Here is a 115,343-nt window from a genome sequence, read left to right on the forward strand (position 1 = left end):
CGGCATCGCGGGCATCACCGCGCTCGCCGGCGCGCGGCCCGTCGACGTGATCCTCGTGCATGGCATGTGCACCCACGATACCGGCTGGGCGGAACGCCAGATCGACCGCATCGCCGGCATCATCGAAGCGCACGGGCCGTCGCCGATACCGGCGACGGGCGTGCCGGCTGCCGGCCCGGTCGCCCCCACGCGCATCGGGATCGTCGAGCGCACGCGCCGGCTGGCCGGCGGCACGGTCCGCTTCCACGCCCTCGTATGGTCGCCGCTGACGGCCCCGCTGAAGCACCAGCTCGACTTCGACATGACGGGCGATCCGACCGATTGCTCCGGCGCCGGCGAATGCAAGCCCAAACGCACCTCGCTGAACGGCTACGTCAAGGACAATCTGCTGAACGATTGCCTGTCCGATGCCGTCATCTACCAAGGCGAGAGCCACGTGGCGATCCGCGACGCGATGGTCCAGACGATCGCGCACGTGATCGACAACAATCCGGACAGCGAAACGCCCCTCGTCGTCGTCGCGGAAAGCCTGGGCAGCAAGATGCTGTTCGACGCCTTGAGCGCCATGCTGGAATCGTGGCAGCCGCGGACCCGGGCGCTGGGCCAGGAGGCGGCGCGCCGGCTCGGGCTGCTGTTCATGGCCGGCAACCAGTTGCCCATCCTCGGCCTGGCCGAGCAATCGGCCGGCCCGCGCGCGCTGGCGGTGCAGGACTCGCTGCAGCGCTTCCTCGACTTGCGCCGCCGCCAGCCCAACCGCCGCACGGAAGCCCTGCGGCGCCTGGCCGTCGTCGCCTTTACGGATCCGAACGACCTGCTGTCCTACCGTCTGCTGCCGGCCCGCTACACGGCGCCGGACGTGGCCGTGGCGGACGTGCTCGTATCGAACGACAGCAGCTGGCTGGGATTGATCGAGAATCCGATGACGGCGCACCTGGACTATCTGGCGAATCCCGACGTGGGAACGATGATCGCCTGCGGCTTTCCACCCGAGCGGTTCTGCCGCTGATTCATTCCGGCACGCTGCCGTGCGCTGGCTGGCCACGGATGCGCGTACAGTGAAATGACCGGCGCCGCCGCCCGATGCTCGTCTCAGGCCAGTACCGGCAACGGGATATGAATCGAGAGCATCATGAAAGAATCCAGACCTTCCAATACCTTCCGTGGATTGCCGCTCACGCCTGAACAGGACAGTGAGATTCGGCACTATATCCACGTCAAGGAACGCAACGGCATCCCATGGGACACGCCCGAACTCGCCGCCATGCTGGCGGACATGCTGGATCCGCCCGAGCTGGCGGCTGAAGAGCGCCAATCGATCGACGACAGCATGCAGACCGAACACGCTACCGCCCAGGAAGGCGTCGACGCCGATTTGCTGCCGCCCGGGGCCGGACGGGGCGTCACCTGAACCGGGCGCCGTCTACCTACCGGATTCGTCCGGCGCCGACGGCGTGATGGCTTCGGAAATGGATTGCTCCGGGCTGAGCCGGCGCCGCAAGTCGGGATGCGTCAAGACCCGGCGAATGACCTCGGATGGAACGAACTTGTGTTCCATATAGCGCTGGGCCAGCTCCGCGTTGCGGACGGCAAGGATATTCAGGCCGCGCGCGACGGCATTTGCGGTGACTTCGTCTGAACGGCGCTGGCGCTCTTGCATGACACGTTTCTCCCTGACTTCCGTGCGGCGATCATACCCGCGCCGGATGCGATCTGCAGACTTTTCCGGCGCATTGCCGCGCGCCACGATCCACAAATGAAAACACCCCTGCGCGAGGGGTGTCGTGATGGGCCGGCCATGCCGGCTCCGTCGTCATGCTTACGCGTAGCTGCGCAGGCGCATCGAGAACTCTTGCAGCGACTTGATGCCGGACGCTTCGGCGCGGGCGCACCAGTCCTGCAGCTGGTGCAGCAGTTGGTCGCGGGTCGAATGCGAGCGTTCCCAGATCGCGCCCAGTTCCACGCGCATCTGGTGCATCGTCTCCAGGGCCTTGCTGTGCTGGAACAGCTCGACCAGCTGGGCCTGTTGCGGCGCCTGCAGCTTGGCCGGTTCGCTCTGCATCAGCTTGCGCGAGCTCTTGAGGAAGCGCGATTCCAGCTCGGCCTTCTGCTTCAGGTGCTCGACTTCCTCGCGGAACGCGAGCTTGACCGACTTGGCATACTTCGCCATCACGTCGTAACGGTTGGCGATGACGGCCTGCAGGGTGTCGAAGTCGGCTTCCAGCTTGTTCTTTTGCAAGCGCGGCTTCGGAATGGTCTTCTTGACCTTGGCCAGGCCCACCATTTCCATCGCGCGGATATACCCCCAGCCGATGTCGAACTCGTACCACTTGCTCGACAGCTTGGCCGACGTGGCGAAGGTGTGGTGGTTGTTGTGCAGCTCTTCACCACCGATGATGATGCCCCACGGCATGATGTTCCGAGCCGCATCGTTGCAGTCGTAATTGCGATAGCCCCAGAAGTGGCCGATGCCGTTGATGATGCCGGCCGCCGTGATCGGGATCCACAGCATCTGCACGGCCCAGATCGTGATGCCGAGGACGCCGAACATCGCGACGTTCAGCGGCAGCAGCATCGACACGCCGAGCCAGCTGTAACGCGTGTACAGGTTGTTCTCGATCCAGTCGTTCGGGCAACCGTGGCCGTATTTGTCCAGGGTTTCCTTGTTCTTCGTTTCGGCGCGGTACAGCTCGGCGCCGCGCAACAACACTTCCTTGATACCGCGCGTTACCGGGCTGTGCGGATCGTCCACCGTCTCGCACTTGGCGTGGTGTTTGCGGTGCACGGCGGCCCATTCCTTGGTCACCTGGCCGGTGGTCATCCACAGCCAGAAGCGGAAGAAATGGCTCGCGATCGGATGCAGGTCCAGTGCGCGGTGCGCCTGGTGGCGGTGCAGGTAAATCGTCACGCCGGCGATCGTGATGTGCGTGACAATCAGCGTGTACACGACCATCTGCCAGACCGACAGGTCGAACAGACCGCCGTCCAGGAAGGACAGCACGGCGTGCAGGGTGTTGCTGAGAAAATTCATCGATACTCCACTAAGGATGACTAGGGTCGTGCCGTTCTTTCTATGGAACAGTCGCTATGACAAGAGTGTCACGCTTTAATGCATGACGCAAACACGCATTTTAACGTGGAACCTATGCCGCACGGCACGTACTGACGCAATCAATGCGCTCCCGACGATGAATTTTGCGCCGGCTGCGTGATTCGCGCCACAACCGAAGCTATATGGGAGTCAAGGAGGCGCGTATCAACAGAGGGATAGCCCAGTTTGATGGCGCCCGATTGCACGAGGGCATAGATCTTTTTATTGATTTCCGAAACGACACCGCCCTGCCCGTTCTCCGGGTCGGCGATCCAGAATCCCAGGTCGAGCTCGTAGCCGTCCGGACCGAAACGCGACAGCGCAATGCCGGGCGCCGGCTCTTCCAGCACGCGCGGCGTCCCGACCGCCTGCTCGACCAGCAGCGGCATTACCTGGTCCAGGTTGGAACCGTAGGCGACCGTGACCTTCGTCGAGGCACGCACCTTGCGCGTCGTCAGCGACTGGTTTTGCACGGGGCCGGAAATCAGTAATTCGTTCGGCAACACGGTCTCGACGCCGTCCAGCCCTTGCAACACCGTGTAGCGCGTGTTGATCTGGGTGACTTTGCCGGTGAACGTGCTGACCGAGATCATGTCGCCGATCGACAGGCTGCGCTCGAGCAGGATGATGAAGCCCGACACGTAGTTGCTGGCGATTCTTTGCATGCCGAGACCGAGACCGACGCCTAAAGCGCCGCCGAACACGGACAGCACGGTCAGATCGATGCCGACCAGGTTCAAGCTCAGCAGCACGGCCGAGACGATCAGCAGCGCACGTCCCAGGCGCGCCAGCGCCACCCGCAGCGAACTGTGCAGCGCGTGCACGCCCATCAGCCGTTCTTCCAGCGCGGCGCCGGCCCACAGAGCCAACATCAGCGCGACGACGACGGATGCGATGGCTTGCGCGATATCGGCCAGCGTCACGCTGCTCGACTTCTTGGGACCGAACTGGATCTTGTAACTGTCGAGGAAATCGAAGATGTCCGGCCACAGGCCCGTGATGTACAACACCACGGCCAGCCACGCGACGAGTGCAAAAATCTTTTCGAACGTGACGAACGCCTGCCCCAGCGGCCCGCGCCGCGCGAACACGCGGCGCAGCAGGTAAAACACGAGGCGGATCGCGGCCAGCGACCAGAACACGGGGATCGCCACTTTGACGATGTTCGTGTGGAAGTGGCTTTTCGTCAGAAGGAATTGCGCCAGATACAGCAAGCCGACGACGAGCAGCGGCGCCACGACGCGCGTGAAACTCTCCACGCCCGTGTGCAGCAGGCTGCCCTCTTCGCCGCGGCGGCGGCGCCACCAGACGCGGACCAGTTGCGCGCTGAGCCAGCCGAACAGGATGCAGGCGACGACGGACCCGACCTGCCACGGCATGCCGGGGCGGCTCAGGTCGTCGAGCAGATCCCCCATCAGGCTGGTCAGCGGCATCGGCTCCAATTACTCCGCTGGCGTCTCGTCGGCGGCGGCCTTGGCGGGCGCGGCCTTGCGCTCCAGCACGGCGGCAAAGAAGCCGTCCGTACCATGCTTGTGCGGCAGCATTTTAAGATAGTCGCCCATCTCCAGCGGAATGCGCTGTTCGGCCAGGACTTGATGCATCGGCACCAGTTCGAAATCCGGATGCGAGGCGAGGAAGCCCTGCACGATGCCGTCGTTTTCTTCATCCAGCAAGCTGCAGGTCGCGTACACGAGGCGGCCGCCGAATTTCACGAGGCGGGCGGCGCCGTCCAGGATCGAGGCCTGCTTTTCCGTCAACTCGGCGATACCTTCGGGCTGCTGGCGCCATTTCACGTCCGGATTGCGGCGCAGCGTGCCCATGCCCGAGCACGGCGCGTCGACGAGCACGCGGTCGATCTTGCCGGCCAAACGCTTCACTTTCGCGTCGCGTTCGTGCGCGATGACGACAGGATGAACGTTCGACAGCCCGCTGCGCGCCAGGCGCGGCTTCAGCTTCGTCAACCGTTTTTCCGACACATCGAAGGCGTACAGGCGGCCCGTATTGCGCATGATCGCGCCGATGGCCAGCGTCTTGCCGCCAGCGCCGGCGCAAAAGTCGACGACCATCTCGCCGCGGCGCGCGCCCAGCAGCTGGGCCAGCACCTGGCTGCCCTCGTCCTGCACTTCGACCACGCCTTCCTTGAACAGCGGCAGGTTCTGCAGCGCCGGCTTTTTCCAGATGCGCAGGCCCAGCGCCGAATAGGGCGTCGGCTCGGCGGCGATCGGTGCCGTCGCCAGCTCGGCGATGACCTTGTCGCGGTCGGATTTCAGCGAATTCACGCGCAGGTCCAACGGGGCCGGCGTGTTCAGCACGGCGGCCAGGGCCAGCGTCTCTTCCTCGCCGTACTGGGCGACGAATTTGTCGTACAGCCAGTCCGGCAGGTTCGCCAGCTTCTTCGGCGGCAGCAGCGAACGGTCGATCTCCTTGATGCGCGTCAGCAGGGCCGTTTCGTCTTCCGACAGGCCGCCCAGCGAGTCCGCGCCGATGGCTTCCGCCATGCCCAGCAAGGTGAGGCGACGCATCGTCGCGCCGGCGCCGGCGAAATCGGTGAAGAAGGATTTGTTGCGCAGCACGGCATAGACGCATTCGGCGATGGCGCCGCGTTCGCGGCCGCCGAGGCGGGGATGGTCCTTGAAGTAGCGCGACAGGGTGACGTCGGCGGGGGACGTAAAGCGCAGGATCTCGCGCAATACCTCTTCAGCATTGCCGAGTATCGCGGGTGGCAATCTCATGGTGTTCCTTGAATAATGTCAGGGGGTCGCGGCGATCCGGACCTCGCCGCCTTCGATGCTGAGCCTGCCTTCGATGAACAGGCGCACCGCTTGCGGATAAATGACGTGTTCCTCTGCCAGCAGGCGTTCCGCCAGGCTCTCCTCCGTATCGCCCGGCAGCACGGGGATGCGCGCCTGGATCACGGCCGGACCGTGGTCCAGCTCGGCGGTGACGAAGTGCACGGTCGCGCCGTGCTCTTCGACGCCCGCGTCCAGCGCCTGCCGGTGCGTGTGCAGTCCGGGGAACAGCGGCAGCAGCGACGGGTGGATGTTCAGCATGCGGCCCGCGTAGTGCTCGACGAACGCTGGCGTCAAGATGCGCATGAAGCCGGCCAGCACGACGAGGTCCGGTTCGAACCGGTCGATCGTTTCCTGCAGGGCGGCGTCGAACGCTTCGCGGGTCGGGAATTCCTTGTTGGGGACGACGGCGGTCGGAATGCCGTGGCTTTGCGCAAATGCGAGGCCTTTGGCGTCCGGCTTATTGCTGATCACGGCGGCGATGCGGGCCGGCCAGGCCTCGGCCTGCTGCGCGCGCACGATGGCTTCCATGTTGCTGCCGCGGCCAGAAATAAGGATCACGATATTTTTCATAAGCGCGCATTGTAACCCGAGCCGGTGGGTGAGCCCAAGGAAGGTCGCCCGGGAAACCGAGAAAGCCGAGGTGCCCGTCGGCTTCGACGCCTTCCCCGCGCAAGCGGGATAGCGCCACCGGCGCTCCCCATGCGGAGCGATCGAAGTCGAATGACGGGCAGTGAAAAATATGATCGGAGCACGCTTTGGAAGCCGCGTGGCTCATCGTCGTTCCGATTTCGGATGTTTAACATGGAAGGAATCGTGCCGGGGCACTATTCCCGCCTTCGCGGGAACGACGCATCCCGGCCTTATTCGAACGGGCGTGCGCCCACCCAACCCACGGATTGGAGCGATTGCGGCTCTTCGAACGAATAAAATACGCGGAACGGGACTTTTTTCTCGGCCCAGAATTCGGCCGCGTCGCGGAATACGTCGAGCAGGGTTTCGCGCGCTTCCTTGTCGAATTTCTGCGTATTCGGCAATTGGTCGAGCACGGCGATGAAGCCGGGCTGCGGTCCGGCGTCGGCAATGACGTGCGTGAGGCAGTTGCGCAGCGCGTCGAAATTCTTGCTGCACGGCTTGGGGAAAAAGAATTGCTCGCCGATGCGGGCGCAGACCTGCTGCTTCGTCTGCGCGTTCGAGCACAGGGCATAGAGAAAGTGATGACCCAGGCGCATCGCCTCCTTCTGCAGCTCCGGTGCACGGTAAGCGCGGATGGACTGCACAAGATTCGGCGGTACTCTCATCAACAAACTCATTTTTTCCTCAAGTCACCCAGTCTGGTTCTGCTGCTCCAGGCGCGGTGTTGTGGAAGCGGCGGGCTTGTTCGCTTTCTCCTGGTCTCGTTTCTTCGCGCCAATAAAACCCCAAGTCTCCTAAGGGTAACGTTTTGTGGTAAGCGAATCAACCCGAATATGGACGAGCCGGCCATATTTGTAAAAAAAGACGAGTTTTCTCATCCATTGTTGGCGGTTTTTCCACGCTTTTCTCCTCTGAAGTCGGAGTTTTGACGTGTATACCTCCTGTTACATTTTGTTGCCACGCGGATCGTAAAAGACGGCCAACTGGCGCTAAGATTCAAACGTGGCGAATCGCCTTTACTAATACAACGCATCCGCAGCACCACCAGAACGAGGTATGACCATGAACCTGAAAGCCAAACTGATTCTTTCCGCCGTCAGCGTGTGCGCCCTGCCGCTGGCCCAAGCCCAGGCTGGCGATTTCGAAGACTTCGGCCGCGTGGTGCGCGTGCAGCCGCGCATCGAGCAGGTGCGTACGCCGCGCCAGGAATGCCGCACCGATTACGTCCAGACCCCGGTCCAGCAACAACGCAGCCAGGCCGGCACGGTCATCGGCGGCATCGCCGGCGCCCTGCTGGGCAGCCAGGTGGGCCACGGCAACGGCAAGGTGGCCGCGGCCGCGGCCGGGGCGATCGCGGGCGGCATGGTCGGCGACAACGTCGACAACAATGGCCGCGACTACGGTCCGCAAGTGCAGGAACAGGCCGTGCAGCGCTGCCGCACCGTCGACTCCATCCAGGAGCGCACCAACGGCTACGACGTGACCTACGACTACCGCGGCCACACCTACACGACCGTCATGAACCGCGACCCGGGCAACCGCGTGCGCCTGCGCGTGTCGGTCGAAGCGGACCAATACCAGTAACAAATCTTCCGGCGCGGGGGACCGCCCCCTTCCCCGAGCCGTCGGCTTCCTCCGCAGCGTCTGCTGCCATCCACAGCGCTTCTTGCGCTGTGGATTCCCGCCCCCGATAATAGGATGTTCCCTTCGCTCATCCTATGCTCATCAAACGTAAATCCATCGAACAGGCCGAATCGTCGCGCCGTCCCGCACGCAAGCCCAAGTTTGCGCCCGTCACCCTGTCCGAGCAGGACGGTGTGCGCTACCTCCATTTCGGTACCGAATGGGTGCAAGGCGCCATGCGCATCCGCAAGCCGGACTGGCCGGAACTCGAATACGCCCAGCAGATGATGGCCTGGATGCTCTTCATCGACGACCCGCAGGCCATCGTCCAACTCGGCCTCGGCGCGGCGACTTTGACCAAGTTCTGCTATCGCCAGTTCCCGCAAGCGCAGGTGATGGCCGTCGAACTGAACCCGTCCGTGATCGCGATCTGTCATTCGATGTTCAAGCTGCCGCCGGACGACGAGCGCCTGCACGTGCTCGAGATGGATGCGATGGATTTCGTGCTGGACGACGCCAACCACGACGCGCTCGACGTGCTGCAATGCGACCTGTACGACGCCACCGCGCGCGGCCCCGTGCTCGACACGCCCGAGTTCTACCAGGCCTGCAACGCCTGCCTGACGGACCGCGGCGTCATGACCGTCAACCTGTTCGGCGACCACCCGAGCTTCCCGAAGAATATCAAGGCCATGCGCTTCGCCTTCGCCCACGTGATCTGCCTGCCCGAAGTCCACGAGGGCAACGTCGTCGCGCTGTGCTTCAAGACGAAGCCGGACCTCGATCCCGCCCGCCTCGCCGCGCGCGCCGCGCAGATCGTGGCGGCGACGAAACTGCCGGCCAAGTCCTGGGTCAACGGCATCGCCGCGAACTGACATGCACAAGCCGAAAGCCCTCGACCTGCAGACGATTTTTTCGTGGCTGCTGGCCGACGGCATCGTCGAGAAATCGACCGTCAAGCCGCATTTCGCCCAGGCGCAAAGCATCCTCAAGAATGCGGTCGGCTCGATGCATCCGCTCACGGCGGTCGCGCAGTGCAAGATCGTCTCGGCAAAGGCGCCGCATAAACTGCTGACCTTGGATGTGCTCAGCGAATGGTGCGCCGGCAAGGTCGGCCTGCCCTTCTTCCGCATCGACCCGCTCAAGATCGATTTCACCAAGGTCGCCGACGTGATGTCGGCCAGCTACGCGGCGCGTTTCAATATCCTGCCGGTGGAACTGGGGCCGGGCCTGCTCGTCGTCGCCACGGCCGATCCGTTCCGCACCGAATGGCAGGACGAGATCGCGCGCATCTCGCGCCGCCGCATCGAACTCGTGATCGCGAATCCGCTCGACATCGCGCAATACATCTCGCAATTCTTCAGCCTCGCGAAATCGATCCGCGACGCGAACAAGTCCAGCGGCCAGGACCTCGCCCTGCGCAACAACTTCGAGCAGCTGGTCGAGCTGGGCAAGACCAATAAACAGGTCGACGCCAACGACCAGCACATCGTCAACATCGTCGACTGGCTGTGGGGCTACGCCTTCGACCAGCGCGCCTCCGACATCCACCTGGAACCCAAGCGCGACGCGGGCATCGTCCGCTTCCGCATCGACGGCGTGCTGCACCAGGTCTACCAGGTGCCGGCCGTCGTGATGATCGCCATGACGGCGCGCATCAAGCTGCTGGGCCGCATGGACGTGATCGAAAAACGCCGCCCGCAGGACGGCCGCATCAAGACCCGCACGAACGACGGCCAGGAAGTCGAGCTGCGCCTGTCGACGATGCCGACGGCGTTCGGCGAAAAGCTCGTGATGCGCATCTTCGATCCGGAAGTCGTCGTGAAGACCCTGCCGGAACTGGGCTTCCCGGCGGACGACGCGGCGCGCTGGGACGCGCTGACGCGGCGCCCGCACGGCATCATCCTCGTCACCGGCCCGACCGGCTCCGGCAAGACGACGACGCTCTACACGACACTGAAGGCGCTGGCCACGAGCGACGTCAATGTGTGCACGGTGGAAGACCCGATCGAGATGGTCGAGCCCTCGTTCAACCAGATGCAGGTGCAGCCCGGCATCGACCTGTCGTTTGCCGACGGCGTGCGCGCGCTGATGCGGCAGGATCCGGACATCATCATGGTCGGCGAGATCCGCGACCTGGAGACGGCGGAAATGGCGATCCAGGCCGCGCTGACCGGCCACCTCGTGCTGTCCACGCTGCACACGAACGACGCCCCGTCGGCCGTCATGCGGCTGCTGGAACTGGGCGTGCCCTGGTATCTGCTGGAAGCGACCTTGATCGGCATCATGGCCCAGCGCCTCGTGCGCACGCTGTGCCCGCACTGCAAATCGCCGGATGGCGACCTTTCCGACGACGTCTGGAGTGTACTGAGCGGCGCCTGGAATCTGACGAAGCCGGCCACGGTCTACCGCCCCATCGGCTGCCCGGAATGCCGCCAGACGGGTTTCCGCGGCCGCACGGGCCTGTACGAACTCGTCACCGTCACGGAGGCGTTCTCCCACCTCGTGCAGGAACAGACGGACCTGGCCGCGCTGCGCCAGCAAAGCGTGGCCGACGGCATGAAGCCGCTGCGCATCGCCGGTGCCTACAAGGTCGCCGAAGGCGTGACGACGGCCGAGGAAGTGCTGAAGGCCACGGCAGCGCACTAGGCGCTGACGTGGAGCAGCGCACTAGGCGCTGACGTGGAGCAGCGCACTGATTTGCGTTACCTCTGGCGCAAATCAAAACGGCCCGCTATAATGCGTGCCTTCTTCGGGTCGTTAGCTCAGTTGGTAGAGCAGCGGACTTTTAATCCGTTGGTCGCTGGTTCGAGCCCAGCACGGCCTACCAGATTTAAGCGAAAACGCCAGCCTTCGGGCTGGCGTTTTTGTTTTCGGCTTGGGCCGATCACGCCGACCGCAGCATCCCGAGCCGGCGCGGCATATCGGCCAGGCGGAACCGGGACACCACCGCCGCCAGTTGCGCCGCCTGTTCCTGCAAAGCGGCGGCCGCGGCAGCAGCTTCCTCGACCAGGGCGGCGTTCCGCTGGGTGGTCTCGTCGACTTGACCGATGGCCTTGTTGATTTCTTCGATACCGGAACGCTGTTCGACGCTGGACGCCGAGATCTCCCCCACCACGCCGCTCACACGCTGCACGCTGGCCACGATCTGGTCCATGGTATTGCCGGCCTGCTGCACCAGCACCGTGCCGGAATCCATCTGCCGGACCGAATCTTCGATCAACTGTTTGATCTCCTTGGCCGCAACGGCGCTGCGCTGCGCCAGGCTCCGCACTTCCGATGCGACGACCGCGAATCCACGTCCTTGTTCGCCGGCGCGCGCGGCTTCCACCGCCGCGTTCAGGGCAAGGATGTTGGTCTGGAATGCGATGCCGTCGATGACACCGATGATATCGACGATCTTGCGCGACGCAGCACTGATCCCCTCCATGGTCGTGATCACGTCGCCCACGACCTTGCCGCCATCGGCCGCCACGCTGGACGCCGACTGCGCCAGTTGATCGGCGAGACGCGCATTGTCGGCGTTCTGCCGCACGGTGGCGGTCAGCGCTTCCATGGCCGATGCGGTTTCCTCCAGCGAACTGGCTTGCCCCTCGGTGCGGGCGGACAGATCCATGTTACCGCTGGCGATTTGCGCGGATGCCGTGGCGATCGCATCTGTCGAACTGCGCACCTGGCCTACCACGTGCGCCAGGCTTTGGTTCATGTCGCGCAGCGAGCTCATGACCATGCCGGTTTCATCGCGGCTGTCGACCTCGATGTCGGCCGTCAGGTCGCCGCTCGCAACCCGCTGCGCCACGCTGATCGCTTCGTTCAACGGCTTCGCCACGATGCGCGCCACCCACATCGCCAGCAGCAGGCCGACGCCGACCGACAACACCAGTGCGCCGATAATCAGCTTGCGCGACATATTGAACGTCTGCTCGGCTGCCTGTTCGGAGGCATCGCTGCCGTCGTCATTGTGCTTGGACAGGGCTTCGAATTCCTCGTTGATCTTGCGATAGATCTTGTTGGAGGCGCCCTTGAACAGTGCCCGTGCCTCGTCCTTGTTGCCCGCATGCGAAAGCGCGGTCAGCTTGGCGCTTTCCGCCATGTAGGCATCCAGGTCCTGCTGGAAATCTGCGTAAATGCGTTTTTCCTCGGAGTCCGACACCAGGGCAGTCAGTGCTTCCTGCTGCTTGCGCATGATGTCGCGGCGGGTCGCGAGTGCCTTGTCGGCGGCGTTCATCTCGGGTTCGCCATCCTGCAGGATATGGGTGGCTTCGGAAATCCTGAAGCGCGCCAGCGAGGTCTGCAACTCGCCGATGTGACGGATGGCGGGCATCCAGTTTTTGGCAATCTCGGTGGACGAATTGCCGACCTTGATCAATTGGACAATTGCAAATATTCCCATTACACAAGTCATTGCAATCACGGGGACAAATGCAACCAGTAACTTGTTGGTAATCTTGAGGTGGTGGAACCAGCGCATCGGTGTCTCCGGCTTGTTGAAGCTATTATTATGGACTTGCTTGAGGCCAATTATTACGAGCCCAGGCTTTCAATTCGGCTTCAGTTGCACCAAAACAACGCAAAATTCCTACTAACACTTTATTTTTCGCCGTGAACTTTTTGTTGTTATACGGCAACCGAATGCGCTCCGTTGCTACCTATACTCGGTAGCGTCAACGCGGCAACCGGATTTCTGATCCTCCGCCGCCGGGAGCCATCATGCGTACTCTTTCGACCCTCTTTGCCGCCACGTTCGCCGCCGCCTTCGTCCTGAGCAGTCTGGCGATCTCCGCCGCGACGCCTCCGACACGACCGGCAAAACGCGAGCGGTAAAGTGTTGTATTCGCAAGAAAACGCTTAGCGAACGGCGGCCGAGCCGCTATAATGCGTGCCTTCTTCGGGTCGTTAGCTCAGTTGGTAGAGCAGCGGACTTTTAATCCGTTGGTCGCTGGTTCGAGCCCAGCACGGCCTACCAAAGATTCAAGCGGAAACGCCAGCCTTCACGGGTTGGCGTTTTTGTTTTATGGATTCCCGCTCGGCGTAGCCGCCGCCAGATGCCCGCCCTCGCCCTCCCAGTTGGCGACCTCGGGCGCGATGTCGTAGCCGGGCGGACGATAGCTGCCGGTCTTGGTTACCGCCATGTCGATGTCCTGCGCCGTAAGCAAGACCGTCGTTTTGCAGGTGGTAACGCCGGCGGCATTCACCCTCAGCGCCAACGCCGCTGCGGTGGCATTGTCGGGCAGCTCGCCGATAATGACGACATCCCTGTCGCCGAACACGTAATAGAAGGCTTCGACGGCACCGCCGAGTGAACGGAATAATTCATCGACCGCCTGGCGCCGTCGCGTACCGCCTTCCTTCAGCAGGCCGTTGACGCCTTCGCTGAGATAGCTCGCTTCGAACAGATATTTGGCCATTGCACACCTCCCGGAAGACTGTCGTTTGACAGTGCTCCTACGCGGCAGTTCAGGGTGGCCAAGGCGCCGACCACCGCCGACCGCGAATACAAAAAAGCCCACGAACCTCCTGTTCATGGGCTTTTTGCTTTCCGCTCCCCTTCCCGGTCAAGGCACCACGGTCACCGCCAGCACTTCGACGTTGGCATTGGTCGGCAGCACGACGCTCTGCACGGTCTTCGCGTTGTTCAGCGCAAACGTATAGTTGTACAAGTGGAAGGTGCGGCTGTCCCGGCCGCCGCTGTTCGTGTCGCGATAGCTCATCGGCACCGCATCGATCTCGCCGGCATAGCTTTGCGGCGTGAACCAGTCGCTCATGCTCTGGGTGAAGGTCGTCGACGTGCCGTCCGTGTAGTTGACCTTGAATGCCTGCGATGTCCGGTTGCCGCCGACCGCGGTGGCCATCATGCGCAGCGAGGAGAATTGACCGGCCGGGAGCTGGATCGTCTGCCCCGCGGCGCTGATGGCGTTGTTCGTATTCGCTGCCCCGTAGTTGTAGGTGACGCCATTGAACGTGGTCGATGTCCCGAGCAGCGTGGCCGAGTAGGCATAGCCGTTGCCGTCCAGGCCGCCGCCGGTGCAGCCGAGGGCGTTGCAGGTGCCGAACTTCGTGCCGTCGGTGTAGACACCACCGCGGTTGAACGCCGACGACAGGCTGACGGACGTGCCCGGCGGCGGCGGTGCGGAGTCGCCCAGCACGCCGGCCAGCACCACCACGTTGCGGTTGCTCGGCAGCGTCAGGCTCGACACCGTCTTCGCACCGTTGATCGCGAACGAATAACCGTATAAATAAAATGTACGGTTGTCCTTGGTGCCGTCGGGATTGTTACGGTAAGCCATCGTGACCGCTTTCGATTCGCCCGCAAAGTTCTGGGGGCTGAACCAGTCGCTGAGGCTCTGGCTGATCGTCGTGCTCGTGCCATCGGTGTAATTCACGATGAACGTTTGCGCGGCCTGACTGCCTTGGACGCCGGTGGCGAGAAGATTCAGCGTGTTGTGCTGGCCGGCGGGCAGCGCGATGGTCGTGTTGTACCAGGCGTCGACGGTATCCGCGGCGCCCAGATTGAACGTGGTGCCGTTCCACGTGACCGACGAGCCGAGCAGCGTAGCCGAATAGGCGTAGCCGCCGCCATCGATGCCGCCGTTGGTGATCGCCGTGCCGTCGCTGGACCTGGTCTCGACGTTGTACGCGCCTGCCGGGTAGGGGTTGATGCCGAGCGCGTTGTTGATGGCGCCGGCATAGGCCTGCGCCGAGTTCTGGCCGTTGTAGGTCTTGCCGGCGATGTCGTCGTACAGCCAGAGGAAGCCGCCAACGATGCCGCACTGGTTCTTCCAGTTCTGCATCTGCGTCTGCATGGCCGGCGGCGTGTAATTGGCGTCCCACAAACCGGGGAAGACCGGCACGCTGCCGAAATTCCAGCCCGAACACGGGCTGTTGCCGGCGCCGCCCGAATAGGCCTGCAAATGCACGCCGTCGACCGTTCCGGGCAATTGAGAATTGATGTTCGAGACCACCGACGTCCAGAAGGCCGCATTGGTGTACGGGGAGACGGTGACGTGATAACCGAGATTGCCGAGCATGACGGCGAATTGCGTCATCGTCGCGGAATCGTACGTGCTCTCATCGTCGAAATCGATCGCATCCACCGACGGCAAGGCCTGCTTCAAGGCCTGAAACGACTTGTACAGAGAGCTGGTGGGGCCGGTGCCTTCGGTCTGCACGAGCGATTTGACGTGGTCGAAATCGCTGGGGTTCGCATTCGACGAGCCGACGCTGAACGTGATGCGCTTCGGGCTGCCCTGTTTCATCGACGTCAGGTCGGCAGCGAAGTTCGGCCAGGTATTGTTGCCGACGTAGACGCCGCCCGAAGTCAGCGGGAATTCGCCGTTGAGATTCAAATCGCCGGATGCGCCGACCTGCACGCTCCAGACGATGACCTCGTTGAAGCCGGAGTTCTGGATTTCCGTAATATTGCTCGCCACATGCTTGTACAGCGGGCCGCCGCCATACACGCCAGTGTAGCCCGTCGCAGCCGATGCCGCGGACGAAAACGCAATGCCGCACAGCGCCGCCAACGATGCCGTCCTCTGCAGGAACGTGACGCATCCGTTGGCTCGAGATGAATGGTTCATCATGCTAGTCTCCACGATGTAAGTAATTTTTATGTGCAACCCAGCGTTTTATACGCAGGGTGCCATGGAGATTCAATCGAACTTCACGTTCCGGGCTGTGTTTAGTGCGTTTTACTAATCCGCCTCCACCACCACGAAATTGCGCGCCACCGGCTGCGACTGCGCCGGCGGCATCGCCTTCGAAATCAGGTAGCCCTGGATCTCGTCGCAGTCGAGCGCGCGCAGCATGTCGACCTGCTCCATCGTTTCGACGCCTTCCGCGACGACCCGCATCGCGAGCGCGCGCGCCATCGTCACGATCGCCCTGACGATCACGACGCCGCCCTCCGTCTTGCCGAGCTGGACGATGAAGGCGCGGTCGATCTTGAGGCCGTCGAAATTCAGCTTGTACAGCTGCGACAACGATGAATAGCCGGTGCCGAAATCGTCCAGCAAGACCTTGATGCCGGTCTGGCGGATCGCCTGGATCGCGCCCACGACGGAGGCCGTCTCGTTCATCACGGACGACTCCGTCAGCTCGACTTCGAGCAGGCGCGGGTCGACCGCATGGTGTTCCAGCGCCCGCCGCAGCGTCTGCGCGACGTCGGTGTCGTTGAACTGGCGCGGCGAGATATTGATCGACACGGGCACCAGCTTGTCGCCGCTCTTCGCCCACAGCGCCAGCTGGGCACAGACCTTGTCGATCACGAGGTCGCCGAGCCTGAGCACCAGCCCGGTTTCCTCGACGAGGGGAACGAACTCCGCGGGCGAAACGATGCCCCGCGTCGGATGGATCCAGCGCACGAGTGCTTCCAGGCTCGTGATCGAACCGTCCGCCAGGTCCACGCGCGGCTCGTAGTACATGACGAACTGGTCGTCCGCCAACGCATGGCGCAGCTCGCGGATGCGCTCGAGGCGCGCCTTCAACTGGTCGTGGAACTTGCCGTCGAAGAAGCGATACGAGCCCCGCTCGTGCGTCTTCACCGAATACATCGCGACGTCCGCGTTCTGCAGCAGCGCGCGCGATTCCTTGCCGTCGGTCGGGTACAGGCTGATGCCGATCGAGGCACCGACCACGTACTCGCCGTAGGACATGCGGATGGGCCGGCGGAAGGCGCGCTGGATGCGCTCGCTCGCCTGGGCCGCGTCGAAGGCGCCGGCGATATTCTCGAGCACGATCACGAATTCGTCGCCGCCGAACCGCGTCACGCAATCGTGCGGCCGGACCGCTTCCTTGAGCCGGTGCGCCGCCGTGCACAGGAGCTCGTCGCCGGCGGCATGGCCCCAGGTGTCGTTGATCGCCTTGAAGCCGTCCAGGTCGATGAACAGCAAGGCGAACATCGTGTTGTCCCGCTCGGCCCGCGCGATGGCGTCGCGCAGGTGGCTTTCGACCCAGTAGCGGTTGGGCAGGCGCGTGAGCGGGTCTTCGTTGCTGCGTCGTAGCAGCTCTTCTTCGTGGGCGCGTTCTTCGGTGACGTCGCGGGCCGAGACGGCCAGGTTGTCGCCGTAGCGGAACATTTTCAGGTGCACCCACTTGGCCGGGAAGTGTTCATGCGCGCGCCCCAGCGTCACCTCGTTGTAGCCGCTTTCCATGGCACGCCGCAGGATGTCCATGCGCTCGGCCAGGGTCTCGCCCTGGTACAGGTCGGTCAGCGTCTTGCCGATCAGGTCCCGGCGCTCGCGCGCCACCAGTTCGGCGGCGCGCCGGTTGCAATCGATGACCTCGAAGTTCTTGACCTCGCCCCGCTCGCCCCATTCCGGACGCAGCATGTAGAAGCCCTCGTTGCTGGCCTCGGTGGCCATCCGGTACGTGTCGCGGATCACGCGCAGGTCGCGGTCGCGGCGCGCCAGGCGCAGCGAATTGCTCATCGCGAGCAGCGCGAACAGGGCCATGGTCACCGTCCCCAGCATCGCGCTGCTGGTCCACGCGCTGCGCATCGCATACCAGGGCGCGAGGGCGGCCTCGTAGTCGAGTCCCACCACCGCGTTCACGCCGCGGCGGTCGATATGCTTCCAGCCGACGAAACGCGCGCGGCCGTCGCCGAACCATGCATGGCCATCGACGAGCGCGCTGCCGGCCGATAGCCTCAGCGGTGGCGCATGGACGAACGCCGGCTGGCGGATGGTGCCCGCCGGCCCCTCCGACCGCAGCGCGCGCGTGCGTCCGTCGTCGCCGACGATGGCCAGCAGGCCATCCTGGCTGAAGACGGCTTCCGCATCGCCCATGGTGAAATACGCGGGATCGACCGCGATGACGACGGCGGCCGCGAACCGGCCATCGCGGTCCGACAACTCCCAGGCGAACAGCAGCCGGTGCCTGGGACTGTTACGTCCCTCGATCGGCACCTCGTCCACGAAGAAATTGACCGGAATGCCGCTGCGCACCCGGGGCAGGATGTAGGCGACCGCGGCCGGCGACATCGTCGTCGGCGCGCTGGACGTCAGCACGCGGCCCTGCCCATCGACCAGCGCCACGAGCATGCGCGACGCGTCGAGGAATAATCCGTGCTCGTCCGCATAGCCCAGGTGCACGTCGCCCTGCCGCGTCTCCCAATCGTATTTCACGAACCGGGCGGTCTGTTCGATCTGGTCGACCGCGCGCACGATCTGATCGGCGTAGTCGTTGGCGAGGGTATGCGCATCCTGCTGCGTCTTGAGCTCGAGCTGCCTGCGCTCCGCGTCCAGTTGCTGGAACAGGAGGAACCAGCCGAGCCCCAGCACGACCAGCGCCCCCAGCGGCCACGCGAGCAGGTGCCCGATGTGCTGCTTCCAAAATGCAGAGGCCCCGGCGCGCGCGTGGTGTGCTGTCGCGACGCGTGTTCGCAAGTACTTCAAGAATCTGCGGAACATTACTCGCCCCTGTCAGACGATTCCTCCTATCGGAAAGTACTGCTTGTTCCGAAAAAATTCAACAAATACCGCACCCGAGTATCGACCAGACGACTGCTTACGTTATGGTAAGTTCATGGTCATACGCATCGACCTCGAGGGAGACGAAGAATGACATCAAGGGGCATGGTCGCGGCGCTGCTGTCGGGCGCGTTGCTGGCGGTGGTGCGCGGCGTCGAGAACGGCATCGGCGATGCGGCCGCGCAGGTCATGGTGGCGGCGTGGCTCGGTTTGCTGGCGCTGCTGGTCTGGCGGCGCCAGCGCGTGACGACGCCCTCCTGATCCAACGACAACGCCGGCATCGGCGCCGGCGTTGTCGTTTTCCGGCGTGTGCCGCGCGTCAGCGCTGGGCCATCTTCGCCGTCACCACGATGATCTGGGCCATGCGCGGGTCGGTGACGTCGCTCGGAACATAACTCATCATCATGTCGTCGCGCGAATCGCCTCGGTTGAATTCCATGATCACGTTGCCGTCGCGCGAGACGTACCTGTCCGGCGACTGTGCGACGAGGCGCATCGGATGCTGCTTGTCGATCTGTGCGACGATGCCGTCGCGTGCCGGCTGCACTTTCAACCGCCAGCCGTTCGACAATTCGTACGCGCCGCTGACCGCGTCAAGCTGGTAGTCCCAGATGCGGAATGCCGTACGCGGCTGGGCCGTCACTTCCACGCGGGAGATCGGCGCGTCGTCGTTGATGGGATAGTGAGCCGACTGCGCGCCGGCACCGGGCGCGGACAACAGCAGGGATGCGGAAAGTGCCAAGGGAAGAGGACGCATGATCGCTCCTTCAGAAAACGTGATGGACAGGATGCCGCGGTGCGGGCTTGGCCTGCAGCGGCATCCTCAGTCTAGGGCGGCGTCCGCCAGCCACAAGGCCTGCGGGCGCCGCATCACGAAAGAGTCTCGATCCGGCGGAAATCAGATCGATGCGAAATGACTCACATCCGGCCTTGACGGGCCGCTTCCCGTATCGCTATGCGCGGCGCGGAAACGCATATGCACGTCCCCGCCGCGTGCTGAATGATGTTCACGCAGAGGTATCGCCGTCTACCACGACGCGATTGCGGCCGCCACGCTTAGCCGCATACAAGGCCTTGTCGGCGGCCTCGATCAGTGCGGGAACCTCATGCAGGCGCTCGCGATCAAAGCTTGCGACACCGATGCTCAGCGTGACCATCGGCCAGTGGGCCGCCGGCGCATGCTGCAGCGCCAGGCCGGCCACGTGTTCGCGGATCGCGTTCGCGTGCAGCCGGGCCTGCTCCAGCGACGTGTCCGGCAAGATCGCCGCGAATTCCTCGCCACCATAGCGCGCCGCCACGTCGGCCGGGCGCTTGAGTTTGGCAGCGAGGGCCTGGGCCACGGTCGACAGGCAGGTGTCGCCCTGCTGGTGGCCGAAGTGGTCGTTGTAGGCCTTGAAGGAATCGATGTCGATCAACAGCAGCGACAGCTCGCCCTTCATGCGTTGCGCGCGGCGCAGTTCGCGGTCCAGTGCGACGTCGAAGTAGCGGCGGTTGGCGATGCCCGTGAGGCCGTCGACGTACGATCGCGCGCGCAGCGATTCCGCGTGGTCGAGCAGGCGTTTTTCGCGTTCGACGGTGCCGCTGACGTCGCGGATCTCGATCATGCAGTAGCGCTGCTCGCCATCGCGGAATGGCGTGACCGTGACGGCCTGTTCGATGCGCGGACCGTCGAAGCTGCCCGCCTCGCGCAGCGGAAACGGGGACCGGCTTTCCGTCTGAGGGATGGCCGTGCTCGCGCCATCGGTCAGTGCAGCCAGCACGGCCGCTTCGACGCGCGATCCACGCAGTTCGGGGAACACCTCGAACAGCGGGCGTTCGCGCACGCGCGCGGCGGCGCGGCCGGAACGGGGCACCATCCAGCCGTTCCAGAGCACGATGTTGTGGTGAGCGTCGAGCACGATGATCCCGCTGTTGACGAGATTCAGGGCGCGCAGGGACAGATCGGTGGCGGTATCGGAGTCGGTCGGGATCACGGCATTTTTAGTATCTGAAAATCAACTAATCATACCGGAATTCAACCGTCTTGGCGGGAATTCGGAGGCCCGCGTCTCCCGACGATTGTTGCCAATTTTCACGAAAGCACTTGGCCAGGGGCCGATGAGCCGCTATAATGCTGCCCGTCGGGTCGTTAGCTCAGTTGGTAGAGCAGCGGACTTTTAATCCGTTGGTCGCTGGTTCGAGCCCAGCACGGCCTACCACGAACACCAGAAAGCCCACGAACGCAGGTTCGTGGGCTTTTTGCTTTTCCGCGGCCTCAAGCCCTGCTTTACAAATCTTTACGCGCCACACACATCTCCGCAAAACGGCGGCCTCAAAGTGGGAACCTCCACTTGCAGAAAGGCTCCCGATGAACACGCACAACGACAACAAACCCGGCACCGCGGCGCGCGCCAAGCGGCGCTGGCTGGTTGCCGCCGCATTGACCGTGGCGGCCGGCGCCGCCGGCGTCAGCCTGGCCAACGGCCTCCCCGCCCTGCCCGGCCACCACGGCCACCACGGCCATGCCGAACTCATGGCGCTGGACCCGGCGGCCATGGACGCGCATATCGACAAGATGGTCGAGCAGTTCGCGGCCGACGCGAGCCCCGACCAGAAGGCGCGGGTGGCGGCGATCGCCAAGGCCGCCATGGCCGACCTGCGGCCGACGCACGAACAGTTCCGCCAGGCGCACGCCCAGGCGCATGCGCTGCTGACGGCGCCGGTGATCGACCGCGCCGCGCTCGAACAGCTGCGCGCCGAACAGATGCAGCGGATGGACCTCATGAGCCGGCGCGCGCTGGCCGCCATGGAGGACGCCGCCGACGTGCTCACGCCCGAGCAGCGGGTGAGGTTCGCCGAGCACCTGAAGGCACACATGCAGTAAGGTATGATGCGCGCATGGTCCAGCAAGTCCTGATGATCGAAGACGACGACCGCCTGGCCGGCATGGTCGCGACCTATCTCGCGCCGCACGGTTTCGAGGTCCGGCATGCCGCCAGCGCACAGGCAGGCATCGCCACGCTGGAGCAGGACGGCGAGGCCATCGCGCTGGTCCTGCTCGACCTGATGCTGCCGGACGCCGACGGCCTCGACGTGTGCCGCCGGATCCGTACGCTCGCCGCGCCGCTGCGCGCCGTCCCGATCGTGATGCTGACGGCGAAAGGCGATCCGTTCGACCGCGTCGTCGGCCTCGAAATCGGGGCCGACGATTACCTTCCCAAACCGTTCGAGCCGCGCGAGCTGCTGGCGCGGCTGCGCGCGGTGCTGCGCCGCCCGCCGCTGGCGGCCGAGCCGGAGTCGCGGGTGCTGCGCTTCGGCCGTCTCGACATCGACCTGGGCGCGCGCGTCGCGCGGCTCGACGGCGCCCCGCGCGCGCTGACCGCCTACCAGTTCGACCTGCTGGTCGCGCTGGCGGAACGGGCCGGCCGCGTGCTGTCGCGCGAGCAGCTCCTCGACGCGGTGAAGGGACAGGCATTCGATCCGTTCGACCGTTCGATCGACGTCCACATCGGCCGCCTGCGCGCCGCCATCGAGGACGACGTGAAGCAGCCGCGCCGCATCATCACCGTCCGCGGCGTCGGCTACGTGTTCGCCAAGGCGCACGATGCGTGACGCCGCGCCGGGGCCGGCCATGCGCGTGGCGCCCGGACAGCGCCTGTTCGTGCGCTTCTATCTCGCCCTGCTGGCCAGCCTGCTGACGGCCGCCGTGCTGTTCGGCCTCGCCCACCTGCGCTTCGATCCGGCCCGCGCGGGCCTGGCGATCGTCGGTCCGCGCATGCACGCGATGGGCTTCGTCGTGCTGCTCGTCGCGATCGCACTGGTCGTCGCGGCGGGCGCCTACCCGGTCGTGCGCCGGCTGACGCGCCGCCTCGAACGCCTGCAACACAGCGTGGAAGCGTGGGGCGACGGGCAGCTTGCGACGCGCGTGGCAGTGGAAGGCGAGGACGAGGTGGCGCGGCTCGCGGCCAGCTTCAACGGCGCGGCGGCGCGCATCGAGGCACTGGTCGGCGCGCAGAAGTCGCTGCTGGCCAACGCGTCGCACGAACTGCGCTCGCCGCTCGCGCGCATCCGCATGGCTGCGGAATTGATGGCGGAGCAGGCGGCCCCCGGCATCGGCGCCGAGCTGCGGCGCAACGTCGCCGAACTCGACCAGCTGATCGACGAAGTGCTGCTCGCCAGCCGCCTGGACGCCGCCAGCGCAGCCATGCCGCCGCCGGAGGAAGTCGACCTGACCGGCATCCTGGCCGAGGAATGCGCGCGCGTCGGCGCCACGCTGCAGGCTGGCGCCCACAGCATGATGGGCGAGCCGAAGCTGCTGCGCCGCATGGTGCGCAACCTCGTCGAGAACGCGGTGCGTTACGGCGCCGGATCAAAGGTCGAGGTGCGGCTCGTTGCTGCCGGCGATGCGGCGCTCCGGCTCGACGTATGCGACGGCGGTCCCGGCATCCCCGAACCCGAACGGGAGCGCGTATTCGAACCGTTCTACCGGATTGCCGGCGCGAGCGAATCGACCGGCGGCGTCGGCCTCGGGCTGTCCCTCGTGCGCCAGATCGCGCGTCACCACGGGGGCGATGCGCAATGCCTGCCGAACGGCGCGCGCGGCTGCTGCTTCCGGGTGACGCTGCCGCGCATGCGCTGAGCTTTACACATCTTTACCGTGCGTACATGCGGGCGACAAGTCCGCGCCGGATAGTGGATGCCGCACGCGAACCGCCGTGCAACCACACACTGAAAGGATGCACACATGATGACGCGTCAAGAACGAGATACCGATTCCACCGCGCGCGGCGCCGGCTTCGCCATCGCCCTGAGCGCCGTTGCCTCGATCGCGGCCGTGGCCCTCGACTCGCCGGCCCAGGGCAGCGATCCGCTCGCGATCCTGCAAAGCATGGTGGCGCTACGCGAACCGCACCAGCTCGTGCATATCGTGGCGATGGCCTGCATCGGCGGCCTGATGGTCGGCTTTACCGTGCTGTCGCAGCGCCTCGGGCTGCGGCGCGTGCCGGTCCTGGCCGGGCTGATCGCGTATGGCGCCGGCAGCATGCTGATGCTGATCGCCACCACCATCGATGGCTTCATCAGCACCGATACGGCAGCGCTGTTCGCGACCAAATCGCCGGAGGCCGTGCGGGTCGGCTACTGGATGATCCAGGCGATGGCGGGCGTCGCGCTGAGCGACATCGCGCGCGTGGCCTGGGTCTGTCAATCGGTGGCCGCGGTCGCGTGGTCGCTGGCCATGCTGCGCGACGCCGGACTGGCGCGCAAGGCCGGGCTCATCGGGCTGGTGAGCGGCGCGCTGCCCGGGGTGGCCGTCGTCGCCGCCGGTGCGCACATGACGGCGACGGTGGTCGTCGGCATCCTGCTGGTCCAGGCGATCTGGAACCTCACCGCCGCGACCTATCTGCTGTGCGGCGCCACGCTGCCGCAGGCGCGGGAAGCCTGGGCATCCGCATGAGCGTGGCGACGATCCCGGCTGGCCTACATGCCCATTTCGACGAACTGGGGCGGCTTCCACTTCAGCAGCTTGTTTTCCACGGCCGTCAGCAGGTATTCCGCCGCCAGCGCCACGACCGCCAGGACGATCATCGCCGCGAACACGCCGGCGGCGTTGAACGTGCCTTGCGCCGTCGAGATCAGCAGGCCGATGCCATGGCGTGCGCCGAGGAATTCGCCGACGACGGCGCCGACCAGCGCGAAGCCGAAGCTGACGTGAAGGCTGGCCAGGATCCAGCTCAGCGCCGAGGGCAGCACCACGGAATAGGTCACCTGACGCGCGTTGGCGCCCAGGATGTAGGCGTTCGCGATCATGTTGCGGTCCGCTTCGCGCACGCCCTGGAAGGCGTTCCCGAACACCACGAAGAACACCATCACGACGGCCAGCGCCACCTTCGAGCCCATGCCGAGGCCGAACATGATGATGAAGATCGAGCCCAGCACGACGCGCGGTATCGCATTGGCGACCTTGATGTAGACGCTGAAGACGTCGGCTGCCAGCTTGTTGCGCCCGAGGACAATGCCGCAGACGATGCCCATGACGCTGCCGATCAGGAACCCGAGCGCGGTTTCCTCCATCGTCACGAGCAGTTCGCTCCACAGCGGACCCTGCCCCGTCCCTTCGGTGAACCAGGTGATCAGTTGCTGATAGATCGCGCTCGGCTGCGAGAAGAAGAACGGGTCGAGCCAGCCGAGCCGGACGCTGCATTCCCAGGCCGCGATCACGGTGACCGCGAGACCGATCCGCAGCGCGATCACCAGCCGCTTGTAATTCCGGGCCCGTCGCATGGCCTGGCGCTCTTCGGCGCTGGGCATGGCGGGCGTCATGATAGATGTTGTCGTGTTCATGATGTGCTTGTATTAGATGCTCACTTCCACCTTCAGATCGGCCCAGATCTGCCGGGACAGCTCGACGAATTCCGCGGAATAACGTGCCTCCGACACATGGCGCGGACGGGGCAGCGGTATGTCGTAGACACGCTTGACCGCGCCGGGCCCCCTGGTCAGCACCACGACCCGGTCGGCCAGCGCGATGGCCTCGTCGATGTCGTGCGTGACGAAGACGACCGAGGCCTTGCGCTCCGACCACAGGCCGAGCAGCTCTTCCTGCATCATGGCACGCGTCTGCACGTCCAGAGCCGAGAACGGCTCGTCCATCAGCAGGATGGCCGGTTCGTTGATGAAGGTCTGCGCCAGCGCCACGCGCTTGCGCATGCCGCCCGACAACTGGTGCGGGTAATGGTGTTCGAAGCCGGTCAGGCCGACCCGGCGTACCCAGTCGGCCGCCTTGTCGCGCGCGGCGGCGCGGTCCATGCCGCGAAAGACCGGGCCGCTTGCCACGTTGTCGAGCACGCTCTTCCAGGGGAACACCGCATCGGCCTGGAAAACGAAGCCGATATCGGGGTCGATGCCGGTGACCGGCTTGCCGAACACCTTCACCGTACCGGACGATGGTGGATTCAGCCCGGTGATCATGCCCAGGGTGGTCGACTTGCCGCAGCCGGTCGGACCGACGATGGCGCAGAACTCGCCCACCCGCACCTGCAGGCTGAAGTCGCGCAGGGCCAGCGTGACCTTGCCCTCCGGGCTGACGAATTTGCGGCTGACGTTATTGAGTTCGATTGCAGGGGCATTCATTACTTGGCTGCTTTCACGAATTCCGTCGTATAGGTGCCGGCCAGATTGATCGTTTTACCTTCCACCGCCTTGTCGAAGCTGGACAAGACCTTCAGGACGGTGGCCGGGCCTTCCGGCGGCATCATGCCGTCGGGCGTGAACATTTGCTTGCCCGATTCGAGCGCGTCGATGTAGAGCTGCTTGTTGCCCGCAAAGTATTCGGGCGGCAGCTTCTCGGCGATCTCCTGGGCGCTGTGGGTGTTGATGTAGCGGAGCGTCTTGACGAAGGCCGTCACGATCTTTTGCACCTGCGCCTTGTGGCTGTTGACCCACGACGTCTGCATGTACAGCGACGCGGCGGGATACGGCCCGCCCAGCGCGGCCACGGTGCTCTTCAGGCTGCGCAGGTCGACCAGGATCCTGGCGGCATTGGTCGAGGTGAGGCGCGCGATGGTCGGTTCGGTGGTCATGCCCGCATCGATCTTCCCTTGCGACATGGCGGCGATGAAGGTCGAGCCGGCGCCCACCGGCAGCGTGGTGAATTCGCTGTACTTGACGCCGGCACGCGAAGCCAGGTACTGCGTCAGGAAATTGGTCGACGAACCGAGGCCCGTCACGCCGAGGGTCTTGCCCTTGAAATCGGCCGGCGACTTGATGCTCCCGGACGCCGCCTTCGACACCAGGATCACTTCACCGGGGGCCTGGCTGAACTGCACCACCGATTCCACCATTTTCCCGCGTGCCTGGAGGTCGATCGTGTGGTCGTAGAAGCCGACCACGCCCTGGGCCGCGCCGGACAGCATTTCGGTCTCGGCATTGACGCCGGCCGGCTCGCTCAGCAGTTCGATGTCCAGCCCGGTCTCCTTCAGGTAGCCGAGCTGTTCGGCCAGCTTGGCCGGCAGGTAGATCTGCTTTTCCATGCCGCCCACCATGATGGTGATCTTCTCGCCGGCCGACGCCTGCCCGGCCAGCAATGCGAAGCTGACGGCGGCGAGGGTTTTGTATGGAATGTTCATGTTGTCTCCTTATCGATTATTGTCGCGGCCGGGACGGCGCAAGCCCATTCTGCCGCTGCCCGCCCGGCCCGTCCATATGATCCGTCGCCCGCTCAGAAACGGAAGCGCAAGCCGGTTGCGAGCTCGAACTGGGAGTCGGCGCCATGCGCCTGCGAGGCCTTGTAGCCGCCGTCGGTGCTGAGGTAGTCCGATGCCAGATACAGTTCCGTACGCTTGTCGAAGTGGTAGAACACGGAGCCGTACACGGTCTTGCGCTTGCCGGTGGCGGTCGCCTTGGCGGCGGACGTGTTGGCAAAGGCATTCAGGACGTAGCCGCCGCCATTGACGGCCGCGTTGGTGGCATTCATCGTCTGCCAGCCCAGCTCATAATCGAAGTGGCCGCCCGGCGCGAACTTGGCCGACACCGTGTACGCGTTGTCGTGGCGATCGCCCAGGGCCGCCGGTTGTTCGGCCTTGTAGTGGACGTAGCCGGCGTTCAGGCGCAGCATGCCGATCTTGTAGTTGCCGCCGACCGAGTAGGACGTGTGGGTGAAGTCGTTGACCACGGCAGTGTTGTAGAAGCCCGACACATTCACATTGCCGCCGTTATAGGCCAGGGCGACCGACTTGCTCGTGCCTTCGCGGTTGTTGCCCGGTTCGCCGCCCACCTGGTAGGCCAGGCCCGCCATCCACTTGCCGTAGCTTTTCTTCCACACGATGCCCTTGTCGTAGCGGGTGCCGGTGGCGCTGCCCGAATAAAAGATGAACTGCTTGAAGTCGTTGTTGTTGGTGTAGCCGCCCTCGTCGTAGGTCACGCCGGCGCTGCCGTAGGCATCGCCGTAGATCTTGGAGAATTCGCGGGCGAGCGTGTTCTGGCGGCCGAACGTCAGTTTGCCCAGGGTCGGGCTTTCCAGGCCCAGCCACGCGTCCCGGTTGAACAGGACGCCCGGCGTATCCATGTTGCCGGTCGGGAGTTCGTATTCGCTCTCGAGCTTGAAGATCGCCTTCATGCCACCGGTGTCGGGCAGCAGGTGCTCGCCCTCGAGACCCCAGCGGTTGCCGCTGAACCAGGCCACCGACATATCGTTCTGCGTGTGCCTTTCGCTGTCGGCATTGGTCTTGCGGCTCATGCTCAGGTCAATCAAGCCGTACAGGCGCACGGTGTCGCCGCCACGGTGGTACACCAGTCCGCTGGGCCCTGCTGAACTGGCGCCCAGCGGGTCGATCTGGCGGCCGGTTTCGTCGCTCGCCGTCGCGGTGGCCGCAGCATGGGTATCGCGCGAGGCCATGGCTTGCTGCACCTGGGCCAGTGCCTGTTGCGCCTGCTGTGCCGCGAGTTGCGCATCGGCGGCCGCCTTTTGCGCCTTCGCCAGCGCGTCCTGCAACTCTTGAACGGATTGGGTCTGCGCCTGTGCGGCGGCGCCCAGCGTAGCGAGAACGGCGATTGCCATCAGCTTTTTCATACGGTCTCCATCGTTTTTATAGGTGTGGGTGGCTGTAGCCATGGGTGTTTCAGGCATACGGAACCCACTATAGGAATGGCAACCCTACTAAATGCCTACAATCAACATTCTCTCCAAAAATTAATTTTTTGGACTTGCTGTACGCAACAGTAAGGGACATGATTATCGGGATGAAACTCTTGCTTACCGAAGACAATCGCGACCTGTCCGCCTGGCTGACCCGGCTGCTGAACCAGTCCGGCTATGCCGTCGAACAAGCGTTCAGCGGCGAAGAGGCCGACCTGTTGCTGCGCACGCAGACCTATGACGCGATCCTGCTCGACCTGACCTTGCCCCAGCTGAGCGGGCAGACGTTGCTGCGCCGGCTGCGCAGCCAGGACAATGGCGTACCGGTGCTGATCATCAGCGCCCAGGATTCGCTGCAGGACATCGTCGAGCACCTGAACCTGGGTGCGGACGACTACCTCGCCAAGCCGTTCGACATCCAGGAACTGGAGGCACGGCTGCGGTCGCTGTTGCGGCGCGCCAGCGGCAAGGCCAGCCCCGTGTTCAGCTGCGGTAACCTGCACTACGACACCAATTCGAAAATCTTCCGCATCCGCGACCAGATCTTGCAGGTGACCCCGCGCGAGCATGCGGTGCTCGAAGCCCTGCTGCTCAAGGTCGGCAAGACGGTGTCCAAGCAGGACCTGGCCGACAGCCTGGTCATCCTGAACGACATGGTCACCCCGAAGGCGCTCGAGGTCTACATCGTGCGCCTGCGCAAGAAGCTGGAAGACAGCGGCGTCGCCATCATCACCTTGCGGGGGCTCGGCTACATGCTGAGCGCGGTCGAGGCCTGACGGATGCCGAGCCTGAAATCGCGCCTGGCGGCATGGGTGTTCCTGCCCATGCTGATCTTCTCGGCGATCGACCTGGTGGTGACCTACCGCAGCACCGACCGCGTTTCCACCGAGGTCCAGCGGCAGCTGCTGAAAGGGTCGGCCCGCATCATCGCCGAGCAGATCGCCGCCGACGACGCCATCAGCGCTGCCGGGGCGCCGCCGGCCGCGTTCGAGCTGTTCGCGGACGAAAACCAGGACCGCGTGTTCTACGCCGTGCGCAGTGCCACCGGCCGCCTGATCGACGGCGACGCCGCGCTGGCGCCGCCGCAGGAGGCGGCCCAGGGCGAGCAGGAGGTCTACTTCAAGAGCCGGGTCCGTGGCGAACCCGTGCGCGTCGTCGCGTATGCCCAGGAGCTGCGCGACGGCGGGCACATCACGGTCGAAGTGGCGCAGACCATGCGCGGCCATGCCGCGCTCCGCAAGCGCCTGTTCATGATCACCGCGCGCGAGCACCTGATATTGCTGGCCCTCGTGCTTGCCGCATTGGTCGTCGCGTTCCGCTGGATGCTGCGTCCCTTGATGCAGTTCAGCGAACGCGTCGCCAGACGCCAGCCCGGATCGCTCGAGCAACTGGACGCCGATACGGTGCCGCGCGAACTGCTGCCGGTGATCGGCGCGTTGAACGGCTACGTGGTCAGACTCGACCAGACGCTGTCCGCCTACGAACGTTTCGTCGCCAGCACCGCGCATCACCTGCGCACCTCCTTCGCCATCCTGACCTCGCAGCTGAACTACGGCATGCGCGACGAGCGGATCTCGCCCGAACAGAAGACGCTCCTGGCCGCGATGCAGAACACGACGGTGCAAGGCACGAAGGTGATCAACCAGCTGCTGATCCTGGCCAGCATCGAGCAGGGCCGCCAGCACGGCCGCGATCTGCCGCCGTCGACCAGTGCGCTGAACGAGATCGTCACCTCGGTGATCGAGGAACTCGCGCCGCTGGCGCAACGCTATGCCGTCGAACTGGGTCTCGACGCCGCGGACGACGGCCTGATCCTGGCGGCCCCGCCCCACCTGCTGCGCGAAATCACGTTCAACCTGATCGACAATGCGATCAAGCACATGAACGGGCCCGGCTCGGTCAGCGTGCGGATGCAGCGCGTCGACGATCGCGCCCTGCTGCGCATCGTCGATACCGGCCCGGGCATCGCACCCGAGCATATCGGCCGAGTGTTCGAACGCTTCTACCGCGCCGACCCTGGCACGCCGAACAGCTTCGGGCTCGGGCTGTCCATCGTCAAGGAAATCTGCGATTCGCTGCAGGCCGACATCCGCCTGGGTTCACCTGCGCAGGGTGGCGGGTTGCAGGTCGACGTCCGGCTGCCGCTGGCGGCGGATGCGGTGACGTCGTCCCACACGACGTTACCAAATTAGCTTCGCCCGACAATTAATCGGTTCTTGTCAACAAATGCTCCTGAGCACGTCCTTACACTAGGCGGCTCGGCGCTCTGTTACCGCAAGACAGCGTGCCCGTCACACTCAGCCGCTTCTCGTCAAGGACCTGTCATGTTGTCGACCAAGGTAACGCCCCAGTCTCGTCACCTGTCGCGCGCGCTCGGCCTGCTGGCCGCCGGACTCCGGGCCGGCGGACTGACGCAGCAAGGTCGCGACCTCAACGCCATGCCGCTCGAACAATGGCTCAATCCGGCGGCGTCATCGCCGAAGCCTATTTCGGCAGCCGCACGAAAGGGATCCCGACGGCGTCCTACGGCCAGCAGTTCAACGATCCGCGCCCCTGGACCTTGGACGAATACGCGGGCGCCGTCCTGTCCTGGCGCAGCAAAGTCACCGATACGCGCGACCTGTTCGCCGGCATGAGCGTCGCGCGCTACCGCCATTCGAGCGTCAACGTGACCGAGCCGGCCATCCAGGGTCCGACGCGTAGGTCGGGCAGATGCCGGCGCAGGCACGCACGCGCGTCTGCGTCGTCGACTGACGCGCTACCACTCGAGAACGACGGACGTCATCGCCGGCAGCGCCAGCGGCGCGCGCAGGTCGACGTTTTCTCCGGTCAGGACGTTCCTGCCCTGGCGCGCGTCCTTGACCATGCCGGCGAAACGCCCGAGGTCCAGCTGCGTGGCCTGCGGATTCTTGTTCAGCACGACCATCACCGTCTGCCTGCCGTCGTGGCGGAAATACACGTAGTGGCCGTCGCGGGGAATGTAGTGGGTCAGCTTGCCGGCCTTGACGGCCGAACTGGTCTTGCGCCAGTTGAACAACGTGCGCACGAGGTGCTGCATGTCGCGCTGGCCGTCCGAGAGGCCCGTGCCCGTGAACGCATTCACGCTGTCGCCCGCCCAGCCGCCCGGCATGTCCGCGCGCAGCACGCCGTCGGTGCGCTCCTTCGGTCCCTGGATCAGCATTTCCGTCCCGTAGAACATCTGCGGGATACCGCGTGTCGTCGCCATCAGGATCAGGTCCGTCTTGAGCAGATCGACGTTGCCGTCGACCTGCGCCAGCGCGCGCGGGCGGTCGTGGTTGTCCGGGAAGACCATCAGCTTGAGCGGATCGGCATACAGATAGTCGGCCGCGATGGTCTCGTAGATCTGGATGAGGCCCCGGCCGCTGTCTTCCGGCGCCGTCAGCGCTTTCGGGGCCGCGTCGACGAGCGGGAAATCCATCACGGACGGCAGGCCGGAACGATAGCCGTCGCGGTTCACGACGCCCTTCTGCCAGTACGCGACCATGTACGGGCGGTCGTCCATTTCCTCGCCGACGACGTTCAGGTGCGGGTATTCCGCGAACACGGCGCGGTTCCAGTCGTTGAGAAAATCCGGGTCGGCATACGAGTACGTGTCTTCGCGGATGCCGGACAGGTTCGCGTACTCGATCCACCACAAGGTGTTCTGGATCAGGTAGCGCGCCACCAGCTTGTTTTTCTGGTTCACGTCCGGCATCGCCACGTCGAACCAGCCGTCGACGAAGCGCGCCTTGTCTTCCGGCGCCGCGTGGATGTCCTGCGCCACCGTGTGCTGGTTGTTCGTCTGGACGAAGGTCTTGCCGTGGTTGATCCAGTCGGATGCCGGCATGTCCTGCATCCACCAGTGGCCCGTGCCGATGTGGTTCAGGACGACGTCGTGGATCACGCCCAGGCCGCGCGCATTCGCCGCCGCCACGTAGTTGCGGTAATCCTCGTTGCTGCCGAAGCGCGGGTCGACCTTGTAGTAATCGGTCAACGCATAGCCGTGGTAGGAATACGACGGCTGGTTGTTTTCCAGCAGCGGCGTGGGCCACACCATCGTGAACCCGAGGTCGTGGATGTAATCGAGGTGCGCCCGCATGCCGGCGAGGTCGCCGCCGTGGCGTTTATTGGGATCGCGCCGGTCGCTCCGTTCGCGCATGCCCGCGTCGTCGTTGGAAGGATCGCCGTTCGAGAACCGGTCCGGCACGATCAGGTAGACGGCGTCGCCCGCATCGAAGCCACGCCGCTGCGCCGACCCTTGCCGGCGCTCCTCCAGGCGATAAGGGTAAGTGGTCACTACCTGCCTGCCGCACTTGAACTGCAGTTTGAATTCGCCGGGTTTTGTCGTCGCGCCGATCTTCAGGTTCACGAACAGAAAATTCGGATTGTCGGTGCGCTCGACGCTGGCGATGCGCACGCCCGGGTAGGTGAGCGCCGGCTCCAGCTCGGCGATCTTCTCGCCGTGCACCATCACCTGCAGGTCGGACCACTTCATGCCGACCCACCAGTTCATCGGTTCCACATGCTGGATAGCGTACGGCGCGGCGCCGGCCCACATGGCGGGCAGCCAGGCCGAGATCGCCAAAATCAATTTCTTCATGATGTCTCCACAGTAATTTGTAGTAAAGTAACACCATAAATCGTCAGATTCAAGAATAAAACCCAACAAATGTAGTTTTACTTCTATAAGCGATCTGCGCGGAAATACAGTAAGCTGTACGCCCCATGCCGCAGACCATCCTCGCCCCCGTCCATCACGAACTGATCATCAAGAAGAGCCGCTTCATCGCCTGCGTCCAGCCGATGCCCGACCGGGCCGGCGCGCAGAAGATCGTGGCCGGGCTCAGGGCCGCGCATCCGGGTGCCGCGCACGTGTGCTGGGCGCTGCTGGCGGGCGGGCAATCGGCCGCCGTGGATGACGGCGAGCCCAGCGGCACGGCCGGACGCCCCATGCTGGACGTGCTGCGCCACCAGGATCTGGAAGGCGTGCTGGCGACCGTCGTGCGCTATTTCGGCGGCGTCAAGCTGGGAGCGGGCGGCCTCGTGCGCGCCTACACGGACAGCGTGGCCCAGGCGCTGCTGACCGCGCAAAAGATGCCCATCATCCGCCAACGACATCTGCGCTGCGCGGCGCCCTACCCGCTCGAAGGCCTCATCCGGCGCGAACTGGACGCATCCGGCGCGACCTTGGACGCCGTCCAGCACGCGGACGCCGTCTCGTTCGCCTTCCACCTGCCGGACGACAAGGCTCAGGCACTCATTGCCCGCCTGAGCGAAGCGGGCAACGGCCGCATCCTGTGGATCGCGGAAAACGAGGACCCGCAAGCGGACTCGGCGTGATACCGCTATCATGTGAGGCTATACCGGACATCACGACTCGAAAGCGGACTCGCCAATCGTGAGCCGCCATAATGTCCGACTCATCCTCTCCCCGCAGCAAAGCGAAAACACAATGATCAAGAAGAGCCTGGCCCCCCTGGCCCTGGGCGGTTTCGGTATCGGCATGACGGAATTCGTCATGATGGGCATCCTGCCCGACATCGCGACCGGCCTCGACATTTCCATTCCCCAAGCCGGCTACCTGATTTCGGCGTATGCGGTCGGCGTGGTCGTTGGCGCGCCGACGCTCGTCAGCATGCTGTCGCACCGTCCGCCGCGCAGCGTGCTGATCTGGTTCATGCTGATGTTCACCGCGTTCAACGCGCTCTCGGCCTTCGCACCGAACTTCCACACGATGCTGCTGTTCCGCTTCCTGGCCGGCCTGCCGCACGGCGCGTTCTTCGGCGTCGGCGCCGTCGTCGCGACGCGCCTGGCCGACAAGGGCAAGGAAGCGGCGGCCCTCGCCAGCATGTTTTCCGGCCTGACCATCGCGAACGTGCTGGGCGTGCCGGCCGGCACCTGGCTCGGCCACAATATGAGCTGGCGTTTCGTGTTCCTGATCGTGGCGGCCATCGGCCTCGCGACGATGATCATGCTGCATAAACTGATCCCGTACTTCGAGGCGACGCCGGGCGCCGGCCTGCGCCAGGACCTCAAGATTTTCCGCAAGCCGAACCTGTGGCTGGCGCTGGGCATCACGTCGATCGGCACGGGCGGCTTCTTCGCCTGGCTCAGCTATATCGCGCCGCTGCTGACGGATGTGACGCACTTCCACGCCAATACCATCCCGCTGATCATGACGGCGGTGGGCGTCGGCATGACGGTCGGCGTGAACATGGGCGGCAAGCTGGCCGACCGCATGCCGCCGCTGACGGCCATCATCATCCTGCTCATCACGATGGTCGCCCTGCTGTGCATGAACGCGCTGCTGGCGTGGTCGCAACCCGCGATGATGGTGCTGGCGTTCGCCATCGGCGCGAACGCGCTGGCGCTGGGCCCGCCGATCCAGATGCTGTTGATCGAGCACTCGCGCGAAGCGGAGATGCTCGGCTCGTCGCTGGGCCAGTCCGGCTTCAATATCGGCAATGCGACGGGCGCCTTCCTCGGCGGGATTCCGCTGACGCTGGGCTATTCGTATGCCTCGCCGCAGTGGGTGGCGGCGGGCCTGGCGCTGTCCGGCGTGTTCCTCGCGCTCGCGATGCGGGCGCACGGACGCCGCGCGGCGATCGCCGTGCCGGCCTGACTAGGTACCCAGCACGGCGGCCGTCGCGGTCACGGTGACGAATTCGCCGTTCAGACTGGCCACGGCCGTCGCATGCATCTGCTCGGCGCTGAACCAGGTGCCGTCCGGCCCCGTGCGCTCGTGCGTGGCGCAGGCATCCTCGACGAGGATCGTGTAAAAGCCCAGATTGGCGGCCATACGCGCCGTCGTCGACACGCAGTGGTCCGTCGTCAGGCCGCATAACACGACCGTGGCGATGCCGGCCGCCCGCAGCCGCGCTTCCAGGTCGGTGCCGATGAAGGCGCTGTTCACATCCTTCGGCACGATGGTCTCGCCCGGCAACGGCATGGCTTCCGGCTTGAACGCGTGGCCGGCAGTGCCCGGGAAGAACGCGCCCTTCTCGCTGCGCGAGCCGTGCCGGACGTGGAACAGCGGCCGTTCCGCCTCGCGCCACGCAGCCAGCAGCGCGGCGATATTCTGTTCGGCCTGCGGATTGTTGCGCCGGCCCCAGCGCGGGTCGAGGAAGCCTTGCTGGACGTCGATCACGATCAGGGCGGCGTTGGCGAGGTTAGGCATGTGCATCCTTTCTTCAAAAATTCCATGGTCGCTGCCGCGCCGCGACGGCGCCACCGAAATGGCCGATAATTGCCGGCTCAATCATGAAGGATTTCGATGGCCATGAAGCTCAGCCAACTGCAGATGCTGGTCGCGGTGGCGGACCACGGCAGTTTCAGCGCCGCCGCGGCGGAACTGGACTGCACCCAGTCGCGCATCAGCCATGCGATCGCGGAACTGGAGCGCGAACTGGGCACGCGCCTGCTCGCGCGCTCGCACGGCGGCTCGCTGCCGACCGAAGCCGGCCTGCGCGTGCTGGACAAGGCGCGCCAGATGCTGCGCCTGGAAGACAGCCTGCGCGCCTGCGCGCGCACGGACGACGCGATCGAAGGCCGGGTGCGCGTCGCGTGCTTCCGCAGCATCGGGACCCATCTGCTGCCGTATGCGGCCGAGGCGCTGGCGGCCCGCCATCCCGGCCTCGTGCTCGACATCGACGACGCCTGCAACGACCGCCTGGAAGTCATCGATGCGCTGCGCGCCGGCCGTGCGGACGTCGGCATCGCCCAGCTGCCGGTGGAAGACGGCTTCATCGTCCATCCGTATGTGGCCGACGACTACATGCTGGTCGTGCCGGCCGCGCGGCGCTTCGATGCGCCCGTGACGTGGGACCAGCTCGACGGCCTTCCGTTCATCCGCCTGGGCTGCTCGGGCGCGGACGCGATCCTCGCGCGCTGCCGCGCGGCCGGCCTGGTTGCGTCCGCCGAGCGCACGCTGAGCAACGACACGAGCATCGCGGCGATGGTGGCGCGCGGCATGGGGTGGTCCATCCTGCCGCGCCTCGCGACGTTCCCGGAAGGCGACGAGGTGCAGGTACTGCCCCTGCCGATTCCCGCGCGGCGCCAGTTCGCGCTGGCGGGACCGCGCACCGCGATGGCCAGCCGCGCGGTGAAGGCGGTGCTGGGCGTGCTGCGCGACCGCCGGCTGCTGGCGGCCACGCGCGCGGGCCAGGCGGGCATCCTGTACTGGCCTTGAACCACAGGCGCGACATAAGATCCATGACCTCCGGGATCAATTTTGCATGACCTCGCGGGTGATTGAGCCCGTCCTGCCAAATCGCGACACTGTGCACTCCATCCACGCAGGAGTCCACCATGTCCGACCAGATCCTCAAAGCCCACGCCTTCCGCGCGCTGCACGCAGCGGGAGCGCCGCTGGTCCTCTTCAATTGCTGGGATGCCGGCAGCGCGAAGGCCATCGCGGCCGGCGGCGCGCGGGCGATCGCCACCGCCAGCTGGGCCGTCGCCGCGGCCAACGGGTATGCGGACGGCGAACAGCTGCCGCGCGACCTGGCCATCGCCAACATCGGCCGCATCGCGCGCGCCGTGGCGCTGCCCGTGACGGCCGACCTGGAACGCGGCTACGGCGCCACGCCCGATGAGGTGGCCGACACCGTCGCGCAAGCCATCCGCGCCGGCGCCGTCGGCTGCAACCTGGAAGACGGCATCGAGGCGGGCGGCCTGCGCCCCGCCGCCGACCAGGCCCTGCGCCTGCAGGCCGCGCGCGAGGCCGCCAACCGGCTCGACATCCCGCTCTTCATCAACGCCCGCACCGACGGCTTCCTGCTCGCCGCGCCGGACACGCACGGCGACGCCCTGCTCGACGCGGCGCTGGATCGTGCCCGCCTGTATGCCGCCCACGGCGCGGACGGCCTGTTCGTCCCGGGTCTCGTCGACGCCGCGCTGATCGAACGGCTCGTGCGCGCGTCGCCCCTGCCGGTCAACCTGATGGCCGCCGCCGGCACGCCGCCGCCGGCGACCTTGCGCGCCCTCGGCGTCGCCCGCCTGAGCCACGGCCCCGGCCCGTATCTGCAGGCGATGCGCGCGCTCGAAGAGGCCGCGCGGGGAGCCGCGGCATGAAGCGCGTGCGGCTCGCGCTCGCGGCGGCGTTTATGACCACGGCCGCGATGGCATCCGACCATCTCGATTCGCCGAAGGTCATCGCCGATCCGCGCGTGGACATCGGCGACATCTACGCGTGGACTTCAAGCGACGGCCGCCGGCTCAACCTCGTGATGACCATCGTCGGCCACGCCTTCAACAAGGACGCCGAATATGCCTTCCACGTCGACAGCGGCCCGCGCTTTCCCGACACCACCGCACGCACCGACATCGTCTGCCGCTTCGCCTCGATGACGCAGGCGGATTGCCTGATCGGCCGCGACGAAACGATCCAGGGCGATCCCGGCAAGCCGGCCGGTCTAAAGAGCGCGAGCGGCCGCAGCCTGCTGTTCGCCGGCCTGCGCGACGACCCGTTCTTCAACAACGTGAAGGGGTCGCGCGACGCGTTCGATCTGGCCGCGGCCACGCTCAAGCAGGGCGTGCCGCGCGATGCGGCGGGCTGCCCCGCGTACACGCCGCAGCAAACGGCCGCCATCCTCGACCGCTGGCGCCACACGGATGGCGGCCCGGCCCGCAACTTCCTCGCGGGATGGACGCCCGCTTCCATCGTGCTGTCCGTCGACCTTGCGCTCGTCAACCGCGGCGGTCCCGTGCTGGCCGTGTGGGCGGATACGACCGTCGACGACGTCCGCATCGACCGCATGGGCCGCCCGCTGACGGGCAACGGCCTGCTCGCCCACCTGGGCAGCGACGAGGAGGCCGACGCGTACAAACTCGCCTACAACGAAGCGACGCCGGAGACGGCGGACGTCTTCGTGCCCGTCATCGCGAAGTCGCTCGCGCTGTACGACGGTTACGACGGCCGGTGCGGCAACCAGTTGATGATCGATGCATCGGCACCGCCGGCGCAGCGCTACACACCGCTGGCCAAGCTGCTGGCCGACGACAGGTTGTGGGTCAACAGCGCATCGACCATGTGCACGCAGCTGTTCGGCGTGGAACTGGCTGCGCTGCCGGGCGGCGCGCGCTGGCGCAACGAGTGCGGCGGCCGCACCTTGCACTACGACGCCGTGAACGTCTACCGCTCGCTGCTCGCCGGCGGGAACAACGATGCCGTCACGGACGGCGTACGCGCGGACGACCAGCCCCATTCGGATACGGTATTCCCGTTCCTCGCCGCGCCCGTGCACACGAAGGCGACCTACCGATGATCGCGCGCCGCCTTCTGGTAGGGGCCGTCCTGTGCCTGCCCCTGTGGGCGGGCGCCCACGATTTCTGGGTCAATCCGGACCGCTTCGTCGTCGCCGTCGGCGCCAGCACGGCCTTGAACATGCAGGCCGGTCACGGCGACGCGCGCCGGCACTCTCCGATCCCGTCGCGCCGCATCGTGCGTTTCTCGGCGTGGACGCCGGGCGGCGACGTCATCGACCTGCGCGGCGACGGCAAGCTGGCGCCCGCCGAGGCGGGGCTGCATCTGCTGGCGCTGGAAACGGACGCGGACGCGCAAAGCCACCTGCCCGCCGACCGCTTCAACGCCTACGTGCAGGAAGAAGGATTGTGGCCCGCGGCGGCCGAACGGGAGCGACGGGGGACGAACGGACAGGATGCCATCGAGCGCTACCGGCGCTTGGCGAAAGCCCTCGTGCAGGCGGGCGCGCCCGGCGAAGGCAGCCAGGATCTGGCGACGAAGCGCCTCGGCCTGCCGCTGGAAATCGTGCTGGTGCGGCCGCTGTCGGATCCGGACGGCGGCGGCTCCTTGGCCGCACAGGTTGTCTTCCACGGCCATCCGCTGGCGCGCGCGCTGGTGAAACTCACGGACCTCGACCACGATGCGCAACCCGCCGCCGCGCAGACCACGGACGGCGACGGGCGGGTTCTCTTCCGCCGTCCGCCGCCGGGCAACTGGCTGCTGAACGTCGTCTGGACCACGCCTCTCTCCGGCGACGAAGGCATCGACTTCGACACCATCTTCTCGAGCCTGAGCCTGGGCATTCAGGCGGACACGCCCCAGAGTGCCAGCGCTTCTTCGACGACGACGTCCGGCCGCTCCTCGGGCCAGAACAATTTATAGCCCGCCAGCCGGCGCACGCCGCGGCCGTTGCCGAACGCCTGCTCCAGGTAGGCGGGCGTCGCGGCCGAGAAGATGTCGTCGGCCGTGCCCCAGATCACCCGCACCGGCTGGCGCGCCCGTTTCAACGCGGGCGCTATCCCTTGCAGGATGTTGCGCTCCAACGCCAGCGCGTACGCGTGCACGAGGGCCTGGCGCGCGGGCGACGCGGTCAACGGCGCCAGGTACGCGTCGATGGCCTCGTCCGTGGGCGAACCGGGATGCGCATAGCACTGGCCGCCCAGGCCCTCCTTCGTGCGGGCGAGGCGATGGTCCAGCACGGACGGCAGCAGCCACTCGTCGACGAACCGGCCCGTGCGCGACAGGTCGATCACGGGCTTCAATGCGGGCGGCGGGCAATCGGGTTCGGTATCGCAATTGGTCAGCAGCAGGGAGCGCACGCGGTCCGGATGGCGCACCGTCAAGAGCTGGGCGACGGCGCCGCCGCTGTCGTTGGCGATCACGTCCGCCTGGCGCACGTCCAGCGTGTCGAGCAGGTGCGCGAGCATGGCCACCTGCGCGTCCGCGTCGACCGCCTGGCCCGGCGCGGGTTCCGTGAAGCCGAGCGCCATGAAGTCGGGCGCGATGCAGCGGCGGTGCGCCGACAGCGCGGCCACCGCGTCGCGCCACTGGAAACTGGAGAGCGGGAAGCCGTGCAGGAACAGCGCCGCGGCCGGCCCGCGGCCCTGCTCGACCACGGCGATGCGGCCGTACGGCGTCGCGACGAAGCGGCGCAGCCGCCGCCACCGGTCGAGGGTCATCGCGCCCGCGGGCGCCATCGCGCCGGCGGCAAGCGCCGCCGCGCCCTTCATGAATGTTCTCCGCTTCATGTTCGTCTCCTCCGTCGACAGGCCACGTGGCCGCCGGCATTGTGGCGGGAGCGGCGCGGCAGCTCAATGACCTCCGACGTCATGGCTTTGCGGATCGCGGCCGGGTTATCATCGAATCATGACGCCTCTCGACCTTGCCCCCGTCCCTGTCGGCCTCCTCCTGCGCGAATGGAGAGCGGCACGCCGTCTCAGCCAGCTCGACCTGTCGCTGGACGCGAACATCTCCGCGCGCCACCTGAGCTGCATCGAGACCGGCAAGTCGCAGCCCAGCCGGGCCCTCTTGATGCGACTCGCCGACGTGCTGGACATGCCGCTGCGCGAACGCAACGCCCTGCTGCGCGCGGGCGGCTACGCGCCGAGCTATCCGGAAAGCGGCCTCGATACGCCGGCGATGGGGAGAATCAACAAGGCCATCGCCTTCATCCTCGGGCAGCAGGAGCCCTATCCGGCATTCCTCATGAACCGGCACTGGGACATCCTGGCGACGAACCAGGCGGCGCAGCGCATCAACGGTTTCCTGCTCGACGGCCGGCCCGGCAAGCACGCGAACATGCTGCGCGCCGTGTTCGATCCGGACGATCTGCGCGGCCGCATGACGAATTGGGACGATGTGGGGAGCACGCTGATCGGGCACCTGCACGCGCTGGTCGCGGGGTCGCCGACGGATAGTAAAGCCCGCGCGCTGCTGGATGAGATCCTGGCGTATCCCGACGTGCCGTCGCGCTGGCGGCTGCGCGACCTGGATACGCCGCCCGCGCCGCTGTTGACGACGGAATTCCGTCACCGCGGCGTGGCGCTCAGCTTCTTTTCGACGATCACGACGTTCGGCACGCCGCGCGACATCACCATCGACGAGCTGCACATCGAGTCGTGCTTTCCGATGGATGAGGCGACGGCGCAGTTCTGCCGCCAGCTCGGCGGTTGAATCGCGTCAGACGAGCAGCGCCCCGCCCATCGATGCCGCGATCTCGGCCGCTTCATCGATCATGCGATGAAGGCTCTCTTCGTCGAGCAGGTAGTCGAGCGCGCTCTCGCTGTGTTCGGGCAGCGGCTCGCGTGCCGTGCCGAGCGGCGAGGGCACGCTGGCATACAGATTGGCCAGCAACAGGGTGTCCAGCAAGGTGGCGGGCGGCATGTGCAGCCAGGCGCCGCGCAGTGCGAAGATGGCCTCGGCGACGGGCTCCGGCAGCGCCAGCTTGCGCGCCACTTCGCGCGTGACGACGTCCTCGCACAGCTCGGCCCATTTTTCCGGGTCGTCGTCCAGCAGGCCCGGGAAACCGTCGGCGCGCGACAGCAGATAGAAGCCGCCGACCTCGTGGACGATGCCGGCGAACATGGCGGTATCCGGATTGACGAAGGTGACGCGGCGCGCGAACACATGGGCCAGCGCGGCCACCTGCACCGTGTGTTCCCACAGCTGCTCGGCCTTGGCGCGCAGGTCCGGATCGTCGATGCGGGCGCCGAACTGGCGCACGACGAGGCTCGCGACGAGCATCTGCAGGTTGCGGTAGCCGACCCGCGTCACGGCCGAGCGCACATTCGTGATCGGCTTGCCGCTCGAGTTGAACGTCGAGGAATTTGCCAGCGCGACGGTGCGCGCGGCCAGTTGCGGCTCGCCCAGCACGAGGCGGATCGCATCTTCCAGATGGCAATCGGGATCGTTCAGCGCGTGCTGCAGGCGCAGCACGGCATTCACGCTGGTGGGAAAGGAAATCTCACCGCGCGCGGCCTGGGCGGCGATGGTTCCGAAGGCTTCGAGTCTGTTCACGGCCGCGATTATACCGTGCCCTACCTACCGTCAAAACAATTCCCGACGGCTTTATATTGACCTGTGGTAGATCAGCAAAAGCAACGGCCGGTCCCAAAACCGGCCGCGGTCGGGCAAAAAGCGGTTGCTTATTTGACCTTGATGGCGCTCTTGACGCTGGTGACGCCGTCGACGCCCTTCGCGACTTTCACTGCCTTCTCGGCCTCTTCCTTCGAATTCACGAAACCGCTCAGCATCACGACGCCCTTCTCCGTCTCGACGTGGATGCCGAGCGAATCCAGGTTCGGCTCCTTGACGAGCCCGGCTTTCACCTTGGTGGTGATAGCCGTGTCCGAAGCGGCGACGCGGGTCTTGCCGGCGGCGTCGTGGGTCTTGTCGGCCGTCTCGTCGCCGGTGCGGTCCATCGCGTTGTCGGTCTTCCGGGCCACGGTCGAACCGGCATGCTTGGTCTTCTCGACGGCGGTGTGCGCGACTTCCTTGGTCTTCTCAGCAACTGTCGCGACTGCGGCCTTCACTTTGTCGGCTGCGGTCGCGGCAGTGTCGCGCGTCTTTGATGCGGCGTTTTCGGTCGCGTTCGCCGTGCGGTTGGCCGCGTCGGCGGCGTTCTCGCGCACGGCCGACGGCTTCGTCTCGACCAGGCAGCCGGTCTTGGCATCGGCGCCCACCTGTGCGCACTTGTCGACCGCGGCAGCCTTGGACGGATCGCGCGTATCGGTGCCGGCCACGACACCGCCGGACGCCGTGTTGCCGCTGGAGCCGGTCATGCCGCTGCCGCTCGAGCCGGCGGCCGTCGTGCGCTCGGTGCGCTCGGCCTTGGCGTCGGCCAGCGCGGCCGTGTGCACGGATTTCGCGTTGTCCATGCAGCTGTCCTTGTCGGCGCCGCTCTTCGCGCCGCATCGGGCCTTGGCGAGGTCGTATTCGGCGTCGGCGACATTGGTATGCGCCCGGGCACGGCCGGCGGCCGTGTTGTTGTACCTGGACAGTGCATCGGCTTCGGTGCGCGTGCGCGCCAGCCGGGCTTCGGCCATGCAGATGTCCTTGTCGTTACCGCTTTTCGCGTCACATTTCGCTGCGGCCGCCCGGTATTCCGATTCCGCTTTCTGCGTGAGATTGCGGTAGGTGGCCGGATCGTGGTTCAGCGCCGCAGTCGGCGCCGCGGCAAAGCTCGCGCCCGCAGCCGTCGCGAGCAAGGTCGCAATCAGCGTTTTCATGGTCTTGTCCCTTGTGGTGTTTGTTGTGACAGCCAATGTAACGCCGGGACGATCAAGACCTCTGTGCGGCACCGTACACTTGTCGGACAAACCATAAATCCGGCCATGCAGCCGGCATTGCTCGGCTCATCACTCAGTCATCGCTGAGCAGGCCTTCGCGCCACAACGGCGCCACGTCCTCGAACGGCTTGCCGGCGGCACCGAAACGGCTGCCTTCGCGCGCCAGGCGCACCCAGGCCCGCGTATCGTGGCCATTGTGCGCGACCGGCTGGTCCTGCCTCAGCTTTTCCAGCCACGCGTAGATGCGGCCGTAGTCGGCGGGGTGGCGGTCGTGCGTCCAGGCCAGCGCGACGAGGTCGGCATAGCCTTCTTCGCGGCGGGTCTCGCGCATCGCCTTCGATGCCGCCAGCAGCGACGGATCGTCGGCCGTTTCCTCGCCCGTCTCGACGAAGCCGGCCGGCAACGCGTGCCAGACGCCTTGCGCGTAACGCCAGCAATGGCCGATCTCGTGGGCGGCCATCGCCTCGATCAATTCGCCCTGCTGGGCGGCCGGCACGCCGTCCAGCTGGCGTTCGGCATCCGGATTGCCGCGCAGCGACAGCACGAGCTTGCAGCGGCCGCCGGCGAAGCCCATGGCCATCGGCACGGCGTTGGGGCCGGCCTGCGGCTGTACGACGATGTCGATGGGGAGATTCAGGCCGCGCGAATACTCGATGACGGGCAGCGCGGCGCCGAGCCAGCGCTGCTCCAGCGGGGTGAGGTCGGCGGCGGCGGCCGGGAGGGCCTGGGAGGCCGCGCACAGGACGGCGGCGGCAAAGATGAGCTTGGACATGGAGGGCTTCCCGTTCGGATATATGAAATGCCTAACGGCAATTCTATTCCGCGTTCAACCCTCGTTCTCAGCTATATTTTCGTGGCTGTCCAAAAGCGTAATGTTGCCTGAATGGCTCAATAACCTACGTCGTCCCCGCGAAAGCGGGGACCCATGCTGAGTTTCCGAAGCCAAGCGTCAAGCAGGCCAGAGGTCGTATGACGCGATCGACTTCTGCTGCCCAGCATGGATCCCCGCCTGCGCGGCGATGACGGCGTAATCAGCGCTGCGCCGGCACCAGCTTGGCCGCCGTCACGAACGCGGGACGGATATCGTTCGGCACGGCCTTCATCTTGTCCAGCGCCTTCTGCACGTCCGGACGGATGAGGACATAGCGCTTCATGAGATCCTGCGCGCGGGTGTAGTCGCCCGTCGCCTCGATCGTCAGGAATTCGCGGTCGAGGTCCGCCACGGCGCCCTTGATCTTGGCAAAGTCGACGGAGAACGTGCCGTCGCCGTGCGACACGAAGCCGCCCTTGTCGAGCAGGTAATTCATCTGGATCGCCATGCCGCGCGCGTGCGAATCGGTCAGGCCGAAGTGCAAGGTGCGGAACGCGGACGCGAGGTACGTGTTGTACAGCTTGCGCTCCGCCGCCGCGCCCTGTCCCAGCGAATCCTTCAACAGGCCCTTCTCCATCATGTACGCGAGCGCCCACAGGCCCGTGACGTCGGCCTTCGCTTCCTCGATGGTCGAGTAGGCATCCTTCAGATCCTGGCGCGGCGTGGACGGCTGGCCGTTCTGGGTCGTCGCGTGCGGACCCAGGCCGTGCATGATCTCGTGCGCGAGGATGTGGGTGAAGAACGCGTCGAAATCGAGGTCCTTCTGGTCGGCCGGACGCAGCACGAGCTTCGAGATCGGGGTCAGGGTCGCCGCGAACTTCGCTTCCTGGACGTTCTTCAGCATGACGCGCTTGGAGCCGCGTTGGCGGATGATCCGCTCGTCGTTCGGCAGGTTGTACGCGGCCGTCTGCACGCCCATATTGCCGTCGCCGGCGCCATACACCTGGTTCACGACCACCATCGGCGCGAGCGCCCCGACCTTGGGATTGCGGTACTTGGCATCCAGCGGCAGGTTGTTTTCCAGCTCCTGCATATGCTTGCCGAAGAAGTTCAGCTTGTCCGTCTCCTTCTGGTCGCGCACGTTCACGTACGCTTCGAACGCGGCCTTGTAGCCGAACAGTTCGTCGTTATACGTCTCGTACGGGCCAATCGTGACGTCGACCGGCGAGTCCAGGTCCATCCATGCGAAATCGGACGCGAGGTAGTCGTTCGACAGGAAGGCGTCGGCGCGCAGGTTCAGGAATTTTTTCAGCGACGCGTTGTCGGTCGCATTCGCCGCATCCTTCAGCAGCTTGGACAGTTTCTGCAGCTCGGTGCGGTATTCGTCGGAATACTTCACGATGGCGAATTTCTTCTCACCTTTTCCCGCCTTGTCCAAGCGGATCACCGTGAAGAACCACTGCGCCTGCTCCTTCTCCTGCGCCGGCAGGCCGTTCATCCACGTCTCGAGATCCTGCTTGCTCGCGCCTTCGGGATAAAAATTCGCGCCGAGCGGCTTCTCGGCCGGGATCTTGATGCCGGCATACTCGGCGGGCATGAAGGACTGGTTGCCGTCGATGATCGACCACGGCCCCTTGTTCAGCCAAAAGTAATCGCGGCGCGCCTTGCCCAGCGGCGTCGTGTCCTTTTGCAGCGCGGCCCACAACGCCTCGTTGCCGGACCAGCGCTGGCGCAGCTGCAAGGTATCGACGATTTTCGCCGCTTCGATCAGCTTGGCGATGGCGACGCGGTCGCCGGCGGACAGCTTTGCCGTGTCGGCCGTGAGGTCGACGGGCGCGAAGCGCTTGGCCATGGCTTGGAGCTGGGAGACGGTGGCCGGCGCCATGGCGGCGTCAAAGGCGTGGACGTTGGCGCACAGGGTCGCTGCGGCCAGGGCCAGGGGGGCGAGGAGGTGCTTCATTGAGGTCCCTTGTGAGGTTGGCAATCGGGCGATTGTAATCCTGTTCAGGGACGTGGGGAATGGATGGGCAGGCGGCGGTTCGAAGAAATCGGGTCCCCGCCTGCGCAGGACGACGATCATACGTAATGTATAAAGTCGTCGTTCCCGCGCAGGCGGGTAGTGTCCCCGACACTATCCCCCGATTTCAGCGGGACGCGACCGTCGACTCAGGCGCCGCCTGCTGCCAGCCGCCACCCAACGCACGCGCCACGGACACCGCAGCCAGCAACCGCTGCGTGCGGATCTGCGCCGCGGCGCGGTCGGCGGCCAGTGCGGAACGCTGGGCGTCGGTGACGTCCAGATAGGTCGACACGCCGCGGTCGTAGCGCGCCTGCGCCACCTGCACGGCGCGCGCGGCGGCCTGCTGCGCCTGCGCCTGCACGTCGCCCTGCTGATGGCGCTGCTGGACGTCCGACAGCGCGTCCTCGACTTCGCGCAGCGCCGTCAGCAGACGCGCTTCGTGGTTCGCGACGGCTTCGTCGTACCTGGCCTTGGCCAGATTGACATTGGCCTTGATGCGGCCGCCCTCGAACACGGGCAGCGACAGCGCGAGTGGACCGAACGAGAACTGGCGCGCGCTGCCCTTGGCCAGATTGCTCAGCGTTTCCGACGCATAGCCGAAGTTACCGGTCAGCGACACGCTCGGGTAATACGCGCCCTCGGCCACGCCCACCTGCGCATTGAACGCCTTCAGTGTCGCGACGCTCGCGGCCAGGTCCGGACGCTGGCCCAGCAGGCTGGCCGGCAGGCCGACCGGGATCGCGGGCGGCTGCGGCAAGGTGGCCGCCGCGTTGCCTGCCGCCGGCGGCAGGATGGGCTGGCTCGGCGACGCGCCGACCAGCACGGCCAGCGCGTGCTCCAGCGTGTTGCGCTGGCGCTGGGCTTCCTGGATGTCGGCTTCGGCGTTGGCGCGTTCGATGCGGGTGCGCGAGACATCCAGCTCGTTCGACAGGCCCGCGTTGAAGCGCGCCTCGATCAGTTGCTGCGACTCACGCCGCGTGGCCAGCGCATCGTTCAGGATGGCGATATCCGCGTCGAGGCCGCGCAGCTGCCAGTACGTCGTGGCGACCTGGCTGGAGAGCATCAGCATGACGCCGTCGCGGTCGTCCTGCGCCGCCAGCGCCTGGGCATCGGCTGCTTCCACGGCGCGGCGCACGCGGCCCCACAGGTCCAGCTCGTACGAGAAATTCGCACCGACCGTGAACTCGTTGCCCTTGATCGACTTGTGGCCGAACGTGGCGCCCATCGGGCTTTCGGCCGACGTGCGCGAGTTCGCGACACCGGCCGACACGCCGACGGTCGGCAGCTCGCTGGCGCGCGTCACACCCAGCTGCGCCTGCGCCTGCACGAGACGCTGCGCGGCGGCGCGCACGTTCGGGTTGTCGCGCAGGGCGCGCCGTTCCAGCTGGTCGAGTTGCGTGTCGCCGAACACGGTCCACCAGTCGGCCGGCAGGCGCGCAGCCTGATTCTGCGGCTCGGCCGCGGCGTGGCGCCAGGCCGGCGTGTCGACGCCGTTCGGTGCGACGAAGTCCTTGCCGACCGTGCCGCAGGCGGAAAGCAGTGCGGCGACGGCCAGCGCGACAGCAGTATGAACGACAGGTTTGATGTGAATAGTTTTCATTCTTTTATCCATGAATGCTTGATTCAGTGGCCACCGCCACCGCCGCCGCTGGGCGACTTGAGCTTGTCCGAGAACCACAGCGGGATGATCGCCACGAGCAGGATCATGCCGACGATGAAGAAGCCATCGTTGTAGGCCATCACGAAGGACTCCCGCCGCACGATGCGGTCGATCGCGGCGATGGCCTGCTGGGCCGCCGTCGCCGGGTCGAAGCCCTTGGCGAGGAACGATTGCGTCAGCGCGTCGAGCCTAGCCTGCGTGGCGCTTGATACCAGCGACACCGACTCGCCCAGGCGTTCCGAGTGGAAGTGCTCGCGGTTCGTGAGCGCAGTCGCCAGCAGGGCGATGCCCACCGAGCCGCCCAGGTTACGGGTCATGTTGAACAGGCTCGATGCCGACGTCATGTCCTTCGGCGGGATCCCGGCCATGGCGAAGTTCGACAGGGTCAGCATCACGAACGGCTGGCCGAGCGCGCGGATGATCTGCGACAGCATCAGCTGGTCGTAGCCCGTGCTGGCATCCATGTACGCGTTCATCAGGCACGAGATGCCGAACAGCCCGAGGCCGAACGAGCAGAGGATGCGATTGTCGATCTTCTGCGACAGGCGCGCCACGAACGGCATCACGAACAGCTGCGGCAGGCCGACCCAGGCGATCACTTCACCGATCTGCATCGGCGAATAACCCGCGATCTGGCCCAGGAACAACGGCAGCAGGAACGACGAGCCATACAGGCCCATGCCGATCACCGCGGACAGCACTGTCGCGACGAGGAAGTTGCGCTGGCCGTACAGGCGCAGGTTGACGAACGGCTCCGGCCGCGAAAAACCGATCACGACCCAGCCGAGGATGCCGACCAGCGCCAGCGAGGCGAACGTGATGATGAAGCCGGACTCGAACCAGTCCTTCGAGTTGCCCTCTTCCAGGAAGATCGTCAGGCTGGCGAGCCCCGTCGCCATGAACGCGATGCCGAGCCAGTCGGCCTTGTACAGCGCCTGCAAATTCATGGGCTCGCGGTCGATGCCCCAGTACATGCCCGCGATGAGCAGCACGCCCGGCACCCAGTTGATGTAGAAGATCGATGGCCAGCCGTACAACTCGGTGAGGTAGCCGCCCAAGGTCGGGCCCATCGCGGGTGCCAGCGTGGCGGTCAAGCCGAACATCGCCATGCCGACGGCGCGCTTGGCCGGGGGCAGGCGCGTCATCACGAGGGTCATCGCCATCGGGATCAGCGCGCCGCCCGTGAAGCCCTGCATCATGCGGAACACGATCATGCTGGACAGGCTCCAGGCCGTGCCGCACATCGTCGAAAACGCGAGGAACAAGGCCGTCGTGAGCATCAGGTAGCGGCGCTGGCCGAGGGCGCGCACGAACAGCGCCGTCATCGGGATCACCACGATCTCGGCGCACAGGTAGGCGGTCGAGATCCACGAGCCCTCTTCCTGCGTCGCCGACAACGTGCCGAGAATGTCGCGCAGCGAGGAGTTGGTGATCTGGATGTCGAGCACCGCCATGAAGGCGCCGAGCATGCCGGCCAGCACCGCGATCCAGGTGCGCGCATCGATGCGCGCGCCGTTGGCGGGTGCCCCCGGGGGCGCATGCGGCGCCATCGGTTTGGTGATCGTCGTGGACATGACGGTTCCTTACATTATTTGGCGGCTTGCTGTTGCGGTGCCTTCTGGCGCAGGTCGATCTCGACGACGGTCGACATGCCCGGCACGAGGCGGCCGGCGTACTTCCTGAGGTCTTCCGGGGCGAACGTGATCTTCACCGGCACGCGCTGGACGATCTTGGTGAAGTTGCCGGTCGCGTTATCGGCCGGCAGCAGCGCGAACTGATTGCCCGACGCCGGCGCGAAGCTGTCCACGCGGCCGACCAGTTCGTGCTTCGGCAGCGCGTCGACCTGGATGTTGACCTGCTGGCCCGGCACGATGCCCGGCAGCTGCGTCTCCTTGAAGTTGGCGACGACCCACACGTCGTCCTGCACGATGGCGGCGAGCTGCTGGCCCGGCTGCACGCGCGCGCCGACTTCCACGCTGCGCTTGCCGATACGGCCGGAGACCGGCGACACGATGCGGTTATAGCCGAGCTGCTGCTGGGCGTCCTTCAACTGGGCCTGCAGCACTTTCACTTGCGCCTTGAGCACGTCGCGCGCCGAGATGGCGGCGGCGATCTGCGCCTTGGCGGCGTTGGCGTTGTCGCGGCGGGCCGTAACGTCGGCCGTGGCGCCGGCGCGCGCGGCGGTGGCGGCATCCACTTCGGCTTTCGACACGGCTTTCATCGTGCTGTTGTACAGCTGGCCGTAGCGCTCGGCGTCCTGCTTGGCGCGCACGAGGTTCGCCTGCGCCTGCACGACTTGCGCCTGCGCGGCGGACGCCTGCGCCTTGGCCTGCTCGACGGCGGCGTCGGCCTGGACGATCTGCTGCTGCACGCTGGCGATCTGGGCCTGGATCTGCTCGACCTTAACGCCCTGGTCGGCCGGATCCAGCTCGGCCAGCACGTCGCCGGCCTTGACGATCTGGTTATCGTCGAACATCACTTTCGTGACGACGCCGGGGATGCGCGACGACACCGGGTGCACGTGGCCCGTGACGTAGGCGTTTTCCGTCTCGACGAAATAATGGCTGCGGTACCACATGCGGCCGCCGGCGGCCAGCGCGGCGGCAGCGATCAGGCCGACCACGATCAACACGCGCTTGGGAGGTCCCTTGGCGGCGTTGGCGGGCGCACCCTGGGCCGCCGGCGGAACGGCAGCGGCCGGCTTGTGGTCGACCGTCGTTTGGGTATCTGGCATGTGAACTCCGAAATGAAATGAAATTGGTCAATCGCATTATTGGACAACTTTTTGGCAAAGTCAAGAAATGAAACGGTTGCATTTCATTTGAGATTGCACTAGCATTGAGCCATGGACAAACATATGCATGACGCGGCCGAATGCTCCGGCAAGGCCGCAGGCCGGCCCAAGGCCGCCGACGTCGAGGCGCGTACGCAGGAATTGCTGCAGATCGCCGGCACGCTGTTCCTCAAGAACGGTTACACCAAGACCAGCCTGGAAGCGATCGCCCGCGCGGCCCACGTCGCGGTGCGCACCATCTATGTGAAGTTCGGCGGCAAGGCCGGGCTGCTGGCCGCCGTGCTGGCCGCCAAGCGCCACCGGTTCTTCCGCAGCCAGCCGATGGAGACGGACACCCGCCCCTTGCGCGAGATCGTGGACGACTTCGCGCACCAGATGTACGCCCTGATGTCCTCGCAGGAAGCCATCGACCTGCAGCGCATCGTGCTGGCCGAGGCGCCCACGAATCCGGAACTGGCCGAAGCCTTCTGGAACGGCGGTCCGCGCAAGACGCGCGAGCTGCTGAGCCGCTTTTTCGCCCGCCCGGACATCCGCGCCCAGATGCGCCCCGACGTGCCGCTCGACCTGCTGCCCTGCCACCTGATGGCCACCATTTCCGGCGAACTGCTCATGAATCTCCTGCGCCCGCAGTTCGTCATGGATCCGGAGAAGGCCGTCAGCGACTTGGAACGACGGCTCGATCTGTTCTACCACAGCATCCTGCCGCCGCAATCCTGATTCCACTTGGCAATGTGCGTCATCGCACCGACTCGATGAGTGGGAACCGGCATCCTGTGTTCTTTGAAGGAGGATGTCATGAACAACAACAATGCGAAGACGGCAGTTCGCCGCAAGGAGGGTGCATGAGCAAGTCGTCACGTTACGAATGGCGCGACCAGCAGGCCGCGCTGCACGAGCGCATGAAGGGGTTCCTCGCGAACCCGAGCAATGAACAGCTCGAGGCCATCGTCGCCGAAATGCGCGCGTACGCGGATGCCGCACAGAGCGGCAGTATCGAGATTCCGCAGCGGTGGACCGCTTACAGTTGACCTAGCGCCTTTCTCTTTCCCCGATCGGCAGGACACGCCCACGCAGCGTTCCTGCCGATTTCTTTTGGCGCCTGCCCGGCGCAGGTCGCGCCGCCCGGCTGCATTTCGTCGCATCGTACCCGGCGCAATCACCGTCTTGGCTACAGTGTGCCCATCGACACGACACTGGAACCGCCATGATCCGCACCGCCATCCTGACCCTGGCCATCGCCGCACCGCTTGCGCACGCCGCCGACCTCGTCATCCACGTCGACAACGTCAAGTCAGGCACGGGCCAGGTGCTGGTCGCCCTGTACGACAACGCCGACGCCTTCCTCAAGCGCCCGGCCCGCGCGACGAAGGTCCGGGCCGACAAGACCGGCACGACGCTCGTCTTCCACGACGTCGCGCCGGGCGACTACGGCTTCTCGGTCTTCCACGACGTCAACGACAACGGCCGCATGGATACGAACCCGATCGGCATCCCGACCGAACCGACCGCCTTCAGCAACAACGCCCGAGGTCGCATGGGCCCGCCGGCCTTCGATGCCGCCAAGCTGGCCGTGCCCGCCGCGGGCCTGGACACGACCGTGTCCCTGCGCTGAGTTCCATGGTAACTTTCTGGCTGCTTGAAACAAGGACAACATGCCGACCTCTTCCACCACGTCGATGCACCCCCTGGAATCGTTCGCCCCGTTCCGGCGCTGGCGTCCCTCGCCGCTGCGCAACCTCGTCTACACGTTCGTGTGGAACGGCATCATCGGCGTCGCGCTGGCATGCGCGGCGATCCTGTTCGGCAGCCGCGCCCCGCTGGTCACGCTGCTGGTGGAGATGCTGCTGGCGTCGAACGTCATCGGCTTCCTCATCCACGGCATGGTGCATCTGCTGCGCCGCATCGCGCCGGGGCGCAGCGGCACGGCGATGCGGGCCGCCAGGCTGTTGCTGACCGCGTGCTGCGCACTGCTCGGCATGGCCGTCACGGACGCCGTGCTGGGCGGCCGCAGCACCTTCGACGCGCTGCTCCACGCGGGTCTGATGGCGCAGTACCTGCCGGGCGCCATCGTCGTCGCGCTGTTGATGGCGGCCGTGCTGGCGTCGGGCGAGCGCCGCGTGGCGAGCGAGGTCGAGGCCGCGCGCCAGCAGGAGCAGATCGCCGAAGCGGCGCGCCTGCTGGCCGAAGCGAAGCTGCGCACCCTGCAAGCCCAGATCGAGCCGCACTTCCTGTACAACACGCTGGCGAATGTCGTGAGCCTGATCGGCCCCGATCCGGCCAGAGCGCGCGACATGCTCGAGCGCCTGATCGATTTCCTGCGCGCGAGCCTGTCGGCCAGCCGCGCGGAACACGCGACCTTGGGCGCCGAGATCGACCTGGCCCGCGCTTATCTGGATCTGCTGACGGTGCGCATGGGCGCGCGCCTGCGCTTTCGCATCGACGTGGACGCGGCCTGCCGCGACGCCGTCATCCCGCCGATGCTGATCCAGCCGCTGGTGGAAAACGCCGTCATGCACGGCATCGAACCGAAGGTGATCGGGGGCACCGTCACCGTGCGCGCGCGCCGGACCGACGTTGGACTGTGCGTGGAAATCCTGGACGACGGGGTCGGCCTCGTGCCGGCGCCGCCGCGGCCGGGCGGCGGCGTGGGCCTGTCCAATCTGCGCGAGCGGCTCCGCTCCTTGCATGGAAATAGTGCTCAAGTACAATTGCTTGAAAATCAAGACGGAGGCGTGACGTCGCGTCTGATCCTGCCAATATAAACTCCGAAACGCCGACCGAGGTGCCACCATCGATCCCATCCGTGCCTTGCTTGCCGACGACGAACCGCACCTGCTGGCCTACCTCGAAGAACAGCTGGCGATCGCCTGGCCGGACCTGCGCATCGTGGGCCGCGCCGGCAACGGCATCGAGGCGCTGCGCCTCGTCGACGAGCTGGCGCCGGATATCCTCTTCCTCGACATCCGGATGCCCGGCCTGAACGGCCTCGATCTCGCCGCCCGTCTCGTCGACGACAAGCGGGCGCCGCGCGTCGTGTTCACGACGGCGCACGAGGCGTACGCGCTGCAGGCGTTCGAGCACGCCGCCTTCGACTATCTGCTGAAACCCGTCCGCCTGGAGCGCCTGCAACGCACGGTCGCCAGGTTGAAAGAAGCGCTGGCGGCGCCACGGGCGGCGCCGTCCGCCGACATGCTGGCCGGCCTGCTGCGCCAGCTCGGCATGGCGCCCGCCGCCCCCGTGCCCGCGCCCGCGGCACCGCTGCAATGGATCCGCGCCGCGCAAGGCCAGGAGACGCGGCTGATCGCCATCGACGAAGTCATCTACTTCCAGAGCAACGACAAGTACACGAGCGTGTTCGTGGCCGACGGCGAGCACCTGATCCGCACGCCGATGCGCCAGCTGCGCGAACAGCTCGACCCGCAGCAATTCTGGCAGATCCACCGCAGCGTGATCGTCGCGGCGCGCCACGTGGCCGGCACGCGCACGGATTTCCGCGGCCGGCTGCTGGTGAAACTCAAGGGCCGCGACGAACAGCTCGTCGTCAGCCGCAATTACGCCGACCTGTTCCGGCAGATGTAGCCACACCTGCGACGCGCCGCGCATAAATCCCACATTGCGAAAAGGCCTTTCACGATCTGCTTCGCCTTTACGAAAAGGTCGTGCATAATAGCGTCTGTCCTATGTCTTATATAAGACTTAGTCGCAAGGCAACATGCGACGTTTGTGGCCGCCGGATCGATGTTTGACGGAGTATGATCCTCGATCTGTTCACCACCTTGGCATCCGTGGCCCGGACAGCCGATGACTTTTTAGAAATAGTATTCCAAACCCTCCCGCACATCGAGGAACCAGCGTATGAGCAGTGATCAGACCATCATCTACACCCTAACCGACGAGGCGCCCCTGCTGGCCACCCACGCCTTCCTGCCTGTCGTCGAGACGTTTGCCAAACCCGCCGGCATCCGCATCGAAGAAAGCGACATCTCCGTCGCGGCGCGTATCCTCGCCGCCTTCGCCGACCGCCTGTCGCCGGAGCAGCGCGTGCCGGACACGCTGTCGGAACTCGGCAAGAAGACGCTGCAGCCGGATGCCAACATCATCAAGCTGCCGAACATCTCGGCATCGGTGGGCCAGCTGCAGGCGGCCATCAAGGAACTGCAGGGCAAGGGCTACAACCTCCCCGACTACCCGGCCGACCCGAAGACGGACGAAGAAAAAGAAATCAAGGCCCGCTATGGCAAGTGCATCGGCTCGGCCGTGAACCCGGTCCTGCGCGAAGGTAACTCGGACCGCCGCGCGCCGAAGGCCGTCAAGGAATACGCTCGCAAGAACCCGCACTCGATGGGCGAATGGTCGCAGGCATCGCGCACGCACGTGTCGCACATGACCCACGGCGACTTCTACCACGGCGAGAAGTCGATGACGCTGGACCGCGCGCGCGACGTCAAGATGGAGCTGATCACGAAGAGCGGCGAGACCATCGTGCTGAAGCCGAAGGTCGCCCTGCAGGACGGCGAGATCATCGACTCGATGTTCATGAGCCGCAAGGCCCTGCTCGAGTTCTACGAACAGCAGATCGAAGATGCGCACAAGACCGGCGTGATGTTCTCGCTGCACGTGAAGGCGACCATGATGAAGGTCTCGCACCCGATCGTGTTCGGCCACGCGGTCCGCACCTTCTACAAGGAAGCGTTTGAAAAACACGGCGAGACGCTGGCAGCACTGGGCGTGAACGTCAACAACGGCATGGCCGACCTGTACAACAAGATCGCCAAGCTGCCGGATTCGCAGCGCGAAGAAATCATCCGCGATATCCACGCGTGCCAGGAACACCGCCCGGCACTGGCGATGGTCGACTCGGCCAAGGGCATCACCAACTTCCACTCGCCGAACGACGTGATCGTCGACGCATCGATGCCCGCGATGATCCGCGCCGGCGGCAAGATGTACGGCGCCGACGGCCGCCTGAAGGAAGTCAAGGCCGTGATCCCGGAATCGACGTTCGCCCGCATCTACCAGGAGATCATCAACTTCTGCAAATGGCATGGCGCCTTCGACCCGCGCACGATGGGCACCGTCCCGAACGTCGGCCTGATGGCCCAGCAGGCCGAGGAATACGGCTCGCACGACAAGACTTTCGAAGTGCAGGAAGACGGCGTCGCCAACATCACCGACATCGCCACCGGCGAAGTGCTGCTGTCGCAGAACGTCGAGAAGGGCGACATCTGGCGCATGTGCCAGGTGAAGGACGCCCCGATCCGCGACTGGGTCAAGCTGGCCGTCACCCGCGCCCGCAACTCCGGCATGCCGGCCGTGTTCTGGCTCGACCCGTACCGTCCGCACGAGAATGAACTGATCAAGAAGGTCAAGACCTACCTGAAGGATCACGACACGGAAGGCCTGGACATCCAGATCATGTCGCAGGTGCGCGCGATGCGCTTCACGCTGGAGCGCGCATGGCGCGGCCTGGACACCATCTCGGTGACCGGCAACATCCTGCGCGACTACCTGACCGACCTGTTCCCGATCCTGGAACTGGGCACCAGCGCCAAGATGCTGTCGATCGTCCCGCTGATGGCCGGCGGCGGCATGTACGAGACGGGCGCCGGCGGTTCGGCACCGAAGCACGTGCAGCAGCTGACCGAAGAAAACCACCTGCGCTGGGACTCGCTGGGCGAATTCCTCGCGCTGGCCGTGAGCTTCGAAGACCTGGGCATCAAGACCGGCAACGCGAAAGCCAAGCTGCTGGCCAAGACGCTGGACGCCGCCACCGGCAAGCTGCTGGACAACCGCAAGTCGCCGTCGCCGAAGACCGGTGAACTCGACAACCGCGGCAGCCAGTTCTACCTGTCGATGTACTGGGCCCAGGAACTGGCGCAGCAAACGGAAGACGCCGAACTGGCCGCCTACTTCGCACCGCTCGCCAAGCAGCTGGCCGAGAACGAGCAGAAGATCGTGTCGGAACTGCTCGAGATCCAGGGCAAGCCGGTCGACATCGGCGGCTACTACAAGCCGGACGATGCGAAGGTCAAGGCCGTGATGCGTCCGAGCGCCACGTTCAACAAGGCACTGGAAAGCGTCGGCGCCTGATTACGCTGCACGGTGCGTGAGCACCGATGAAAAAACCCCGGCTCCGCTTCCTGCGGGGCCGGGGTTTTGTTGTTTACGGCAAGCCCTGCACGTAGCCTTCCTTGGGATAGCCGATGACGTAGTCGACGTCGAAGCGCCGTCCGGTTCGGCGCGCCAGGCCGACGGTGGACCTTCGGGTCGAGCGCGGCCGGTACGCCGGCTTCCCGCCAGCCCGGTCGGCCCGGTACGCCAGCACCAGCTTGCCGCCCTGCGGCGCCGCCACCTGCACCATGATCGTCCGGCTGTCGCGCGCGCCGGCCCGCGCCCGCGCGCGCACCGCTCGGCTTCGCGGGACTCGCGATCGGGCTGGCGCTGACGCTGATCCACCTGATCAGCATCCCCGTCACCAACACGTCCGTGAATCCGGCCCGCAGCACCGGCCCCGCGCTGCTCGTCGGCGGCTGGGCGCTCGCGCAATTGTGGCGGTTCCGGCTTGCGCCGCCGGTGGGTGGGCGCTGGCCGGCGCCGTGTACCGCGCCCTGCTTGGAACGCGACGAGGGCGGGCCGGCGGTGGAAGGCGTCCGACCCGCGGTTAAATGCCGTTCAGCGGACGGCGCCGCGTCGCACGACGACGCCGTCCTTCATCACGAACACCGGGCGCTCGGTGACCGTGATGTCGGCGATGGGATTACCCGGCACCGCCACGACGTCCGCCAGCTTGCCCGCCTCCAGCGTGCCGACGCGGTCAAACGTGCCCAGCAACCGCGCCGCGTTGGCGGTACCGGCCATCAGCGATTGGGCCGGCGTCAGGCCGTTGTCGACCATGTAGCGGAACTCGCGCGCATTCGTGCCGTGGGCACCGACGCCGGCATCGGTCCCGAGCGCGATCGGCACGCCGATCTGCACCGCGTGACGGAACATCTGGCGCGAGTGCGACGCGGCGGCGCGGCCCTTCTCCGCGATCACGGACGGGAACGTGGCGATCTTTTCCTCGACGTGCGCGATGGCGGAGATCGTCGGCACGAGATACACGCCCTTTGCCTTCATCATGCGCAGCGTATCGTCCTCGAGGAAGCTGCCGTGCTCGATCGAATCGACGCCGGCCGTCACCGCCATCTTCGCCGCCTTGTCGCCGTGCGCATGCGCCGCGACCTTGCGCCCCCACGCGTGCGCCTCGCCGATCACGGCATTCATCTCATCCTGCGACAGCTCCGGCGCGTCGACGGGATCGGACAGCGACAGCACGCCGCCCGACGGCATGAACTTGATGACGTTGGCGCCGTACTTGATCTGGTAGCGCACCGCGGCGCGGCACTCCTCCGGCCCGTTGCATACGCCCTGCAGCGGCCCGGCCGGCGCAAGCTTCTGCGGCGGGATCGGGTCCTGGTCCGCATGGCCGCCCGTCGAGCCGACGGCATAGTTCGACACGAGCATGCGCGGCCCCGGCACCTTGCCGGCATCGATGGCATTGCGCAGGCCGAGCGCGATCCAGTCCGTCGACCCGACGTCGCGCACGGACGTGAAGCCCGCTTCCAGCGTGATGCGGGCGTAATAGGCGCCGTACAGCGCCTGCTCGGCCGGGAAGCGCATCATGTTGTCGAAGAAGTCGCCGTACCAGTTGTCGCTCGACTGGCCGGACAGGTGCACGTGCGCGTCGATGAAGCCCGGCAGCAGCGTGGCGTCGCCCAGGTCGATGACGTCGGCGCCGGCCGGTATGCCGGTCCGGTTGTCCTCTTCCTTGCCTTGTGCGATACGGACGATCTTGTTGCCGACGATGGTCAGTTGCGGATGCTCGACGATCTTGCCGCTGGCGCCGTCGAACATGCGCGCGGCGCGCAGCACGACCGTGTGCGGCGTCGAGGGTGCGGCGTCGGCCGCGCAGGCGTTGGCGGCCAGCAGGGCCAGGGAAGCGGTGAGGATGCGGAGTCGTGTTGTCATTGGCGGCAGCCCATCGGTGGAAAGCGCCGATGTTACGCCGGGATTTTCTTATTAACAACGTGATCACATGCGGCGGTGCGGCAAGCGAGGCGCCTGCCGCCCGGCGTGGACCGCTTACGCCGGCTTGCGGCGGCGACGGCGGATGAGGGCCATCGCGCCGGCGCCCAGGCCGAACGTCGCGATGCTGACCGGTTCCGGCACGGCATTCAGCGTATCGTTGCTGGCGAAGGTCCGATAGTCAGCGGCATTCGCAGCCTTGAACTGGGCCTGCTGGCCGCCGTCGCAGCAGCCTTCCAGACCGTAGACCTTCATAACGTGGTTGCCGGCCGCGAGATTGATCGCCCCCTGCAGGCTGCCGTTCGCCGTCCCGTAGTTGTTGGCCCACCACATGTCGTGCGTGTTGTAGCCGAGTACCACCCCGTCGACGAACAGGGCACCGCCGTAGCCGAAATCGACGCCGGTGCGGAAGTTCCAGGTACCTGCCTGCGCTGCGGTCACGCCGAAATTAATCGTGGATTCGAAGGCGTAATTGCTGAACGCGCCAAAGTAATTCTTGACCGCCAGGTTGTCGTAGACAGCCACGGACTTGCTGCCCTTGTACGCAGCAGGGTTGGCGATGGCGGCGTCCACGGCCAGCTTGTAGGCGGCCGCACTCGCCTGTGCCGCAGGCGATGTGGTCGCAACCTGCAGGGTAATGACACTGGCGTTGGCATTGAGAGCAAGGCTGGCAGCCAGGGCAAGGCCGAGTTTGGAGCGAACGTTCATCGCGTGTTTCCTTGATTTGTTGTGATTTAAATCAATATATCATTCAAAAAAGAATTTTGTCATTACAAAAAGTAATTTTTATTATTATTGTTCTACTGATCGTCAATACGGCGCCACACGTGCTTGCCCAGCGCCGCCAGATCGAGATCGGCATCGCCCTGCGCGACGGCATCCTGCAAGGTCGCCCGCAACGTCTCGCCGAACGCCAGCGGCAACCCCTTGCCCTGCCCGGCCTCCACCGCGAGGCGCACGTCCTTCAGGCCCAGCGACAGCTTGAAGCCGGCCGGCGAATAGCGCTCCTCGGCGATCATCCCGCCATAGCCCTTGTAGACGGGCGAGCCGGCGAACAGCGTGCTCGTGACCAGGTCGATGAAATCCGCGGCCGGCACGCCGTGTGCGCGCGCCAGGGCGGCACCTTCTCCCGTCGCCTCGATCGCGCAGGCGAGCATCAGGTTGCACGCGAGCTTGATGGCGTTCGCCTGTTCCGGCTCGCTGCCGAAGCGCCACGTCTTTTGCCCCATCAGGTCGAACAGCGGCTGCACGCGCGCGATCAATTCGTCGCTGCCGCCGGCCAGGATGTTCAGCTTGCCCGCCTGCGCGACGTCCACGCGGCCCAGCACGGGCGCGGCGACATAGCCGACGCCGCGCTCGACGTGCAGCGCCGCCATCTCGCGCGCGAACGCGACGGACACGGTGGCCATATTGACGTGGATGCTGCCGGGCGCCATCGCGGCCAGCACGCCCCCATCCAGCAACACGGCGCGCGTCGCGTCGTCGTCCGCGAGCATGGTGAAGACGACGTCGGCGATGCCGCATTCGGCGGGCGTCGCGGCCGGCTTCGCGCCCAGCGCCGCCAGCGCCTGCACGGGTTCCGGGCTGCGGTTCCAGACGTGCACGGGCTGCCCCGACTTCAGCAGGTTGGCGGCCATGTGGTGGCCCATGCTGCCCAGGCCGATGAATGCGATGCTCATGGTGAGTCTCCTTGGAGAAAACGGTATTAAACCAGCAATCGCCAACCTTCGCCGCGAGCGCGCGCCGCCGAGGTTTGCTATCCTGCCCCGCATCGAACATCGTCTCGGGAAGTCAGAGCATGGGCATCGCCATCGCCGCCTGCGCGTTCCTGCTGGTCGCCACGACCGTGATCCACTACGAGGTCCTGCGCCTGATGACGGCGGTGCTGCCCGCGTTGCGCATCCCGCCGCGCATGCGGCTCGTGTTCGTGATCGTCGGCGCGTTCGGCGCGCACTTCATCGAAATCCTGTTGTACGGCCTCGCCTACTACGTGCTCGCGTCCCGGTTCGGCCTCGGCCACATGGGCGACCCGGGCCCGCTGCCGTTCACGCGCTGTCTGTACTTTTCCGCCGAGACCTACACCACGCTGGGCTACGGCGACGTACTGCCGCATGGCGACCTGCGCCTGCTGGCGGGCGTGCAAGCGCTGAACGGGATGCTGCTCATCGGTTGGACGGCGTCGTACACGTATCTGTCGATGGAGCGGTTGTGGGATGACGGCAAGGACAGCCGCCGGACATAACAGGCGACGGCGCGCGTCAAGTATTTCGACATCGAACTGGAAAACGTGTTGATCGGCATGGTGAAGCCGCATCTGGGCGGTGACGAAATAAAATCGCGTGACCGGAGAGCCGCCATGCCATTCGACACGGACAAGTTTGCGGCTTACCTGCGCACTCACGCGGGCAAGCATAGCCAATCGCATTGCGCAAAATTCGTGCGCCGTGCTCTCGAAGCCGGCGGCGCAGACACGAAGGGCATCCTACGCCGGCCAGGCTGTACGGCCCCACGCTACTGAGTAACGGTTTTCATGCCATTTCGGTCGATAATCCCGACAAGTTCCCGTTTCAGCAAGGCGACATCGTCGTGGTGCAGCCCACCGGACATGGAAACCCGGCCGGACACATTGCCGGCTACGATGGAAAGAAATGGATATCGGACTTCGATCTGCTGTTCGACTCGCAGGATCCGCGGGTGACCGACCTGGACGTGTCGACGACTTCGCCAGGCAAAGTGTCCGTCGTCTATAAAGATCCTGTCGACGGCAAGGCGATCCGGATCGATTTCGACGTGGCCCTGGTGGCCGGCATCTGGAAAATTACGGATGTCCTCTACAACAGGCCTGAACAGGTGTCCCTGAAACGGTCTTGTCCCGGAAGCTTCCCCGACAGGTGGCCGCGCCAGATTAACGATTTTTAATCTGGCGCCCATCACCGCTTAACGCCCCGCCACACATAGTTCCGCTGTCCGGCCTCCCGGTCCTCGCCGTGCACAAGTCCAGCGTGCCCGTATCCGCCGCCGTGCGCGCAGGCGAGCCGTTATACCGCATCGATCCGACCCCATACGAGGCGCAGCCGAACAGTGCCCCGCCGCCGGGCGCAAGGCCGAGGCCGAGGCCAACATTGCCGTCACGCGCGCAGGCCGACCGCTACAAGGCCCTGCTCGCCTCGAACGCCGTCAGCAAGCAGGCGTCGGACAACGCCGTGGCCGCCGTCGCGCTGGCGCGCCTGAAGATCGACACGGGCGGCCGCCCGCTGCTGCGCACGTGCGCAACGCCGGCTACCGCCTGACGGCCGATGAATCGGCTGTTCCGCCCGTCCCAGCCAACCTGGCGCCGGCGGTCGTCGGCGCCAGCGTGGGAGCGCCGGCCCTCATGAATATCAATTTAATGCGATGGTAATACTAATGCATACGAAATCTATTGCCGCACGGCAATATGACTGCCATAATTTAACAGTTTGACGGTCGAACAAATACCTTGCACCTTGCGAGGCCGCGGACAAGGCGACGGGGACGCCCGGAACGCCCCTTGAACGTGACATTTTCGGGGTGCGCTGTCGTGATGCCGAAGCATTCATAGTCAGCGCGCCGGTCAATGAGTTCATTCATGAAGGCTACCGATGAAAAATAGTTCCAAGATGTTTGGTCGAACCCGTCTTGCTGCTGCGCTGCTCATGTTGAGCACGGCCGTGTTCCCGGGTTACGGCGCGGCGCAGGTCAGCGGTTTCACGCATCCAGGCACGCCGCTCACCCTCTCCGATCTCGCGACACTCAAGTCTTACGTCGACCAAGGCAGGCAGCCATGGAAGTCCGCCTACGACCAGTTGGCGAACGATGGCAAGGCAAAGACCACCTACGTGATGGCGGGGCCATACGCGACCGTGAGCCGTGCGCCCGACGTGAATCTCTGGCCGTGGCGTAACGACATGGTCGCGATCTGGAACCTGTCGCGGATGTGGTATTTCACCCGCAACGACGCCTACGCCAAGCTGGCGCACGACATCCTGATCAAGTGGGCGACCACCCAGACGGCGTTCTCGGGCGCCGAGTCGATGCTCGACCTGGGCGATTACGCCTACATGTTCGTGGGCGGCGCGGACATCCTGCGCGCCACGTGGTCGGGTTGGACGGATGCCGACACGACCACGGTGAAGGCCTATTTCTCGAATGTCCTGATCCCGGCATCGAACCCGTATGGCGAAAACATGTTCGGCGCCGCCAACAAGGGCGCGCTGGCCCTGAATGCCCTCGGGTTGATGGCCATCTTCAACGACGACACCGAATTGCTGAACAAGGTCGTCTACCAGACCCGCACGCTCGCCCACATCGGCCTGCGCAGTTCCAACGACATCGGCATGCTGGGCGACTATCTGCGCGACCAGGGGCACGCCTATGGGCAGCTCAAATCGCTGACCATGCTCGCCGAGGCGCTCTGGAAGCAGGGTATCGACGTCTATTCCGATCTCGACAACCGCCTGCTGGCGGCGGGTGAATATTTCGCGCGGGTGAACGAGCTCGTGCCCACGACCGCCCTACCGTTCGGCACCACCGATGCCTACTACATCACCGACGTCACCAACCGCGGGTGGAACGGCGCCGGGGGCGGGAACATCGCGCTCAACCAGATCTATGGCGCCTACGTCCTGCGCAAGGGCATGCAGGCCCCCTTCATCGCGCAGCGCCGCCAGTGGATGCCGGTGGACAGCGGCAGCTTCATGTTCCTGAAGGACGTCGACACCTCGACGGCGGCGCCCGCGCCGGCGCTCGCCATTCCCGCGACCGCCTCGATCACCTCGGGCTTTTCCGATACGGATATCGGGGGCGCCACGCCGGCCGGCACGTCTTCGTACGCCAACGGCATCTGGACCGTGGCGGGCGCAGGCGCCGACAGCTGGGGCACGGCCGACAGCGGCCACTTCGCCTACCAAGCGCTCACCGGCGACGGCGCCATCATCGCGAAAGTCGAATCGATCCAGAACACCAGCATCTACGCCAAGGCGGGCGTGATGATGCGCACGAGCCTGGCCCAGGGCGCCCCGCGCGCCACGATGCTCGTGACGAACCAGGTCAAGGTCGAGCAGAACATGCCGAACCTGTCGGTCTACGGCGGCACGAACTACGGCAACAAGGCCCTCCCCATCGCGAACACCGTGCCGTCTTACTGGGTGAAGCTGGAACGCATCGGCAACATGATCACGGGCTACGTGTCGCCCGACGGCACCAACTGGGCCGCCACCGACGTCGGCCGCATCAACGACCCCGTTCCCGACACGATCTATGTCGGCCTGACGGTCGTCTCGCACGCCAACGGCACGCTGAATACGTCCACGTTCAGCAACGTCCAGATCACCGGCGGCGACGGTGGTGCGCCGGCCGTCATCCCCGCCGCGCCCGCGACGCTGCAGGCCGCGCCGGGCGATGGCGCGGTCCCGCTGCGCTGGCAGCAGTCCTTCGGCGCCACGGGCTACGCGGTCTTGCGCGCCACGACCAGCGGCGGCCCCTACTCGACCATCGCCTCTGGCGTCGCGGGCGGCAGCTACGTGGACACAACAGTGACCAACGGCACGACCTACTACTACACCGTCACGGCGACCAACGCCGCCGGCACGAGCGCCAATTCTCCCGAGGACAGCGCCACGCCCGTGCACCCGCTGGTGAACGTCGCCACCGGCGGCGCCCCCAACGACAGCGCGAACAACCCGGCCAACGCCAGCAACGCCTTCGACCAGAACTCGGGGACGGAATGGTTCTACTCGGGCGTGATGGGCTGGCTGCAGTATGACCTCGGCCACACGGAGACGGTCCAGCGCTACACGGTCATCAGTGCAAACGACAAGGTCGGGCGCGATCCGAGGGACTGGCAGTTCCAGGGTTCCAACGACGGCGTCTCCTGGACAACGCTCGACACGCAAAGCGGCCAGGCGTTCGCCAATCGCTTCCAGCTGAACAGCTACACGGTCGCGAGTCCGGCCGCCTATCGCTGGTACCGGCTCAACATCACGTCCAATAACGGCGACACCGGCTTTACGGATCTCGCCGAATTCGGACTGTTCGCTGCCAAGCCGTAGTCGTTCGGCGGACGTAAAAAAACCGGGACACACAGTCCCGGTTTTTTTCGACGCAGAGCGCTTACATCAACGCTTGCGCGGCGGTGGCAGGTCCGTGCAGACGCCTTCATAGGCCTCCGCCGCCATGCCGATCGACTCGCCGAGGGTCGGGTGCGGGTGGATCGTCTTGCCGATGTCCACGCCGTCCGCGCCCATCTCGATGGCCAGCGCGATCTCGCCGATCATGTCGCCGGCGTTCGTGCCGACGATCGTGCCACCCACGATGCGGTGGGTTTCGGCGTCGAACAACAGCTTCGTGAAGCCTTCCGAGCGGCCGTTGGCGACGGCGCGGCCCGAGGCGGCCCACGGGAAGTGGCCCTTCTCGACCTTGACGCCCTTGGCTTTCGCTTCGTCTTCGGTCAGGCCGACCCATGCCACTTCCGGATCGGTGTACGCCACCGACGGGATCACCTTCGCATCGAAGAAAGCCTTCTCACCGTGCGCGGCTTCCGCGGCGACGTGGGCTTCATGCACGGCCTTGTGCGCCAGCATCGGCTGGCCCACCAGGTCGCCGATGGCGAAGATGTGCGGCACGTTGGTGCGCATCTGGCCGTCGACCGGGATGAAGCCGCGGTCGGTGACCGCGACGCCGGCCGCTTCCGCGCCGATCTTCTTGCCGTTCGGGCTGCGGCCCACGGCCACCAGCACGAGGTCGTAGACCTGCGCTTCCGGTGCCGGCTGGCCCGCTTCCGCGGCTTCGAACGTGACCTTGATCCCTTCCGGCAGCGCTTCCACGCCGACGGTCTTGGTCTTCAACATGATGTTGTCGAAGCGGTGCGCGTTGAACTTCTGCCAGACCTTGACGGCCTCGCGGTCCGCGCCCTGCATCAGGCCATCCATCATCTCGACGACGTCGATGCGCGCACCCAGGGTCGAGTACACGGTCGCCATTTCGAGGCCGATGATGCCGCCGCCGATGACCAGCATGCGCTTCGGCACCTGGCGCAGTTCCAGCGCGCCGGTCGAATCGACGATGCGCGGATCTTCCGGCACGAACGGCAGCTTTACCACAGCCGAACCGGCCGCGATGATCGCCTTCTGGAACGCGACGACCTTCTTCGCGCCGTCGGGACCCGTCACCTCGATGTGGTTCGGGCTCAGGAATTTACCCACGCCCTGCACCACGTTGACCTTGCGCGACTTGGCCATGCCGGCCAGACCACCCGTCATCGTCTTGATGACTTTGTCCTTGTACGCGCGCAGCTTGTCGATGTCGACTTCGGGCTTGGCGAACGACACGCCGAGATCGGCCATGTGCGCCGTCTCGTCCATGATGTGCGCCACGTGCAGCAGCGCCTTGGACGGGATGCAGCCCACGTTCAGGCAGACGCCGCCCAGCGTCGCGTACTTCTCGACGAGGACGGTGTTCATGCCCAGGTCGGCCGAGCGGAACGCGGCCGAGTAGCCGCCGGGGCCGGCGCCCAGGACCATCATCTCGCATTCGACGTCGACGGGGCCGGTGTAGCTGGCTGCGTTCGGGATCGGTGCGGCCGGCGTAGGTGCGGCCGGGGCAGCAGCCGGCGCAGGGGCGGCGGCCGGTGCCGAAGCCGGTGCCGCGGCCGGAGCCGGTGCCGCGGCGGCAGGCGCCGAAGCGCCTGCGCCGGCTTCGTCGACGGTCAGCAGCAGCGAGCCTTCGCTCACCTTGTCGCCGACCTTGACCTTCAGTTCCTGCACGACGCCGGCGTGGGTCGACGGGATCTCCATGCTGGCCTTGTCCGATTCGACAGTGACCAGGGACTGATCGACCTTGATGGTATCGCCGGGCTTGACCATCAGTTCGATGATTTCGACGTCCTTGAAATCGCCGATATTCGGGACTTTGACTTCAACGGTGCTCATGGGCTCTCCTTACAGCAGCGTCTTGCGCAGGTCGGCCAGGACATCGGCCAGGTAGGTCGTGAAGCGGGCGCCGGCGGCACCGTCGATCACGCGGTGATCGAACGACAACGACAGCGGCAGCATCAGACGCGGCTGGAAGGCCTTGCCGTCCCACACCGGCTTCATCGAGGACTTCGACAGGCCCAGGATCGCGACTTCCGGTGCGTTGATGATCGGGGTGAACGCGGTGCCGCCCAGTCCACCCAGCGACGAGATCGTGAAGGTCGCGCCCTGCATGTTCGCGGGCGACAGCTTGCCTTCGCGCGCCTGCGCGGACAGCTCGCCCATTTCGGTGGCGATCTGCGACACGGACTTCTTGTCGGCGTCCTTGATGACCGGGACGACCAGGCCGTTCGGCGTGTCGGCCGCGAAGCCGATGTTGTAGTACTTCTTGAGGATCAGCTGGCCGTTGGCTTCGTCCAGCGACGCGTTAAAGTTCGGGAACTTCTTCAGCGCGGCGACGGAGGCCTTGATCACGAAGGCCAGCATGGTCAGCTTGACCGGCGACTTGGCTTTCGCGTACGCGGCGTTCGATTCGACGCGCAGTTCTTCCAGGTCGGTCACGTCGGCTTCTTCGAACTGCGTCACGTGCGGGATCATCACCCAGTTGCGGTGCAGGTTCGGGCCGGAGATCTTCTTGATGCGCGACAGCGGCTGGGCTTCCGTCTCGCCGAACTTGGAGAAGTCCAGCGACGGCCACGGCAGCAGGTTCAGGCCTGCGCCACCACCGGCTGCGGCCGGCGCGGCCGTCGGGCCGGCGGCCAGTGCGGACTTGACGAAGCCCTGCACGTCCTGCTGGGTGATGCGGCCCTTGGGACCGGAACCCTTCACCTTGTTCAGGTCGACGCCCAGTTCGCGCGCAAACTTGCGTACGGACGGCGAGGCGTGGGCCGATGCGAAGCTCGCGGCCGGCGCGGCGGCGGCGGCCGGTGCGGCGGCCGGTGCCGGTGCCGGTGCCGGAGCCGCGGCAGGTGCCGGCGCCGGGGCAGGCGCTGCGGCCGGAGCCGGTGCCGGTGCGGCGGCGGCAGGTGCCGGCGCCGGGGCAGCTTCCGCGCCGCCTGCGGCTTCCTCGAGCAGCAGCACGACCGAACCTTCGCCGACCTTGTCGCCGACCTTGACCTTCATTTCCTTCACGACGCCCGCATGGCTGGACGGGATCTCCATGCTGGCCTTGTCCGATTCCACCGTGATCAAGGACTGGTCGACCTTGATCGTGTCGCCCGGCTTGACCATCAGCTCGATGATTTCGACTTCCTTGAAGTCACCGATGTCGGGGACTTTGACTTCCACAATGCTCATCTTTGTTAACTCCGTATTTTTTGTCGTTAGCCGTAGAACCGCCATCCCCGCGAACGCGGGGATCCATGCTGAGTTGGACGAAGTAGCATACATCAGCGACTCCGGATACTCAGCATGGGTTCCCGCGGGCCGCCGAGGCTTGCGCGGGAACGACGGCTATTCGAGCATTACTGGGTCACAGGATTCGGCTTGTTCGGATCGATGCCGTATTTGGCGATCGCGTCCGCCACCACCTTCGCGTCGATCTTGCCTTCCTCGGCCAGCGATTTCAGCGCGGCGACCGTGATGTAGTAGCGGTTCACCTCGAAGAACTCACGCAGCTTGGCGCGGGTGTCCGAGCGGCCGAAGCCGTCGGTGCCCAGGACCTTGTACGTGCGGCCGCTCGGGATGTAGGCGCGGATCTGCTCGGCGAACAGGCGCATGTAGTCGGTCGTCGCGACGATCGGACCTTCGGAACCCTGCAGCAGCTGGGTCACGTACGGCACGCGCGGTGCTTCGGTCGGGTGCACGAGGTTCCAGCGGTCGGCGTCCTGGCCGTCGCGGGCCAGCAGCGTCAGCGACGGGCACGACCACACGTCGGCGGCGACGCCCCAGTCGTTCTTCAGCAGTTCGGCGGCGAACACGGACTCGCGCAGGATGGTGCCGGAGCCCATCAGCTGCACGCGCAGCTTGGCATCCTTGTCGCCTTCCTGGAACAGGTACATGCCCTTGATGATGCCCTCTTCCTGGCCTTCCTTCAGGCCCGGCTGCTCGTAGTTCTCGTTCATGATGGTGATGTAGTAGAACACATCCTCCTGCTTCTCCACCATGCGGTGCAGGCCGTTCTGGATGATCACCGCCACTTCGTGCGCATACGTCGGGTCGTACGGGATGCAGGTCGGGATGGTCGCCGCGAAGACGTGGCTGTGGCCATCCTCGTGCTGCAGGCCTTCGCCGTTCAGCGTCGTGCGGCCGGCCGTGCCGGCCATCAGGAAGCCGCGGGCGCGGATGTCGCCGGCCAGCCAGGCCAGGTCGCCCACGCGCTGCAGGCCGAACATCGAGTAGTACGTGTAGAACGGGATCATCACGCGGTTGTTCGTCGAGTACGACGTCGCCGCGGCGATCCACGAGCACATGCCGCCCGCTTCGTTGATACCCTCTTGCAGGATCTGGCCCGCCTTGTCTTCGCGGTAGTACATCACCTGGTCCTTGTCGACCGGCTCGTACAACTGGCCCTGCTGGTTGAAGATACCGATCTGGCGGAACAGGCCTTCCATACCGAACGTACGCGATTCGTCGACGAGGATCGGGACGATGCGCTGGCCCAGGCCCGGGTCCTTCAGCAGCGTGGTCAGGGTACGCACATAGGCTTGCGTCGTCGAGATCTCGCGGCCGGCAGCGGTCGGGTCGGTGACGGCCTTGAAGGTCGACAGCGGCGGGACCGGCAGCTTCTCGTCGGCCTGCTGGCGGCGGTGCGGCAGGTAGCCGCCCAGGGCTTTGCGGCGCTCGTGCAGGTATTTCATTTCAGGCGCGTCGTCGGACGGCTTGAAGAACGGGATCTCGGCCAGCTTGTCGTCGGGAATAGGAATGGCGAAGCGGTCGCGCATTTCGCGGATCGCCTCGTCGTCCAGCTTCTTGGTCTGGTGCGCCGTGTTGCGCGCCTCGCCCGACTTGCCCATGCCGAAGCCCTTGACGGTCTTCACGAGCAGCACGGTCGGGGTGCCCTTGTTTTCCTGGGCGTTCTTGAAGGCCGCGTAGATCTTGTGCGGGTCGTGGCCGCCGCGGGTCAGGCGCCAGATGTCGTCGTCGGTCATGTTCGCGACCATCTTCAGCAGCTCCGGGTGCTTGCCGAAGAAGTGCTTGCGCACGTACGCGCCGTCCTTCGCCTTGTAGTTCTGGTATTCGCCGTCGACGGTTTCCATCATCACGCGCTGCAGGATGCCGTCCTTGTCCTTGGCCAGCAGGTCGTCCCAGCCCGGGCCCCAGATGACCTTGACGACGTTCCAGCCGGCGCCGCGGAAGTCCGCTTCCAGTTCCTGGATGATCTTGCCGTTGCCGCGCACCGGGCCGTCCAGGCGCTGCAGGTTGCAGTTGACGACCATGACCAGGTTGTCCAGCTTTTCGCGCGCGGCCATGCCGATCGCGCCCATCGATTCCGGCTCGTCCATCTCGCCGTCGCCGCAGAAGACCCAGACCTTGCGGTTGTCGGTCTTGGCGATGCCGCGGGCTTCCAGGTACTTCAGGAAGCGCGCCTGGTAAATGGCCATGATCGGGCCCAGGCCCATCGACACGGTCGGGAACTGCCAGAAGTCCGGCATCAGTTTCGGGTGCGGGTACGACGACAGGCCCTTGCCGTCGACTTCCTGGCGGAAGTTCAGCAGCTGCTCTTCGGAGAGGCGGCCTTCCAGGAACGCGCGGGCGTAGATGCCGGGCGAGGAGTGGCCCTGGATGTACAGCAGGTCGCCGCCGTGGTCTTCGGTCTCGGCGTGCCAGAAGTGGTTGAAGCCGATGCCCAGCATGTTGGCGAGCGAGGCGAACGACGAGATGTGGCCACCCAGGTCGCCGTCGAGGCGGTTGGCCTTGACGACCATCGCCATTGCGTTCCAGCGCATCCACGAGCGCAGGCGCTCTTCGTATTCCAGGTTGCCCGGGCAGTGGGCTTCCAGGTGGGCCGGAATCGTGTTCACGTAGGCGGTATTGCTCGAGAACGGAACGTGGGCGCCGCGGCGGCGCGCCAGATCGACCAGGCGCTCCAGCAGGTAGTGCGCGCGATCGGTACCTTCGAATTCGATGACCGCTTCAAGCGCGTCGAGCCATTCTTTGGTCTCGAGCGTATCCGGGTCGTTGGCGGCTTGTGCCGTCAACTGGTCGAGTTGAGCTGACATTTGCTACGTCTCCTTGAGTGTGGTGCCCCACCCGATCCCGATTTATCCCGGACGTTTGGTGGCGAAAAGACTATCCCTTGAATAAAGCCTGTCGATTCTACCAGTGGAGCACGCAATTTTCAAAATATGATATTCAATTTCATAATGTGGGATGCGACTATGTGAAGCGCATAAAGAATCGGTCATTTCCGCGAAAGCGGGAATCCATGGAACGTCTGCACGTCGTCGGCATGGATCCCCCTGCGCGGGGATGACGTTCTGCGCACAGGCACGTCTATAAATATGACAACGAACGCTTTCAAGCGGCGCGCGATACCTGTAGCGCGCTTATAATTTCGTTTTTGTCCAGCACACGAGTCCCCGCCATGCCCGCCCAACTGATCGACGGAGTCAAACTTTCCCAACAACTGCGCGCCGACATCGCCGCTCGCACCGCCGCGCTCACTGCCGCCGGCCACAAGCCCGGCCTGGCCGTGATCATCGTCGGCGACGACCCGGCCAGCCACGTCTACGTGCGCAACAAGGTCAAGGCCTGCGGCGACGTCGGTTTTCACTCGGTGCTGGAAAAGTACGAGGCTGATTTCTCGGAACAAGCCCTGCTCGACCGGATCGCCGCGCTGAACGCGGATCCGGCCATCCACGGCATCCTCGTGCAGATGCCGCTGCCGAAGCACATCGACCCGTCGAAAGTCATCGAAGCCATCGCCACCAGCAAGGACGTGGACGGCTACTCGGTGCTGTCGGCCGGCGAACTGATGACCGGCCTGGAAGGCTTCCGCCCGTGCACGCCGTACGGCTGCATGAAGCTGATCGAGACGACCGGCGTCAACCTGCGCGGCAAGCACGCCGTCGTCATCGGCCGCAGCAACACGGTCGGCAAGCCGATGGCGCTGCTGCTCTTGCAACAGAACGCCACCGTCACCATTTGCCATAGCGGTACGCCGGACCTGGGCTACCACACGCGCCAGGCCGACATCGTGGTCGCCGCCGTCGGCCGCCGCAACACGCTGACGGGCGATATGGTCAAGCCGGGCGCCATCGTGATCGACGTGGGCATCAACCGCAACATTGATGGCAAGCTGTGCGGCGACGTCGACTTCGACAGCGTCAAGGAAGTCGCTTCCCACATCACCCCGGTGCCGGGCGGCGTGGGTCCGATGACCATCACGATGCTGCTCATGAATACCTTGGAGTCGGCCGAGCGCGTGGCGAAACGTAACTAAGCGCGCGTAACGCCCTCAAAAGGCCGGCCCGGGTAAGATGGCGGTGAGATTGAATATAAGGATTCTAGAGATGACGACCGAAACGACCAATCCCCTCCTCGACTTTTCCGGCCTGCCCCGGTTCGACCTGATCCGTCCCGAGCACGTGACGCCCGCGATCGAGCAGTTGATCGCGGAGGCGCGCGACGCCGTGCGCCAGGCCGAAGCGCTGGCGCAAGGCGCGGTCACGTGGGACAACTTCGTCGTCCCGCTCGAGGAAGCGACGGAACGCCTGGGCCGCGCCTGGGGCGTCGTCAACCACCTGAACCACGTGATGGACACGCCCGAGCTGCGTGCCGCCTATAACGAGAACCAGCCGAAGATCACCGAGTTCTGGACGGAGCTGGGCCAGAACGAGGCGCTGTTCGATAAATACAAGCAGCTGCGCGCGGGCGCCGACTTCGCGAACCTGTCCCCGGCCCGCAAGCGCATCGTCGAGAATGCCCTGCGCGACTTCCGCCTCGGCGGCGCCGAGCTGCCGGAAAAGCAGAAGGAACGCTTCGCCGAGATCCAGGAAGAGCAGGCCAAGCTGTCGACGCGCTTCTCGGAAAACGTGCTGGACGCGACCAACGACTATAAATTGCTCGTCACCGACGAAGCAGATCTGTCCGGCCTGCCGGACGACGTCAAGGCGGCCGCGCGCGCCGCGGCGGAGCGCGACGGCAAACAGGGCTGGCAATTCAGCCTGCACTTCCCGTCCTACTTCCCGATCCTGCAATTCGCCGACAAGCGCGAGCTGCGCGAACAGATCTACCGCGCCAACGCCACCAAGGCGTCCGAGATGGGCGCCGTGTTCTCCGAGCTGGAAAAATGGGACAACACGGGCAATATCGCCCAGCTGTTGAAACTGCGCGACGAGGAAGCGAAGCTGCTCGACTTCCAGAGTTTCGCCCACGTCTCGCTCGAACCGAAGATGGCCGAGACGCCGGAACACGTGATCGAGTTTTTGGAGGACCTCGCGCGCCGCGCCCGTCCATACGCCGAGAAGGACCTGGCCGAGCTGCGCGCGTTCGCCAAGGATGAACTGGGCATCGCCGACATGCAGGCCTGGGACGTGGCCTACGCGTCGGAAAAGCTGCGCGAGAAGCGCTACGCGTTCTCCGCGCAGGAAGTGAAGGAATACTTCCCGGAGCCGAAGGTCGTCGCGGGCCTGTTCAGCCTGATCTCGAAACTGTTCGACGTGACGATCGCTCCGGACGACGCGCCCGTCTGGCATCCGGACGTGCGTTTCTATCGCATCGAAAAGAACGGCCAGCTGATCGGCCAATTCTACCTGGACCTGTACGCGCGTCCGGGCAAGGGCCAGGGCGCGTGGATGGACGACGCGCGCGGCCGCAGGCTCACCACGGGCGGCATCGTGCAGACGCCGATCGCCTACCTGACCTGCAACTTCACGCCGCCGGCGGAAGTCGACGGCAAATTGCAGCCCTCGCTGTTCACGCACGACGAAGTGACGACGCTGTTCCACGAATTCGGCCACGGCCTGCACCACATGCTGACGGAAGTCGACGAACTGTCCGTGTCCGGCATCTCGGGCGTCGAATGGGATGCCGTCGAGCTGCCGTCCCAGTTCATGGAAAACTTCTGCTGGGAGTGGGACGTCCTGCAAGGCATGACGGCGCACGTGAAAACGGGCGAGCCGCTGCCGCGCGCGCTGTACGACAAGATGCTCGCGGCGAAGAACTTCCAGTCCGGCATGCAGACGCTGCGCCAGGTCGAGTTCTCGCTGATCGACATGCACCTGCACTACGACTTCGACCCGAACAGCCAGAAGACCGTGCAGGAACTCGTCGACGAGGTGCGCAACAAGTTCGCTGTCCTGATCCCGCCGTCGTTCAACCGCTTCCAGCATTCGTTCGGCCACATCTTCGCGGGCGGTTACGCGGCCGGCTATTACAGCTACAAATGGGCCGAGGTGCTGTCGGCCGACGCGTATGCCGCGTTCGAGGAAGCCGCTCAAGCGGGCGACGGATCGCTGCTGATTGATGCGGGAAAACGCTTCCACCGCGAGATCCTGGCCGTGGGCGGTTCGCGCCCGGCGCTCGAATCGTTCAAGGCCTTCCGCGGCCGCGAGCCGACCATCGACGCGCTGCTGCGCCATAACGGGATGCAGGCCTGAGCACCATGCGCGCCGTCGCCGCGCTCGCCCTCGCGTCCGCCGCAGCGGCTGCCGCCGCGCAGGGCCAGACGTACAAGTGGAAAGACGCGGCCGGCGTCGTCCACTACAGCGACAGGCCGCCGGCCGGCGGCAAGGCGCAGGTGCTGCGTGCCGACGGCCAGCAGGCCGCGGCGCCATCGCTGCCGTACGAACTGGCACGCGCCGTGCAGAACCACCCTGTGACCTTGTACACGACGGCCCGCTGCGACGCGTGCGACCAGGGCCGCGCCCTGCTGCGCGCACGCGGCATCCCGTTCGCGGAAAAGACGGTGACCACGCCGGAAGACCAGCAGCAGCTGCACAGCATCGGCGGCAAGGACGAGCTGCCGCTGCTGGTCGTCGGCCGGCGCCAGGTCACCGGCTTTACTGCCGCCGCGTGGAACGAAGCGCTCGATTCGGCGTCTTATCCACGCAAGACGATGCTGCCGCCGGGCTACCGGACGGGTGCCGCCGAAGCGGCCGCCCCCGCGAACTTGCCGGCCCCGCTGCCGCGTGTGCCGGCGGCACCGGCGCCGGATGCGGCGGCCGCGCAGGCCGAGCAGCAGCAGCCCAGGCAGCCGCCGCAGCCGAAAAAAACGCCACCGGATTTCCAGTTCTGAGCGCCATGCGAGAGGGTTACGTTATGCTTATCCGGCCTCCGGCCCACGCACGTCGCCCCTGCGCAGGCAGGGGCCCGATTTCGCGCCGTCGACTGCCCATGCGAACTTGGGGGAAGAGTGCCGGGGGCACTCTTCCGCCTTCGCGGGAACGACGGATTCATTTCTCTCCGCCTTGATATGACCCGGATCGACTTCCACACCAACATCCCCGACAAGCTCGGCTACGCCTGCCGCCTCGCGCGCAAGGCGTACGCGGCGCACGCGAAGCTCGTCCTGCTGGCCGACAGCCAGGCCCAGGCCGACGCCCTGAACGAGGCGCTGTGGACGCTGTCCGGCACCGACTTCATCCCGCACGTGATGGCCGGCGATCCGCTCGCGCCGGAAACGCCGGTGATCGTCACGGCCGACGAGCAGGTCGAGCTGCCGCACCGCGACATGCTCGTGAACCTCACGCGCCGCACGCCGGCCGGCTTCGAACGGTTCGCGCGCGTGTTCGAAATCATCTCGACGGACGAGGAAGACGCCGCCGCCGGCCGCGCGCGCTACGTCGCGTACAAGAAGCAGTCGTATCCGTTGACGCACTTCGTGGCGGGCCAGTCATGAGCGATATTCCCTTCAACGACGAAAGCATCCCGGTCCTGACGGAAGTGGTGGCCGAGACCGCGCCAGCGCCAGCGGCCGCGCCAGCGGCCGAAGCACCGGCCGCCGAAGCACCGGCCGGCGCCGAACCGGCGGTCGCCGCACCGCGCGAACTCGACGACGACGCCTGGCGCGCGCTCGAGGAACGCATCGTCGCGCGCGTGCTCGACCGCCTGCAGGACCGCGTCGAACTGGCACTGGAAGACCAGGTCCGCACCAGCATGGCTCCGGTGCTCGACGCCGTGGTGACGCGGCTGGCGACCGAATTGCGCGACGGCCTGCAGGTGACCGTCGAGCAAGTTGTCGCGCGCGCCGTCGCGCAAGAGCTGGCGCATCTGCGCACGCGCGGCTGATACAGCGTCATTCTCTCCGCGGAACGCTTTCCGTGCGCCGTAAATTAGGGTAACTTTGCTTGGCGCACATAACATCCTTCCTGGAGAGAACATGCAGGTCACTACGAAACTCATCCCCTTCGCCATCGCCCTCGCCTTCGCGGGCACGGCCGGCGCGCAGCAGGTCGTCAAGATCGGCCACGTGGCGCCGATCTCCGGCCCCAGCGCGCACCTCGGCAAGGACAACGAGAACGCCGCGCGCATGGCCATCGACGAGCTCAACGCCAAAGGCTTCACGCTGAACGGCCAGAAGGCCACGCTGCAACTGATTTCCGAAGACGACGGCGCCGACCCCAAGCAGGGCACGGCGGTGGCGCAGAAGCTCGTCGATGCGAAAGTCAACGGCGTGGTCGGCCACCTGAATTCCGGCACCACGGTGCCCGCGTCGAAGATCTACAACGACGCCGGCATCGTGCAGATCTCGCCCGCCACGACGGCGCCCGTCTACACGCGCCAGCACTTCCCGGGCGCGTTCCGCGTCGTCGCCAGCGATGCCAAGCTGGGCAGCACGCTGAGCAAGTACGCCATCGACACGCTGCACGCGAAAAACATCGCCATCATCGACGACCGCACGACGTACGGCCAGGGCGTGGCGGACGAGTTCGTGAAGGGCCTGAAAAAGCCGGGCATCAAGATCGTCGGCCGCGAATTCACGAGCGCGACCGCCACCGACTACACGGCCATCCTCACGTCGATCAAGGCGAAGAAGCCGGACCTGATCTTCTTCGGCGGCATGGATTCCGTCGCGGGCCCGATGCTCAAGCAGATGAAGGCACTCGGCATCACAGCCGTGTTCATGGGCGGCGACGGCATGTGCACGGACGCGTTGGGCCGCCTGGCCGGCGACGGACTCGGCGAAGGCCGCGTGTATTGCGCGGAAGCGGGCGGCGTGAAGGGGCCGCAGGAAAAAGTCATGGACGACTTCCGTGCCCGCTACAAGAAGAAGTTCAATATGGACGTGCAACTGTACGCGCCGTACGTCTACGATTCCGTGATGGTGATGGCGAAGGCCATGCAGGACGCCAAGTCGGCCGATCCCGCCAAATACCTGCCGGTCCTCAAGAACATCAAGTACGAGGGCGTGACCGGCACGATCCAGTTCGATGCGAACGGCGACATCAAGGATGGTGCGTTGACCTTGTTCACCTATAAAGGCGGCAAGCGGACGAAACTGGACGTGATCCGCTAATTGCAATCATTTCACGCGTAAGGTGGGCATTTGAGGCCGGGCCTCAAATGAAACGAGCCCACGCGCATGTTTGCGGTATGTTGGCGCTACGCGTGGGCACGCATTGCAAGCCCGGCTTGAAATGCCCCACCTACGTTCCATGAAAAAAAGCGCGCCTGCTGATGCATGGCGCGCTTTTTTTTCGGCTTGAACCGCGGGATTACTTCTGCGACAGGACCCACTTGACCAGCGTGTGCGCTTCCGCTTCGGTGACCTGCGGGTTGGCCGGCATCGGGACCGGACCCCAGACACCCGAACCGCCCTTCATGACCTTCGCGACCAGCTTGCCTTCGGCATCTTTCTGGCCAGCGTATTTGGCGGCGACGTCCTTGTAGGCCGGGCCGACCAGCTTGGTTTGCACGGAGTGGCAAGCCATGCAATTCTTCGCTTTCGCCAGGGCGGCCGCGTCTTGCGCGAAGGCGCCGGTGGAAGCCAGGGCAGAGACTGCAGCAAACAACATCAACGAACGTTTCATCACGTATTCTCCAGTTGGGGCATTTCTAATAATTAGATTCTATCGTGTTTCCCAGCCAGCAGCGGCATGGACATAATCAGTAACGGATGATACAGAATGTGGTTGACCAGATGGCAGTATTCCGTTGCTTTACGGCACTACTGTTGTAACATGGCCGCTTGAAAGGAATGCCGATATGCCCCTGATCCTCTTGATTGCCGTCCTCGTCGTGCTGCGTTTCTTCGAGGTCTGGCGCTTTGCCGAACTGTCCTGGTGGTGGATCGTCGCCCTGATGGTGGTCGCCTTCATCTGGTTCGAATTCATCGAAAAGATGCTGGGCCTCGACAAGCGCAAGGCCCACAACCTCGACGAGAAGCGCCGCAAGGAACGCGTGAAGCAGAGCTTCGGCAAGCGCAAATGACGCAGCCGGGAGCTTAGCGCGGCACGCGCATTGCCAGACATGCCGTGTGGCGTATGTGGCATGCTCTCTCGACGGATGAACCCCGTCGTCCTCGCGCAAGCGGGGATCCATACCGAGATTCCGAAGTCGGTAGCGGTGCGTTCCTGCGACGTACTCGAGTTCCGCGGCTCAGCATGGATTCCCGCTTGCGCGGGAATGACGTTCCCCAAACTCAGCAGGTAACCGCCCCCTTGCTGGCCGGCTGCGCCAGCGCCGCGAACTTGGCCAGCACGCCGCGGGTGTAGCGCGGCGCCGGACGCACCCAGGCCGCGCGCCGGCGGGCGATCTCGTCGTCCGGCACGTTCAGCTGGATCAGCTGATGGTGCGCGTCGATCGTGATCGAGTCCCCTTCCTGCACGAGCGCGATCGTGCCGCCCTCGAACGCTTCCGGCGTCACATGCCCCACGACCATGCCCCAGGTGCCGCCGGAAAACCGGCCATCCGTGATCAGCCCCACGGATTCGCCCAGACCCTTGCCGATCAGCGCCGCCGTCGGCGCCAGCATCTCCGGCATGCCCGGACCGCCGCGCGGCCCCAGGTAGCGCAGCACGAGCACGTCGCCCGGGTTGATCTTATTGGCGAGGATCGTGTCCATCGCGCTGTATTCGTCGTCGAACACGCGCGCCGGGCCCGTGATCACGGGATTCTTCAGGCCCGTGATCTTGGCCACGCAGCCTTCCGGGGACAGGTTCCCTTTTAAAATCGCCAGGTGGCCTTCGTCGTACAGCGCGCGGTCCAGCGGCCGGATGACGTCCTGTCCCGCCGGCGGCACGGACGGCACGTTCGCCAACTCCTCGGCGAGCGTGCGGCCCGTGATGGTGATGCAGTCGCCGTGCAGCAGGCCCGCGTCCAGCAGCAGCTTCATGACCTGCGGGATGCCGCCCGCCTTGTGCAGATCCGTCGCGACGTATTCGCCCGACGGTTTCAGATTGCAGATCACGGGCACTTTGCGGCGCACGCGCTCGAAATCGTCGATCGACCATTCCACCTCGGCCGCGTGCGCGATGGCGAGGTAGTGCAGCACGGCGTTCGTCGAGCCGCCGGTCGCCATGATCAGCGCGACGGCGTTTTCGATGGACTCGCGCGTGATGATGTCGCGCGGCTTGAGGTCGCGCTTGACGGCTTCCACGAGCACGCGCGCCGACTCGGCCGCCGATCCGACTTTTTCGTCGTCGGGATTGGCCATCGTCGACGAGTACAGCAGCGACATGCCGAGCGCCTCGAACGACGACGACATCGTGTTCGCCGTGTACATGCCGCCGCACGATCCGGACGACGGACAGGCGTTGCGTTCGATGCCGTCGAAATCCTCCTGGCTCATGCGCCCCGCCGTGAATTCGCCCACCGCTTCGAAGGCCGACACGATCGTCAGGTCCTTGCCCTTCCAGTGGCCCGGCTTGATCGTCCCGCCGTACACATAGATGCCGGGGACGTTCGTGCGCGCCAGCGCGATCATCCCGCCCGGCATGTTCTTGTCGCAGCCGCCGATCACGACGACGCCGTCCATCCACTGGCCGTTGACGCACGTTTCGATGCAGTCGGCGATCACCTCGCGCGAGATCAGCGAGAACTTCATGCCTTCGGTGCCCATCGACATGCCGTCGGAAATGGTCGGCGTGCCGAACACCTGCGGATTCGCACCCGCATCGCGGATGGTGGCGATGGCCACGTCGGCCAGTTTCTGCAGGCCGGAATTGCAGGGCGTGATCGTGGAATGGCCGTTGGCGATGCCGATCATCGGCTTGTCGAAATCCTCCTGGCGGTAGCCCATCGCGTAATACATCGAGCGATTCGGACTGCGGGCAACGCCTTCGGTCACATGGCGGGAACGGCGGTTGTAGCGCGGCTGGTCGGGCATGGTCGGCTCCTGATGGGACGATTTTTCCAGCATGCCGCGCGGCCAAGCCCGCGTCAAATGGGGCGTCAGGCGTGCTTCTGATATGCTGCGCCAATCACAGACATGTCACTCATATCGATGAACCTGGAATTGCGCCAGCTGCGCTACTTCGTCACCGTGGCCGAGGAATTGCACTTCGGCCGCGCCGCCGCGCGCCTGCACATGACGCAGCCGCCGCTGTCGCAGGCCATCGCCGCGCTGGAAGATGGCCTCGGCACCGCGCTATTCCTGCGCAACCGCCGCATGGTCGCGCTGACGCCGGCCGGCAGCGCCCTGCTGCCCGAGGCCCGCCGCATCCTCTCCGAAGCGGCCCTGCTGCCCGACCTGGCGCGGCGCGCGGCCAGCGGAGAAGCGGGCCGGCTCGCGCTCGCGTTCATCACGTCGGCCGACTACAGCGTGCTCCCGCCCTTCCTGCGCCGCTACAGCGAGCGCTATCCGGGCGTGCAACTCTCCCTGCAGGAAGCGACGTCGGACGTGCAGGTCGACGAGCTGCTGCGCGGGCGCATCGACGCGGGTTTGCTGATTCCACCGCTGCCCGACCGCGCGCGCGCGGAACTCGATTACATGAAGGTGCTGGACGAGCCGCTGATCCTGTGCGCGCCGGCCGGCCTCGCGCTGCCGGCGGTCCCGCGCCCGCGTGCCCGCGCGACGCGCACGCGGGCGGCAGCCGATGCGGCGCCGCCGCTCGGCCCGCACCTGGGCGCGCCCGTCCGCCTGCAGGATTTGCCGCATCTGCCGCTGATCATTTTCCCGCGCGAGATCTCGCCCGCCCTGCACGATGCCATCCTGTCGTGCTTCCGCGCGGCGGGCATCACGCCGGCGATCGGGCAGCAGGCGATCCAGATGCAGACCATCGTCAGCCTCGTGTCGGCCGGCATGGGGTTAGCACTTGTGCCACAATCCGTGTCGAACCTGATGCGCCCCGGCGTAGAATACCGTGCCCTCGCCGACGCGACCCCATTGGTCGAGACCGGCATCGCATGGCGCCGCGATAACCCTTCGCCGGTGCTCAAGGGCTTCCTGGAACTATTGAGGACTATCTAATATGCTCGTTCACCCGCAACCGAACCCGGTCGCCTTCAGCATCGGCCCCGTCGAGATCCACTGGTACGGGATCATGTACGTGGTCGCTTTTGCCCTGTTCATCCTGCTGGGCCGCGTACGCATCAAGACGCAGGCCCACGTGCAGGCGCAAGGCTGGACCTACACCGACCTCGACGACATGCTGTTCTACGGGATGCTGGGCGTGGTGATCGGCGGGCGCCTCGGCGAAGTGCTGTTCTACCGCCCGGATTATTACTTCTCGCATCCGGCCGAAATCTTCATGACGTGGCACGGCGGCATGTCGTACCACGGCGGCTTTATCGGCGTGCTGATCGCGATGGCGCTGTGGGCCCGTAAGCGCGGCCGCAACCTGCTCGATGTGTACGATTTCATCGCGCCCATGGTCCCCATCGGCTATGCGTGCGGGCGCCTGGGGAATTTCATCAACGCGGAACTGCCGGGCCGCCTGGCCGATCCGAACCTGCCGTGGGCGATGCTGTGGCCGGGCGTCGAAGGGCCGCGCCATCCGTCGCCGCTGTACCAGATGCTGGTGGACGGCGTCCTCGTATTCGTGATCATGTGGCTGTTCGCGCGCAAGCCGCGCCCGCGTCTCGCGGTGGGTGCGCTGTACACGCTGCTCTACGGCTGCGCGCGTTTCTTCACCGAGTATTTCCGCGTGCCCGATTGGGAGACGCATGTGATGGGATTGCCGATCACGTCGGGGCAGGTGTTGTCGCTGCCGATGATCGTGGCGGGACTGATCATGCTGGGGTGGGCGTATTCGGATGCGAACAAGCGGGCGGTGCACGCGTAGCAGGCATACGAATGCATTGGTGGGCACGGGGTGCCCACCTTCACACGCCCATCAACTCCAGCACCTTATCCCACTGCCCTTTCGTCACCGGCGAAATCGACAACCGGCTCCCCTTCTGCAGCAGCACCATGTCTTCCAGTTCCGGCACGCCGCGCATTTCCGTCAGCGGCAGATAGCGTCCTTCCGCCACCGCCGTCACGTCGACGGAAATCCAGCGTGGCTGTTCTTGCGTCGCCTTCGGATCGAAATAATGACTGCTTGGCTCGAATTGCGACGCATCCGGATACGCCGCGCTGGCGACTTTCGCGATCCCCGCCACGCCCGGCACGGCGCAGCTGGAGTGGTAGAACAGGACGCCGTCGCCCACCTGCATCTGGTCGCGCATGAAATTGCGGGCCTGGTAGTTGCGCACGCCGAACCAGGCGACCGTCTTGCCGGGCGCTTTGATCACGTCGGCGAAACTCACTTCATCGGGTTCGGATTTCATCAACCAGTAACGCATGCGCGGCACTCCATCGAATAAAAAAAAAGCGGTTGCGACCTCGTGGTCCGCAACCGCTCGTGTGTTTATCCCCGCCTGTGCCGTTTTTGCCGGCATCCCGAACCTAACGGCTCAAGGTGGTCGCAGTCAGTTCAATTTCGGGTTCGTCGGACTAGCGACGATCGCGCCCACCAAACATGTTCCACAACCTATGCGAATGAATGGTTCAAGGAATATATGGCAAATCTCGAACACCGCAGGGTAGACGGCAGTTTACTACGATGGACGGGCATGTCAAACGTTTTTGGCCTCAGGCCGGGTTTTCGTCGGCCGAGAGTGCGGCATCCAACACCGTGTGCATCGCCTCGAGTTTCTGCTTGACTTCCAGGATCGTCATGTCCGCCAGCGGGCCTTGCGGCGCTTTCACGGACAGGAATTCGGCCGCCACCGACAGCGCCGCCATGACGGCGATACGGTCGGTGCCTTTGACCTTGCCGGAGTCGCGCAAAGCGCACATTTTGCCGTCGAGATAGGCCACGGCCTCGCGCAAGGTTTTCTCTTCGCCGTCGCGGCAGGCCAGGCGATACGGCTGCCCCATGATGGTTACGTCCAGCTGGATCATTGCGCGGTCTCCGCGTCGTCGGTGGTTTCGGGCGCGGGTTCGAGGTGCGCCAGCAGGGCTTCGACGCGCTGCTGGGCCGCGATCAGCCGGTTCTTGAAGTCGACGTTTTCCGCGCTGAGCAAGGTGTTCGCCTGACGCAGCAGATAGTTCTCGCTGCGCAGCGCCTGGGTCAACTGGGCGAGCCGGTCGATCTTATCGGAGAGGTCTTGGAATTCGGAAATCATCCGTAACTATAGGATCGTCTTGAATTTTTCGTCAACAGGCGCGCGTGCGCGTGGCGTCGATCGTGCGCCCCGTCCGCTCGAATCGGTGTTACTCTCATATGCTTATGCATTTATCAACCACCGCCTGGAACGCCCATGCGGTGCGCGTCCGCATTGTCCCAAACCGGCATGCCCGGTTGAGCAACCACAAAAAAGTCCGTTAAAACCCGAACATAGTGGCTTGAAATGCTAAATTATCGTCCCTATAATTAGCACTCGTTAGTGGAGAGTGCTAACAAACCTTTCTACCCGCAGCGAGCCGATTCCAGAAATGGTCCGCTGCGGACCTTAGGAATAGCCTGTCAAATCAACCAAAAGGAGTTTTGCATGAACCTTCGCCCATTGCACGATCGCGTGATCGTGAAGCGTCTCGACCAGGAAACCAAGACTGCATCCGGCCTGATCATCCCCGATGCGGCGGCCGAGAAGCCGGACCAAGGTGAAGTGCTGGCCGTCGGTAACGGCAAAGTGCAAGAGAACGGCAACGTCCGTCCGCTGGAAGTGAAAGTCGGCGACCGCGTCCTGTTCGGCAAGTATTCGGGCCAGACCGTCAAGGTCAACGGCGAAGAGCTGCTGGTCATGCGCGAAGAAGACATCATGGCCGTCGTGGCCCTGTAATCCGTCCAATAACTTCCTGAATCTGGAGAAATAAATATGGCAGCTAAAGATGTAGTGTTCGGCGACGTAGCACGCGCCAAGATGGTCGAAGGCGTCAACGTCCTGGCCAACGCAGTTAAAGTCACCCTCGGCCCGAAAGGCCGCAACGTCGTGCTGGAACGTTCGTTCGGCGCCCCGACCGTCACCAAGGACGGTGTCTCGGTCGCCAAAGAGATCGAGCTGAAAGACAAGCTCATGAACATGGGCGCGCAGATGGTCAAGGAAGTCGCTTCGAAGACCAGCGACAACGCCGGTGACGGCACCACCACCGCGACCGTGCTGGCACAAGCCATCGTGCGCGAAGGCATGAAGTTCGTTGCCGCCGGCATGAACCCGATGGACCTGAAGCGCGGCATCGACAAGGCCGTCGCCGCCACCGTCGAAGAACTGAAGAAGATCGCCAAGCCGACCACGACCTCGAAAGAGATCGCCCAAGTCGGTACCATCTCGGCCAACTCGGATTCGTCCGTCGGCGAGCGCATCGCCGAGGCGATGGAAAAAGTCGGCAAGGAAGGCGTCATCACCGTCGAAGACGGCAAGTCGCTGAACGACGAGCTGGACATCGTCGAAGGTATGCAATTCGACCGCGGCTACCTGTCGCCGTACTTCATCAACAACCCGGACAAGCAGGTCGCCGTCCACGAGAACCCGTTCATCCTGCTGTGCGACAAGAAGATCTCGAACATCCGTGATCTGCTGCCGGTGCTGGAGCAAGTCGCCAAGGCCGGCCGTCCGCTGGTGATCGTCGCCGAAGACATCGAAGGCGAAGCGCTGGCGACCCTGGTCGTCAACAACATCCGCGGCATCCTGAAGACCGTCGCCGTCAAGGCCCCGGGCTTCGGCGACCGTCGCAAGGCCATGCTGGAAGACATCGCCATCCTGACCGGTGGCCAGGTCATCGCCGAAGAAGTCGGCCTGACCCTGGAAAAGGTCACGCTGAACGAACTGGGCCAGGCCAAGCGCATCGAAGTCGGCAAGGAAAACACCATCATCATCGATGGCGCCGGTGCCGCCGAAGCGATCGAAGCGCGCGTCAAGCAGATCCGCATCCAGATCGAAGAAGCGACCTCGGACTACGACCGTGAGAAGCTGCAGGAACGCGTGGCCAAGCTGGCCGGCGGTGTTGCCGTGATCCGCGTCGGTGCCGCGACCGAAGTCGAAATGAAAGAGAAGAAAGCACGCGTGGAAGACGCGCTGCACGCCACCCGCGCTGCCGTCGAAGAAGGCATCGTCCCGGGCGGCGGCGTGGCCCTGCTGCGTGCCCGTGCCGCGCTGAACATCAAGGGTGACAACCCTGACCAGGAAGCCGGTATCAAGATCGTCCTGCGCGCAATGGAAGAGCCGCTGCGCATGATCGTCCAGAACGCCGGCGAAGAGCCGTCGGTCGTCGTCGCCGCCGTCATCAACGGCCAGGGCAACTACGGCTACAACGCCGCCAACGGCACCTACGGCGACATGGTCGAACAGGGCGTGCTGGATCCGGCCAAGGTCACCCGCTCGGCACTGCAGAACGCAGCCTCGATCGCCGGCCTGATGCTGACCACCGACTGCATGGTCTCCGAGATCGTCGAAGACAAGCCGGCAGCCGGCGGCCACGGCATGGGCGGCATGGGCGGCATGGGCATGGACGGCATGATGTAATCGCCGGACAGGCTGCCGGCATTGCGCCGGCACCGTTCACAAAAATCCCGCAGGGTTCGCGCCCTGCGGGATTTTTTATTTGCGCGGCAAGCGTGCGAGCCCGCGCTCGCAGGCGCTGCATACTGACGCCATCGAACGACACGGAGGCAGTCACCATGGCGGCAGTCAATCTGGACGAACTCGAACACGCGGCCCTCGTCGTCGACGACGGCGCCAAGGCGCTCGTCGCGCGCGCGACGGGCATGATCCACCTGCTCAACGACGACTACATGGACGAGGAAGCGCCGGTGCCGGCCGACGCGGGCAGCGACGCCGGCCATGACTACGTCGTCGTGCCGGCCGCCAGCACGCTTGGTATCGGCGATCCGCTGGTGCTGCGCTTCGCCGCCACGCATCTGGCGGGCGACCAGGCGGCCATCCGCGCACTGTTCGACGCCAACGACACCGACGGTTACGCGCGCCTACTCGACGAGCGCGGCGCCACCGAATCGTGGCAACGCTTCCGCAGCGAAGAAACGAAGGCCGCGCTGCGCCGCTGGTGCGACGAGCACGGTTTGCAGGCGACGGACTGAGGGCAAGGCCGGGGCGGCCGCAAGCGCCAAGTTGCCGGGTGACACCAGTTGGTTTAGACTGGTTCTTTCCCTTCCAACTCGCCAACATGTCCGCACGCCCCGTCCGCCTGCTGAGCGCCGCCCTCCTCGCCGTGGCCGCGCTCGCCGCCTGCAAGGGCGAAAAACCGGCGCCGCCGCCGAAGCCGGCGGTCGTCCAGGCGCCGGCCGTGCCCACGCGCACGCGCGACCAGGCGATCGCCGAACTGATGGCGCTGCCGGAACTCAAGACGTGGTCGGAGCAGATCGAAAAGCGCTCGCACGGCGCGGCCCACGGCGCCGTCATCGAAGACGACCCGAACCCGCGCATCATCGAGGGGAAAAAGTATTACCAGCTGAGCTTCGTGGAAGACCGCAAGCAGAACGTGCACCGCCGCGCCAGCTTCCTCGTGGCGCACCAGGGCGACGAGATCCTCGTCGAGGACCTGGACAACGACACCGTGCAGTCGCTGTCCGAATGGCGGCGCAATATCCGCAACGTCGAACTGAAGTCGGGTTGATCGGACACAAACCAGCCCCAATCCGACGCGTCTATCGTGGTCGCTGCCGCTGACCGTGCAGCGTCACCGTTCACGCCGCGTGGACGGTGGCGCCACTCCTCCCCCGGTCGGCGGCGCCTCCCCTCATCCCTTCACGCCCGCTCCCGCCACTCGGCCAGGTAATGCTGCGGCGTCTTGCCGGGCAGCTTGCGGAACATGCTCGTGAACGCGTTCGGGCTCGCATAGCCGAGAGATTGCGCGATAGTGCCCACGCTCTCGCCGCGCGTGGCGGGGATCGGGACGGTATATCGGCTGGCGTCGTTCCTGCCGAAGATCGAAGCGCGCAAGTAAACCGCTGCATTCAAAACCGTCGCCCCCCGCACAGGCGGGGCCCCAAGTCCAGTGTCGCCACAGCGCGTAAAACCTGGATCCCTGCCTGCGCGGGGACGACGTTGGCTAGCTGTCGAGGTGGGAGATCAGCGCCCTGCGCCCTTCCCCTTCACCCTCCGTCGCCGCAGGCGGCAACGCCCGCGCATGGTGCACGTCGACGGAGATCCCGACCGCCATGATGTCGATGAGGAGCAGCTGCAGGATCCGCGAAATCATCGCGAGGAAGTGCGTGCTGTCCTCCGCGTGATCCACCGCCAGCAGCACGTCGGCGCGGCGCGCCAGCGGCGACTGGCTGTTGCAGATGGCGATGACGTCGGCACCGGCCGCGCGTGCCGCATCCACGGCCGACAACAGGTCGGGCAGACGCCCCGAGCTCGAGATCGCGACGACGACGTCGCCCGGCCCCAGCAGCTCGGCCGCCAACTTGAACAGATGCGAATCGCCGTACAGCGCCGTCGGGATGCGGAAGCGGAAGAACTTGTGCTGGCCGTCCAGCGCCACCACGCGCGAATTTCCCATCGCGTAGAACTCCACGCGCTTGGCGCGGCTCACCAGTTCGATCGCACGATCGATGGCGCGCACGTCCAGCTGGTCGCGGAACTGCAGGATCGCCGAGATCGTGTTGTCGATCACCTTCGCCGACAGATCGTGCGTGCTGTCGCTGCCGCGCACCTGGCTGTGGCGCACCGGGATCGAGCCCGTCAGGCTGCTCGCGAATTTCAGTTTGAAGTCGGCGAGGCCGAGGAAGCCCAGCGAACGGCAGAAGCGGATCACGGTCGGCTGGCTGACGTCCGCCAGCTTGGCGATGCCGGCGATCGGTTCGTTCAGCACGAGGCGCGGCTGTTCCAGCACGAGGCTCGCGACGCGCTGCTCGGCCGGCGTCAGTTCCGACCGCAGCTTGTGGATGCGGTCCATCAGCGTGTTGCCGCCGCTGCGGCCGCGCAGGTGTTCCGAGAGGATGTTCGCGACGCCGTCGAACGCGACGTGCGGCGTCGAGATCACGTACGTCGGGATGTCGGACAGGTAGCTGGAAAAGCGGCCCTTCGCTTCGAAGCGCGTGCGGAACGGCGACGTCTTGAACCACTCGCCCAGGCGCGGCACGATGCCGCCGCCGATGAAGATGCCGCCGAACGCACCCAGCGTCACCGCCAGGTTCGCGGCCGCGCCGCCCAGCATGCCGCAGAAACATTCGAGCACTTCGAGGCACAGCGGGTCGTGGTCGTCGAGGGCACCGGTGATGATCTCGGCCGACGTGCGCGCGGGCGCCTCGACACCGTTGCGTTCCGCGAGCGCGCGATGAATGATCTCCATGCCGGGGCCGGAGATCAGGCGCTCGTTCGACACGTGGCTCCATTCGCGCCACGCGGTCTGCAGGATCGCGAACTCGCGCTCGTCGCTGGGCGCGAAGTTGACGTGGCCGCCCTCGCTGCCGAGCGTGACGAAGCCGTCGACGGTCGGGATGCCGCCCGAGACGCCGAGACCCGTGCCCGGTCCGAGCACGCCCAGTACGGCGCCCGGCACGGGCTTGCCGGGACCCACCTGCATCAGGTCCGATTCCTTCAGGCCCGGGATCGCCATCGCCAGCGCCGTGAAGTCATTGACGATCAACAGCGTGTCCAGGCCCAGTTCGCGCCGCACGGCGTCCGTGGAAAACTCCCACGGCCGGTTCGTCATGCGCACGTAGTCGCCGTCGACGGGGTTCGCGAGCGCGAGCGCGCCGTGGTGCAGACGCGCGTCCGCGTGCTCGTCGAGATAGAAGCGCAGCATCGGGACGATGCCCGTGAAGTCGTCGCACTTCAGCACGCGCACCGAGCGATAGGTGCCGGGCGCGGTCTGCAGCGCGAAGCGTGCGTGCGTCGCGCCGATGTCGGCGAGCAGGCGCGCGCCGTCGGCGAACGCGGTGCGGGTATTGTCCGGTTGTTCTTCCATATCAGGCAATCTTACCGAACCACGCGCCATACGGCGGCAGCGTGACCGTCGTGCCGTCCACGTCGCCCGGCAGGCCATGGCCTTCCAGCTTGGTCGCGCCCGCGGCTTCCGGCCAGTCGAAGCTCAAGGGCGCATTGGTCACGTTGAAGACGGCCAGCACGGACGGCAGGCCCTCCTCGTCGCGGCGCAGCGCGAGCGCCTGTTCCGGCACGTCGAAGAACACGATCTCGCCGCGCGTCAGCTGCGGCAGCGTGCGGCGCCACTTGATGATGTTGCGCGCGAAGTTCAAGGTCGATTGCGGGTCCTTGTCCTGGCCTGCTTCGGCCAGGGCCACGTGCTCGGGCGGCACGGGCAGCCACGGTTTGCCGGATGTGAAGCCGGCATTCGGGGCCTCGTTCGTCCACGGCATCGGCGTGCGGCAGCCGTCGCGGCCCTTGAACTCGGGCCAGAACGTGATGCCGTACGGGTCCTGCAGCAGTTCGTACGGCACGTCCGCTTCCGGCAGCGCCAGTTCGTCACCCTGGTACAGGCACGGCGTGCCTTTCAGCGACAGCTGCAGCGCGAGCACGAGCTTCGACAAGGCCGGGGTCCACTCGCCGCTCGACCAGCGCGTGGCGACGCGGATCGAGTCATGGTTACCGACCGACCACGACGCCCAGCCATCCTTCACGCGCGCATTGAATTCCTCGACCTGGCGGCGGATGTGGCGGCTGGAGAACTGCGGCGTCAACAGGTTGAAGCTGTACGCCATGTGCAGCTTGTCGCCGCCCGACGTGTAGTCGGCCATCACGGCCAGCGAATCGTCGGCCCCCACTTCGCCGATCGCGACGGCGCCGTATTCGTCCAGCAGCTTGCGCAGCCTTTGCAGGAACGCGATGTTCTCGGGCTGGGTCTTGTCGTGGATGTGGGCCTGCATGCCGTACGGGTTCACGTCCGTGACGGTCGACGTGTCGCGCACGAGGGCGGGCGGATTGCTGCGGAGGGTGCGGTCGTGGAAGTGGAAATTGCAGGCGTCCATGCGCACGCCGTCGACGCCCCGCTCGAGCCAGAAGCGCAGCGAATCCAGGTGCGCCTGCTGCACGTGCGGGTTATGGAAGTTCACCTGCGGCTGGTTCACGAGGAAGTTGTGCATGTAGTACTGCTTGCGGCGGCTGTCCCACTGCCACGCCGAGCCGCCGAACACCGACAGCCAGTTATTGGGCGGATTGCCGTCCGGGAGCGGATCGGACCAAACATACCAGTCGGCCTTCGGGTTGTCGCGGCTGGAGCGGCTTTCGACGAACCACGGGTGGGTCTCCGCCGTGTGCGCCATCACCTGGTCGATCATGATCTTCAGGCCCAGGCTGTGCGCCTTCGCGATCAGCGCGTCGAAGTCCGCGAGGGTGCCGAACAGCGGGTCGACGTCGCAGTAGTCCGCGATGTCGTAGCCGAAGTCCTTCATCGGCGACTTGAAGAACGGCGACAGCCAGACGATGTCCACGCCCAGGCTGGCGATGTAATCGAGCTTGGCGGTGATGCCCGGCAGGTCGCCCACGCCGTCGCCATTCGTATCGAGATAGCTGCGCGGATAGACCTGGTAGATGATGGCTTCGCGCCACCACGGATTCTTGTCGTGCGAAGGAGCGGTCATGGGTGTCCCTTTAGTAATTTTTACGCAATATACAGGATCAGGGGCACGATGACAATCAGCATGAAAAACCCGGTTTTAGAGCGAATATCTATTTAAATCATTGACTTGCGAATTTTCATACAGAACGGAATCCGTTTGCTCGGTAGTCAAACTACATCAAAAAGTGTTAACCTGTCGCGCCAACAAAACACTCGCCGGGACCACCATGACACGAACGACCTTCCACGCCGCCGGCCTCCTTCTTTTTCTGCTGGCAGGCACCGTCCATGCCGCCATCGGCCCGGATGCCTGCGACGACAAAGGCTTCCAGACCGTCCTGCACCCGGCGGTGGCCCGCTTCGATGCGCGCGCCGTCTGGCTCGACGCGCGGCTCGTGACATGGCCGGGCAGCGCGGCCGACGGCGTCTTCAAGCTTTATCGCTCGGCGCGCGGCGCGATCGCCGCGCCCACGGGCGGATTGGCGAGCGGCGCGGACGGCGCCATCCGCCTGAATGCGTTCTCCGAGTCCGTGCCGCCGGCAATCGCCGAGCGCTTCAAGTACCTGGCCGCCGGCCCGGTGCTGCGCGTGAGCGACGACGATATCGCCTCCCTGCCCGACCTGCACCGCGGCCAGCTCGTGCTCGTGCGCGAGGATGCGACGGGCCATGTGCTGGACGCCACGCGCATCCAGGCGGCCGGCGCCCTCGACGATCTGTACGCCGCGGCGGCCGACCTGCCGCAGCTGGGCGTGGACGTCCATGCCGGCCGCACGCGCTTCACGGTGTGGGCGCCGACCGCGCAACAGGCCGCCGTCTGCGTCTACAACGGCGGCACGGGCGGCGCGCGTGCCGTCTACCAGATGGAGTTCGACCGCCGCACGGGCGCCTGGCGTGCAGCGCTGCCGGGCGATTTGACCGGCAAGTACTACAAATACGCCGTCGACGTGCCGGTCGATGCGGGCATCGTGCGCAACCTCGTCACCGATCCGTATTCGATCAGCCTGACGACGGATTCGAAGCGCAGCTATATCGCGCGCCTGGATTCGCCCCGCCTGAAACCGGCCGGCTGGGACACGGCACCGGCACCGCAGACGGTGAAAAACCAGACCGACATGGTCGTCTACGAACTGCACGTACGCGATTTTTCGCGCGACGACGCCAGCGTGCCGGCCGCGCATCGCGGCAAGTACCTCGCCTTCACCGACACCGGGTCAAGCGGCATGCAGCATCTCGCGGCGCTCGCGCACAGCGGCCTGACGGACGTGCACCTGCTGCCCGTGTACGACATCGGCAGCGTGCCCGAGACGGCATGCGCGGTGCCGGCACCATCCGGCGCGCCCGACGGCGACACGCAGCAGGCGCTCGTGAAACGCACGGCGGAGACGGACTGCTTCAACTGGGGCTACGACCCGTTCCACTACAACGCGCCGGAAGGCAGTTATGCGACCGATCCGTCCGACGGCGCGCGCCGCGTCATCGAGTTCCGCCAGATGGTGCAAAGCCTGCACGGCATTGGCCTGCGCGTCGGGATGGACGTCGTGTTCAACCACACCTTCATCGCGGGACAGAACGAGAAGTCGGTCCTCGACCGCATCGTGCCCGGCTACTACCACCGCCTGAACGCGAGCGGCGCGATCGAGCGTTCGACCTGCTGCGACAACACGGCGACGGAACACCGCATGATGGGCAAGCTGATGATCGATTCCGTCGCGCTGTGGGCGAAAGAGTACAAGGTCGATTCGTTCCGCTTCGACCTGATGGGCCACCAGCCGCGTGCCGTGATGGAGGCGTTGCAGCGCACGGTGAACGCGGCGGCGGGCCGCGACGTCCAGCTGATCGGCGAAGGCTGGAACTTCGGCGAAGTGGCGGATGGCGCGCGCTTCGTGCAGGCCTCGCAGCTGTCCCTGAACGGCAGCGGCATCGGCACCTTCAACGACCGCCTGCGCGACGCCGTGCGCGGCGGTTCCGCGGGCGACTCGGGCGAAGCGATGTTCAGCCGCCAGGGCTGGATCAACGGCCTCGTCTACGATCCGAACGCGCACGCGGGCATGCGCCCCGCCGCCGACCTGCTCAAGGCCGCGGACCTCGTGCGCGCGGGGCTCGCGGGTTCGATCCGCTCGTACCCGCTGCACACGTCCGACGACAAGACCGTACGGATAGAAGCCATCGACTACAACGGCCAGCCGGCCGGCTATGCAAGCGAGCCGGGCGAGGTCGTGAACTACGTCGAGAACCACGACAACCAGACCCTGTTCGACATCGACGTGTTCAAGCTGCCGCTGGCCACAAACAGCCAGGAACGGGCGCGCGTGCAGGTGCTGGGCATGGCCGTCGACGCGTTCGCGCAGGGCGTCGCCTACTACCACGCGGGCATCGACGTGCTGCGTTCGAAATCGCTGGACCGCAACAGCTTCAATTCGGGCGACTGGTTCAACCGCATCGACTGGACGTATCGCGACAACCACTTCGGCAGCGGCCTGCCGCCAGCGGACGACAACGGCCGCGATTGGCCGCTGATGAAACCTCTGCTGGCCGACGCGGCCATCAAGCCAGCACCGGCCGACATCGCGTTCGCGCGCGATGCGTTCCGCGACCTGCTCGCCATCCGCGCCAGTTCCACCCTGTTCCGGCTGCCGACGGCCGCGGAGATCAGGCAGCGCCTGCGCTTCTTCAACACGGGCGGCACGCAGATCCCGACCGTCGCCGCCGCCCACCTGGACGGCCACGGCCTGGCCGGCGCCAACTTCGCGGGTGTAAGTTACTTCATCAACGTGGACAAGGTCGGGCACACGGTGACCGATCCGGACGCCGTCGGCAAGCGACTGCACCTGCATCCGGTGTTCCTGTCCGACCACGTGGCCGATAAACGCGCGACGCAGGCCACGTTCGACGGCGCGACGGGGGCATTCACGATCCCACCGCGCACGGCCGTCGTGTTCGTCGAGGACTGAGCCGGCTACATGGCTTCGCGACGCGGCCGTGTCCAGGCCGCGCCGCGCTGAAACCACTCGACGAGGAAGTCGATCAGCACGATGCAGCGGTGCGTCTGCAAGTCGTGCGGATCGGGCATCGTGACGGCCTACCACGGCGGCCTCGGTGACACCGGCGACGTGGCGATCCTGTCGGCCTCGACCCGCATCGGCGGCGCCGCGACGATCGTGTGCGCGACCTGCTGCGCAAGGCGATTCACTAAACCATTTATACTTCGGGCTTTGCCGGGTCCACACGTGCACAATCTGTTTTTCGCTTGCGTCTTCAATCTCGGCCTGGGCGCCGTGCTCGGCGTGGCCGGCGGCCTGCTGGGCATCGGCGGGGGTCTCATCGCCATCCCCGTCCTCGGCTATTTGTACGGCATGGACCAGCACCTCGCCCAGGGCACGGCGCTCGTGATGATCGCACCGAACGTATTGATCGGCTTCTGGCGCTACCACCAGAAGCACCACATCGAACTGCGCGCCGTCGCCGCGATCGCCCTGTTCGCGATGGCCAGCAGCTATCTGGCCGCGCGCCTCGCCGCCGGCATCAGCGCGAGCGGCCTGCACACCGCGTTCGCCGTGTTCCTGATCGTGCTGGCGCTGTACTTCGGCGCGCCGTCGCGCAAGCGGGCGGGCGCATCGCAAGAGGCGGCCCAACCGATGCCGCGCCTGGCGTTGCCGCTGCTCGGCATCGCCAGCGGCGGCATGTCCGGCATCTTCACGGTGGGCGGCGGCCTGGTCGTCGTGCCGGCGCTCGTGAGCCTGTTCGGCATGCAGCAAACGCGCGCGCAAGGCATGGCGCTGGCCCTCGTCGTGCCGGGCGCGCTGGTCGCGCTGCTGGCCTATGCCCAGGGCGGGAACGTCAGCTGGTCGGTCGGCCTGCCGATGGCGGTGGGCGGCGTATTCAGTGTGTCCTGGGGCGTGCTGCTGGCGCATAAGCTGCCCGCCGCGCGCCTGCGCCTGCTGTTCTGCATCGTGTTGCTGGGGACTGCGGCGGCGATGCTGTTGGCGCCGCGCTGACTGCGCGCGCCGGCGCCGTTCGCCAATGACACGGTCAGCGTTCCTTTACGAAGAGTAAGGGACCTGCACCAGCCGCTGTGAGATCCACCAAATATTGTTTTCAGGGTCTTTTATGCCGCCTTGCCGATCGCCATAAGGCATATCGGCCACTGCCATTTCCAGACTGCCTCCCGCGGCAAGTGCTTTCTCCATCGCTTTGTCGGCATCCTCGACATAAAGGTAGCAGGCGGTCGGCATGGGACCGTATCGTCCATCCGCTTCGCTGGCCATCACTGTGGATGTGCCGATACGAACCTGCACGTTTGCAATACGGCCGTCCGGACGCACGCTACGCTGCACTTCCGTTCCTCCCAGTCCATTCACGAGGAACGCAACGAACTGCTCAGCATCCTTAACGAAAAAATAAGGTGTTACGGTATTAAAGCCTGTAGGAAGATACATGCGCGACCTCGTAACTCGAATTTACGTTGAAAATAGGCTTGCGAATGACAATTTCAGTCAGGCATCACCTCAACCTGCCCGCCGGGCCTGGCGAACTCGTGAAAAATGTCGTCGAGATAAGTAGCCAGATCGTCCGCCGCCAGATTTTGCGGGATCACTACATCGTTCAGCACGCTTCGTTTTCCTAGCTCCGATCGGTACACGACCCAAGTATCGTTCTCACGGCGGACGTCCACCTGAAAACGACCATACACGTTGAACTTCATCCAGAGGTTCCTATTGGCAATCCATCGAGGCAGGCTTACGAAGCACGATGGCCGGTTCCCGGCCCGATCCGCCCGCGCGCCCGATCCGTCAACACCAGCGCAATCCCACCCAGGATCGCAACGACAGCCACCGCGAGCCGCGGCGTAAACGCCTCATCCAGCCACAACGTGCCGCCGCACGCCGCGATCACGGGCACGGACAGCTGCACACTCGCCGCCTGCAGCGCCGACAGCCCGCGCAGCGCCGCATACCAGATCACGTAGCCGAGCCCCGACGTCAGCGCGCCGGACGCGATGGCAAGCAGCACCCCGGCGACATCGGCATGCGCACGCGCGACGAACACGGCCCCCAGCAGCAACGCCAGCGGCAGCGCCAGCAAGAAGTTGGATGCGGTCGCCGCCAACGGATCGGGCACGCCGCGCCCGCGCAGCGAATACGCGCCCCACGCCGCCCCTGCGACGGCCATCAACGCGGCCCCGCCCGGCGGCGGTGCGGCAACGCCCGGCAGCACGAGGACGACCAGACCTGCGGCCGCCAGCGCCAGCCCCGCCCAGCCGGCAAGCGCGAACCGTTCGCCGCGCGCGAGGCCCGCGGCGAACATCGTCAGCTGGACGGCGCCGAACAGGATCAGCGCGCCTGTCCCCGCCGGCAGCGTGAGGTAGGCGAACGAGAATGCGGCCACGTAGGCGAACAGCATGACGGCGGCGCGCCAGTCCGGGGCGGCGGCCGGACGCGAGCGCAGACGCATCGCGCACGCCAGCACGAGCGCGCCGGACGTCACGCGGATGGCGCCGAACGATGCGGGGTCGATGTGGGCCGCGCGCAGCGTATCGCTCAGCGCAGCGCGGCACAGCAGCGAGTTCGCCGCGAACGCCGCCATCGCGAGCGCGGTGAGCGCGATCGTGGCGGAGGTCGCGCGCGCCACGATGTGCCGGTCAGATGTCGAGGTGGGAGATCAGCAGGCGGCGGCGTTCGCTGTCGCCGTCGGCCACGGCTTCGCCGGCCGGGCCGAGCGAGATGCCGACGGCCATGATGTCGATGAGGAGCAGTTGCAGGATGCGCGAGATCATCGACAGGAACGTCGTGCTGTCCTCGCTGTGGTCGACGGCGAGGCACACGCTGGCCTTGCGCGCCAGCGCCGATTTGCTGCTCGTGATGGCGATGACGTCGGCGCCGGCGGCGCGCGCGACGTCGACGGCGTCCAGCAGTTCCGGCAGCTGGCCCGTCGTCGAGATGGCGACGACGACGTCGCCCGGTCCGAGCAGCTCGGCCGCCAGCGCGAACAGGTGCGAGTCGCCGTACGACGACGTCGGGATGCGGAAGCGGAAGAATTTATGCTGGCCGTCCAGCGCCACGACGCGCGAATTGCCCATCGCGTAGAACTCGACGCGCTTCGCGCGGCGCAAAATGTCGATGGCGCGGTCGATCGAGTTCACGTCCAGCTGGTCGCGGAATCTGAGGATCGCGGACACCGTGTTGTCGATGACCTTCGCCGACAAGTCGTGCGTGCTGTCCGTCATGCGCACCTGACTGTGGCGGACCGGGATCGTGCCCGTCAGGCTGCCGGCGAATTTCAGCTTGAAGTCCGCGAGGCCGGAAAAGCCGAGCGAGCGGCAGAAGCGGATCACGGTCGGCTGGCTGACGTCGGCCAGCTTCGCGATCTCGGCGATCGGCTCGGACAGCACCTTGCGCGGATGTTCGATCACGAGCTGCGCCACGCGCTGCTCGGCCGGCGACAGTTCCGCCTGGAGATGCTGCACGCGCTCCATCAGCGTGTTGGCGCCGCTGCGGTTGCGCAGGTGTTCGGAGAGGATACTCGACACGCCGTACAGGGCCGGCGTCGGCATCATGATCACGTACGTCGGGATCTGCGCGAGGTAGCTGGAGAAGCGGCCCTTGGCTTCGAAGCGCGTGCGGAACGGCGACGTCTTGAACCACTCGGCCATGCGCGGCACGATGCCGCCGCCGATGAAGATGCCGCCGAACGCACCCAGCGTCACGGCCAGGTTGGCGGCCGCGCCGCCCAGCATGCCGGCGAAGCATTCCAGCACTTCCAGGCACAGCAGGTCCTTTTGTTCCAGCGCACCCGCCATGATGGCGGCCGCGTCGCGCGGCGGCGCTTCCACGCCATTGCGCAGCGCCAGCGCGCGATAAATGATTTCCATGCCGGGGCCGGAGATGAGGCGCTCGTTCGACACGTGCTGCCATTCGCGCCAGGCGTATTGCAGGATGGCGAATTCGCGCTCGTCGGCCGGGGCGAAGTTGACGTGGCCGCCCTCGCTGCCGAGGGTGACGAAGCCGTCGAGGGTCGGAATTACCCCCGACACGCCCAGGCCCGTGCCCGGACCGAGCACGCCGGCCACGGCATTCGACACCGGCTTGCCGCCGCCGATCTGCAGCAGGTCTTCCGGCTTGAAGCCCGGCAGCGCCATCGCCAGCGCCGTGAAGTCGTTTACGATCAGCAGCGTCGTCAGGCCGAGCGTGCGACGCACCTCTTCCGTCGAGAACTGCCAGTCGCGGTTGGTCATGCGGATGAAATCGCCGCTGATCGGGTTCGCGAGCGCGAACGCCGCGTGGGTGATGCGGGTGTTGCTGCCCTGGGCCTGGGTCTGGGCCAGGTAGGCGTTCAGCAGCGGGACGATGCCGGGGTAATCGTCGCACAGCAGCACGGCCACGTTGCGCAGCACGCCCGGCGCGATCTCCAGGGCGAAGCGCGCGTGGGTCGCGCCGATGTCGGCCAGCAGGCGCGGCCCGTCGGAATAGGCGGCGCGGGTTGGCTTTTGTGCGGTATCGGGCTCAAGCGTCATGATCGTACTTCTTGGAAGGTTCCTCTATTGCGCCAAGGATACCATTGATTGAAATGCACCAAAAAGCGATTATGACCCGATTCGGACGGTTACAACGAAAAGAGCGGCCCTGCGGGACCGCTCTTACCAGATCGACAAGGCCTTGGCTTACTGGCCACGCGCTTCCGCGTCGATCTTCGACAACGCGCCGGTATCACGCATGAACCAGCAGACGACCAGGGTGCAGGCGATGACGGCCGTCGTGTACCAGTAGAAGCCGCTTTCCAGGTCGACCGACTTGAACCACAGGGCCAGGTACTCGGCCGTGCCGCCGAACACGGACACCGCGAACGCGTACGGCACGCCGACGCCCGTGGCGCGGATCGAGGCCGGGAACAGCTCGGCCTTCACGAGCGCGTTGATCGACGTGTAGCCGGACACGATGATCCAGGCGCAGGCGATGAGGCCGAACGCTTCCCACGGCCCGCTGGCGTGGCGGATGCCGGAGAGCAGCGGGACCGTGAACAGGGTGCCGAGCAGCGCGAAGCCCACGAGCAGCGGACGGCGGCCGATGCGGTCGGACAACGCGCCGTACAGCGGCTGCAGGCACATCGCGAACAGCAGCGACGCGGCCGAGACGGCGGTGGTCTGCGCATCCGTCAGGCCGACGGACAGGCGCAGGAATTTCTGCATATAGGTCGTATAGACGTAGAAGGCCAGCGTGCCGCCCATCGTCAGGCCGACCACCAGCAGCACTTCGCGCGGATGCTGGGCCAGTTGCTTCAGGCCGCCCATCGGCTTGGCGCTCTTGCTCGCTTTCTTGCGGGCGGCCTCGAACGAAGCAGTCTCCGGCAGGTTGTGGCGCATGCGCAGGGCCAGCAGCGCGAGGCAGGCGCCGACGAAGAACGGAATGCGCCAGCCCCAGGCGCGCAGCTGCCCGGCGTCGAGCAGGAAGTTCTGCAGCACGAGCAGCAGGACCAGCGCCAGCAGCTGGCCGCCGATCAGCGTCACGTACTGGAAGCTGCTGTAGAAGCCGCGGTGCTTCGAATCCGCCATCTCCGACAGGTACGTCGCGCTGGCGCCGTATTCGCCGCCCAGGCTGAGGCCTTGCAGCAGGCGCGCCAGCAGCAGGATGCACGGCGACAGGATGCCGGCGGCGGCGTAGGTCGGCGCGCAGGCGATCAGGAGGGAGCCGAAGCACATCAGCAGGACGGACGTCATGAGGGCCGTCTTGCGGCCGAGGCGGTCGCCGATGTGGCCGAACAGGATGCCGCCGATCGGACGCACGAAGAAGCCCAGCGCGAAGATGCCCGCCGTGGACATCATCTGCGCGGTCGCATCCTGCTTGGGGAAGAACGAATTGGCGAAGTACAGCGCGAAGGCCGAGTAGCAGTAGAAATCGAACCACTCGACGAGGTTGCCGGCCGAGCCGATGAAGATGGCCTTCAGGCGCTTGCCGGAAATGCGTTCGCCGGCGTCGGCGCGGGCGCCGGCCGGCGCCTTGGATGTGATGGTGTTCATGGATGTCTCCTCTTTTGAGTGCTCCCACTATCCCAGCCGGCGGCCGCGCGCACATCCGCAACTTCGCCGCGCCCTCCTCCGTAAAATTACGGAGGCGGTTCACTTCCGGCCGCGCAACTGCTATCGTTGGCGCCATGCCCACCCTGTTCAACCCACGCACCCTGCGCCGGATCCTGGCCGGCGCCGGCGCGCTGGCCGTCATCGCGGCGTCGGGCAACTGGGCCGAGCGGCACGAGCTGCAGACCAAGACGGAAGGCCTGCGCCAGGCCGCGGCGGCGCACGTGCTGGGACTGCGCGGCATCGTCGAGAAGCACGACTTTTTACCGCATGCGGCCGCCCGCCACCCCGACGTGCAAGACCTGCTGCGCACGCCGCGCGACGCGGCGCTGCGGGCCCGCGTCAACGATTACTTCGCCGACCTGCAGGCGACGACGGGCGCCGCCGCGCTGTTCCTCGTCGACCGCGCGGGCCTGACGCTCGCCGCCAGCAACTGGAACCTGCCGTCGAGCTTCGTCGGCCAGTCCTACCGCCAGCGCCCCTATTTCGAGGATGCGGTGCAGGGCCGGCGCGGCATCTTCTATGGCCTCGGCCTGACGACCGGCCAGTCCGGCCTGTTCATCGCGGAGCCCGTGCGCGCGGACGGCGCCATCCTCGGCGTGGTCGTTGTCAAGATCAGCCTGGAGCCGTTGCAGGCCGCGTGGATGCGGGGTGCCGACCCGGTGGTACTGCGCGACAGCCACGGCGTCGTGTTCCTCTCCGCCGTGCCCGAATGGCTGTTCCACAGCATCCGGCCCGTGTCCGCCGCCGACCTGCGCTGGATCGTCGAACACCGCCAGTACGGCAACCGCGAACGCTTCCACGTGCTGCCCTGGCAGACGGAGACACGTGGAGAAGCACCCGGTTTCGTCCTGCACACGAGCGTGCAGGGACGCCGCATGGACCTGCTCGCGCTGGACACGCCGCTGCCGGAACTGGGCTGGACGCTCACCGTCACGACGGACATGAAGGAAGTCGTGCAGGCGCGCCAGCTGGCGCTGATGCTGGCGGCGCTGGCGGTCGCGCTGCTGCTGCTCGGCGTCCAGTACTGGCGCCTGCGCGAAAAACGCTTCATCGAACAGAAGACCGCGCGCATCGAACTGGAGCGCCGCGTCGAGGAGCGCACGCGCGACCTGGAAGAAGCGCACGCATTCCGCAAGGCGATGGAAGACTCCCTGCTCGTGGGCATGCGCGCGCGCGACCCCGAAGGACAAATCATCTACGTGAACCCGGCCCTGTGCGCGATGGTGGGCTACAGCGCGGAAGAGCTGCTGGGCTGCCGTCCGCCCTACCCCTACTGGCATCCGGACGACCAGGAAAAACACGAGAGGGAAAGCGACGACGCGCTGCAGGGCCGCGCCGCGCCGCACGGCTTCGAATCGCGCATCCGCCACAAGGACGGCCACGACGTGATCACGATGGTCTACACGGCGCCGCTCGTCGATGCGCAGGGCGTGCACCGGGGCTGGATGAGCTCCGTCGTCGACATCACGGCGCAGAAGCAGGCCGAGGCCCGGCAGCGCGACCAGGAAGTGCGCCTGCAGCGCAGCGCGCGCCTCGCGAGCGTCGGCGAGATGGCGTCCACGCTCGCGCACGAACTGAACCAGCCGCTGATGGCGCTGTCGAATTTCGCCGTCGCGGCGCGCGCCTTGGCCGCGCAATCGGGGCCGCCCGACATGCTGGCCGGCGCGCTCGACGAGATCGTCGAACAGAGCAAGCGCGCCAGCGAGATCGTCAAGCGGGTGCGCGCCTTCATCAATCCGCAGCGGGCCCAGTACGAAATCCTCGCCGTCGATGGCGTGATCACGCACGCGGCGGCGCTCCTGGGCCCGGAACTGCGGGGCGACGGCGTCAACCTGCAGTTGTCGCTGGACGACGGCGGCGCCCGTGTGCGCGGCGACCGGGTTTTGCTCGAACAGGTGCTCGTGAACCTGATCCACAATGCGATGCACGCCATGCAGGGCTGCCCGCGCGGGCGCATCGAGCTCACCAGCCGGCGCGTCGATCAGGGTGTGCGCATCACCGTCACCGACGAGGGCCCCGGCATTCCGCCCGAGCAGCTCGACCAGATCTTCGCCCCGTTCTTCACGACCCGTCCCGACGGCCTGGGCCTGGGACTGAACATCTGCCGCACCATCGTCGAAGCCCACGGCGGCGCCATGAGCGTCGACAACCCCGCGGGCGGCGGCGCCGCCTTTTCCTTCACGCTTCCGACCGCGCCATGAAAGACATCCCGCTGACACTGTACGTCGTCGACGACGACGAGGCCCTGCGCCGCTCCCTGCTGTTGCTGCTGTTTTCGCAAGGGCTGGCCGTGCAGGCTTTCGAATCCGGCGAAGCGTTCCTCGAGGCCGTCGACATGCGCCAGCCGGGCTGCGTGATCCTCGACCTGCGGCTTGGCGGGATGAGCGGCCTGGCGGTGTTCGACCGCCTGCGCGCTGAGCACAGTCCGCTCGTCACGCTGTTCCTGTCCGGCCACGGCGACATCCCGACCGCACTGGAGGCGGTACGGCAGGGCGCCTACGACTGGGTGGAAAAGCCGGACACGCAGCACCTGCTCGACAAGCTCCCCGCCGCCATCGCCGAGGCCAGGTCCCGCGCGCAGGCGCTGCGGCTGTGGGCGGAGCTGACGCCGCGCGAACGAGAGGTGGCGCGGCTCGTGGGCCTGGGGCAGCCGAACAAGGAGATCGCGCGGCTGCTCGTCCCGCCGTGCGGGCCGCGGTCGGTGGAGACGCATCGCGCGAACATCTTCAGCAAGCTGCAGTGCGCGAACGATAATGAGTTGGGGCGGTGGCTGGCCGCCCATCCGTGGTTGGCGTAATCGACGCCTGTCCGTGCCCACAGGATTTGAACGCGCGGACGGACGAGCCGTCCACGCGTTCAACCACCGTCAGTCCTGCGAAATCAACGCTACCGGCGCGCGCGTATCGAACTGCACCTTGCCGCCGGAGACAACGGCCGTCCGGCCCGTGTACGCGTCGCGCACCGTCTGCCCGTCGCCGAACACGCCGGCGACGGAGATCGGGGTCGTGCGGTCCTGCGGCAGGCCAAGGGCGACGACGACGCGGTCGCTCACGCCGTTCTTCTCGTACGTGCGCTTGAACGTGTACGGGCTGGACGCGATCATCTGGTGCACGCCCGCGCCCACGGCCGGATGCGCGTGGCGGAAGCGGCCCAGGCGCGACCAGTAGTCGCGCACTTCGGCCACGCCGTGCAGGCCCACGCGCGCATTGGTCCTGAGCTGGTCCCAGTTCATGAAGGAACGCAGGTTGGCGTCGCCCACGGCGCCGTCGATCTTGAGCACGCGCGCCGTCTCGTCGCCGTAATAGACTTGCGCCTGGCCCGGTGCCAGCAGCAGCTTGTTCGCTTCCTCGAACGGATGCGCGCGCATCGCATCGAACGGATTGCCGTCGTCGTGCGAGTCGAGGTAGTTCAGGACCGTGACGCCGGCCAAAGGGCCATTCAGCTGGTTCGAATAGTCGGAGAACAGCTTTTCGTAGCCCTGGCCCGCGTCGTGCGGCAGGCTGAAGTTGATCATGCTGTCGAAGCCGTTGGCGTAATAGTCGACCTTTGTGCCGTCGTCGTATGCGAACTGGCGTCCGTTCGCGATCGAATAGCCGAACACTTCGGCCGTCATGAAGAACGGCACGTTGCCGATCTTGTCGACGGCTTCCTTGCCGGCCGGCGTGCGCTTCCAGTCCTCGTACGCCTGGCTCGCGACTTTTTTCAGATCCTTCCACACGCCCGGTTCCGTGTGCTTGACGGTGTCGCCGCGGAAGCCGTCGAAGCCGTACTTGCGCACCCAGTCGGCGTGCCACTTCATCAGGTAGTAGCGCGGTGCGCGCGGGTAGCCCGTGCGCTTGAAGAACTCGTCCAGCTCCTTCACTTCGCGATCAATACGGCCTTCCTTCTTCCATTTCGCGACGAGGAACGGCGGCAGGTCGACCTTCGCATTGCTGTCGGTGCGGAAGTCCGGCAGGTTCTTCACGAGCGCGCAGTCGACCGTGCCCTTGACGTCCTTGAAGTTACAGGTCGGCGCCGTGCGCACCCAGTCCGACGGCCACACCGTATCTTCCGCCGTAACGGGTCCCGTGTGGTTCATCACCACGTCGAGCAGCACGCGGATGCCGCGCGCATGCGCCGCCTCGACGAGGTCGCGCACGTCCTTCTCGGTGCCGAGATTGGCGTCGACGGCCGTGAAGTCGCGCGCCCAGTAGCCGTGGAAGCCGTAGCTGACACCCGTGCCTTCGTCGGTCGACGCGTGGATCTGCTCGACGGGGGGCGAAATCCAGATCGCGTCCACGCCCAAGTCCGTGAAATACCCCTCCTTGATCTTGGCCGTGACGCCGGCCAGATCGCCGCCCATGAAGCCGCGCGCGACGGCCGCATCGTTCTTGCGGCCATAGGCGTGGTCGTTCGACGGATCGCCGTTGTTGAAGCGGTCCGTCAACAGGAAGTAGACGGTCGCGTTATCCCAGGTGAACGGCTTGCCTTTGACCGGAGACAGGTCGGGCGCGGCCGAGGCGGTGCCGAAAGCGAGCATCAGGGAGACGGCGAGAACGGGGAGTTTCATTCAGGGTCCTGTTTAATTAGTTAAAAAACGTCGTTCCCGGCCTGGCCGGCCGCCTTGGCGGGAACCCAAGTTTGCACACGTCTCGACGGCGCATGCGAAATCGGGTCCCGCCTCCGCGGGGACGACGGTGGGTTGGTTACGTGATCACACTCGGTTGCTCGCGGCCCGTGCGCACTTTGAGTTCCGACACCTGTTCGGCGATGGCGATCAGCGGCGCCAGCGCGGCCTGGGTGTCGAGGTTGTGACGGGCCGGGTCGGCTTCGTAGCGTTCCAGGTACAGGCGCACGGTCGCGCCCTCGGTGCCGGTGCCGGACAGGCGCAGCACGATGCGCGAGCCGTCCGTCATGACGATGCGCACGCCCTGGCGCGTGGCGATGGACTGATCGACCGGATCGGTGTATGTGAAATCGTCGGCCAGCTGCACGCGATAGTCGCCGAAAGTCTGCCCCGCGAGCGATGCCAGCTTGCCGCGCAAGGCCTCCATCATCGCGTTGGCGGCCGCCGCGTCGACGGCTTCGTAATCGTGGCGCGAATAATAGTTGCGGCCGAAGCGGGCCCAGTGCTCCTGCACGATCTCGTTGACCGATTTGCCGCTGGCCGCGATCAGGTTCAGCCAGAACAGCACGGCCCACACGCCATCCTTTTCGCGGATGTGCGCCGAGCCCGTGCCGTAGCTCTCTTCGCCGCACAGCGTGGCCAGGCCGGCGTCCAGCAGGTTGCCGAAATACTTCCAGCCGGTCGGGGTCTCGAAGCACGACACGCCCAGCGCGGCGGCCACGCGGTCCGCCGCCTGCGACGTCGGCATGGAGCGCGCGATGCCCTTGATGCCGTCGCGGTAGCCCGGCGCCGCGCTCGCATTCGCCGCGATGATCGCGAGGCTGTCCGACGGCGACACCGCGAGCTTGCGGCCGACGATCATATTGCGGTCGCCGTCGCCGTCCGACGCGGCGCCGAAGTCCGGGGCATCAGGGCCGTCCATCAGCGCGATCAGTTCGGCCGCGTTGACGGGGTTCGGGTCCGGGTGGTGGCCGCCGAAATCTTCCAGCGGCTCGAAGTTGACGACGGTGCCGGCCGGCGCGCCCAGCATGCCTTCGATGATGGCCTTCGCGTACGGACCTGACACCGCGGACATGCCGTCGAAGCGCATCGTGAAGCCGCGCGCGAACAGGGCGCGGATGGCGTCGAAGTCGAACAGGCCGGCCATCAGCTCGGCGTAGTCGGTCACGGAATCGATCACCTCCACTTCCATGTCTTCGATGCGGATGCTGCCGATTCTATCCAGGTCGACGGGGCCGGCGTCGCTGATGCGGTACGACGTCAGCGTTTGCGTGTGCGCGTAGATCGCCTCGGTGATCTTTTCCGGTGCCGGGCCGCCGTTGTCGATGTTGTACTTGATGCCGAAGTCCCCGTCCGGGCCGCCCGGGTTATGGCTGGCCGAGAGGACGATGCCGCCGAGCGCGGCGCGCTTGCGGATCACGCAGCTGACGGCGGGCGTCGACAGGATGCCGCCGCGCCCGACGAGCACGCGGCCCACGCCGTGGGCGGCGGCCATGCGCAGGATGGTCTGGATGGCGTTGCGGTTGAAATAGCGGCCGTCGCCGCCGAGCACCAGGGTGCGGCCCTGGAAGTCGCCCAGCGTCAGGAAGATGGCCTCGACGAAGTTTTCCAGGTAGCCGGGCTGCTGGAACTCCGTCACCTTCTTGCGCAGGCCGGACGTGCCGGGGCGTTGCCCGGCGAACGGGGTCGTCGCAATCGTCTGAATCGTCATATCGTGCTCCTGTCGGGGGGTTTGTTGTCAAACCCGTAAGGATACGACACTCGCCCCCCGCGTGGCGCAGCGCTTGGTCGCGCTTAATGCGCCGCGCGTTCCGCCCGGTCGGTCACGAACAGCGTCAGCACGGCCGCCAGCACCATGCAGACGCCGCCCAGCACGAGGGTGCGCACGGCGTGGCCGTCGAACAGGTGCTTCGTGAAGAAGCCGAGCAGCAGGCCGCTGACGATCTGCGGGATCACGACGAAAAAGTTGAACAGGCCCATGTAATAACCCATGCGGTTCGGCGGCAGCGCGCCGGCCAGGATCGCATAGGGCATCGTCAGGATGCTGGCCCAGGCAATGCCCACGCCGATCATCGGCATCATCAGCATCGACTGGGTGCGGATGAAGAACAGGCTCGCCAGCGACAGGCCGCCGATCGCCAGGCACACCGCATGGCAGGCCTTGCGGCTGGTGGCGCGCGCCAGCACCGGCAGGATGAACGCCGCGAGCGCCGAGACGCCGCTGTACACCGCGAACATCACGCCGACGAGATTACCGGCTTCCTGGTAGGCGGCCGATTGCGCATCCGTGGTGCCGAAGACGTTGTCGGCGATCGCGGTGCCGGTGTAGATCCACAGCGAGAACAACGCGATCCAGGTGAAGAACTGGACGAACGCGAGCTGCACCATCGTCTTGGGCATGTGCGCGAAGCCGCCGAGGATCTCGCGCAGCGCCACGCCGAAGTTGCGCGCTTCCTTGCGCTGGGCCTGGAAGCGGTCGAGATCGGGCGGCGGCAGTTCGTCGGCCGTGAACACGGTCCAGCTGACGGCGGCCAGGAACACGGCGCCGCCGATGTAGAACGAGTAGCGCACGGTATCGGGAATCGCCCCGTTCACCGGCACGTTGGACACGCCGAGGTAATCCGAGAACAGCTTCGGCAGCAGCGACGCGATGACGGCGCCGCAGCCGATGAAGAACGTCTGCATCGCATACCCGGCCGTCTGCTGCGAAACATCGAGCTTGTCGCCGACGAAGGCGCGGAACGGCTCCATGGACACGTTGATGGCCGCATCCATCATCCACAGCACGGCAACGGCCATCCACACGGCGGCCGAATTCGGCATCAGGAACAGTGCGATGGCGGCCAGGACGGCGCCCATGAAGAAGAACGGACGGCGACGGCCCCAGGTCGGGTGCCAGGTGTTGTCGCTGAGGTAGCCGATCACGGGCTGCACCAGGAGACCGGTGACGGGCGCCGCGAGCCAGAACAGCGCGAGATCGTCGGGCGATGCGCCGAGCGTGGCGAAGATCCGGCTGGTGTTGGCGTTTTGAAGCGCAAAGCCGAACTGGATGCCGAAGAAGCCGAAGCTCATATTCCACAGCTGCCAGAACGACAGCCGCGGCTTGAGCGAGTGAGTTTGCATTTCCATCTGTGTCCCCTAATGCGCCCGGACTCCTGCCAGGCTGCCACATGTAGCAAAGTAACATGGGGTTTTCTGGGTGTCAATCCAGACAACCCCTATAATTCCCAGGGACGGCAAAGAAAATGTAGTCAAACAACAAACCGGGGTCAGAGCCCGTTTTTGGGCAATTGCCAAAAAACGGGCTCTGACCCCGGTGTTTATTTGCGGAGCTTCTTGTCCGCGAACTTGCGCTTCGCCGGCTTCTTCTCGGGCGGCTCCTGGCCGTCGCGGGTGATGCCCAGCTGCTGCCCCGCCACCCACACCTTCTTCAGGTGGTCGACCAGGTCCTGCGGCAGGTCGGCCGGCATGTCGAGCGTACTGAAGTCGTCGTAGATCTCAATGCGGCCGATGTCGCGCGCGGCGATGCCGCCCTCGTTGGCGATCGCGCCCACGATATTGCCCGGCTTGACGCCGTGTTGATGGCCCACCTCGATACGGTACGTGGCCATGCCCGGCTCCGGCGCGCGCTCCACGCGCTCCTTTTTAAAGCCTTCGCGGCCGGCACGGGCCGGGCGTTCGTCGCCGAAGCCGTCACGGGCCGGGCGTGCAGGACGCTCCTCACGTTCGCGGAATTCCGGCTTCGGTTCGCGGTCCGGCTTTTCCAGCAGCAGCGGCTCGTCGCCGCGGTACAGCTTGGCCAGCGCGGCCGCGATGTCGATCGCGGGTACGTTCTGCTCGCGCTCGAAGTCCTCGATGAGGGAGCGGAACACGTCCAGGCCGCCCGCGGCCAGCGTCTCGCCGATCTGCTCCTTGAAGCGGGTGATGCGCACCTCGTTGACGGCCTTGATGGTCGGCAGCGTGAGCTGCGCCACCGGCTGGCGCGTGGCGCGTTCGATGGCTTTCAGCAGGCCCCGTTCGCGCGGTGTGATGAACAGGATCGCCTCGCCGCTGCGGCCCGCACGGCCCGTGCGGCCGATGCGGTGCGTGTAGCTTTCCGGGTCGGACGGCACGTCGTAGTTGATCACGTGGCTGATGCGCTCCACGTCCAGGCCGCGCGCGGCCACGTCGGTGGCGACGAGGATGTCGATCTTGCCGTTCTTGAGCTGCTCGATCGTGCGCTCGCGCTGTTGCTGGGCCATGTCGCCGTTGATGGCGGCGGCCGCGAAGCCGCGCGCCTGCAGCTTGGCCGCGAGTTCCTCGGTGCCGAGCTTCGTGCGCGCGAAGACGATCATGCCGTCGAACGGTTCCGCTTCCAAGATGCGCGTGAGCGCATCGAGCTTCTGCAGGCCCGCGACGAGCCAGTAGCGCTGCGTGATGTTGGTGGCCGTCGTGGTCTTGGCGGCGACGGTCACCTCGCTCGGCTCGTTCAGGTACGTCTTGGCGATGCGCTTGATCTGCGGCGGCATCGTGGCCGAGAACAGCGCGGTCTGGCGCCCTTCCGGGGTCTCCTGCAGGATGCGCTCGACGTCGTCGATGAAGCCCATGCGCAGCATCTCGTCGGCTTCGTCCAGCACGAGGGTCTTCAGCTGCGAGATGTCGAGCGACCCCTTGTCGAGGTGGTCGATCACGCGGCCCGGCGTCCCGACGACGACCTGCACGCCGCGGCGCAGCGCCGACAGCTGTGGGCCGTAGCTCTGGCCGCCGTAGATCGGCAGCACGTGGAAGTTCTTCAGGTGCGCGGCATAGCTCTGGAAGGCTTCGGCCACCTGGATCGCCAGCTCGCGCGTGGGCGCGAGCACGAGGGCCTGCACGGCCGGGTTCTTGACATCGATGCGGGACAGGACCGGCAGCGCGAAGGCGGCCGTCTTGCCGGTGCCCGTCTGCGCCTGCCCCAGTACGTCGCGGCCTTCCATCAGGAGGGGGATGGTGGCCGCCTGGATCGGCGACGGCGTCTCGTAGCCGACCTCCTTCAGTGCCTTGAGGATGGGAGCGGGGATATCGAGGTCGGCGAACGTCTGGAGCGGGGTGTCATGCATGGATGGGAATCTCGTAAAAATCGTAAGCAAACCGACAGTTTACTCGCTCAAGCCTTCCCCCGCTGCCAGAATTTCATCAGATTGACGCCCAGCCGCGACATCCATGCGTCGCGGTTACATCTTTGGCGCCTTGCAATACCCCGCAATGAACTCCGCATGACTCGGCATGAAGTCCACACACTGGCGGATGACGTCGGCCACACTCTCCATGTAGTCCTCGATGCCCTCTTCCGTCTGCACGTCCACCAGCGGATGGTAAGCCTGCGGATGGATGTTCTGCCCGACCAGCACCTGCAGCCAGCCGACCTCGGTGAACAACTCGTTGTTGTAGCGCTGGATCCGGCCGTGGCTGCGGTACAGGTCGAGCTTCTCGCGCAGCGTGTCCGGAATCGCCATGTGCGCGCACGCCTGCCAGAACGCGCTGTCATCACGCTGGTTGGCGTGGTAGTGCAGGATGATGAAGTCGCGGATGCGCTCGTAGTGGAAGCGCGACATGCGGTTGTACGCATCGATGTCGACCTGGGAAAAACCGCGATCCGGGAAAAAGTCCAGCAACTGCTGCACGGCCGCCTGCACCATGTGGATGCTGGTCGATTCCAGCGGCTCTAGGAAACCGCTCGCCAGGCCGATCGCGACCACGTTCTTGTCCCAGCTCTTCTTGCGCATGCCGGTCGTGAAGCGGATCGGGCGCGGATCGGCGAGCGGCTTGCCGTCCAGGTTGGCCAGCAGCACGGCGGCCGCTTCGTCGTCGCTGATGTGGCGGCTGCAATACACGTGGCCGTTGCCGGTGCGGTTCTGTAACGGGATGCGCCATTGCCAGCCGGCGCGGTGCGCGGTGGAGCGCGTGTACGGCGTCGGCACGGGCACCGGTTCGCACGGCACGGCGAGCGCGCGGTCGCACGGCAACCAGTGGCTCCAGTCCTCGAAGCCGGCGCCGAGCGTCTGCTCGATCAGCAGGCCACGGAAACCGGAGCAGTCGATGAACAGGTCGCCCTCGACGCGCGCGCCACTCTCCAGCACCACCGCGTCGACGAACCCGTCATGCGGGCGCTGGCTGACGCGCACGATCTTGCCCTCGATCCGCTCGACACCGCGGCTTTCCGACAGCTTGCGCAGGTGACGCGCGTACAGGCTGGCGTCGAAGTGGTACGCATAGGCGATGTCGGCGAGCGGCGAATTGCCGACGTCGGTACGCGGCGGCATGAACTTGTTGGCGCGCGAGGCGGCGCGGGTGATCGAGTAGTCGCCCAGGTCGCGCGCGCGGCCCAGCGCATGCATCTTGTGCCAGTACTGGTCGAAGCCGACGGTCCACAGGTCCTGGCCCACGCGGCCGAAGCCGTGCATGTAGCGCTCGCCCAGGCGGCCCCAGTTGACGAACTCGATGCCCAGCTTGAAGGTGCCGTTGGTCGCTTTCATGAATTCGGCTTCGTCGATGCCGGCCACCGTGTTGAAGCGCTGGATCATCGGAATCGTCGCTTCGCCGACGCCCACGATCCCGATCTCGTCGGACTCCACGAGGCGGATGCGGTAACGGCCGCGCAGCGCGGTGGCGAGGGCGGTGGCGGTCATCCAGCCGGCGGTGCCGCCGCCGACGATGACGATGGTGTTCAGGAGAGGTGCTTGCATGCTCGGTCTCGTGCGTTCGGAATGAAAAAACACCCCTGCTGACCAGGGTCGGCAGGGGTGCTTAGAGTTTTAGGGCACCTCGAAGAACCGTCGCGAGCGGCCGCAATACAGTTCGAGAAGCGCAGCTGTACGGGTAGTACAGCGAGCATCGCAGGACTGCAGTGCAACGGCAGCAGGTTATTCAACGTGCCCGACTGTCGACGTCGACAGGATAACTTAGAACTTGTAGCTTGCGCCCAGGCTGTAAGTACGGCCGAAGCGGATGTGCTCGACCACGTTGTCCGGGTTGGCCGCGAAGCGGTCGAACGCCGAGTTGGTCCAGTTGTTCACCGCACCCGTGATCGACAGGCCCTTCAGCACCGACTTGTCGCCGAATTCGTACGTGACCTGGCCGTCCACCGTCGTGTTGCCCTTGATGTACGTGAGCTGCGGGTTGTCCTGGAAGTCGCTGATCTCGCCCAGGAAGTCGCTGCGGCGCTTGGCGGCGATCGAGGCGCGGAATCCGGCGTTTTCGTAATACAGGCGCATGTTGGTCACCTGGCGCGACAGGCCCGGCAGCGGGATGGTGCTGACGCCGCCGGTGTCGATCACGGACAGGCCCGTGGTGAGCAGGTTCACCGAGCTCAGGGTGCTCGAATGGTTGACTTCGATACCGAAACCGGTCAGGTACTTGGTCACCATCGCGAACGGCAGCGACGCCGTCAGCTCGATACCCTTGATGTTGCCGCCCGTGCCATTGGTCGGCGTGGTCAGCACACCGACGGTCGAGCCGGCATACTGGCCGCCGGCCGGCAGCGCGGTCTTGGCGCTCAGCAGGCCGAGCTGGGCGAAGTCGACGATCTTGGACGTGCTCAGGACGTAGGTGTCGAGCTTCTTGTAGAAGCCGGCGACGGCCACATAGCCCTTGGCACCGTTGACCTCGAAGTATTTTTCGTACGACAGGTCGAGCGCCTTGGCGCGGAACGGCTCGAGGTTCGGGTTGCCCGCGCCGCCCGTCAGGCGGGCGCCGCCCGGATACGAGGTGTTCAGCGTCACGCCGCCGCCCGGACGCAGGTCGCTCATCTTGGTGCGCGAAATGGTCTTGCCCAGGCCGAGACGCAGCATCTGGTTGTACGGCAGCTCGAAGCCCAGGTTCAGGCTCGGCAGGAAATCGTTGTACGAGTGATGGCCCTGGATCGTGTAGGACGGGCAAGCCTGACCGGCGACGCCGGCGCAGTTCGCCGTGTCGACGACGTAGCCGACCGAGCTCTGGTTCGTGTGGACGTATTGCGCCCCCACATTGCCGCGGTAGGACAGGCCGAACAGCTCGCCTTCCAGGTTACCCATCAGGTAGCCGGTCGAGACCTTTTCCGAGATATCCCAGTTCTTGTCCGTCTGGATCGGCTGGTCGACCTTCGGCAGCAGCTGGTAGATCGAACCGAGCGTGCCCAGCGGGTTGAATTGCGCGACCGGCATGCCCAGCGGCGTGACCAGGGTTTCCGTGCCCGGCACCGGGGCCGATGCGTACGGACCGCCGGCGATGATCAGGTTGCCTTCGTTCTGGTCGCGGCGCTTGGTGCGGTTGGTGCGGTTCACGCCGAATTCGATCGCGGTGACCGGACCCAGTTCGACATCGCGCTTGGCGGAGAGGCGGCCGGCCTTGATCTCGTCGGTCGTGACGCCGATGGCGACATAGCCCGCCTGCGGATTGCCGCTCAGGCCGCCACCCCAGCCGTCGACGTCGGTCAGGACGATCTTGCTGCGGTCGGAATAGTTCAGGCCGGTCTTGTAGGTCGGGCTCAGGTTGCTCTTGCCGTCGAAGCCGGTCCACGAGATCGTGTCCGAGCCGCCGTTACCCGGCAGGCCGGCGGTGGTCTCGTAGCGGTTCGCGTCGTGCTTGACCTTCGAGCCGGACACGTCGCCGGTGACGGTCCAGCCTTCGTTGCGCAGGCGGCTGTTGATGCCCCAGGCGTTCAGCGTGTCGACGACGGCTTCGTTGTGGTTGCGCACGTCGGCCTTGAAGCCCGAGCAGGTGCCCGACACGGCGACGCCGTTGACGATGTTGGCGTTGGAGAGCACGCCGGACGGGTCGTACGAGCCCGTGCTGCCGCAGATCGCGCCTTCGATACCGGTCTTGCGGGTGCTGTCGGTGTTCTTGGAGTGGAACAGGTCGACGGTCGTCAGGAAGTCCTTGTTCGGACGGAACTGCACGATGGCCATCGCGCCCTTGTTGGTCTGCGGATCGCGCTGCAGGTCGGTCTTGAAGCCGCCCGGCACGATCACGTTCTGGCCGTTGTACAGCGGTGCGCCGACGTCCGCCAGTTTCGGCGTCCAGCCGCCCCAGCCGTCGGATTGCGGCTGTTCCGCGCCCGTGTCGTTGAATTTCACGAGACCCAGGGCCACGCCGATCGTGCGGTTGGCGAACTGGTCGATGTAGGTCAGCGTGCTGCGGTAGCCGGTGCCGGTCCCGAGACCGTCGTTGTGCTCGCCGAAGCGCATGGCCTTGTAGCCGACGGCGACGGTGCGCTTGGCGAAGTCCAGCGGCATCACGGTGCGCTGGTCGATCGTCGAGGCGATGCCCTGGCCCATCAGGCTGGCGTCCGGCGATTTATAGATGGTGATGGTGCCCAGCATCTCGGCCGGGTACAGGTCGAACTTGACGCCGCGGCTGTCGCCGGCGGACGCCTGCTCGCGGCCGTTCAGCAGCGTGCCGTTGAAGTCCGGCGACAGGCCGCGCACGGAGATCGCGGATGCGCGGCCCGACGACTTGTCGCGCTGCGCCGTCACGCCCGGCAGGCGCGAGATGGTCTCGGCGACGGTCGCATCCGGCAGCTTGCCGATGTCTTCCGCCGAAATCGCTTCGACGATGGAATTCGAATTCTTCTTGATGGAGATGGCCGCTTCGATGCCGCGGCGGATACCGGTCACGGTCACCTGGCTGATCGGATTGCCGTTGGCATCCGTCGTTTGCGCGGCTTGCGATACGGTGGCGTCCTGGGCGTACACATTGGTGCCGAGCGCCGACAGAAACACGGCGCAGCCGGCGGCAACCGGGCTCAGCTTGAACACAAGTGCGCCATTGATGTTACGCGCGTGCTTGCCATTAAAAATCTTCATTTGTCCCCTCAAATCATCAGATCTCATTGTTTTTCCCGACGGCAGCGCGAGCCCGCACCCGGGAGCCAGAAAACAAACGTTTATAGTGCGTACGTTCTGCCAAGGATTCTGTATTAAAACTAGATGCACTGTCAACGCAACTTGCTTTGTCTTACAGGAATGTAGGAGTTTTACGCCAAATTGGCGAAAAAACGACTTTTCGCGTTGTATTCGAGCTACAAAATACGTATGCGAACGATGTAGTCGGGCTACAAATTGATTCCTATGCACCAATTCGACCTATGTTTGCACCGTTTTGACGCAAACTCACGTAGTAGTTTTACGGAACGTTGGAATCTGCCAACATTTAGTCTTGCAATCCCGCAATAAATCGGTGTAGCAAAACTAGAGGAGATGGGTGCGCAGCGCGTTGCCGCACTCAAGTCTCTGTAGTATTCTCGAAGCAATAATGTAATAAGCACATTACTCGCGAGCAATTATTCGAGCAAGCCGATGTAGTTGTGCTACGCCGCCCGCCCTGGAGACCACCAATGTCCGCCCTCCCCCGCACGCATACCCTTCTCGCCGGCCTGTTGCTCGGCAGCGCCCTGCTCAGCGGCAACCCGGCCGCCGTGGCCGCCACCATCGATCACATGGAGCCGCCGTTCTGGTGGACGGGCATGCACGACCGGCGCCTGCAACTGATGGTGCATGGCGCCGCCATCGCCGACCTGGAACCGGCCGTCGCGTATCCCGGCGTGCGCATCGCATCGGTCACGCGCGTGGCCAACCGCAACTACGTGTTCATCGACCTGGACATCGCGCCGGACACGCAGCCGGGCGGCTTCGCCATCGACTTCAAGGCGCCCGCCGGCGGCACGGCGCAGCCCGTGAGCTATCCCTATCGCCTGCTGGCCCGCGCGCCCGGGTCGGGCGAGCGCCAGGGCTTCACTACGAGCGACGCGATCTATCAACTCATGCCGGACCGCTTCGCCAACGGCGATACGAAAAACGACAGCGTGCCCGGCCTGCCCGACAAGCTCGATCGCGCGCTGGGCCACGGCCGCCACGGCGGCGACATCCAGGGCATCATCGACCACCTCGACTACATCGCCGGCATGGGCTTCACCCAGTTGTGGCCCACGCCGCTCGTCGAGAACGACATGCCGGCCGCGTCGTACCACGGCTACGCGGCCACGGATCACTACAAGATCGATCCGCGCTACGGCAGCAACGACGACTATGTGCGCCTGTCGCGCGAGGCGAAGAAGCATGGCGTGGGCCTGATCCAGGACGTGGTCTTGTCGCACATCGGCTTGAACCACTGGTGGATGAAGGACTTGCCGACGCCGGACTGGATCAACCACGACGGGAAATTCGTGCCGACGATGCACCACCGTACGGCCGTGCAGGACCCGTACGCGTCGAAGGAGGACGCGAATAACTTCACGACAGGCTGGTTCAGCCCCGGCATGCCGGACCTGAACCAGACCAATCCGTTCGTTGCCAACTACCTCA

At 65.6% G+C, this 115,343-nt stretch carries 99 protein-coding genes, 3 tRNA genes, 1 other RNA gene and 1 pseudogene (2 of these 104 running past the window's edge); 51 read left to right on the top strand and 53 right to left on the bottom strand.

Annotated elements, in window-relative coordinates:
- Both BVG12_RS14495 and BVG12_RS14500 read left to right on the top strand, forming a co-directional pair.
- Positions 1–1,006: the 3' portion of a hypothetical protein gene (locus BVG12_RS14495; RefSeq protein WP_075793005.1), read on the top strand. The gene continues 107 nt to the left of window position 1, outside the view; 1,006 of the gene's 1,113 nt are visible here — the last part of the coding sequence; its start codon lies off the left edge, out of view; the stop codon is at positions 1,004–1,006.
- 123 nt (positions 1,007–1,129) lie between these two features.
- Positions 1,130–1,408: a hypothetical protein gene (locus BVG12_RS14500; RefSeq protein ID WP_075793006.1), complete on the top strand. Its 279-nt coding sequence runs from the start codon at positions 1,130–1,132 to the stop codon at positions 1,406–1,408.
- Between the two features lie 12 nt (positions 1,409–1,420).
- On the opposite strand, the gene BVG12_RS14505 is transcribed toward BVG12_RS14500, so the two are convergent.
- The 6 genes from BVG12_RS14505 to BVG12_RS14530 all read right to left on the bottom strand — a co-directional run bounded on the left by BVG12_RS14505 (position 1,421) and on the right by BVG12_RS14530 (position 7,190).
- On the bottom strand, positions 1,421–1,657 hold the full coding sequence (locus tag BVG12_RS14505; RefSeq protein ID WP_075793007.1) for a hypothetical protein: 237 nt from the start codon (positions 1,655–1,657) through the stop codon (positions 1,421–1,423).
- A gap of 159 nt (positions 1,658–1,816) precedes the next feature.
- A complete protein-coding gene (locus BVG12_RS14510) occupies positions 1,817–3,028 on the bottom strand; it encodes a DesA family fatty acid desaturase (protein WP_075793008.1) in 1,212 nt (403 codons plus the stop codon).
- A 140-nt stretch (positions 3,029–3,168) separates the two neighbouring features.
- Positions 3,169–4,521, bottom strand: coding sequence for a mechanosensitive ion channel family protein (locus BVG12_RS14515; protein WP_075793009.1), 1,353 nt, complete (start codon positions 4,519–4,521; stop codon positions 3,169–3,171).
- Between the two features lie 9 nt (positions 4,522–4,530).
- Positions 4,531–5,820, bottom strand: a complete 1,290-nt coding sequence (locus BVG12_RS14520; protein ID WP_075793010.1) for an RsmB/NOP family class I SAM-dependent RNA methyltransferase — start codon at positions 5,818–5,820, stop codon at positions 4,531–4,533.
- An 18-nt stretch (positions 5,821–5,838) separates the two neighbouring features.
- A complete protein-coding gene (gene purN / locus BVG12_RS14525) occupies positions 5,839–6,450 on the bottom strand; it encodes a phosphoribosylglycinamide formyltransferase (protein WP_075793011.1) in 612 nt (203 codons plus the stop codon).
- 290 nt (positions 6,451–6,740) lie between these two features.
- Positions 6,741–7,190, bottom strand: coding sequence for a barstar family protein (locus BVG12_RS14530; RefSeq protein ID WP_075793012.1), 450 nt, complete (start codon positions 7,188–7,190; stop codon positions 6,741–6,743).
- Positions 7,191–7,575: 385 nt separating this feature from the next.
- Here BVG12_RS14530 and BVG12_RS14535 point away from each other — a divergent pair, with 385 nt between their 5' ends.
- The 4 genes from BVG12_RS14535 to BVG12_RS14550 all read left to right on the top strand — a co-directional run bounded on the left by BVG12_RS14535 (position 7,576) and on the right by BVG12_RS14550 (position 10,966).
- A complete protein-coding gene (locus BVG12_RS14535; RefSeq protein WP_075796373.1) occupies positions 7,576–8,097 on the top strand; it encodes a glycine zipper 2TM domain-containing protein in 522 nt (173 codons plus the stop codon).
- Between the two features lie 134 nt (positions 8,098–8,231).
- A complete protein-coding gene (locus BVG12_RS14540; protein WP_075793013.1) occupies positions 8,232–9,011 on the top strand; it encodes a spermine/spermidine synthase domain-containing protein in 780 nt (259 codons plus the stop codon).
- Position 9,012: 1 nt separating this feature from the next.
- Entirely contained in the window at positions 9,013–10,785 is a 1,773-nt protein-coding gene (gene tfpB / locus BVG12_RS14545) for a type IV pilus assembly ATPase TfpB (protein ID WP_075793014.1), read from the top strand.
- A gap of 105 nt (positions 10,786–10,890) precedes the next feature.
- Positions 10,891–10,966, top strand: a tRNA-Lys gene (locus tag BVG12_RS14550).
- Between the two features lie 57 nt (positions 10,967–11,023).
- On the opposite strand, the gene BVG12_RS14555 is transcribed toward BVG12_RS14550, so the two are convergent.
- Positions 11,024–12,607, bottom strand: a complete 1,584-nt coding sequence (locus BVG12_RS14555; protein ID WP_075793015.1) for a methyl-accepting chemotaxis protein — start codon at positions 12,605–12,607, stop codon at positions 11,024–11,026.
- A 419-nt stretch (positions 12,608–13,026) separates the two neighbouring features.
- Between BVG12_RS14555 and BVG12_RS14560 the strand changes: the two genes are divergently transcribed.
- Positions 13,027–13,102, top strand: a tRNA-Lys gene (locus BVG12_RS14560).
- Positions 13,103–13,148: 46 nt separating this feature from the next.
- Here the strand turns inward: BVG12_RS14560 and BVG12_RS14565 are convergent.
- The 3 genes from BVG12_RS14565 to BVG12_RS14575 all read right to left on the bottom strand — a co-directional run bounded on the left by BVG12_RS14565 (position 13,149) and on the right by BVG12_RS14575 (position 18,545).
- Positions 13,149–13,544 carry a GYD domain-containing protein gene (locus BVG12_RS14565; RefSeq protein ID WP_075793016.1) on the bottom strand — a complete coding sequence of 132 codons (396 nt, stop codon included), beginning with the start codon at positions 13,542–13,544 and terminating at the stop codon, positions 13,149–13,151.
- A 147-nt stretch (positions 13,545–13,691) separates the two neighbouring features.
- Positions 13,692–15,719: a beta-sandwich domain-containing protein gene (locus BVG12_RS14570; protein WP_156895640.1), complete on the bottom strand. Its 2,028-nt coding sequence runs from the start codon at positions 15,717–15,719 to the stop codon at positions 13,692–13,694.
- A gap of 111 nt (positions 15,720–15,830) precedes the next feature.
- On the bottom strand, positions 15,831–18,545 hold the full coding sequence (locus BVG12_RS14575) for a bifunctional diguanylate cyclase/phosphodiesterase (RefSeq protein ID WP_075793018.1): 2,715 nt from the start codon (positions 18,543–18,545) through the stop codon (positions 15,831–15,833).
- Between the two features lie 150 nt (positions 18,546–18,695).
- Between BVG12_RS14575 and BVG12_RS34050 the strand changes: the two genes are divergently transcribed.
- Positions 18,696–18,866 carry a hypothetical protein gene (locus tag BVG12_RS34050; RefSeq protein ID WP_156895641.1) on the top strand — a complete coding sequence of 57 codons (171 nt, stop codon included), beginning with the start codon at positions 18,696–18,698 and terminating at the stop codon, positions 18,864–18,866.
- Between the two features lie 58 nt (positions 18,867–18,924).
- Here the strand turns inward: BVG12_RS34050 and BVG12_RS14580 are convergent, their stop codons facing one another.
- Positions 18,925–19,362: a hypothetical protein gene (locus BVG12_RS14580; protein ID WP_156895642.1), complete on the bottom strand. Its 438-nt coding sequence runs from the start codon at positions 19,360–19,362 to the stop codon at positions 18,925–18,927.
- Between the two features lie 250 nt (positions 19,363–19,612).
- Positions 19,613–20,578 (bottom strand): GGDEF domain-containing protein, encoded by a 966-nt coding sequence (locus BVG12_RS14585; RefSeq protein WP_075793020.1) that lies wholly within the window; start codon positions 20,576–20,578, stop codon positions 19,613–19,615.
- A 149-nt stretch (positions 20,579–20,727) separates the two neighbouring features.
- Here BVG12_RS14585 and BVG12_RS14590 point away from each other — a divergent pair.
- The 5 genes from BVG12_RS14590 (at position 20,728) to BVG12_RS14610 (ending at position 24,039) form a co-directional block, all read left to right on the top strand.
- Positions 20,728–20,803 (top strand) — tRNA-Lys (locus BVG12_RS14590).
- 149 nt (positions 20,804–20,952) lie between these two features.
- Complete coding sequence (locus tag BVG12_RS14595) at positions 20,953–21,468, top strand: periplasmic heavy metal sensor (protein ID WP_075793021.1); 516 nt, start codon at positions 20,953–20,955, stop codon at positions 21,466–21,468.
- Between the two features lie 14 nt (positions 21,469–21,482).
- Positions 21,483–22,196 carry a winged helix-turn-helix domain-containing protein gene (locus tag BVG12_RS14600; RefSeq protein ID WP_075793022.1) on the top strand — a complete coding sequence of 238 codons (714 nt, stop codon included), beginning with the start codon at positions 21,483–21,485 and terminating at the stop codon, positions 22,194–22,196.
- The gene (locus BVG12_RS14605; protein WP_075793023.1) at positions 22,189–23,223 is read left to right on the top strand and encodes a HAMP domain-containing sensor histidine kinase; all 1,035 of its coding nucleotides are present in this window, start codon (positions 22,189–22,191) and stop codon (positions 23,221–23,223) included. Before BVG12_RS14600 ends, BVG12_RS14605 begins: the two co-directional genes overlap by 8 nt.
- Positions 23,224–23,328: 105 nt before the next feature.
- Positions 23,329–24,039, top strand: coding sequence for a hypothetical protein (locus tag BVG12_RS14610; RefSeq protein WP_075793024.1), 711 nt, complete (start codon positions 23,329–23,331; stop codon positions 24,037–24,039).
- Between the two features lie 23 nt (positions 24,040–24,062).
- Here the strand turns inward: BVG12_RS14610 and BVG12_RS14615 are convergent, their stop codons facing one another.
- The 4 genes from BVG12_RS14615 to BVG12_RS14630 form a co-directional block, all read right to left on the bottom strand.
- A complete protein-coding gene (locus tag BVG12_RS14615; RefSeq protein ID WP_075793025.1) occupies positions 24,063–24,926 on the bottom strand; it encodes an ABC transporter permease in 864 nt (287 codons plus the stop codon).
- A 12-nt stretch (positions 24,927–24,938) separates the two neighbouring features.
- Complete coding sequence (locus BVG12_RS14620) at positions 24,939–25,715, bottom strand: ABC transporter ATP-binding protein (protein ID WP_075793026.1); 777 nt, start codon at positions 25,713–25,715, stop codon at positions 24,939–24,941.
- Positions 25,715–26,710, bottom strand: a complete 996-nt coding sequence (locus BVG12_RS14625; RefSeq protein ID WP_075793027.1) for an ABC transporter substrate-binding protein — start codon at positions 26,708–26,710, stop codon at positions 25,715–25,717. Before BVG12_RS14625 ends, BVG12_RS14620 begins: the two co-directional genes overlap by 1 nt.
- Positions 26,711–26,802: 92 nt before the next feature.
- The gene (locus BVG12_RS14630) at positions 26,803–28,152 is read right to left on the bottom strand and encodes a porin (protein ID WP_075793028.1); all 1,350 of its coding nucleotides are present in this window, start codon (positions 28,150–28,152) and stop codon (positions 26,803–26,805) included.
- Positions 28,153–28,322: 170 nt separating this feature from the next.
- On the opposite strand from BVG12_RS14630, the gene BVG12_RS14635 reads away from it, so the two are divergent.
- Both BVG12_RS14635 and BVG12_RS14640 read left to right on the top strand, forming a co-directional pair.
- Entirely contained in the window at positions 28,323–28,994 is a 672-nt protein-coding gene (locus BVG12_RS14635; protein WP_075793029.1) for a response regulator, read from the top strand.
- A 3-nt stretch (positions 28,995–28,997) separates the two neighbouring features.
- A complete protein-coding gene (locus BVG12_RS14640; RefSeq protein WP_075793030.1) occupies positions 28,998–30,410 on the top strand; it encodes a sensor histidine kinase in 1,413 nt (470 codons plus the stop codon).
- Between the two features lie 566 nt (positions 30,411–30,976).
- Here the strand turns inward: BVG12_RS14640 and BVG12_RS14645 are convergent.
- The gene (locus BVG12_RS14645) at positions 30,977–32,818 is read right to left on the bottom strand and encodes a glycoside hydrolase family 13 protein (RefSeq protein ID WP_075793031.1); all 1,842 of its coding nucleotides are present in this window, start codon (positions 32,816–32,818) and stop codon (positions 30,977–30,979) included.
- 125 nt (positions 32,819–32,943) lie between these two features.
- Here BVG12_RS14645 and BVG12_RS14650 point away from each other — a divergent pair, with 125 nt between their 5' ends.
- Both BVG12_RS14650 and BVG12_RS14655 read left to right on the top strand, forming a co-directional pair.
- Complete coding sequence (locus tag BVG12_RS14650) at positions 32,944–33,558, top strand: IMPACT family protein (RefSeq protein WP_075793032.1); 615 nt, start codon at positions 32,944–32,946, stop codon at positions 33,556–33,558.
- A gap of 112 nt (positions 33,559–33,670) precedes the next feature.
- The gene (locus tag BVG12_RS14655; protein WP_075793033.1) at positions 33,671–34,840 is read left to right on the top strand and encodes an MFS transporter; all 1,170 of its coding nucleotides are present in this window, start codon (positions 33,671–33,673) and stop codon (positions 34,838–34,840) included.
- Here the strand turns inward: BVG12_RS14655 and BVG12_RS14660 are convergent, their stop codons facing one another.
- Positions 34,841–35,395, bottom strand: coding sequence for a cysteine hydrolase family protein (locus tag BVG12_RS14660; protein WP_075796374.1), 555 nt, complete (start codon positions 35,393–35,395; stop codon positions 34,841–34,843).
- Positions 35,396–35,497: 102 nt separating this feature from the next.
- Between BVG12_RS14660 and BVG12_RS14665 the strand changes: the two genes are divergently transcribed.
- The 4 genes from BVG12_RS14665 to BVG12_RS14680 all read left to right on the top strand — a co-directional run bounded on the left by BVG12_RS14665 (position 35,498) and on the right by BVG12_RS14680 (position 39,343).
- Complete coding sequence (locus tag BVG12_RS14665) at positions 35,498–36,406, top strand: LysR family transcriptional regulator (RefSeq protein WP_229503881.1); 909 nt, start codon at positions 35,498–35,500, stop codon at positions 36,404–36,406.
- Positions 36,407–36,525: 119 nt separating this feature from the next.
- Positions 36,526–37,290 (top strand): isocitrate lyase/PEP mutase family protein, encoded by a 765-nt coding sequence (locus BVG12_RS14670; protein WP_075793035.1) that lies wholly within the window; start codon positions 36,526–36,528, stop codon positions 37,288–37,290.
- Complete coding sequence (locus BVG12_RS14675) at positions 37,287–38,483, top strand: DUF4331 family protein (protein ID WP_075793036.1); 1,197 nt, start codon at positions 37,287–37,289, stop codon at positions 38,481–38,483. The genes BVG12_RS14670 and BVG12_RS14675 overlap by 4 nt, the downstream gene beginning before the upstream one ends.
- Entirely contained in the window at positions 38,480–39,343 is an 864-nt protein-coding gene (locus BVG12_RS14680; RefSeq protein ID WP_075793037.1) for a DUF4198 domain-containing protein, read from the top strand. The genes BVG12_RS14675 and BVG12_RS14680 overlap by 4 nt, the downstream gene beginning before the upstream one ends.
- On the opposite strand, the gene BVG12_RS14685 is transcribed toward BVG12_RS14680, so the two are convergent.
- Positions 39,265–40,209 carry an alpha/beta fold hydrolase gene (locus BVG12_RS14685; protein ID WP_075793038.1) on the bottom strand — a complete coding sequence of 315 codons (945 nt, stop codon included), beginning with the start codon at positions 40,207–40,209 and terminating at the stop codon, positions 39,265–39,267. The two genes, BVG12_RS14680 and BVG12_RS14685, sit on opposite strands and share 79 nt — an antisense overlap.
- Before the next feature lie 118 nt (positions 40,210–40,327).
- On the opposite strand from BVG12_RS14685, the gene BVG12_RS14690 reads away from it, so the two are divergent.
- Positions 40,328–41,134 carry a helix-turn-helix domain-containing protein gene (locus tag BVG12_RS14690; RefSeq protein ID WP_075793039.1) on the top strand — a complete coding sequence of 269 codons (807 nt, stop codon included), beginning with the start codon at positions 40,328–40,330 and terminating at the stop codon, positions 41,132–41,134.
- Positions 41,135–41,140: 6 nt separating this feature from the next.
- Here the strand turns inward: BVG12_RS14690 and BVG12_RS14695 are convergent, their stop codons facing one another.
- The 7 genes from BVG12_RS14695 to BVG12_RS14725 form a co-directional block, all read right to left on the bottom strand.
- Complete coding sequence (locus BVG12_RS14695) at positions 41,141–41,977, bottom strand: HDOD domain-containing protein (protein WP_075793040.1); 837 nt, start codon at positions 41,975–41,977, stop codon at positions 41,141–41,143.
- A 128-nt stretch (positions 41,978–42,105) separates the two neighbouring features.
- Entirely contained in the window at positions 42,106–43,188 is a 1,083-nt protein-coding gene (locus BVG12_RS35130; protein ID WP_075793041.1) for a BON domain-containing protein, read from the bottom strand.
- A 133-nt stretch (positions 43,189–43,321) separates the two neighbouring features.
- The gene (locus BVG12_RS14705; protein WP_075793042.1) at positions 43,322–44,020 is read right to left on the bottom strand and encodes an NUDIX hydrolase; all 699 of its coding nucleotides are present in this window, start codon (positions 44,018–44,020) and stop codon (positions 43,322–43,324) included.
- Between the two features lie 259 nt (positions 44,021–44,279).
- Complete coding sequence (locus BVG12_RS14710; RefSeq protein ID WP_075793043.1) at positions 44,280–46,019, bottom strand: DUF8614 domain-containing protein; 1,740 nt, start codon at positions 46,017–46,019, stop codon at positions 44,280–44,282.
- A gap of 184 nt (positions 46,020–46,203) precedes the next feature.
- Positions 46,204–47,679 (bottom strand): efflux transporter outer membrane subunit, encoded by a 1,476-nt coding sequence (locus BVG12_RS14715; protein WP_075793044.1) that lies wholly within the window; start codon positions 47,677–47,679, stop codon positions 46,204–46,206.
- Positions 47,680–47,702: 23 nt separating this feature from the next.
- Entirely contained in the window at positions 47,703–49,313 is a 1,611-nt protein-coding gene (locus BVG12_RS14720) for a DHA2 family efflux MFS transporter permease subunit (RefSeq protein ID WP_083685063.1), read from the bottom strand.
- A 14-nt stretch (positions 49,314–49,327) separates the two neighbouring features.
- On the bottom strand, positions 49,328–50,473 hold the full coding sequence (locus BVG12_RS14725; RefSeq protein WP_075793045.1) for an HlyD family secretion protein: 1,146 nt from the start codon (positions 50,471–50,473) through the stop codon (positions 49,328–49,330).
- Between the two features lie 111 nt (positions 50,474–50,584).
- Between BVG12_RS14725 and BVG12_RS14730 the strand changes: the two genes are divergently transcribed.
- The 6 genes from BVG12_RS14730 to BVG12_RS14755 all read left to right on the top strand — a co-directional run bounded on the left by BVG12_RS14730 (position 50,585) and on the right by BVG12_RS14755 (position 56,623).
- The gene (locus BVG12_RS14730; RefSeq protein WP_075793046.1) at positions 50,585–51,250 is read left to right on the top strand and encodes a TetR/AcrR family transcriptional regulator; all 666 of its coding nucleotides are present in this window, start codon (positions 50,585–50,587) and stop codon (positions 51,248–51,250) included.
- A gap of 125 nt (positions 51,251–51,375) precedes the next feature.
- Entirely contained in the window at positions 51,376–51,561 is a 186-nt protein-coding gene (locus BVG12_RS14735) for a hypothetical protein (RefSeq protein ID WP_075793047.1), read from the top strand.
- Positions 51,562–51,737: 176 nt separating this feature from the next.
- Positions 51,738–52,145 (top strand): DUF2141 domain-containing protein, encoded by a 408-nt coding sequence (locus BVG12_RS14740; RefSeq protein ID WP_075793048.1) that lies wholly within the window; start codon positions 51,738–51,740, stop codon positions 52,143–52,145.
- A gap of 40 nt (positions 52,146–52,185) precedes the next feature.
- Positions 52,186–53,295, top strand: a complete 1,110-nt coding sequence (locus BVG12_RS14745; RefSeq protein ID WP_075793049.1) for a sensor histidine kinase — start codon at positions 52,186–52,188, stop codon at positions 53,293–53,295.
- 37 nt (positions 53,296–53,332) lie between these two features.
- Positions 53,333–54,112 (top strand): LytR/AlgR family response regulator transcription factor, encoded by a 780-nt coding sequence (locus tag BVG12_RS14750; protein ID WP_156895643.1) that lies wholly within the window; start codon positions 53,333–53,335, stop codon positions 54,110–54,112.
- Between the two features lie 276 nt (positions 54,113–54,388).
- Positions 54,389–56,623 carry an NADP-dependent isocitrate dehydrogenase gene (locus BVG12_RS14755; protein ID WP_075793051.1) on the top strand — a complete coding sequence of 745 codons (2,235 nt, stop codon included), beginning with the start codon at positions 54,389–54,391 and terminating at the stop codon, positions 56,621–56,623.
- A gap of 73 nt (positions 56,624–56,696) precedes the next feature.
- On the opposite strand, the gene BVG12_RS14760 is transcribed toward BVG12_RS14755, so the two are convergent.
- Entirely contained in the window at positions 56,697–56,894 is a 198-nt protein-coding gene (locus tag BVG12_RS14760) for a hypothetical protein (RefSeq protein ID WP_156895644.1), read from the bottom strand.
- 38 nt (positions 56,895–56,932) lie between these two features.
- Here BVG12_RS14760 and BVG12_RS14765 point away from each other — a divergent pair.
- Positions 56,933–57,198 (top strand): annotated as a pseudogene (locus BVG12_RS14765) (aquaporin); the annotation flags it as partial.
- A 7-nt stretch (positions 57,199–57,205) separates the two neighbouring features.
- On the opposite strand, the gene BVG12_RS14770 reads toward BVG12_RS14765, so the two are convergent.
- From BVG12_RS14770 to BVG12_RS14780, 3 genes are all read right to left on the bottom strand, one after another.
- Positions 57,206–58,540 carry a metal-dependent hydrolase family protein gene (locus BVG12_RS14770; RefSeq protein WP_075793053.1) on the bottom strand — a complete coding sequence of 445 codons (1,335 nt, stop codon included), beginning with the start codon at positions 58,538–58,540 and terminating at the stop codon, positions 57,206–57,208.
- A 114-nt stretch (positions 58,541–58,654) separates the two neighbouring features.
- On the bottom strand, positions 58,655–59,305 hold the full coding sequence (locus BVG12_RS14775; protein WP_075793054.1) for a CCXG family PEP-CTERM protein: 651 nt from the start codon (positions 59,303–59,305) through the stop codon (positions 58,655–58,657).
- Between the two features lie 92 nt (positions 59,306–59,397).
- Complete coding sequence (locus BVG12_RS14780) at positions 59,398–60,276, bottom strand: NAD(P)-dependent oxidoreductase (RefSeq protein WP_075793055.1); 879 nt, start codon at positions 60,274–60,276, stop codon at positions 59,398–59,400.
- A 119-nt stretch (positions 60,277–60,395) separates the two neighbouring features.
- On the opposite strand from BVG12_RS14780, the gene BVG12_RS14785 reads away from it, so the two are divergent.
- The 4 genes from BVG12_RS14785 (at position 60,396) to BVG12_RS14795 (ending at position 64,665) form a co-directional block, all read left to right on the top strand.
- On the top strand, positions 60,396–60,839 hold the full coding sequence (locus tag BVG12_RS14785) for a potassium channel family protein (RefSeq protein WP_075793056.1): 444 nt from the start codon (positions 60,396–60,398) through the stop codon (positions 60,837–60,839).
- Positions 60,840–61,021: 182 nt separating this feature from the next.
- Positions 61,022–61,516: a hypothetical protein gene (locus BVG12_RS14790; RefSeq protein WP_156895645.1), complete on the top strand. Its 495-nt coding sequence runs from the start codon at positions 61,022–61,024 to the stop codon at positions 61,514–61,516.
- 83 nt (positions 61,517–61,599) lie between these two features.
- A complete protein-coding gene (locus BVG12_RS34060) occupies positions 61,600–61,887 on the top strand; it encodes a hypothetical protein (protein ID WP_156895646.1) in 288 nt (95 codons plus the stop codon).
- 384 nt (positions 61,888–62,271) lie between these two features.
- Positions 62,272–64,665 (top strand): discoidin domain-containing protein, encoded by a 2,394-nt coding sequence (locus tag BVG12_RS14795; protein WP_229503882.1) that lies wholly within the window; start codon positions 62,272–62,274, stop codon positions 64,663–64,665.
- 66 nt (positions 64,666–64,731) lie between these two features.
- Here the strand turns inward: BVG12_RS14795 and lpdA are convergent, their stop codons facing one another.
- The 3 genes from lpdA to aceE form a co-directional block, all read right to left on the bottom strand.
- On the bottom strand, positions 64,732–66,543 hold the full coding sequence (gene lpdA / locus BVG12_RS14800) for a dihydrolipoyl dehydrogenase (RefSeq protein WP_075793058.1): 1,812 nt from the start codon (positions 66,541–66,543) through the stop codon (positions 64,732–64,734).
- 9 nt (positions 66,544–66,552) lie between these two features.
- Entirely contained in the window at positions 66,553–67,881 is a 1,329-nt protein-coding gene (gene aceF / locus BVG12_RS14805; RefSeq protein ID WP_075793059.1) for a dihydrolipoyllysine-residue acetyltransferase, read from the bottom strand.
- 167 nt (positions 67,882–68,048) lie between these two features.
- Positions 68,049–70,745 (bottom strand): pyruvate dehydrogenase (acetyl-transferring), homodimeric type, encoded by a 2,697-nt coding sequence (gene aceE, locus BVG12_RS14810; RefSeq protein ID WP_075793060.1) that lies wholly within the window; start codon positions 70,743–70,745, stop codon positions 68,049–68,051.
- Between the two features lie 365 nt (positions 70,746–71,110).
- Between aceE and folD the strand changes: the two genes are divergently transcribed.
- The 6 genes from folD to BVG12_RS14840 all read left to right on the top strand — a co-directional run bounded on the left by folD (position 71,111) and on the right by BVG12_RS14840 (position 76,984).
- Positions 71,111–71,968: a bifunctional methylenetetrahydrofolate dehydrogenase/methenyltetrahydrofolate cyclohydrolase FolD gene (gene folD, locus BVG12_RS14815; protein WP_075793061.1), complete on the top strand. Its 858-nt coding sequence runs from the start codon at positions 71,111–71,113 to the stop codon at positions 71,966–71,968.
- Between the two features lie 70 nt (positions 71,969–72,038).
- The gene (locus tag BVG12_RS14820; RefSeq protein WP_075793062.1) at positions 72,039–74,126 is read left to right on the top strand and encodes a M3 family metallopeptidase; all 2,088 of its coding nucleotides are present in this window, start codon (positions 72,039–72,041) and stop codon (positions 74,124–74,126) included.
- A 5-nt stretch (positions 74,127–74,131) separates the two neighbouring features.
- On the top strand, positions 74,132–74,764 hold the full coding sequence (locus BVG12_RS14825; protein ID WP_075793063.1) for a glutaredoxin family protein: 633 nt from the start codon (positions 74,132–74,134) through the stop codon (positions 74,762–74,764).
- Between the two features lie 177 nt (positions 74,765–74,941).
- Entirely contained in the window at positions 74,942–75,367 is a 426-nt protein-coding gene (locus BVG12_RS14830) for a DNA polymerase III subunit chi (protein WP_075793064.1), read from the top strand.
- Positions 75,364–75,756, top strand: a complete 393-nt coding sequence (locus BVG12_RS14835; RefSeq protein ID WP_075793065.1) for a DUF2486 family protein — start codon at positions 75,364–75,366, stop codon at positions 75,754–75,756. The genes BVG12_RS14830 and BVG12_RS14835 overlap by 4 nt, the downstream gene beginning before the upstream one ends.
- Before the next feature lie 91 nt (positions 75,757–75,847).
- Entirely contained in the window at positions 75,848–76,984 is a 1,137-nt protein-coding gene (locus BVG12_RS14840) for a branched-chain amino acid ABC transporter substrate-binding protein (protein ID WP_075793066.1), read from the top strand.
- A gap of 199 nt (positions 76,985–77,183) precedes the next feature.
- On the opposite strand, the gene BVG12_RS14845 is transcribed toward BVG12_RS14840, so the two are convergent.
- Positions 77,184–77,498 (bottom strand): c-type cytochrome, encoded by a 315-nt coding sequence (locus tag BVG12_RS14845; RefSeq protein WP_075793067.1) that lies wholly within the window; start codon positions 77,496–77,498, stop codon positions 77,184–77,186.
- A gap of 175 nt (positions 77,499–77,673) precedes the next feature.
- Here BVG12_RS14845 and BVG12_RS14850 point away from each other — a divergent pair, with 175 nt between their 5' ends.
- Positions 77,674–77,898, top strand: a complete 225-nt coding sequence (locus tag BVG12_RS14850; RefSeq protein WP_075793068.1) for a TIGR04438 family Trp-rich protein — start codon at positions 77,674–77,676, stop codon at positions 77,896–77,898.
- Positions 77,899–78,109: 211 nt separating this feature from the next.
- On the opposite strand, the gene ilvD is transcribed toward BVG12_RS14850, so the two are convergent.
- Entirely contained in the window at positions 78,110–79,795 is a 1,686-nt protein-coding gene (gene ilvD, locus BVG12_RS14855; protein ID WP_075793069.1) for a dihydroxy-acid dehydratase, read from the bottom strand.
- A gap of 117 nt (positions 79,796–79,912) precedes the next feature.
- Here ilvD and BVG12_RS14860 point away from each other — a divergent pair, with 117 nt between their 5' ends.
- Positions 79,913–80,878 (top strand): LysR family transcriptional regulator, encoded by a 966-nt coding sequence (locus BVG12_RS14860; protein WP_075793070.1) that lies wholly within the window; start codon positions 79,913–79,915, stop codon positions 80,876–80,878.
- A 1-nt stretch (position 80,879) separates the two neighbouring features.
- Positions 80,880–81,692: a prolipoprotein diacylglyceryl transferase gene (gene lgt / locus BVG12_RS14865; RefSeq protein WP_075793071.1), complete on the top strand. Its 813-nt coding sequence runs from the start codon at positions 80,880–80,882 to the stop codon at positions 81,690–81,692.
- Positions 81,693–81,732: 40 nt separating this feature from the next.
- Here the strand turns inward: lgt and BVG12_RS14870 are convergent, their stop codons facing one another.
- From BVG12_RS14870 to BVG12_RS14885, 4 genes are all read right to left on the bottom strand, one after another.
- Positions 81,733–82,194, bottom strand: coding sequence for an EVE domain-containing protein (locus BVG12_RS14870; protein ID WP_075793072.1), 462 nt, complete (start codon positions 82,192–82,194; stop codon positions 81,733–81,735).
- A gap of 64 nt (positions 82,195–82,258) precedes the next feature.
- A non-coding RNA gene (gene ssrS / locus BVG12_RS14875) (6S RNA) lies at positions 82,259–82,439 on the bottom strand.
- A gap of 44 nt (positions 82,440–82,483) precedes the next feature.
- Positions 82,484–82,795, bottom strand: a complete 312-nt coding sequence (locus BVG12_RS14880) for a cell division protein ZapA (RefSeq protein ID WP_075793073.1) — start codon at positions 82,793–82,795, stop codon at positions 82,484–82,486.
- Positions 82,792–83,019 carry a hypothetical protein gene (locus tag BVG12_RS14885; protein WP_075793074.1) on the bottom strand — a complete coding sequence of 76 codons (228 nt, stop codon included), beginning with the start codon at positions 83,017–83,019 and terminating at the stop codon, positions 82,792–82,794. Before BVG12_RS14885 ends, BVG12_RS14880 begins: the two co-directional genes overlap by 4 nt.
- A 366-nt stretch (positions 83,020–83,385) precedes the next feature.
- Between BVG12_RS14885 and groES the strand changes: the two genes are divergently transcribed.
- From groES to BVG12_RS14905, 4 genes are all read left to right on the top strand, one after another.
- Positions 83,386–83,676, top strand: coding sequence for a co-chaperone GroES (gene groES / locus BVG12_RS14890; protein ID WP_075793075.1), 291 nt, complete (start codon positions 83,386–83,388; stop codon positions 83,674–83,676).
- Between the two features lie 36 nt (positions 83,677–83,712).
- Complete coding sequence (groL, locus tag BVG12_RS14895; protein ID WP_075793076.1) at positions 83,713–85,356, top strand: chaperonin GroEL; 1,644 nt, start codon at positions 83,713–83,715, stop codon at positions 85,354–85,356.
- Between the two features lie 155 nt (positions 85,357–85,511).
- Entirely contained in the window at positions 85,512–85,928 is a 417-nt protein-coding gene (locus BVG12_RS14900) for a hypothetical protein (protein ID WP_075793077.1), read from the top strand.
- 86 nt (positions 85,929–86,014) lie between these two features.
- Positions 86,015–86,464: a hypothetical protein gene (locus BVG12_RS14905; protein WP_075793078.1), complete on the top strand. Its 450-nt coding sequence runs from the start codon at positions 86,015–86,017 to the stop codon at positions 86,462–86,464.
- A gap of 131 nt (positions 86,465–86,595) precedes the next feature.
- On the opposite strand, the gene BVG12_RS14910 is transcribed toward BVG12_RS14905, so the two are convergent.
- From BVG12_RS14910 to BVG12_RS14920, 3 genes are all read right to left on the bottom strand, one after another.
- Complete coding sequence (locus tag BVG12_RS14910; RefSeq protein ID WP_075793079.1) at positions 86,596–86,790, bottom strand: AraC family transcriptional regulator; 195 nt, start codon at positions 86,788–86,790, stop codon at positions 86,596–86,598.
- A gap of 109 nt (positions 86,791–86,899) precedes the next feature.
- Positions 86,900–88,762, bottom strand: coding sequence for a glucokinase (gene glk / locus BVG12_RS14915; protein ID WP_075793080.1), 1,863 nt, complete (start codon positions 88,760–88,762; stop codon positions 86,900–86,902).
- Position 88,763: 1 nt separating this feature from the next.
- Entirely contained in the window at positions 88,764–90,392 is a 1,629-nt protein-coding gene (locus tag BVG12_RS14920) for an alpha-amylase family glycosyl hydrolase (protein ID WP_075793081.1), read from the bottom strand.
- A 205-nt stretch (positions 90,393–90,597) separates the two neighbouring features.
- Between BVG12_RS14920 and BVG12_RS14925 the strand changes: the two genes are divergently transcribed.
- Both BVG12_RS14925 and BVG12_RS14930 read left to right on the top strand, forming a co-directional pair.
- Entirely contained in the window at positions 90,598–93,321 is a 2,724-nt protein-coding gene (locus tag BVG12_RS14925; protein ID WP_075793082.1) for an alpha-1,6-glucosidase domain-containing protein, read from the top strand.
- A 261-nt stretch (positions 93,322–93,582) separates the two neighbouring features.
- The gene (locus BVG12_RS14930) at positions 93,583–94,365 is read left to right on the top strand and encodes a sulfite exporter TauE/SafE family protein (protein ID WP_370662844.1); all 783 of its coding nucleotides are present in this window, start codon (positions 93,583–93,585) and stop codon (positions 94,363–94,365) included.
- A gap of 45 nt (positions 94,366–94,410) precedes the next feature.
- Here BVG12_RS14930 and BVG12_RS14935 read toward each other — a convergent pair whose 3' ends face one another.
- From BVG12_RS14935 to BVG12_RS14955, 5 genes are all read right to left on the bottom strand, one after another.
- Complete coding sequence (locus BVG12_RS14935) at positions 94,411–94,806, bottom strand: VOC family protein (protein WP_075793083.1); 396 nt, start codon at positions 94,804–94,806, stop codon at positions 94,411–94,413.
- 53 nt (positions 94,807–94,859) lie between these two features.
- The gene (locus tag BVG12_RS14940) at positions 94,860–95,072 is read right to left on the bottom strand and encodes a DUF7661 family protein (RefSeq protein ID WP_075793084.1); all 213 of its coding nucleotides are present in this window, start codon (positions 95,070–95,072) and stop codon (positions 94,860–94,862) included.
- Between the two features lie 35 nt (positions 95,073–95,107).
- Positions 95,108–95,953, bottom strand: a complete 846-nt coding sequence (locus BVG12_RS14945; RefSeq protein WP_083685723.1) for a DMT family transporter — start codon at positions 95,951–95,953, stop codon at positions 95,108–95,110.
- A 55-nt stretch (positions 95,954–96,008) separates the two neighbouring features.
- Positions 96,009–97,880, bottom strand: coding sequence for a glucokinase (locus BVG12_RS14950; RefSeq protein WP_075793086.1), 1,872 nt, complete (start codon positions 97,878–97,880; stop codon positions 96,009–96,011).
- A gap of 147 nt (positions 97,881–98,027) precedes the next feature.
- On the bottom strand, positions 98,028–99,380 hold the full coding sequence (locus BVG12_RS14955; RefSeq protein WP_075793087.1) for an MFS transporter: 1,353 nt from the start codon (positions 99,378–99,380) through the stop codon (positions 98,028–98,030).
- A 134-nt stretch (positions 99,381–99,514) separates the two neighbouring features.
- On the opposite strand from BVG12_RS14955, the gene BVG12_RS14960 reads away from it, so the two are divergent.
- Entirely contained in the window at positions 99,515–101,641 is a 2,127-nt protein-coding gene (locus BVG12_RS14960) for a sensor histidine kinase (protein ID WP_075793088.1), read from the top strand.
- Entirely contained in the window at positions 101,638–102,237 is a 600-nt protein-coding gene (locus tag BVG12_RS14965) for a response regulator transcription factor (RefSeq protein ID WP_075793089.1), read from the top strand. Before BVG12_RS14960 ends, BVG12_RS14965 begins: the two co-directional genes overlap by 4 nt.
- Positions 102,238–102,306: 69 nt before the next feature.
- Here the strand turns inward: BVG12_RS14965 and BVG12_RS14970 are convergent, their stop codons facing one another.
- The 6 genes from BVG12_RS14970 to BVG12_RS14995 form a co-directional block, all read right to left on the bottom strand.
- Positions 102,307–103,989, bottom strand: coding sequence for an alpha-amylase family glycosyl hydrolase (locus BVG12_RS14970; protein WP_075793090.1), 1,683 nt, complete (start codon positions 103,987–103,989; stop codon positions 102,307–102,309).
- A 136-nt stretch (positions 103,990–104,125) separates the two neighbouring features.
- Positions 104,126–105,757 (bottom strand): alpha-D-glucose phosphate-specific phosphoglucomutase, encoded by a 1,632-nt coding sequence (locus BVG12_RS14975; RefSeq protein ID WP_075793091.1) that lies wholly within the window; start codon positions 105,755–105,757, stop codon positions 104,126–104,128.
- 83 nt (positions 105,758–105,840) lie between these two features.
- A complete protein-coding gene (locus tag BVG12_RS14980; protein WP_075793092.1) occupies positions 105,841–107,175 on the bottom strand; it encodes an MFS transporter in 1,335 nt (444 codons plus the stop codon).
- Between the two features lie 191 nt (positions 107,176–107,366).
- Entirely contained in the window at positions 107,367–109,124 is a 1,758-nt protein-coding gene (locus BVG12_RS14985; RefSeq protein WP_075793093.1) for a DEAD/DEAH box helicase, read from the bottom strand.
- 114 nt (positions 109,125–109,238) lie between these two features.
- On the bottom strand, positions 109,239–110,750 hold the full coding sequence (locus tag BVG12_RS14990; protein ID WP_075793094.1) for a tryptophan halogenase family protein: 1,512 nt from the start codon (positions 110,748–110,750) through the stop codon (positions 109,239–109,241).
- Positions 110,751–110,966: 216 nt separating this feature from the next.
- Positions 110,967–113,846 carry a TonB-dependent receptor gene (locus BVG12_RS14995; protein WP_075793095.1) on the bottom strand — a complete coding sequence of 960 codons (2,880 nt, stop codon included), beginning with the start codon at positions 113,844–113,846 and terminating at the stop codon, positions 110,967–110,969.
- A 530-nt stretch (positions 113,847–114,376) separates the two neighbouring features.
- Here BVG12_RS14995 and BVG12_RS15000 point away from each other — a divergent pair.
- Positions 114,377–115,343: the 5' portion of a glycoside hydrolase family 13 protein gene (locus tag BVG12_RS15000; protein WP_075793096.1), read on the top strand. Its footprint extends 890 nt past the window's final position; 967 of the gene's 1,857 nt are visible here — the first part of the coding sequence; the start codon lies at positions 114,377–114,379; the stop codon falls past the right edge of the window.

Source organism: Massilia putida, from assembly GCF_001941825.1.
GTDB lineage: Bacteria > Pseudomonadota > Gammaproteobacteria > Burkholderiales > Burkholderiaceae_D > Telluria > Telluria putida.

Coding starts and splice junctions, on each gene's coding strand:
- BVG12_RS14500 (WP_075793006.1), top strand. CDS start 1,130: ATGAAAGAATCCAGACCTTCCAATACCTTCCGTGGATTGCCGCTCACG.
- BVG12_RS14505 (WP_075793007.1), bottom strand. CDS start 1,657: ATGCAAGAGCGCCAGCGCCGTTCAGACGAAGTCACCGCAAATGCCGTC.
- BVG12_RS14510 (WP_075793008.1), bottom strand. CDS start 3,028: ATGAATTTTCTCAGCAACACCCTGCACGCCGTGCTGTCCTTCCTGGAC.
- BVG12_RS14515 (WP_075793009.1), bottom strand. CDS start 4,521: ATGCCGCTGACCAGCCTGATGGGGGATCTGCTCGACGACCTGAGCCGC.
- BVG12_RS14520 (WP_075793010.1), bottom strand. CDS start 5,820: ATGAGATTGCCACCCGCGATACTCGGCAATGCTGAAGAGGTATTGCGC.
- purN (WP_075793011.1), bottom strand. CDS start 6,450: ATGAAAAATATCGTGATCCTTATTTCTGGCCGCGGCAGCAACATGGAA.
- BVG12_RS14530 (WP_075793012.1), bottom strand. CDS start 7,190: ATGAGTTTGTTGATGAGAGTACCGCCGAATCTTGTGCAGTCCATCCGC.
- BVG12_RS14535 (WP_075796373.1), top strand. CDS start 7,576: ATGAACCTGAAAGCCAAACTGATTCTTTCCGCCGTCAGCGTGTGCGCC.
- BVG12_RS14540 (WP_075793013.1), top strand. CDS start 8,232: ATGCTCATCAAACGTAAATCCATCGAACAGGCCGAATCGTCGCGCCGT.
- tfpB (WP_075793014.1), top strand. CDS start 9,013: ATGCACAAGCCGAAAGCCCTCGACCTGCAGACGATTTTTTCGTGGCTG.
- BVG12_RS14555 (WP_075793015.1), bottom strand. CDS start 12,607: ATGCGCTGGTTCCACCACCTCAAGATTACCAACAAGTTACTGGTTGCA.
- BVG12_RS14565 (WP_075793016.1), bottom strand. CDS start 13,544: ATGGCCAAATATCTGTTCGAAGCGAGCTATCTCAGCGAAGGCGTCAAC.
- BVG12_RS14570 (WP_156895640.1), bottom strand. CDS start 15,719: ATGATGAACCATTCATCTCGAGCCAACGGATGCGTCACGTTCCTGCAG.
- BVG12_RS14575 (WP_075793018.1), bottom strand. CDS start 18,545: ATGTTCCGCAGATTCTTGAAGTACTTGCGAACACGCGTCGCGACAGCA.
- BVG12_RS34050 (WP_156895641.1), top strand. CDS start 18,696: ATGACATCAAGGGGCATGGTCGCGGCGCTGCTGTCGGGCGCGTTGCTG.
- BVG12_RS14580 (WP_156895642.1), bottom strand. CDS start 19,362: ATGCGTCCTCTTCCCTTGGCACTTTCCGCATCCCTGCTGTTGTCCGCG.
- BVG12_RS14595 (WP_075793021.1), top strand. CDS start 20,953: ATGAACACGCACAACGACAACAAACCCGGCACCGCGGCGCGCGCCAAG.
- BVG12_RS14600 (WP_075793022.1), top strand. CDS start 21,483: ATGGTCCAGCAAGTCCTGATGATCGAAGACGACGACCGCCTGGCCGGC.
- BVG12_RS14605 (WP_075793023.1), top strand. CDS start 22,189: ATGCGTGACGCCGCGCCGGGGCCGGCCATGCGCGTGGCGCCCGGACAG.
- BVG12_RS14610 (WP_075793024.1), top strand. CDS start 23,329: ATGATGACGCGTCAAGAACGAGATACCGATTCCACCGCGCGCGGCGCC.
- BVG12_RS14615 (WP_075793025.1), bottom strand. CDS start 24,926: ATGAACACGACAACATCTATCATGACGCCCGCCATGCCCAGCGCCGAA.
- BVG12_RS14620 (WP_075793026.1), bottom strand. CDS start 25,715: ATGAATGCCCCTGCAATCGAACTCAATAACGTCAGCCGCAAATTCGTC.
- BVG12_RS14625 (WP_075793027.1), bottom strand. CDS start 26,710: ATGAACATTCCATACAAAACCCTCGCCGCCGTCAGCTTCGCATTGCTG.
- BVG12_RS14630 (WP_075793028.1), bottom strand. CDS start 28,152: ATGAAAAAGCTGATGGCAATCGCCGTTCTCGCTACGCTGGGCGCCGCC.
- BVG12_RS14635 (WP_075793029.1), top strand. CDS start 28,323: ATGAAACTCTTGCTTACCGAAGACAATCGCGACCTGTCCGCCTGGCTG.
- BVG12_RS14640 (WP_075793030.1), top strand. CDS start 28,998: ATGCCGAGCCTGAAATCGCGCCTGGCGGCATGGGTGTTCCTGCCCATG.
- BVG12_RS14645 (WP_075793031.1), bottom strand. CDS start 32,818: ATGAAGAAATTGATTTTGGCGATCTCGGCCTGGCTGCCCGCCATGTGG.
- BVG12_RS14650 (WP_075793032.1), top strand. CDS start 32,944: ATGCCGCAGACCATCCTCGCCCCCGTCCATCACGAACTGATCATCAAG.
- BVG12_RS14655 (WP_075793033.1), top strand. CDS start 33,671: ATGATCAAGAAGAGCCTGGCCCCCCTGGCCCTGGGCGGTTTCGGTATC.
- BVG12_RS14660 (WP_075796374.1), bottom strand. CDS start 35,395: ATGCCTAACCTCGCCAACGCCGCCCTGATCGTGATCGACGTCCAGCAA.
- BVG12_RS14665 (WP_229503881.1), top strand. CDS start 35,498: ATGAAGCTCAGCCAACTGCAGATGCTGGTCGCGGTGGCGGACCACGGC.
- BVG12_RS14670 (WP_075793035.1), top strand. CDS start 36,526: ATGTCCGACCAGATCCTCAAAGCCCACGCCTTCCGCGCGCTGCACGCA.
- BVG12_RS14675 (WP_075793036.1), top strand. CDS start 37,287: ATGAAGCGCGTGCGGCTCGCGCTCGCGGCGGCGTTTATGACCACGGCC.
- BVG12_RS14680 (WP_075793037.1), top strand. CDS start 38,480: ATGATCGCGCGCCGCCTTCTGGTAGGGGCCGTCCTGTGCCTGCCCCTG.
- BVG12_RS14685 (WP_075793038.1), bottom strand. CDS start 40,209: ATGAAGCGGAGAACATTCATGAAGGGCGCGGCGGCGCTTGCCGCCGGC.
- BVG12_RS14690 (WP_075793039.1), top strand. CDS start 40,328: ATGACGCCTCTCGACCTTGCCCCCGTCCCTGTCGGCCTCCTCCTGCGC.
- BVG12_RS35130 (WP_075793041.1), bottom strand. CDS start 43,188: ATGAAAACGCTGATTGCGACCTTGCTCGCGACGGCTGCGGGCGCGAGC.
- BVG12_RS14705 (WP_075793042.1), bottom strand. CDS start 44,020: ATGTCCAAGCTCATCTTTGCCGCCGCCGTCCTGTGCGCGGCCTCCCAG.
- BVG12_RS14710 (WP_075793043.1), bottom strand. CDS start 46,019: ATGAAGCACCTCCTCGCCCCCCTGGCCCTGGCCGCAGCGACCCTGTGC.
- BVG12_RS14715 (WP_075793044.1), bottom strand. CDS start 47,679: ATGAAAACTATTCACATCAAACCTGTCGTTCATACTGCTGTCGCGCTG.
- BVG12_RS14720 (WP_083685063.1), bottom strand. CDS start 49,313: ATGTCCACGACGATCACCAAACCGATGGCGCCGCATGCGCCCCCGGGG.
- BVG12_RS14725 (WP_075793045.1), bottom strand. CDS start 50,473: ATGCCAGATACCCAAACGACGGTCGACCACAAGCCGGCCGCTGCCGTT.
- BVG12_RS14730 (WP_075793046.1), top strand. CDS start 50,585: ATGGACAAACATATGCATGACGCGGCCGAATGCTCCGGCAAGGCCGCA.
- BVG12_RS14735 (WP_075793047.1), top strand. CDS start 51,376: ATGAGCAAGTCGTCACGTTACGAATGGCGCGACCAGCAGGCCGCGCTG.
- BVG12_RS14740 (WP_075793048.1), top strand. CDS start 51,738: ATGATCCGCACCGCCATCCTGACCCTGGCCATCGCCGCACCGCTTGCG.
- BVG12_RS14745 (WP_075793049.1), top strand. CDS start 52,186: ATGCCGACCTCTTCCACCACGTCGATGCACCCCCTGGAATCGTTCGCC.
- BVG12_RS14755 (WP_075793051.1), top strand. CDS start 54,389: ATGAGCAGTGATCAGACCATCATCTACACCCTAACCGACGAGGCGCCC.
- BVG12_RS14760 (WP_156895644.1), bottom strand. CDS start 56,894: ATGGTGCAGGTGGCGGCGCCGCAGGGCGGCAAGCTGGTGCTGGCGTAC.
- BVG12_RS14770 (WP_075793053.1), bottom strand. CDS start 58,540: ATGACAACACGACTCCGCATCCTCACCGCTTCCCTGGCCCTGCTGGCC.
- BVG12_RS14775 (WP_075793054.1), bottom strand. CDS start 59,305: ATGAACGTTCGCTCCAAACTCGGCCTTGCCCTGGCTGCCAGCCTTGCT.
- BVG12_RS14780 (WP_075793055.1), bottom strand. CDS start 60,276: ATGAGCATCGCATTCATCGGCCTGGGCAGCATGGGCCACCACATGGCC.
- BVG12_RS14785 (WP_075793056.1), top strand. CDS start 60,396: ATGGGCATCGCCATCGCCGCCTGCGCGTTCCTGCTGGTCGCCACGACC.
- BVG12_RS14795 (WP_229503882.1), top strand. CDS start 62,272: ATGTTGAGCACGGCCGTGTTCCCGGGTTACGGCGCGGCGCAGGTCAGC.
- lpdA (WP_075793058.1), bottom strand. CDS start 66,543: ATGAGCACCGTTGAAGTCAAAGTCCCGAATATCGGCGATTTCAAGGAC.
- aceF (WP_075793059.1), bottom strand. CDS start 67,881: ATGAGCATTGTGGAAGTCAAAGTCCCCGACATCGGTGACTTCAAGGAA.
- aceE (WP_075793060.1), bottom strand. CDS start 70,745: ATGTCAGCTCAACTCGACCAGTTGACGGCACAAGCCGCCAACGACCCG.
- folD (WP_075793061.1), top strand. CDS start 71,111: ATGCCCGCCCAACTGATCGACGGAGTCAAACTTTCCCAACAACTGCGC.
- BVG12_RS14820 (WP_075793062.1), top strand. CDS start 72,039: ATGACGACCGAAACGACCAATCCCCTCCTCGACTTTTCCGGCCTGCCC.
- BVG12_RS14825 (WP_075793063.1), top strand. CDS start 74,132: ATGCGCGCCGTCGCCGCGCTCGCCCTCGCGTCCGCCGCAGCGGCTGCC.
- BVG12_RS14830 (WP_075793064.1), top strand. CDS start 74,942: ATGACCCGGATCGACTTCCACACCAACATCCCCGACAAGCTCGGCTAC.
- BVG12_RS14835 (WP_075793065.1), top strand. CDS start 75,364: ATGAGCGATATTCCCTTCAACGACGAAAGCATCCCGGTCCTGACGGAA.
- BVG12_RS14840 (WP_075793066.1), top strand. CDS start 75,848: ATGCAGGTCACTACGAAACTCATCCCCTTCGCCATCGCCCTCGCCTTC.
- BVG12_RS14845 (WP_075793067.1), bottom strand. CDS start 77,498: ATGAAACGTTCGTTGATGTTGTTTGCTGCAGTCTCTGCCCTGGCTTCC.
- BVG12_RS14850 (WP_075793068.1), top strand. CDS start 77,674: ATGCCCCTGATCCTCTTGATTGCCGTCCTCGTCGTGCTGCGTTTCTTC.
- ilvD (WP_075793069.1), bottom strand. CDS start 79,795: ATGCCCGACCAGCCGCGCTACAACCGCCGTTCCCGCCATGTGACCGAA.
- BVG12_RS14860 (WP_075793070.1), top strand. CDS start 79,913: ATGAACCTGGAATTGCGCCAGCTGCGCTACTTCGTCACCGTGGCCGAG.
- lgt (WP_075793071.1), top strand. CDS start 80,880: ATGCTCGTTCACCCGCAACCGAACCCGGTCGCCTTCAGCATCGGCCCC.
- BVG12_RS14870 (WP_075793072.1), bottom strand. CDS start 82,194: ATGCGTTACTGGTTGATGAAATCCGAACCCGATGAAGTGAGTTTCGCC.
- BVG12_RS14880 (WP_075793073.1), bottom strand. CDS start 82,795: ATGATCCAGCTGGACGTAACCATCATGGGGCAGCCGTATCGCCTGGCC.
- BVG12_RS14885 (WP_075793074.1), bottom strand. CDS start 83,019: ATGATTTCCGAATTCCAAGACCTCTCCGATAAGATCGACCGGCTCGCC.
- groES (WP_075793075.1), top strand. CDS start 83,386: ATGAACCTTCGCCCATTGCACGATCGCGTGATCGTGAAGCGTCTCGAC.
- groL (WP_075793076.1), top strand. CDS start 83,713: ATGGCAGCTAAAGATGTAGTGTTCGGCGACGTAGCACGCGCCAAGATG.
- BVG12_RS14900 (WP_075793077.1), top strand. CDS start 85,512: ATGGCGGCAGTCAATCTGGACGAACTCGAACACGCGGCCCTCGTCGTC.
- BVG12_RS14905 (WP_075793078.1), top strand. CDS start 86,015: ATGTCCGCACGCCCCGTCCGCCTGCTGAGCGCCGCCCTCCTCGCCGTG.
- glk (WP_075793080.1), bottom strand. CDS start 88,762: ATGGAAGAACAACCGGACAATACCCGCACCGCGTTCGCCGACGGCGCG.
- BVG12_RS14920 (WP_075793081.1), bottom strand. CDS start 90,392: ATGACCGCTCCTTCGCACGACAAGAATCCGTGGTGGCGCGAAGCCATC.
- BVG12_RS14925 (WP_075793082.1), top strand. CDS start 90,598: ATGACACGAACGACCTTCCACGCCGCCGGCCTCCTTCTTTTTCTGCTG.
- BVG12_RS14935 (WP_075793083.1), bottom strand. CDS start 94,806: ATGTATCTTCCTACAGGCTTTAATACCGTAACACCTTATTTTTTCGTT.
- BVG12_RS14940 (WP_075793084.1), bottom strand. CDS start 95,072: ATGAAGTTCAACGTGTATGGTCGTTTTCAGGTGGACGTCCGCCGTGAG.
- BVG12_RS14945 (WP_083685723.1), bottom strand. CDS start 95,953: ATGGCGGCGTTCGCGGCGAACTCGCTGCTGTGCCGCGCTGCGCTGAGC.
- BVG12_RS14950 (WP_075793086.1), bottom strand. CDS start 97,880: ATGACGCTTGAGCCCGATACCGCACAAAAGCCAACCCGCGCCGCCTAT.
- BVG12_RS14955 (WP_075793087.1), bottom strand. CDS start 99,380: ATGAACACCATCACATCCAAGGCGCCGGCCGGCGCCCGCGCCGACGCC.
- BVG12_RS14960 (WP_075793088.1), top strand. CDS start 99,515: ATGCCCACCCTGTTCAACCCACGCACCCTGCGCCGGATCCTGGCCGGC.
- BVG12_RS14965 (WP_075793089.1), top strand. CDS start 101,638: ATGAAAGACATCCCGCTGACACTGTACGTCGTCGACGACGACGAGGCC.
- BVG12_RS14970 (WP_075793090.1), bottom strand. CDS start 103,989: ATGAAACTCCCCGTTCTCGCCGTCTCCCTGATGCTCGCTTTCGGCACC.
- BVG12_RS14975 (WP_075793091.1), bottom strand. CDS start 105,757: ATGACGATTCAGACGATTGCGACGACCCCGTTCGCCGGGCAACGCCCC.
- BVG12_RS14980 (WP_075793092.1), bottom strand. CDS start 107,175: ATGGAAATGCAAACTCACTCGCTCAAGCCGCGGCTGTCGTTCTGGCAG.
- BVG12_RS14985 (WP_075793093.1), bottom strand. CDS start 109,124: ATGCATGACACCCCGCTCCAGACGTTCGCCGACCTCGATATCCCCGCT.
- BVG12_RS14990 (WP_075793094.1), bottom strand. CDS start 110,750: ATGCAAGCACCTCTCCTGAACACCATCGTCATCGTCGGCGGCGGCACC.
- BVG12_RS14995 (WP_075793095.1), bottom strand. CDS start 113,846: ATGAAGATTTTTAATGGCAAGCACGCGCGTAACATCAATGGCGCACTT.